General features: G+C 60.7%; 113 protein-coding genes and 1 pseudogene (1 of these 114 cut by a window edge). 71 read left to right on the top strand and 43 right to left on the bottom strand.

All coding sequences use genetic code 11. From position 1 onward, the window contains the following. The 4 genes from PH552_RS23755 to PH552_RS23740 all read left to right on the top strand — a co-directional run. Positions 1-16 carry the final stretch of an RNA polymerase sigma factor gene (locus PH552_RS23755; RefSeq protein WP_112344413.1) on the top strand. It extends 629 nt beyond the left edge of the window, so only the last 16 of its 645 coding nucleotides appear in the window; its start codon lies beyond the left edge, outside the window; it ends in the stop codon at positions 14-16. Beyond that, positions 9-812: an anti-sigma factor family protein gene (locus tag PH552_RS23750; protein WP_245430447.1), complete on the top strand. Its 804-nt coding sequence runs from the start codon at positions 9-11 to the stop codon at positions 810-812. The genes PH552_RS23755 and PH552_RS23750 overlap by 8 nt, the downstream gene beginning before the upstream one ends. A 144-nt stretch (positions 813-956) precedes the next feature. Next, positions 957-2,537, top strand: coding sequence for a Ppx/GppA phosphatase family protein (locus tag PH552_RS23745; protein WP_112344361.1), 1,581 nt, complete (start codon positions 957-959; stop codon positions 2,535-2,537). Next, positions 2,534-3,271, top strand: a complete 738-nt coding sequence (locus tag PH552_RS23740) for an RlmE family RNA methyltransferase (protein WP_112344362.1) — start codon at positions 2,534-2,536, stop codon at positions 3,269-3,271. Before PH552_RS23745 ends, PH552_RS23740 begins: the two co-directional genes overlap by 4 nt. A gap of 80 nt (positions 3,272-3,351) precedes the next feature. Here PH552_RS23740 and PH552_RS23735 read toward each other — a convergent pair whose 3' ends face one another. Continuing rightward, positions 3,352-4,782 (bottom strand): MFS transporter, encoded by a 1,431-nt coding sequence (locus PH552_RS23735; protein WP_113250974.1) that lies wholly within the window; start codon positions 4,780-4,782, stop codon positions 3,352-3,354. 444 nt (positions 4,783-5,226) lie between these two features. On the opposite strand from PH552_RS23735, the gene PH552_RS23730 reads away from it, so the two are divergent. Next, positions 5,227-6,099, top strand: a complete 873-nt coding sequence (locus tag PH552_RS23730; RefSeq protein ID WP_112344364.1) for an MBL fold metallo-hydrolase — start codon at positions 5,227-5,229, stop codon at positions 6,097-6,099. A gap of 175 nt (positions 6,100-6,274) precedes the next feature. Here PH552_RS23730 and PH552_RS23725 read toward each other — a convergent pair whose 3' ends face one another. Continuing rightward, on the bottom strand, positions 6,275-7,204 hold the full coding sequence (locus PH552_RS23725) for a LysR family transcriptional regulator (RefSeq protein WP_112344415.1): 930 nt from the start codon (positions 7,202-7,204) through the stop codon (positions 6,275-6,277). A gap of 31 nt (positions 7,205-7,235) precedes the next feature. Here PH552_RS23725 and PH552_RS23720 point away from each other — a divergent pair, with 31 nt between their 5' ends. Both PH552_RS23720 and PH552_RS23715 read left to right on the top strand, forming a co-directional pair. Then, the gene (locus PH552_RS23720) at positions 7,236-8,777 is read left to right on the top strand and encodes an MFS transporter (RefSeq protein ID WP_245430448.1); all 1,542 of its coding nucleotides are present in this window, start codon (positions 7,236-7,238) and stop codon (positions 8,775-8,777) included. 42 nt (positions 8,778-8,819) lie between these two features. Further along, positions 8,820-9,092 (top strand): annotated as a pseudogene (locus PH552_RS23715) (MBL fold metallo-hydrolase); the annotation flags it as partial. 53 nt (positions 9,093-9,145) lie between these two features. Here PH552_RS23715 and plsY read toward each other — a convergent pair. Next, a complete protein-coding gene (gene plsY, locus PH552_RS23710) occupies positions 9,146-9,811 on the bottom strand; it encodes a glycerol-3-phosphate 1-O-acyltransferase PlsY (RefSeq protein ID WP_112344365.1) in 666 nt (221 codons plus the stop codon). A 15-nt stretch (positions 9,812-9,826) separates the two neighbouring features. Then, a complete protein-coding gene (locus PH552_RS23705; protein ID WP_112344366.1) occupies positions 9,827-10,198 on the bottom strand; it encodes an NIPSNAP family protein in 372 nt (123 codons plus the stop codon). Between the two features lie 367 nt (positions 10,199-10,565). Here PH552_RS23705 and guaB point away from each other — a divergent pair, with 367 nt between their 5' ends. From guaB to PH552_RS23680, 5 genes are all read left to right on the top strand, one after another. Further along, entirely contained in the window at positions 10,566-12,050 is a 1,485-nt protein-coding gene (guaB, locus tag PH552_RS23700) for an IMP dehydrogenase (RefSeq protein ID WP_112344367.1), read from the top strand. 125 nt (positions 12,051-12,175) lie between these two features. Further along, positions 12,176-12,748 (top strand): hypothetical protein, encoded by a 573-nt coding sequence (locus PH552_RS23695; RefSeq protein WP_112344368.1) that lies wholly within the window; start codon positions 12,176-12,178, stop codon positions 12,746-12,748. Positions 12,749-12,790: 42 nt separating this feature from the next. Next, on the top strand, positions 12,791-13,213 hold the full coding sequence (locus PH552_RS23690) for an MAPEG family protein (protein WP_112344369.1): 423 nt from the start codon (positions 12,791-12,793) through the stop codon (positions 13,211-13,213). 144 nt (positions 13,214-13,357) lie between these two features. Beyond that, positions 13,358-14,239, top strand: coding sequence for a dienelactone hydrolase family protein (locus tag PH552_RS23685; RefSeq protein WP_112344370.1), 882 nt, complete (start codon positions 13,358-13,360; stop codon positions 14,237-14,239). Positions 14,240-14,445: 206 nt separating this feature from the next. Continuing rightward, positions 14,446-15,078, top strand: coding sequence for a TetR/AcrR family transcriptional regulator (locus tag PH552_RS23680; protein WP_112344371.1), 633 nt, complete (start codon positions 14,446-14,448; stop codon positions 15,076-15,078). A gap of 36 nt (positions 15,079-15,114) precedes the next feature. On the opposite strand, the gene PH552_RS23675 is transcribed toward PH552_RS23680, so the two are convergent. Next, positions 15,115-16,068 (bottom strand): LysR substrate-binding domain-containing protein, encoded by a 954-nt coding sequence (locus PH552_RS23675; protein ID WP_112344372.1) that lies wholly within the window; start codon positions 16,066-16,068, stop codon positions 15,115-15,117. A gap of 194 nt (positions 16,069-16,262) precedes the next feature. Between PH552_RS23675 and PH552_RS23670 the strand changes: the two genes are divergently transcribed. The 3 genes from PH552_RS23670 (at position 16,263) to PH552_RS23660 (ending at position 19,082) form a co-directional block, all read left to right on the top strand. Further along, the gene (locus PH552_RS23670) at positions 16,263-16,565 is read left to right on the top strand and encodes a DUF1127 domain-containing protein (protein WP_483315504.1); all 303 of its coding nucleotides are present in this window, start codon (positions 16,263-16,265) and stop codon (positions 16,563-16,565) included. A gap of 186 nt (positions 16,566-16,751) precedes the next feature. Beyond that, the gene (locus PH552_RS23665) at positions 16,752-17,333 is read left to right on the top strand and encodes a dienelactone hydrolase family protein (RefSeq protein WP_113250973.1); all 582 of its coding nucleotides are present in this window, start codon (positions 16,752-16,754) and stop codon (positions 17,331-17,333) included. Between the two features lie 150 nt (positions 17,334-17,483). Next, positions 17,484-19,082, top strand: a complete 1,599-nt coding sequence (locus tag PH552_RS23660) for an ABC-F family ATP-binding cassette domain-containing protein (RefSeq protein ID WP_112344418.1) — start codon at positions 17,484-17,486, stop codon at positions 19,080-19,082. Positions 19,083-19,091: 9 nt separating this feature from the next. Here the strand turns inward: PH552_RS23660 and PH552_RS23655 are convergent, their stop codons facing one another. From PH552_RS23655 to PH552_RS23645, 3 genes are all read right to left on the bottom strand, one after another. Continuing rightward, the gene (locus PH552_RS23655; protein ID WP_112344374.1) at positions 19,092-19,970 is read right to left on the bottom strand and encodes an aldo/keto reductase family oxidoreductase; all 879 of its coding nucleotides are present in this window, start codon (positions 19,968-19,970) and stop codon (positions 19,092-19,094) included. A 124-nt stretch (positions 19,971-20,094) separates the two neighbouring features. Then, positions 20,095-20,964, bottom strand: coding sequence for a DUF937 domain-containing protein (locus tag PH552_RS23650; protein WP_183763230.1), 870 nt, complete (start codon positions 20,962-20,964; stop codon positions 20,095-20,097). Between the two features lie 135 nt (positions 20,965-21,099). Beyond that, entirely contained in the window at positions 21,100-22,473 is a 1,374-nt protein-coding gene (locus tag PH552_RS23645) for a glutamate--cysteine ligase (RefSeq protein WP_113250972.1), read from the bottom strand. A 243-nt stretch (positions 22,474-22,716) separates the two neighbouring features. Between PH552_RS23645 and PH552_RS23640 the strand changes: the two genes are divergently transcribed. Next, complete coding sequence (locus PH552_RS23640; RefSeq protein ID WP_112344377.1) at positions 22,717-23,331, top strand: LysE family translocator; 615 nt, start codon at positions 22,717-22,719, stop codon at positions 23,329-23,331. Positions 23,332-23,335: 4 nt separating this feature from the next. Here PH552_RS23640 and PH552_RS23635 read toward each other — a convergent pair whose 3' ends face one another. The 3 genes from PH552_RS23635 to PH552_RS23625 all read right to left on the bottom strand — a co-directional run bounded on the left by PH552_RS23635 (position 23,336) and on the right by PH552_RS23625 (position 26,232). Then, entirely contained in the window at positions 23,336-24,073 is a 738-nt protein-coding gene (locus PH552_RS23635; RefSeq protein WP_112344378.1) for a 16S rRNA (uracil(1498)-N(3))-methyltransferase, read from the bottom strand. 68 nt (positions 24,074-24,141) lie between these two features. Next, positions 24,142-25,677 (bottom strand): inorganic phosphate transporter, encoded by a 1,536-nt coding sequence (locus PH552_RS23630; RefSeq protein ID WP_112344379.1) that lies wholly within the window; start codon positions 25,675-25,677, stop codon positions 24,142-24,144. A gap of 96 nt (positions 25,678-25,773) precedes the next feature. Then, positions 25,774-26,232, bottom strand: a complete 459-nt coding sequence (locus PH552_RS23625) for an NUDIX hydrolase (protein WP_432422028.1) — start codon at positions 26,230-26,232, stop codon at positions 25,774-25,776. 302 nt (positions 26,233-26,534) lie between these two features. Between PH552_RS23625 and PH552_RS23620 the strand changes: the two genes are divergently transcribed. Then, positions 26,535-27,440 (top strand): LysR substrate-binding domain-containing protein, encoded by a 906-nt coding sequence (locus tag PH552_RS23620; protein ID WP_112344381.1) that lies wholly within the window; start codon positions 26,535-26,537, stop codon positions 27,438-27,440. Positions 27,441-27,565: 125 nt separating this feature from the next. After that, complete coding sequence (locus tag PH552_RS23615) at positions 27,566-28,729, top strand: adenosylhomocysteinase (protein WP_285166317.1); 1,164 nt, start codon at positions 27,566-27,568, stop codon at positions 28,727-28,729. 74 nt (positions 28,730-28,803) lie between these two features. Here PH552_RS23615 and PH552_RS23610 read toward each other — a convergent pair whose 3' ends face one another. Both PH552_RS23610 and PH552_RS23605 read right to left on the bottom strand, forming a co-directional pair. Beyond that, positions 28,804-29,394, bottom strand: coding sequence for an O-acetyl-ADP-ribose deacetylase (locus PH552_RS23610; RefSeq protein ID WP_113250971.1), 591 nt, complete (start codon positions 29,392-29,394; stop codon positions 28,804-28,806). Positions 29,395-29,416: 22 nt separating this feature from the next. After that, positions 29,417-30,313, bottom strand: a complete 897-nt coding sequence (locus tag PH552_RS23605; protein WP_112344384.1) for a LysR family transcriptional regulator — start codon at positions 30,311-30,313, stop codon at positions 29,417-29,419. A gap of 120 nt (positions 30,314-30,433) precedes the next feature. Between PH552_RS23605 and PH552_RS23600 the strand changes: the two genes are divergently transcribed. The 3 genes from PH552_RS23600 to glcF all read left to right on the top strand — a co-directional run bounded on the left by PH552_RS23600 (position 30,434) and on the right by glcF (position 34,617). Continuing rightward, positions 30,434-31,873 carry an FAD-binding oxidoreductase gene (locus PH552_RS23600; protein WP_112344385.1) on the top strand — a complete coding sequence of 480 codons (1,440 nt, stop codon included), beginning with the start codon at positions 30,434-30,436 and terminating at the stop codon, positions 31,871-31,873. Then, positions 31,870-33,069: an FAD-binding protein gene (locus tag PH552_RS23595; protein ID WP_112344386.1), complete on the top strand. Its 1,200-nt coding sequence runs from the start codon at positions 31,870-31,872 to the stop codon at positions 33,067-33,069. Before PH552_RS23600 ends, PH552_RS23595 begins: the two co-directional genes overlap by 4 nt. A gap of 228 nt (positions 33,070-33,297) precedes the next feature. After that, the gene (glcF, locus tag PH552_RS23590; protein ID WP_112344387.1) at positions 33,298-34,617 is read left to right on the top strand and encodes a glycolate oxidase subunit GlcF; all 1,320 of its coding nucleotides are present in this window, start codon (positions 33,298-33,300) and stop codon (positions 34,615-34,617) included. Positions 34,618-34,665: 48 nt separating this feature from the next. Here the strand turns inward: glcF and PH552_RS23585 are convergent, their stop codons facing one another. The 4 genes from PH552_RS23585 to PH552_RS23570 form a co-directional block, all read right to left on the bottom strand. Beyond that, a complete protein-coding gene (locus PH552_RS23585; RefSeq protein ID WP_112344388.1) occupies positions 34,666-35,013 on the bottom strand; it encodes a DUF6881 domain-containing protein in 348 nt (115 codons plus the stop codon). 77 nt (positions 35,014-35,090) lie between these two features. Next, positions 35,091-35,762, bottom strand: a complete 672-nt coding sequence (locus tag PH552_RS23580) for an outer membrane protein (RefSeq protein WP_183763233.1) — start codon at positions 35,760-35,762, stop codon at positions 35,091-35,093. Between the two features lie 315 nt (positions 35,763-36,077). Beyond that, entirely contained in the window at positions 36,078-36,779 is a 702-nt protein-coding gene (locus PH552_RS23575; RefSeq protein WP_112344390.1) for a L,D-transpeptidase, read from the bottom strand. Between the two features lie 216 nt (positions 36,780-36,995). Beyond that, entirely contained in the window at positions 36,996-37,778 is a 783-nt protein-coding gene (locus tag PH552_RS23570; protein ID WP_112344391.1) for a L,D-transpeptidase, read from the bottom strand. Between the two features lie 299 nt (positions 37,779-38,077). Here PH552_RS23570 and PH552_RS23565 point away from each other — a divergent pair, with 299 nt between their 5' ends. Beyond that, the gene (locus PH552_RS23565; RefSeq protein ID WP_112344392.1) at positions 38,078-38,707 is read left to right on the top strand and encodes a DNA-3-methyladenine glycosylase I; all 630 of its coding nucleotides are present in this window, start codon (positions 38,078-38,080) and stop codon (positions 38,705-38,707) included. Then, positions 38,686-39,225 (top strand): hypothetical protein, encoded by a 540-nt coding sequence (locus PH552_RS23560; protein WP_483315503.1) that lies wholly within the window; start codon positions 38,686-38,688, stop codon positions 39,223-39,225. Before PH552_RS23565 ends, PH552_RS23560 begins: the two co-directional genes overlap by 22 nt. A 3-nt stretch (positions 39,226-39,228) precedes the next feature. Here the strand turns inward: PH552_RS23560 and PH552_RS23555 are convergent, their stop codons facing one another. Beyond that, positions 39,229-39,933, bottom strand: a complete 705-nt coding sequence (locus PH552_RS23555) for an HAD family hydrolase (protein WP_113250998.1) — start codon at positions 39,931-39,933, stop codon at positions 39,229-39,231. A gap of 301 nt (positions 39,934-40,234) precedes the next feature. Between PH552_RS23555 and PH552_RS23550 the strand changes: the two genes are divergently transcribed. After that, the gene (locus PH552_RS23550; protein WP_112344393.1) at positions 40,235-41,284 is read left to right on the top strand and encodes an aldo/keto reductase; all 1,050 of its coding nucleotides are present in this window, start codon (positions 40,235-40,237) and stop codon (positions 41,282-41,284) included. Between the two features lie 50 nt (positions 41,285-41,334). Here the strand turns inward: PH552_RS23550 and PH552_RS23545 are convergent, their stop codons facing one another. Beyond that, positions 41,335-42,360 carry a zinc-dependent alcohol dehydrogenase family protein gene (locus tag PH552_RS23545; RefSeq protein ID WP_285166315.1) on the bottom strand — a complete coding sequence of 342 codons (1,026 nt, stop codon included), beginning with the start codon at positions 42,358-42,360 and terminating at the stop codon, positions 41,335-41,337. A 111-nt stretch (positions 42,361-42,471) separates the two neighbouring features. Here PH552_RS23545 and PH552_RS23540 point away from each other — a divergent pair, with 111 nt between their 5' ends. Next, the gene (locus PH552_RS23540) at positions 42,472-43,371 is read left to right on the top strand and encodes a LysR family transcriptional regulator (protein WP_112344394.1); all 900 of its coding nucleotides are present in this window, start codon (positions 42,472-42,474) and stop codon (positions 43,369-43,371) included. Positions 43,372-43,390: 19 nt separating this feature from the next. On the opposite strand, the gene PH552_RS23535 is transcribed toward PH552_RS23540, so the two are convergent. Further along, positions 43,391-43,693: a YciI family protein gene (locus PH552_RS23535; protein WP_245430449.1), complete on the bottom strand. Its 303-nt coding sequence runs from the start codon at positions 43,691-43,693 to the stop codon at positions 43,391-43,393. A 78-nt stretch (positions 43,694-43,771) separates the two neighbouring features. Here PH552_RS23535 and PH552_RS23530 point away from each other — a divergent pair, with 78 nt between their 5' ends. Beyond that, positions 43,772-44,653, top strand: a complete 882-nt coding sequence (locus PH552_RS23530; protein ID WP_245430450.1) for a LysR family transcriptional regulator — start codon at positions 43,772-43,774, stop codon at positions 44,651-44,653. Positions 44,654-44,693: 40 nt separating this feature from the next. On the opposite strand, the gene copM is transcribed toward PH552_RS23530, so the two are convergent. From copM to PH552_RS23515, 3 genes are all read right to left on the bottom strand, one after another. Next, the gene (copM, locus tag PH552_RS23525; RefSeq protein WP_112344397.1) at positions 44,694-45,062 is read right to left on the bottom strand and encodes a CopM family metallochaperone; all 369 of its coding nucleotides are present in this window, start codon (positions 45,060-45,062) and stop codon (positions 44,694-44,696) included. 74 nt (positions 45,063-45,136) lie between these two features. After that, entirely contained in the window at positions 45,137-45,514 is a 378-nt protein-coding gene (locus PH552_RS23520; protein ID WP_112344422.1) for a hypothetical protein, read from the bottom strand. A 69-nt stretch (positions 45,515-45,583) separates the two neighbouring features. Next, complete coding sequence (locus PH552_RS23515; protein ID WP_113250970.1) at positions 45,584-46,111, bottom strand: 2'-5' RNA ligase family protein; 528 nt, start codon at positions 46,109-46,111, stop codon at positions 45,584-45,586. A 126-nt stretch (positions 46,112-46,237) separates the two neighbouring features. Between PH552_RS23515 and hisS the strand changes: the two genes are divergently transcribed. The 3 genes from hisS to hisG are packed head-to-tail and all read left to right on the top strand — an operon-like array spanning position 46,238 to position 49,604. Then, on the top strand, positions 46,238-47,791 hold the full coding sequence (gene hisS, locus PH552_RS23510; RefSeq protein WP_113250969.1) for a histidine--tRNA ligase: 1,554 nt from the start codon (positions 46,238-46,240) through the stop codon (positions 47,789-47,791). Further along, entirely contained in the window at positions 47,791-48,909 is a 1,119-nt protein-coding gene (locus PH552_RS23505) for an ATP phosphoribosyltransferase regulatory subunit (RefSeq protein ID WP_112344400.1), read from the top strand. The genes hisS and PH552_RS23505 overlap by 1 nt, the downstream gene beginning before the upstream one ends. Beyond that, positions 48,909-49,604, top strand: coding sequence for an ATP phosphoribosyltransferase (hisG, locus tag PH552_RS23500; protein ID WP_112344401.1), 696 nt, complete (start codon positions 48,909-48,911; stop codon positions 49,602-49,604). The genes PH552_RS23505 and hisG overlap by 1 nt, the downstream gene beginning before the upstream one ends. A gap of 76 nt (positions 49,605-49,680) precedes the next feature. On the opposite strand, the gene PH552_RS23495 is transcribed toward hisG, so the two are convergent. Then, positions 49,681-50,124, bottom strand: a complete 444-nt coding sequence (locus PH552_RS23495; protein WP_112344402.1) for a DoxX family protein — start codon at positions 50,122-50,124, stop codon at positions 49,681-49,683. A gap of 213 nt (positions 50,125-50,337) precedes the next feature. Here PH552_RS23495 and PH552_RS23490 point away from each other — a divergent pair, with 213 nt between their 5' ends. After that, positions 50,338-51,045: a glutathione binding-like protein gene (locus PH552_RS23490; protein ID WP_112344403.1), complete on the top strand. Its 708-nt coding sequence runs from the start codon at positions 50,338-50,340 to the stop codon at positions 51,043-51,045. Between the two features lie 308 nt (positions 51,046-51,353). Here the strand turns inward: PH552_RS23490 and PH552_RS23485 are convergent, their stop codons facing one another. The 3 genes from PH552_RS23485 to groES form a co-directional block, all read right to left on the bottom strand. Beyond that, entirely contained in the window at positions 51,354-51,800 is a 447-nt protein-coding gene (locus tag PH552_RS23485; protein WP_210260522.1) for a hypothetical protein, read from the bottom strand. Between the two features lie 581 nt (positions 51,801-52,381). Continuing rightward, positions 52,382-54,022, bottom strand: coding sequence for a chaperonin GroEL (groL, locus tag PH552_RS23480; RefSeq protein ID WP_145644325.1), 1,641 nt, complete (start codon positions 54,020-54,022; stop codon positions 52,382-52,384). 74 nt (positions 54,023-54,096) lie between these two features. Then, the gene (gene groES, locus PH552_RS23475) at positions 54,097-54,393 is read right to left on the bottom strand and encodes a co-chaperone GroES (protein ID WP_004109735.1); all 297 of its coding nucleotides are present in this window, start codon (positions 54,391-54,393) and stop codon (positions 54,097-54,099) included. A gap of 424 nt (positions 54,394-54,817) precedes the next feature. Between groES and PH552_RS23470 the strand changes: the two genes are divergently transcribed. From PH552_RS23470 to PH552_RS23445, 6 genes are all read left to right on the top strand, one after another. Further along, the gene (locus PH552_RS23470; RefSeq protein ID WP_112341088.1) at positions 54,818-55,666 is read left to right on the top strand and encodes a TIGR01459 family HAD-type hydrolase; all 849 of its coding nucleotides are present in this window, start codon (positions 54,818-54,820) and stop codon (positions 55,664-55,666) included. 15 nt (positions 55,667-55,681) lie between these two features. Further along, positions 55,682-56,665 (top strand): bifunctional riboflavin kinase/FAD synthetase, encoded by a 984-nt coding sequence (locus tag PH552_RS23465; protein ID WP_145644324.1) that lies wholly within the window; start codon positions 55,682-55,684, stop codon positions 56,663-56,665. A gap of 133 nt (positions 56,666-56,798) precedes the next feature. Then, positions 56,799-56,996, top strand: a complete 198-nt coding sequence (locus PH552_RS23460) for a DUF3311 domain-containing protein (protein ID WP_034488324.1) — start codon at positions 56,799-56,801, stop codon at positions 56,994-56,996. Continuing rightward, positions 56,986-58,461, top strand: a complete 1,476-nt coding sequence (gene mctP / locus PH552_RS23455) for a monocarboxylate uptake permease MctP (RefSeq protein WP_113251693.1) — start codon at positions 56,986-56,988, stop codon at positions 58,459-58,461. The genes PH552_RS23460 and mctP overlap by 11 nt, the downstream gene beginning before the upstream one ends. Before the next feature lie 299 nt (positions 58,462-58,760). Further along, positions 58,761-61,643, top strand: coding sequence for an isoleucine--tRNA ligase (gene ileS, locus PH552_RS23450; RefSeq protein ID WP_113251694.1), 2,883 nt, complete (start codon positions 58,761-58,763; stop codon positions 61,641-61,643). A gap of 134 nt (positions 61,644-61,777) precedes the next feature. Further along, positions 61,778-62,407, top strand: coding sequence for a GPALPP1 family protein (locus tag PH552_RS23445; protein WP_113251695.1), 630 nt, complete (start codon positions 61,778-61,780; stop codon positions 62,405-62,407). Between the two features lie 37 nt (positions 62,408-62,444). Here PH552_RS23445 and PH552_RS23440 read toward each other — a convergent pair whose 3' ends face one another. Further along, positions 62,445-62,903 carry a nucleoside deaminase gene (locus PH552_RS23440; protein WP_112341093.1) on the bottom strand — a complete coding sequence of 153 codons (459 nt, stop codon included), beginning with the start codon at positions 62,901-62,903 and terminating at the stop codon, positions 62,445-62,447. 72 nt (positions 62,904-62,975) lie between these two features. On the opposite strand from PH552_RS23440, the gene PH552_RS23435 reads away from it, so the two are divergent. From PH552_RS23435 to PH552_RS23425, 3 genes are read left to right on the top strand one after another with little or no spacing between them, the layout of a single operon-like run. After that, entirely contained in the window at positions 62,976-64,910 is a 1,935-nt protein-coding gene (locus PH552_RS23435; protein ID WP_169644597.1) for a pseudouridine synthase, read from the top strand. Positions 64,911-64,916: 6 nt separating this feature from the next. Beyond that, a complete protein-coding gene (gene rsmD / locus PH552_RS23430; protein ID WP_113251701.1) occupies positions 64,917-65,483 on the top strand; it encodes a 16S rRNA (guanine(966)-N(2))-methyltransferase RsmD in 567 nt (188 codons plus the stop codon). Positions 65,484-65,501: 18 nt separating this feature from the next. After that, positions 65,502-66,368, top strand: a complete 867-nt coding sequence (locus PH552_RS23425) for a patatin-like phospholipase family protein (RefSeq protein ID WP_112341096.1) — start codon at positions 65,502-65,504, stop codon at positions 66,366-66,368. Positions 66,369-66,424: 56 nt separating this feature from the next. On the opposite strand, the gene PH552_RS23420 is transcribed toward PH552_RS23425, so the two are convergent. Then, positions 66,425-68,245 carry a monovalent cation:proton antiporter-2 (CPA2) family protein gene (locus PH552_RS23420; RefSeq protein WP_113251697.1) on the bottom strand — a complete coding sequence of 607 codons (1,821 nt, stop codon included), beginning with the start codon at positions 68,243-68,245 and terminating at the stop codon, positions 66,425-66,427. A gap of 150 nt (positions 68,246-68,395) precedes the next feature. Here PH552_RS23420 and PH552_RS23415 point away from each other — a divergent pair, with 150 nt between their 5' ends. From PH552_RS23415 to lpxK, 6 genes are all read left to right on the top strand, one after another. After that, positions 68,396-69,748 carry a TldD/PmbA family protein gene (locus tag PH552_RS23415; protein ID WP_112341097.1) on the top strand — a complete coding sequence of 451 codons (1,353 nt, stop codon included), beginning with the start codon at positions 68,396-68,398 and terminating at the stop codon, positions 69,746-69,748. Between the two features lie 26 nt (positions 69,749-69,774). Then, positions 69,775-70,584 (top strand): 3'(2'),5'-bisphosphate nucleotidase CysQ, encoded by an 810-nt coding sequence (locus tag PH552_RS23410; RefSeq protein ID WP_112341098.1) that lies wholly within the window; start codon positions 69,775-69,777, stop codon positions 70,582-70,584. Between the two features lie 61 nt (positions 70,585-70,645). Continuing rightward, on the top strand, positions 70,646-70,891 hold the full coding sequence (locus PH552_RS23405; RefSeq protein ID WP_112341099.1) for a DUF4170 domain-containing protein: 246 nt from the start codon (positions 70,646-70,648) through the stop codon (positions 70,889-70,891). Positions 70,892-71,068: 177 nt separating this feature from the next. Continuing rightward, complete coding sequence (gene waaA / locus PH552_RS23400; protein WP_112341100.1) at positions 71,069-72,388, top strand: lipid IV(A) 3-deoxy-D-manno-octulosonic acid transferase; 1,320 nt, start codon at positions 71,069-71,071, stop codon at positions 72,386-72,388. A 12-nt stretch (positions 72,389-72,400) separates the two neighbouring features. Then, a complete protein-coding gene (locus PH552_RS23395; protein WP_112341101.1) occupies positions 72,401-73,132 on the top strand; it encodes an HAD family hydrolase in 732 nt (243 codons plus the stop codon). Between the two features lie 83 nt (positions 73,133-73,215). Then, on the top strand, positions 73,216-74,262 hold the full coding sequence (lpxK, locus tag PH552_RS23390) for a tetraacyldisaccharide 4'-kinase (RefSeq protein ID WP_183763237.1): 1,047 nt from the start codon (positions 73,216-73,218) through the stop codon (positions 74,260-74,262). A gap of 26 nt (positions 74,263-74,288) precedes the next feature. Here lpxK and PH552_RS23385 read toward each other — a convergent pair whose 3' ends face one another. Together PH552_RS23385 and mutL are read right to left on the bottom strand one after the other, a co-directional pair. Continuing rightward, positions 74,289-74,519, bottom strand: coding sequence for a DUF2093 domain-containing protein (locus tag PH552_RS23385; protein WP_069612411.1), 231 nt, complete (start codon positions 74,517-74,519; stop codon positions 74,289-74,291). 207 nt (positions 74,520-74,726) lie between these two features. Then, positions 74,727-76,559 carry a DNA mismatch repair endonuclease MutL gene (mutL, locus tag PH552_RS23380; RefSeq protein WP_183763324.1) on the bottom strand — a complete coding sequence of 611 codons (1,833 nt, stop codon included), beginning with the start codon at positions 76,557-76,559 and terminating at the stop codon, positions 74,727-74,729. A gap of 342 nt (positions 76,560-76,901) precedes the next feature. Between mutL and PH552_RS23375 the strand changes: the two genes are divergently transcribed. After that, complete coding sequence (locus tag PH552_RS23375; RefSeq protein ID WP_183763240.1) at positions 76,902-78,635, top strand: response regulator; 1,734 nt, start codon at positions 76,902-76,904, stop codon at positions 78,633-78,635. 126 nt (positions 78,636-78,761) lie between these two features. After that, complete coding sequence (locus PH552_RS23370; RefSeq protein WP_112341104.1) at positions 78,762-80,117, top strand: putative bifunctional diguanylate cyclase/phosphodiesterase; 1,356 nt, start codon at positions 78,762-78,764, stop codon at positions 80,115-80,117. 217 nt (positions 80,118-80,334) lie between these two features. On the opposite strand, the gene PH552_RS23365 is transcribed toward PH552_RS23370, so the two are convergent. The 5 genes from PH552_RS23365 to PH552_RS23345 form a co-directional block, all read right to left on the bottom strand. Then, a complete protein-coding gene (locus PH552_RS23365) occupies positions 80,335-80,955 on the bottom strand; it encodes a PRC-barrel domain-containing protein (protein WP_112341105.1) in 621 nt (206 codons plus the stop codon). A gap of 354 nt (positions 80,956-81,309) precedes the next feature. Further along, the gene (locus PH552_RS23360) at positions 81,310-82,197 is read right to left on the bottom strand and encodes an SMP-30/gluconolactonase/LRE family protein (RefSeq protein ID WP_112341106.1); all 888 of its coding nucleotides are present in this window, start codon (positions 82,195-82,197) and stop codon (positions 81,310-81,312) included. A gap of 2 nt (positions 82,198-82,199) precedes the next feature. Next, positions 82,200-82,835: a 2-dehydro-3-deoxy-6-phosphogalactonate aldolase gene (locus PH552_RS23355; protein ID WP_112341107.1), complete on the bottom strand. Its 636-nt coding sequence runs from the start codon at positions 82,833-82,835 to the stop codon at positions 82,200-82,202. Next, entirely contained in the window at positions 82,835-83,767 is a 933-nt protein-coding gene (locus PH552_RS23350; protein ID WP_112341108.1) for a 2-dehydro-3-deoxygalactonokinase, read from the bottom strand. Before PH552_RS23350 ends, PH552_RS23355 begins: the two co-directional genes overlap by 1 nt. Before the next feature lie 23 nt (positions 83,768-83,790). After that, on the bottom strand, positions 83,791-84,588 hold the full coding sequence (locus PH552_RS23345) for an SDR family NAD(P)-dependent oxidoreductase (RefSeq protein ID WP_181592297.1): 798 nt from the start codon (positions 84,586-84,588) through the stop codon (positions 83,791-83,793). Between the two features lie 100 nt (positions 84,589-84,688). Here PH552_RS23345 and PH552_RS23340 point away from each other — a divergent pair, with 100 nt between their 5' ends. Next, a complete protein-coding gene (locus PH552_RS23340) occupies positions 84,689-85,498 on the top strand; it encodes an IclR family transcriptional regulator (protein ID WP_112341110.1) in 810 nt (269 codons plus the stop codon). Positions 85,499-85,819: 321 nt separating this feature from the next. After that, positions 85,820-86,560, top strand: coding sequence for a helix-turn-helix transcriptional regulator (locus PH552_RS23335; protein ID WP_483315502.1), 741 nt, complete (start codon positions 85,820-85,822; stop codon positions 86,558-86,560). Here PH552_RS23335 and PH552_RS23330 read toward each other — a convergent pair. Then, entirely contained in the window at positions 86,537-86,701 is a 165-nt protein-coding gene (locus PH552_RS23330) for a hypothetical protein (protein ID WP_162737087.1), read from the bottom strand. The genes PH552_RS23335 and PH552_RS23330 overlap by 24 nt on opposite strands. A 512-nt stretch (positions 86,702-87,213) precedes the next feature. Between PH552_RS23330 and apbC the strand changes: the two genes are divergently transcribed. The 10 genes from apbC to PH552_RS23280 all read left to right on the top strand — a co-directional run bounded on the left by apbC (position 87,214) and on the right by PH552_RS23280 (position 97,058). Continuing rightward, positions 87,214-88,362 carry an iron-sulfur cluster carrier protein ApbC gene (gene apbC, locus PH552_RS23325; RefSeq protein ID WP_112341111.1) on the top strand — a complete coding sequence of 383 codons (1,149 nt, stop codon included), beginning with the start codon at positions 87,214-87,216 and terminating at the stop codon, positions 88,360-88,362. Between the two features lie 414 nt (positions 88,363-88,776). Beyond that, on the top strand, positions 88,777-89,754 hold the full coding sequence (locus tag PH552_RS23320; RefSeq protein WP_112341112.1) for a magnesium transporter CorA family protein: 978 nt from the start codon (positions 88,777-88,779) through the stop codon (positions 89,752-89,754). A 53-nt stretch (positions 89,755-89,807) separates the two neighbouring features. Then, complete coding sequence (locus tag PH552_RS23315; protein ID WP_432421990.1) at positions 89,808-91,673, top strand: potassium transporter Kup; 1,866 nt, start codon at positions 89,808-89,810, stop codon at positions 91,671-91,673. 192 nt (positions 91,674-91,865) lie between these two features. Then, positions 91,866-93,044, top strand: coding sequence for a cell wall hydrolase (locus tag PH552_RS23310; protein WP_112341114.1), 1,179 nt, complete (start codon positions 91,866-91,868; stop codon positions 93,042-93,044). A gap of 309 nt (positions 93,045-93,353) precedes the next feature. Then, the gene (locus PH552_RS23305) at positions 93,354-93,698 is read left to right on the top strand and encodes an AtpZ/AtpI family protein (protein WP_112341243.1); all 345 of its coding nucleotides are present in this window, start codon (positions 93,354-93,356) and stop codon (positions 93,696-93,698) included. A gap of 78 nt (positions 93,699-93,776) precedes the next feature. After that, a complete protein-coding gene (locus PH552_RS23300; RefSeq protein ID WP_112341244.1) occupies positions 93,777-94,529 on the top strand; it encodes a F0F1 ATP synthase subunit A in 753 nt (250 codons plus the stop codon). A 66-nt stretch (positions 94,530-94,595) separates the two neighbouring features. Next, positions 94,596-94,823, top strand: coding sequence for a F0F1 ATP synthase subunit C (locus PH552_RS23295; protein ID WP_015338972.1), 228 nt, complete (start codon positions 94,596-94,598; stop codon positions 94,821-94,823). A gap of 78 nt (positions 94,824-94,901) precedes the next feature. After that, positions 94,902-95,495, top strand: a complete 594-nt coding sequence (locus PH552_RS23290; RefSeq protein ID WP_112341115.1) for a F0F1 ATP synthase subunit B — start codon at positions 94,902-94,904, stop codon at positions 95,493-95,495. A 3-nt stretch (positions 95,496-95,498) separates the two neighbouring features. Continuing rightward, positions 95,499-95,990: a F0F1 ATP synthase subunit B gene (locus PH552_RS23285; RefSeq protein WP_112341116.1), complete on the top strand. Its 492-nt coding sequence runs from the start codon at positions 95,499-95,501 to the stop codon at positions 95,988-95,990. 303 nt (positions 95,991-96,293) lie between these two features. After that, positions 96,294-97,058: a phosphotransferase gene (locus tag PH552_RS23280; RefSeq protein WP_112341117.1), complete on the top strand. Its 765-nt coding sequence runs from the start codon at positions 96,294-96,296 to the stop codon at positions 97,056-97,058. A gap of 4 nt (positions 97,059-97,062) precedes the next feature. On the opposite strand, the gene PH552_RS23275 is transcribed toward PH552_RS23280, so the two are convergent. Together PH552_RS23275 and PH552_RS23270 are read right to left on the bottom strand one after the other, a co-directional pair. After that, complete coding sequence (locus tag PH552_RS23275; protein WP_112341118.1) at positions 97,063-97,722, bottom strand: ribonuclease HII; 660 nt, start codon at positions 97,720-97,722, stop codon at positions 97,063-97,065. A 104-nt stretch (positions 97,723-97,826) separates the two neighbouring features. Further along, positions 97,827-98,984, bottom strand: coding sequence for a PA0069 family radical SAM protein (locus tag PH552_RS23270; RefSeq protein WP_112341119.1), 1,158 nt, complete (start codon positions 98,982-98,984; stop codon positions 97,827-97,829). A gap of 240 nt (positions 98,985-99,224) precedes the next feature. Here PH552_RS23270 and PH552_RS23265 point away from each other — a divergent pair, with 240 nt between their 5' ends. Then, positions 99,225-99,743 (top strand): glycosyltransferase family 2 protein, encoded by a 519-nt coding sequence (locus PH552_RS23265; RefSeq protein ID WP_112341120.1) that lies wholly within the window; start codon positions 99,225-99,227, stop codon positions 99,741-99,743. 178 nt (positions 99,744-99,921) lie between these two features. Beyond that, positions 99,922-100,236 carry a hypothetical protein gene (locus PH552_RS23260; protein WP_112341121.1) on the top strand — a complete coding sequence of 105 codons (315 nt, stop codon included), beginning with the start codon at positions 99,922-99,924 and terminating at the stop codon, positions 100,234-100,236. A gap of 21 nt (positions 100,237-100,257) precedes the next feature. On the opposite strand, the gene moaB is transcribed toward PH552_RS23260, so the two are convergent. The 4 genes from moaB to PH552_RS23240 all read right to left on the bottom strand — a co-directional run bounded on the left by moaB (position 100,258) and on the right by PH552_RS23240 (position 104,735). Continuing rightward, positions 100,258-100,812 (bottom strand): molybdenum cofactor biosynthesis protein B, encoded by a 555-nt coding sequence (gene moaB, locus PH552_RS23255; protein WP_112341122.1) that lies wholly within the window; start codon positions 100,810-100,812, stop codon positions 100,258-100,260. Continuing rightward, positions 100,812-101,726, bottom strand: a complete 915-nt coding sequence (locus PH552_RS23250; RefSeq protein WP_112341123.1) for a 4-(cytidine 5'-diphospho)-2-C-methyl-D-erythritol kinase — start codon at positions 101,724-101,726, stop codon at positions 100,812-100,814. Before PH552_RS23250 ends, moaB begins: the two co-directional genes overlap by 1 nt. A gap of 8 nt (positions 101,727-101,734) precedes the next feature. Next, positions 101,735-103,594, bottom strand: a complete 1,860-nt coding sequence (locus PH552_RS23245) for a tetratricopeptide repeat protein (protein WP_285166313.1) — start codon at positions 103,592-103,594, stop codon at positions 101,735-101,737. Between the two features lie 124 nt (positions 103,595-103,718). Next, entirely contained in the window at positions 103,719-104,735 is a 1,017-nt protein-coding gene (locus tag PH552_RS23240) for a polyprenyl synthetase family protein (protein ID WP_112341125.1), read from the bottom strand. Between the two features lie 108 nt (positions 104,736-104,843). Between PH552_RS23240 and PH552_RS23235 the strand changes: the two genes are divergently transcribed. The 10 genes from PH552_RS23235 to PH552_RS23190 all read left to right on the top strand — a co-directional run. After that, positions 104,844-105,074, top strand: a complete 231-nt coding sequence (locus PH552_RS23235; RefSeq protein ID WP_112341126.1) for a putative signal transducing protein — start codon at positions 104,844-104,846, stop codon at positions 105,072-105,074. Between the two features lie 8 nt (positions 105,075-105,082). After that, positions 105,083-105,859: a tRNA1(Val) (adenine(37)-N6)-methyltransferase gene (locus tag PH552_RS23230; protein WP_183763246.1), complete on the top strand. Its 777-nt coding sequence runs from the start codon at positions 105,083-105,085 to the stop codon at positions 105,857-105,859. Between the two features lie 108 nt (positions 105,860-105,967). Continuing rightward, positions 105,968-106,828 (top strand): S49 family peptidase, encoded by an 861-nt coding sequence (locus tag PH552_RS23225; RefSeq protein WP_112341128.1) that lies wholly within the window; start codon positions 105,968-105,970, stop codon positions 106,826-106,828. A gap of 16 nt (positions 106,829-106,844) precedes the next feature. Then, entirely contained in the window at positions 106,845-107,036 is a 192-nt protein-coding gene (locus PH552_RS23220; RefSeq protein ID WP_095434098.1) for an NfeD family protein, read from the top strand. A gap of 63 nt (positions 107,037-107,099) precedes the next feature. After that, a complete protein-coding gene (locus PH552_RS23215; RefSeq protein WP_112341129.1) occupies positions 107,100-107,330 on the top strand; it encodes an AbrB/MazE/SpoVT family DNA-binding domain-containing protein in 231 nt (76 codons plus the stop codon). An 11-nt stretch (positions 107,331-107,341) separates the two neighbouring features. Further along, positions 107,342-107,731: a PIN domain-containing protein gene (locus tag PH552_RS23210; protein WP_183763249.1), complete on the top strand. Its 390-nt coding sequence runs from the start codon at positions 107,342-107,344 to the stop codon at positions 107,729-107,731. Positions 107,732-107,851: 120 nt separating this feature from the next. After that, positions 107,852-108,811 carry a glycine--tRNA ligase subunit alpha gene (locus PH552_RS23205; protein WP_112335445.1) on the top strand — a complete coding sequence of 320 codons (960 nt, stop codon included), beginning with the start codon at positions 107,852-107,854 and terminating at the stop codon, positions 108,809-108,811. A gap of 128 nt (positions 108,812-108,939) precedes the next feature. Continuing rightward, positions 108,940-109,491 (top strand): LemA family protein, encoded by a 552-nt coding sequence (locus PH552_RS23200; protein WP_183763251.1) that lies wholly within the window; start codon positions 108,940-108,942, stop codon positions 109,489-109,491. A gap of 87 nt (positions 109,492-109,578) precedes the next feature. Beyond that, complete coding sequence (locus tag PH552_RS23195; protein ID WP_183763254.1) at positions 109,579-110,835, top strand: 3-phosphoshikimate 1-carboxyvinyltransferase; 1,257 nt, start codon at positions 109,579-109,581, stop codon at positions 110,833-110,835. A gap of 93 nt (positions 110,836-110,928) precedes the next feature. Further along, a partial coding sequence (locus PH552_RS23190; RefSeq protein ID WP_285166312.1) for a DUF2207 domain-containing protein occupies positions 110,929-112,840 on the top strand: 1,912 nt, incomplete at its 3' end.

Here is a 112,840-nt window from a genome sequence, read left to right as displayed (position 1 = left end):
GAATGGAAATGAGTGAATTGGATAAAGGACAGATGCCCTCGGACGAGCAGCTCACCGCCTTCATCGATGGCGAGCTGGATGCCGCCGAGCGCGAGCGGATCGAACGATTGATCGCCGACGACGAGCGTGTTGCCGAGCGTTTCGACTTCCTGTCCCGCAGCACGCTGCCCTTCAGGGCAGCGTTCGAGCCAATGCTTGCCGAGGCACCGGCTGCGAAGCTGGAGGCCATGCTTGCGGCTATTCCTCCAGCAAAGGAGAGCAAGGCGCGGGCTTCCGGCATCGGTCGCCGTGGTTTCCTGGCCGCTGTTGCCGCGAGCTTCGTCGCCGCCATTGCCGTCGACCGCGCCGTGATCGGCCTTGGCCATCGGCTTTCGAAGCCGGATGAAGAGACCGAGTGGCGTGCCGTGGTCGCGGAATATCTTTCGCTCTATACGGCGGATACGCTCAGCGCCCCGGCCGGCGACCGTATGCAACAGGTCGCGCAATTGAATGAGGTCGGTGCCAAGCTGGGCTTGTCTTTGGCGCCGGAAGCCGTGGCGATGCCGGGCGTCGAATTCAAGCGCGCCCAAATCCTGAATTACGACAGCAAGCCGCTGGCCCAAATCGCCTATCTCGATCCGGAAAGCGGCCCCATGGCGCTTTGCATCGTCCAATCCGCCAGGGGTGCGGCCGCGCCGGACATGGAAAATCGCAAGGGCATGAATGTCGTCTACTGGTCGAGCCCCAGCCATGCCTTCATGCTGATCGGCCATGCGCCGATCGATCGCATGCAGCAACTTGCGGCTGATGTCCGGGCACACCTGGTCGCCTGAGAGCTGTTCCGCGCGCGGCTAAATTGGCGCGATTCAAAAAGAATTTGGCGAAAACCCATCCTGCTGGTATTCTCTGCCCAACGAAAATCGAACGAGCGCCTGCAGCATGCCCTAGGGCCTTGCGCGGCGCGGTGGAAAAGATACGTGAGTGACCCCGACAGCGGCCTAGCGCCGCAGGCAGACGGGGCGTCGGTAGCAGAGCGCAGGAAGGGTAAATCCTCCCGGCGTGCGAAGCGTAAGCGCAGCCATGGCCGCCCGAACGCTCATTCTGCGAAAGCCAGCCAGGCAGGCAAGTCCAGCCAGGCGGCGCAACGCCCAGCAGAGGATGACGCCGGCTCGCCGGCCAGAAAACGCAAGCGTCGGCGCCGTGCGCGCGGCGCAGCCCATGGTGGCGCGCAATCCGCTTCCCAAACACAACAGCAGTTTTCATCCGCGCCGGAACACCGTGCGGCAGCGGATCACGGCCATCCCTCATCGCACAAGAGCGGCAAGAATCGCCGCAAGCACCGCAGCAAGCGCGGCCTGCAGGGCCGGCCATTGGCGCATGAGAAGACGGCGCAGATCGTCGCTCCCGCGAACATGCCGGCAAACGCCCACGCTCCGGCCCATGACGATCATCGCCAGAGCCGGCAATCGCCGCCGCGGCGCGAAGGCCAGGGGCAGCATCATTTTACCGAGGCTGATTCCCGGCCGCTCGATCTCTATGCCGCCCTCGATCTCGGCACCAACAATTGCCGCCTGCTGATCGCGCAGCCGACCCGTCCGGGGCAGTTCCGGGTGGTCGACGCGTTCTCCCGAATCGTGCGCCTCGGGGAAGGGCTCGGCGCCAGCGGACGCCTTTCGAGCGATGCCATGGATCGGGCTGTGGAGGCGCTGCGCATCTGCGCGGCCAAGCTGAAGGCCCGCGAAATCCGCCGCATGAGGTTGATCGCGACCGAAGCCTGCCGCGCTGCTGACAATGGCGAGGCATTCCTTGCGCGCGTGACCGAAGAGACCGGATTGCAGCTCGAAATCATCGACCGCGAGACCGAGGCGCGGCTTGCCGTCTCGGGCTGCTCGTCGCTTGTGGGACCCGAGGCGCGCTCCGTCGTGCTGTTCGATATCGGCGGCGGCTCTTCCGAGATTGCCGTCATCCGCATCGGCGAGAATCGCTCCAGCCGGCTTGCCAATCACATCACTCATTGGACTTCGCTGCCCGTCGGCGTCGTGACGCTCTCCGAGCGACATGGTGGACGCGACGTGACGCCGGAGCTGTTCGAGACGATGGTGTGCGAAGTCCAGCGTATGCTCGAGCGTTTCGATTGTCCGCCGGTGCAGGGTGCCGCACGCGACAGCGGCGACTTCCATCTGATCGGGACTTCCGGCACGGTGACGACGCTTGCCGGCGTTCATCTCGATCTGCCGCGCTACGATCGTCGCCGGGTCGACGGCGTCTGGCTTTCGGATGACGAAGTGAGCGCGATGCAGGCGAAGCTCTTGTCCTGGGATTTTGCCGGCCGCGCCGCCAATCCCTGCATCGGGCCGGATCGCGCCGATCTGGTCCTCGCCGGCTGTGCCATTCTGGAGGCGATCCGCCGCCGCTGGCCGAGCCCGCGCATGCGCGTTGCCGACCGCGGCCTGCGCGAGGGACTGCTGACCGACATGATGGCAGACGACGGCGTGTGGCGGCGAGGCCGCTCGCGCCGAGGTCATCGACCGAGGGATATGAAGGGGCCGCAGACGTGACCAAGCCAACTATCGCCGGCAACCGGACGGGCCGCAAGCTCGGCCAGCGCGTCAAGAAGAAGAAACTGAAGGCCTCCTCGCGGCAATGGCTGCAGCGCCATATCAACGATCCCTATGTGCAGCGCGCCCAGCTTGAAGGCTATCGCGCCCGCGCCGCTTTCAAGCTGCTGGAGATCGACGAGAAGCATCAGATCCTGAAAGGTGCGCGCCGCATCATCGACCTGGGTGCGGCACCCGGCAGCTGGTCGCAGATCGCGGCCAAGGTGACCGCATCGACCGAAGAGGATATCCGCGTCGCCGCCATTGATTTTCTTGAGATGGCGCCGATCCCCGGCGTCAGCATCCTGCAGCTCGATTTCCTTGATTCGACGGCGCCGCAAAGGCTGATCGATGCCGTCGGCGGCACGCCGGATCTCGTGATATCCGATATGGCGGCGCCGACGACGGGCCATCACCGCACCGACCATCTGCGGACCATGCATCTCTGCGAAGTGGCGGCGCATTTCGCCGTCGAGGTGCTGGCCGAAGGCGGACATTTCCTTGCCAAGACCTTCCAGGGCGGCACGGAGCGCGATCTGCTGACTTTCCTCAAGCAGAATTTCCGTCAGGTCATCCATGTGAAGCCCGGCGCATCCAGAGCCGAGTCGGTGGAAATGTTCCTGCTAGCGAAAGGCTTCAAGGGACGCAAGCCGGAAGGTGAGAGGGAAGAAGAGGAATCCGTCGCCGATCGCTAGATCCGACTATCCTCAATCGCTAAACTGACGAAACCCTCGCTGCGCTGCCGCTTGGCTGAAGCACGATAAGGGCCGCATCATCACTTTGCGGCCGTCTGTTCCACCTGCGGCTGCAGCGTTGCGACGCGCTTCAGGCCGGCCTTGTGGCCGGAAACCATGGCGCCGGCGCTGCGATCCATCCGGATGAAGGGGATGGTTGCAAGCACGGTCAGCACCGAGATGCAGAAGAAGGCGATATGGAAATCGCGCACCTGCAGTTGCGTGCCGCTGAAGAAGGTGGAGGCCTCCAGGATCATGGCGGCGACGGCGACGCCAAGCGCCAGGCTGATCTGCTGCATGACGGAGCTCATCGATGTTGCCTGGCTCGCCTGCCTGTCGCTGATATCGGCAAAGGCAAGCGCATTGACGCCGGTGAAGAAGAACGAGCGCGAGAAGCCGCCGATCAGCAAGATGCCGATGATGATGAGGTGCGACGTCCAGGGCTGGAAAAAGCCGGTGCAGATCGTGGTGATAGTCGTGATCGCAGCGGCCGAAAGCAGCGCCGTCTTGAAGCCGACAGCGGTAAAGACCCGGCGTGCGATGAACTTCGTCGAAATCGCGCCGATCGCGCCGGCAAAAGTGATTAGGCCGGATTGGAATGGATTGAGGCCGAAGCCGAGCTGCAGCATCAAGGGTGTCAGGAAGGGCATGGCGCCGATGCAGATGCGAAACAGCGTGCCGCCGGTGACCGAGGCGCGGAAGGTGATATTCTTCAGCAGCGACAGGTCGAGGATCGGTGCCGGGTGGCGGCGGGCATGGCCGACATAAAGAACGCCGCAGACAAAGCCGATGACGATGGCGGAGATGCCGATATAAGGCGGCAGCGCCGGCAGGCTGATGACGGACATGCCGAAGACGACGCCGGATGCGGCGAAGGATGTCAAAAGGAAGCCGATGACATCGAGCTTCGGCGGCTTGGTCGCTTTCACCTCAGGCAGGAAGATTGAAGCCAAGATCACGCCGAGGACGCCGACGGGCACGTTGATCAGGAAGATCCAGTGCCAGGAGGCATAGGTGGTGATGAAGCCGCCAAGCGGCGGGCCGGCAAGCGGGCCGACGAGCGCGGGAATCGAAAGCAGTGCCATGGCGGAAACCAGGTCGCTTTTCTGCGTGGTGCGCACCAGCACGAGGCGCCCGACCGGCGTCATCATCGACCCGCCGACGCCCTGCAGGAAGCGGGCGAAGACGAATTCGAGCAGGCCGCCCGAAAAGGCGCACATGATGGAACCGATGACAAAGACGCAGATTGCGATGCGGAAGATGTTTTTCGCGCCGAAGCGATCCGCCATCCAGCCGCTGATCGGGATGAACACGGCGAGCGACACCATGTAGGAGGTCAGCGCCAGCTTCAGCGTGATCGGCCCGACATGGAGATCGTTGGCGATGGCCGGCAGCGCTGTCGCGATGACGGTGGAATCCATCTGTTCCATGAAGAGTGCGACGGCGAGGATCAATGGAACGATGCGATTCATAGGCATCTGCCTTGATGGGTCTGTCTTCGGGAAGGCTGTCGCCCACTGCATAATTCCTTAAAATCGGAATCGATTTAAGGAATTATGCAGCAGATTGAAGGTGCTACAGCGCCTGGCGCCTCACATGCGACGCGCGGTGCTGTAGTGCGATCAGCCGCTCTGTAGTCCTATGCGAGGCTGCTGCCAATCCCGGATATTGCTCCATGAATGCTTGGGGTCACGTCTTCGTGATAGCCGCCGTCGCATGCCGCGGAACGCAGGATTTGACATATGCTGAGAGCATGTAAATGCTAAACGCATAAAACGTCGTCGGTGTATTAGCGGAATTGGATTGTCTTGTCATGACGAAAATTTTGGCCGGACAGAATGATCTCCCGAACCGTTGCTGCCGGCGGCGGCGATAGGCGTGGCTTACGCCGCGCATCAGCAGAAGGAGTGAAAATCATGACTGCCGTCCCGCCCCCAGACACGCATCAGTTCAAATTGGGATCCTGTACCATCACTGTCGTCAAGGACGGCGCCAGCATCATGGACAATCCCTGGGAGACTTTCGGCACAAACCAGACGCCCGATACGGTTCGCAAGCTGCTGGAGCAGAATTTCCTGCCGACGGAAAAGCTTGTGAACAGCTATGCGCCCGCCATCATCGATACCGGCTCCGACGTGATCGTCGTCGATACCGGCTTTGGTGCGGCTGGACGCGCGCGTGGCCTCGGTCGCTTTCGCGAGGGGCTGAAGGCCGTCGGCTACAGGCCGGAACAGGTTACCGTCGTTGCGCTGACGCATCTGCACGGCGATCATATCAACGGATTGATGGAGGAGGATGGCCCGGCCTTTCCAAACGCTCGCTACGTTGCCGGCGAGATCGAGTATGGGTTCTGGACCGACAAGGCGCGCGAGGGAACGCCGGCGGAAGGCGGGCATAAGGCTGTGCTTGCCAATGTCGTGCCCTTCGCCGAGAAGATGACCTTCCTTAGGGATGGCGACCAGATCGTCAGCGGCATGACCGCCATGCTGGCGCCCGGCCACACGCCCGGCCATCTCGTTTTCCATCTGGAATCCGACGGCAGGCAGCTCGTCATGACCGGCGACACCGCCAACCACTATGTCCTGTCGCTCGGCCGCCCGGACTGGGACGTGCGTTTTGATCTGGACAAGCCGCAGGCGGCAAAGACACGCCGCCGCATCTTCGACATGATCGCCGCCGACCGCATCCCCTTCCTCGGCTTCCACATGCCTTTCCCCGCCGTCGGCTTCGTGGAGAAGCAGCCGGAAGGTTTTCGCTATATTCCGAAAAGCTATCAGTTCGACGTTTGAGGGCGAACTCAAGGAAGATTGAGGTCTGTTTTCAAAGTGAGATCGCAAGGCTGATCAGCGACAAAAATGCGGATGGCTTCTGCCGCGAAAGTCGGTGGCTCAAATCGAGTTTTCGAGAGCAAGTTCGCGACAGAATCGTTCCCGACGTCTAATTATGGATAGCTTATCGCTGACCTTAGGAGTTTCGCTTCAGCTCCGCCGCTGCTTCGAAAGCATTCGGTCGTGCTGCGAGATGCTCGGCCACGAAGTCCACAAATGCCCGGACCTTTGGGGACAGTTGGCGATTGGACGGCCAGACGAGCGACAAAGAGCCAAACGGGACCATATGTGAGGTGAGCACGGGAACAAGCAATCTTGCGCGGATGTGAGCCGCCGCGACATAGATGGGCAGGTGAGCGATCCCCAAGCCGTCCAACGCCGCCCGTAAGCTCGCGTCTGTATTGTTAAAGATCAGGCTCCTGGGCAAGATCAGCTTTTCGCTTGAAGGAGCAAAGGCCCAGGGCGCCAGCCGGCCGCTTGTGGGATATTTAAAATGGATGCACGCATGTAAAGCAAGGTCGGCCGGCGTCGTCGGAAGAATGTGGCGATCGAAATAGGCAGGGCTTCCGCAAACAACAAAATGCTGCTCCCCGAGATGTCGGGCAATCAAGCGGGTATCGGCAAGTTCGCCGCTACGAACAGCGACATCCACCCCTTCACTCACCAGGTCGGTGACGTGGTCTTCAAAGTCGATATCCAGCTCGATCTCGGGATACCGTGCGACGAAGGCCGGCAGCAGGGGCATCAAGAGGTGATGACCGACGATGTGCGGGACACTGATGCGCAGGCGCCCTTTTGGGCGCTTCCGGCTTTCTATAAGGCTAGTCTCCGCATCTTCGAGGTCATCGATGATACGCTTGCAGCGCTCGTAGAACGCTGAACCTTCCTCTGTCAGGCTGATGTTGCGCGTTGTCCTGTTGAACAGCCTGACGCCAAGCCTGGCTTCGAGGCGTGCAATGGCCTTGCCGATGGCCGATGGCGAAAGGCCGGCGACGCGAGCCGCCGCCACATAGCTGCGTTGCTCGGCAGCGTGAACGAAGGCAGCAAGACTGCTGAAGCTATCCATAGCGACACCCATTAAAGACATATTGTCGTTAATGAAAGTCTTTTTCCCGTTATTGATCAATATTCAAGACCAGATATCGTTTCTCCTACGGGAAGGCGCAACCCTGCTTCCCTTTCAGCCGGAGATACAAATGAAGTTGGTAAGAAAAGAGCCTCGCTGGGCGGGAGCCAATTCATCGCTTGCAGTGTTGCTGACAGGAAACTTTGTCACCATCCTCGATCTCTTCATCGTCAACGTGGCGCTCCCGAATATTCAACGGGACTTGCACGCCTCGAACGCCGAGTTGCAGATGATCATGGTGGCCTACAGCGTCTCCTATGGCGCGATGCTGCTCAATGGCGCCCGGTTGGGCGATCTCTACGGCCGACGGCGGCTGTTCCTTTATGGCATGGCCATCTTTGCGGGGGCCTCCTTACTGTGTGGCCTCGCTTCATCACCCTGGAACCTGATCGCCGCGCGGGCATTGCAGGGCATTGGCGCGGCGCTGCTGATGCCGCAGGTCTATGCGTCGCTGCGATTGCTGTTCGACGGAGAGAAGCGCCGCTGGGCGTTCGGCGTAATGGGGAGTGTACAGGGTGCTGCCGGCGTAGCCTCGCAAGTGCTCGGCGGTGGCTTGATGGCGCTCGATATTGGCGGCCTTGGCTGGCGCCTGATCTTTTTTGTCAATCTGCCGGTCGCCGCCTACGCCATCATTGCCGGGAAGTGGTTCATCGTTGAAACCAGAGAAGCTGTATCGGCGAGGCTTGATGTGTTCGGGGCATTCCTGGGTGCCTCTGCCCTCACGGCAATCCTCCTGCCAGCGATGATAGGGCGAGAGCAGCATTGGCCTTGGTGGACGATCATCGGTCTGTTGTCATCTGTGCCTTTGTTCGCAACCTTTATCGTGTATGAAAACCGCTTGACGCAGCGGGGAGGTGTCCCGATTATTGATCCGTTGCTGTTCAAGAACGACGGCTTTGCCTTCGGTATGCTGGCATCGTTTCTGTTTTTCTCTGCGATCAGCTCTTTCTCGCTGTCGCTGACGATCTTTTTACAGGTCGGCCTCGGCAGGACTCCTTTACAGGCGGCGATGCTGTTTCTGCCCTCCACCATCGCTTTCTTCGCAGGCTCCCTGATGTCGGCCTTCTTGGCCAAGAGGATGGGGCATCAGACGCCAATCTTTGGCATGGCTATCTTCAGTTTGGGCTTGCTAATCGCAGTTGCTGACGGCTTTCTTGGTCGGGAGGCATCGACCCTGACTATCTCGGTGATACTGCAGGGGCTTGGGCAGGGAATTGTCATTCCGCTTTTGCTCAACATGGTTCTGAGCACCATTGCCGATTCGGAGGTCGGAATGGCGTCTGGCATCTTCAGCACCATACAGACAACGGGTTCGGCGTTCGGACTGACGATTGTCGGCATCATCTTGTTCGGTATTATTGACGAGAGCGGCGTGGAGGCAAATTCAGCGGTACCGGCCGCCGGTGGCTACGGGGCGGCATTCGCAGTCGCGACGCTTTACAATTTGGCCGCCGTCACCCTGAGCCTTGTTCTGTTCGACGCGCTACATGGACGAAGGAGATCGTCTGGATAGATCAAGAGTTTAGTTGTTTCGAAAATCCTGGTCGAAGCGTCCGTTTTCCATCTGGAATCCGGCGGCGGGCAGCTCGTCATGACCGGCGACACCGCCAACCATTATGTCCTGTCGCTCGGCCGCCCGGACTGGGACGTGCGTTTTGATCTGGACAAGTCGCAGGCGGCAAAGACACGCCGCCGCATCTTCGACATGATCGCCGCCGACCGCATCCCCTTCCTCGGCTTCCACATGCCTTTCCCCGCCGTCGGCTTCGTGGAGAAGCAGCCGGAAGGTTTTCGCTATATTCCGAAAAGCTATCAGTTCGACGTTTGAGATGAGTCAATCATGGCGAACCGGATCGCACATGCTGGATCTGCGATCCCGTTTCAGTTTTGGACCACAGCACTTCGCCCGAGACGAGGTTCCGTTCCTACAAGCAGTCGCTGAATGTTCGTGCGATGGCGCACTATCACGTAAAGGCTGCCGGCGATCACCAGCAACCGATAGGGCAATGGCTGCTCCAGGCAGCAGACCAGGGCAATCGCAGTCAAGGCTGCCAGGATTGATCCCAGAGAAACAATCCGAAAAATAGCCAACGCAACGCCAAAAACCGTCACTGCACCCAATCCCACCGGCCAGGCTATCGCCAGCAACAGGCCAAGTCCCGTTGCGACGGATTTGCCGCCTCTAAAATTCAGCCATATCGGGCGGCTATGCCCCAGCAATGCGGCAAGTCCTGCCAAACAAACAGCCCATGGAACCAAGCTTTGCTGGCTCTGCGGACCAAGCATGGTCGGCAGCGTATAGAGCCAGGGATAGAACCAACGGGCAAAGACGATTGCCGCGGCACCTTTCAGCACATCGACCAGGAGCACCACCAAGGCCGGCCATTTCCCAAGGGTCCGCAATACGTTCGTTGCGCCGGTGGACTTGGAGCCGAGTTCCCGAATATCAACGCCCTTGAGCAGTCTCCCTGCCAGATAGCCCGTGGGTATGGAGCCCAAGAGATAGGCGATCGCTAATCCTGCAACGCTTGCTATCCAGAAATCCATGAGTGTCACCTCTGTCTAAGTCTTTGCCGGTAGCACCGGCCGCAGGAAAGTTCGCTCGTAGCTGATGAATGGCGGATTCTTTCCGAAGCGTTCGTTTGCGGCAATTCCGTCCGGATCGGCTGCAACACGCTCGCGGTATTGCAGGTAGGTTGTCTCATCCGGAAATGTGAATAGTGCGACCGCTATGTCGCCGGGGCCTTCTTCACTTATGCCCGGGAAGCTCACTCCGGCCTCTGCCGGCTTGTCCCGGGGTAGGAAATAGCCGTGATGTGTTCCGCCATGGCGTTCGATGAGCTCAATCCAAATCCGGCTGTAAGCTTCGAATTCCGAAATTCTGCGATGATCGATGCGGTAGCGAACTTCGCACGTAACCGGGCTTTTGAGCATTGAAAGATCATTTCTTTAGGTCACAAGCAGGCACCAGGAATCCTGCGTCCAATCGACCGTGATACCTTATGTCATGGCGCACTCTTCCGGAATAGACTGCTCGCAATTGCTGCTCCCGCCGAAAGCGACCGACGATGACGAGGACTTTCGCCTGTGTTTGACAACGCCCGCATGGAAATCTCTGAACACCGCAGCCGAATCCCGCATTGAAGCCACGGCTTGGCATATCTGCCCCGCGCTTTTTGCTATTCCCTTCCTGTCATAGACGTGTTACCAGCCCTCGCCAACTTCCAAGCAACACTTGCAAGATCGCCCGGTAGACGATTCGTTCCGGGCTTTCCTGTTTTCACAGACGAAGGAATTGGCCATGGCACGCATTATTGAAACGTCAACCGGGTTGGATGCCCTCACATTCGACGACGTGCTCCTGCAGCCGGGACACTCCGAGGTCATGCCCGGCCAGACGAATATCGCCACCCGCATCGCCCAGGACATCGAGCTTAACCTGCCGATCCTCTCTGCCGCCATGGACACGGTGACGGAAAGCCGTCTGGCGATCGCCATGGCTCAGGCCGGCGGCATGGGTGTTATCCACCGCAACCTGACGCCGGTGCAGCAGGCCGAAGAGGTCCGCCAGGTCAAGAAGTTCGAAAGCGGCATGGTGATCAATCCGGTCACCATCGGCCCGGACGCAACGCTTGCCGAAGCGCTGAGCCTGATGAAGGCGCATGGTATTTCCGGCATCCCGGTCGTCGAAAAGTCGCATCGCCTGGTGGGCATCCTCACCAACCGCGACGTCCGCTTCGCTTCCGACCCCTCGCAGAAGATCTACGAGCTGATGACCCGCGAAAATCTGGTCACGGTCACGGAAAGCGTTCAGCAGCAGGAAGCCAAGCGCCTGCTGCACAAGCACCGCATCGAAAAGCTGCTTGTCGTTGACGCTGACAGCCGTCTGGTCGGTTTGATCACCGTCAAGGACATCGAAAAGTCGCAGCTCAACCCGAACGCTTCGAAGGATGCGCAGGGCCGCCTGCGCGCCGCTGCCGCGATCAGCGTCGGCGACGATGGTTATGAGCGCGCCGAACGCCTGATCGATGCCGGCGTCGACCTTCTGGTCGTCGATACCGCACATGGTCATTCGCAGCGCGTTCTCGATGCCGTTACCCGCGTCAAGAAGCTTTCCAACTCCGTCCGCATCATGGCCGGCAATGTCGCCACCTATGACGGCACGCGCGCGCTGATCGATGCCGGCGCGGATGCCGTCAAGGTCGGTATCGGTCCCGGCTCCATCTGCACGACCCGTATCGTCGCCGGCGTCGGCGTGCCGCAGCTTGCCGCCATCATGTCGGCCGTTCAGGCCGCGCAGGATCAGAACATCCCCGTGATCGCCGATGGCGGCATCAAGTTCTCCGGCGACCTCGCAAAGGCGATCGCCGCCGGCGCTTCCGCCGCGATGATCGGCTCGCTGCTCGCTGGCACGGATGAAAGCCCGGGCGAGGTCTATCTCTACCAGGGCCGTTCCTTCAAGGCCTATCGCGGCATGGGCTCCGTCGGCGCCATGGCGCGCGGCTCGGCAGACCGCTATTTCCAGGCCGAGGTTCGCGACACGCTGAAGCTCGTGCCGGAAGGCATCGAAGGCCAGGTTCCCTATAAGGGGCCGGTCTCTGGTGTGCTGCATCAGCTTGCAGGCGGCCTCAAGGCAGCCATGGGCTATGTTGGCGGCGCCGATCTCAAGGATTTCCAGGAACGCGCCACCTTCGTGCGCATCTCCGGCGCGGGCTTGCGCGAAAGCCACGCCCACGATGTCACGATCACCCGCGAAAGCCCGAACTATCCGGGCGCAGGCGGCTGATTGATGGCAGATCGCGCTCGGGATGATGCCAGGTCTTTACTGCATAATTCCTTAAATCGTGATCGATTTAAGGATAAAATTATGCAGCAGATTAAAAGTGCTGCAGCGACCTTTGCGTGTCACATATGACACGCGGCGCTGTAGAGGGCCTGGCGGCGGTCCTCGCGGCTCTTTCGCTGGCACTCTTCGCCTGGATCTATGCCGGCTTCGTCAGGGCATTCAGCGATGCCGCAGCCGGCCAGCAGATGCTCGACGCACGCGTCGGCGGTTATGAGCGCGACGATGTCATCGCCATGCTGCGCTATCTCAGGGATCATCCCGATCCGGCCGCCATCCTGCATTCCATGTATCTCGGGCCGGAGCTGATCTTTCCACTGGTACTGGGCGGCCTTTTGTTCTGCCTGCTGCGGCTGATCGGCCCCAGCGGTTTCTTTTTCGGCCGACCGATTCCACCAGGCGCGGCCACTGTCATTTTCTATCTGCCGATCTTTTATGCGGCCGTCGACTATGCCGAGAATATCGCCGGCCTCCTGCTTTATCCCCCTGCGATGCCATCGGACGAGACTGTGGCGCTTCTTGCAAGCGTACTGCCTGTTCTCGTCAGGCTGAAATTCCTGACGCTGGTGGTGACGGTTATTCTACTGGCCCGCTTCGCGATTTTTCGTTACCTGTCGCCGGACGGCACGCGGCCGTCCTGATTGTCCCTATCGGCTTTCGGAAATTCCAAAGGAGTTGGCGGCGTGACCGGCTATGAAATGTTTTGGCCCATGGTGGCGCATGCGGTATTGGTCTTCATCCTCTATGCTCTCCTCGGATGGCGTCGTCGCGTTCTCGTCAAGGCCGGCCGGATACAGCCTGTGAACTTTCGTGAGAACCATTCCGCCAATGAGCCGGCCGAAAGTCTGGTGGTGCGAAACAGTCTCGCCAATCAGTTCGAGCTTCCCTTGCTCTTCCACGTCTGCTGCATCCTCCTTTACACCACTCAGGCCGATAATTTGCCGGCCGTGATCCTCGCCTGGATCTTCGTCGCCACGCGCTACGCTCATGCCTTCGTGCATGTGACCAGCAACGACCTGCGTTATCGCAGCCCGCTCTTTGCTCTTGGCTTTGCGGCGCTCGTCGGCATGTGGGTCTGGCTCGCTATCTGGCTTGCCTTCTCCTGACACCGCGCGTGTCGTCGCGGTAACAACCTGCGATAACGCATTTGTGTTTTACCTTACCCTCACGTCGCCATCCGCTGACCTATCTTGTCAACGAGTGGCTGGCCGCTTCGCGTCGGCTGCCGGGGAAACAGGGAGAAGAGGACTATGAGCACGGAAAAGCCGGTCGTGACGCAGGCGATGATCAACGCCTATGACGAGTACACGCATCTGACGCTCGATCGTCGGGGTTTCATGGAAAAGCTGACCAAGCTTGCGGGTTCTGCCGGGACCGCCGCCGCGATTGCGCCGCTGCTTGCCGCCAACAAGGCGAGCGCCGAGGTCATTGCCGCCAATGACGGCAGGCTGGAGGCGAAGGATGTGACTTTTGCCGGCAGCAAGGGCGAAATGAAAGGCTATCTCGTTCGTCCGAAAGATGCGGCCGGCAAGCTCGGTGGCGTCATCGTCATCCATGAGAATCGCGGTCTCAATCCGCATATCCGCGATGTGGCCCGCCGTGTGGCGCTGGAAGGTTTCGTGGCGCTGGCGCCGGATTTCCTCTCTCCGCTCGGCGGCACGCCGGAGGATGAAGACAAGGCACGCGACATGTTCACCAATCTCGATCCAACGCTGACGGCCGCCAATGCCGAAGCGAGTCTCGCCTATCTCGCCAAGGCCGATGGCGCCAATGGCAAGGTCGGCGCTGTCGGCTTCTGCTGGGGCGGTGGTCTCGTCAATCGTTTCGCGACAATCTCGCCTGAGCTGAAGGCAGGCGTCGCCTATTACGGCGCACAGCCGCCGGCAAGCGATGTGCCCAAGATCAGGGCCGCTCTGCTCTTGCATTATGCCGGCCTCGACGATCGCATCAATGCCGGTATCGATGCCTATCGCAAGGAGCTGCAGGCGGGCGGCAAGACCTTCGAGATCTTCGTCTATGACGGCGTCAACCATGCCTTCAACAATGACACTTCGGCCGCGCGCTACGACAGGAAGGCGGCCGATCTCGCTTGGGGCAGGACGGTCGATTTTCTGAAGAAATATGTATCGTAACGACGCAAGTCATTGATAGCGGCTTGCCAGCCATCCGCGGATTACCGAGGTCGAAACCATGTTCCGGCCTCGATTTTCATAATAGCGATGGCACCTAAGTGATGATTAAAATTGGACTTTTCCCGTTTACGCGCATTGAACGCGTCTGGTGTCATAGCCTCTGCCGTGTCCAGCGTCGTTGAGTATGAAAATGAAACGGGGAAAGAATGAATCCGGACAGGCCTGACCGCGTCACGTTCCGCAAAAGGCCGCAGCAGGAGCGAAGCATTCAACGCGTCGACGCCATCCTGTCGGTCGCAGCCAGGCTGATCGCCGAAAAGGGCGTCAGTGCGATGAAGATGACCGAACTTGCCGCGGTCGCGGGAATTCCGATCGGTTCAGTCTACCAATATTTTCCGGATAAGGCCGCGATCGTCGGAGCGCTGCTTGATCGGCACTCCCGGCTGATCCAGCAAAAGGTCGGGGAAGCCTTTGCGACCGTAACATCGCTGGATCATGCCATCGACCTCGTCTGCGGCATGATCGATTGGTACTACCACGAATTCCGCAGCGATCCCGCATATCTCGGCGTCTGGCTCGGCACGGATATCGACAGGGATATCCTGAAGCTCAACATCGCGCACAGCAATCGTGTCGCCGAAATTTTCCTTGAGAGTATTCTGCCTTTCCTGCCGGCCGAAAGCCGCATCGACTTGACGGCGCGCACTCAGCTCTTCAGCCATCTGATCGGCGCATCCGTCCGCTTTGCCATCATGAGCGACAATGAGATGGCCGTGCGCATGCTCCATGAATGGAAACAGGTGATCCGCACTACTTTGCTGGCGGAGCCGGCACTGTAATCGTGACCGAAAGTGATTGGTTGGTGAGCGCTGAGATCACCAACCCGGCAGAATATGCCCGGCGCGCAGCCGCGGATAGAAGCGCGTATAGGTCTTCACCTCGCCATCGAGGTCATCGTCGACCGCAGCTGGCGTGATGTTGTCCAGGCAGGCCGAGATATGGGCGGTGATCGCGTTCATCAATGAAACGGAAAGCCCAGGACGTTTCATGATGCCGATCTGCACTGGCGGCAGCGGCGGGAAGCCATCAGCCTGAGTCAGCACCTTCATGCCAGTCCTGAGCGCCGATTCCGGCATGACCGAAACCGCCATCCCGGCGAGCACGGCTGCGGCAACGACGGTGCAGGACCAGCTGGTGAACAGGATCTGATAGTCGCGGCCGCCGGCATCGAGAGCCGAGCAGGCAAGCTGGCGCCACTGGCAGTCGCGCCGCCCGACGGCGAGCGGAATGGGCGCATCGTCGCGCAGCGGGTGATTGGCCGAGCCGACCCAGCAGAGCGGCTCCGTTCGAACCACATCGGACATGCGTTCGCGCGGATTATGGGTAACCAGTGCGATGTCGAGTTCACCGCGATGCATGCGCTCGGCGAGATCGACCGAAGGTTCGCAGACGATATAGAGCTCGACATTCGGATGCGTCTTGGCGAAGCGGCCGATGATCTCCGGCATATAGCGGTCGGCGTAATCGTCCGGCGTGCCGATGCGCAGCGTGCCTTCGAGACGATTGTCGTCGAAAGCGGCCATCGCCTCATTGTTCAGGCGAATGATGCGGCGGGCGTAGTTCAGCAGCTTTTCGCCCTCGGCCGTCAGGCGGTTGCCGCGCCCGTCCTTGATGAAAAGCTGCTTGCCGACGCGCTCTTCCAGCCGTCGCATCTGCATGGAAACGGCCGATTGCGTCTTGAACACCCGGTCGGCCGCCTTGGTGAAACTGCCGGAATCCACGATGGCGATGAAGGTCTGCAACTGATCGATATCAAGCGGCGCGGACATGAGTTCACCTATAAAGGAGTTTGATAGTTATCATTAGAAACATTCGTTGGACTGATCAATAGGGCTTTGGCATCTTCTGAATGCAATTCAGCATACCAATCGAACAGAACTCTTGTCGAACTCCTCCCGGCCTGCGCCCCTTTTCCGGATCATCGGAAAGGGGCTCTGCCGGCGTGTGCCCCAAGGAAAGGACCATGGAAATGCGCACGATAGATCGGACCCTTGACCTCGGCCCTGCAACGCCATCGCTGTCACTGACGGCACGCATGATGCTTGCTTTTGTCAATGTGGCATCCATCTGGCGCGCAATCCGAAATCGTCGGGAAATCCACTATCTCAATGAGCTGAACGATGCTCAGCTGTGGGACATCGGCCTGACAAGGCAGGATCTCGACGCTGCGCTGACCACCTCGACCTTCTTCGAGGATCCGTCCAGCCATCTGACCAATTCCGCGCGTCGCTGCACGCGCCCCTCCGCCTTCAGCTTTCGCGGCTGATATCGGACAAAAGTTTCCCCGCAGGGTGATAGCCAATAAGCCCTGCCTCTTTCCCGGTGTTCGGCCCAAGGCCAACACCGGGTTTTTTCGTTTATGACCGTGCTTTCGCAATGGATCATACCCGGGCAAGTTGCCTCCGGTGGCAACTGTCTTATGTTCATGTGATCCGACAGCAGGGATTCGGCGATGGCAACGGTGATCTTCTTCCACTCTGTCTACGGCTTGCGCTCGCTTGAGCATGAGGCGGTGGAGCGCGTGCAGGCCGCGGGGCACAAGGCTTTCGCGCCGGATCTCTATGATGGGCTGATCGCCCGATCGATCGATGAGGGCTTTGAGTTCAAGGAGGAGATCGGCTGGCCGACGATCTGCGAGCGCGCAGAATGGGCGCTGGCCGGTTTACCCGCCTCGACCGTGCTTGCAGGTTTCTCGATGGGCGCCGCCGTCGCTGCAAGCCTCTGGCCGAAGCGGGAGAAGACCGCCGGCATCCTTTTCCTGCATGGCATTGCCTCCATCGCCGACAATGCCCGCAAGGGCCTACCGTTACAGCTTCATCTGGCCGATCCCGATCCGTTCGAACCAGAGGAAGAGGTTGCAAGCTGGCGGCAGGCCGTCACCAAGTCCGGCGTCGCGGCGGAGATCTTCCCGTATCCGGGTGGGGGCGGCCACCTCTACACCGATGCCAGCCTGCCAGATTATAACGCCCAGGCCGCCGATCTCACCTGGAAGCGTGTCATCGATTTCCTTGATGCCATCGACGCCAAGGGTTGAACTTGCTCCTGACTTTGCGCGCCGGCCTTGAACTGAAGCTGCCGGTCGCCTAGTTTATGGGCATCCGCAATACCAACAGGATGTGTGCAGCAATGGATTCCATCTCGACCGCAATGCCGTTCAGCCTTGCCATCGAGGACATTCTTGCTCATGCCCATATCCATCGTTCTATCCAATCTTTCGTGGTCCACGCCTGACGGCCGGCCGCTCCTTTCCCATCTCGATCTCAGCTTCGGTGCCGAACGCACCGGCCTTGTCGGACGCAACGGCGTCGGCAAGACGACGCTGATCAAGCTCGTCTCCGGCGAGCTGCAGCCGCAATCCGGCAGCATCTTCTTCAGCGGTCGATTGGGGATTTTGCGCCAGAACGTGCAGGTGGAGGCGGACGAAACCGTTGCCGATCTCTTCAGTGCGAGCGAAGCCCTTGCCGTCCTGAAGCGGGCGGAAGCCGGTGAGGCGACGAATGAAGAGCTCGCCTCGGCTGACTGGACGCTCGAGGCGCGCATCGCCGCAGCTCTTGATCGTGTCGGCCTCGACGTCACCCCGGAAACACCTCTCGTGACACTGTCGGGAGGACAGCGCACGCGCTGCGGACTTGCTGCCCTCATCGTCGACGATCCCGATTTCCTGATCCTCGACGAACCCACCAACAATCTCGATAGGGACGGTCGCGCAGCTGTCATCGATCTGCTTGCCGGCTGGAGGGCAGGCGCCATCGTCATCAGCCACGATCGCGAATTGCTCGACACTATGGATGCGATCGTCGAACTGACATCGCTCGGTGCATCGCGCTATGGCGGCAATTGGAGCCAGTATCGCGAACGCAAGGCGCTGGAGCTCTCCGCCGCCGAACATGATTTCGCCGAAGCGGAGAAGCGTGTCGCCGAAGTGGAGAGAAGCGCCCAGACCGCCGTCGAACGGCAGGCAAGGCGGGACAAGGTCGGCCGGAAGATGGCGGCCAAGGGCGGTATTCCGCGCATCATGCTCGGCGGCTTGAAGGAGCGGGCCGAGATGACAAGCGCGGAGAATAAGCGCCTCGCCGAACGCCGCCGCGCCCAGGCTCTGCAGGATGCCGCTGCCGCGCGCGGGAAGATCGAGATCCTGCAGCCCCTGACCGTGAAACTGCCGACATCTGAGCTGCCGTCAAACAGGATCGTCCTCAAGATGGAGGGCATCACCGCCGGTTATGAGCCGGAACGGCCGATTCTGCGCGATTTCGATTTCGCTATTACCGGGCCGGAACGCGTTGCCGTCACCGGGCCGAACGGCTCGGGTAAGACGACGTTGCTGGCCTTGATATCAGGTGCGCTGGAACCGTGGAGCGGCACGGTGCGGGTCGTCCACTCCGCTCTGCTGGACCAAAGGGTCAGCCTTCTCGATCCATCGCCGTCGATTCGCGATAATTTCCGAAGGATCAACCCGGAGGCTGACGAGAATGCCTGCCGGGCGGCTTTGGCGCGCTTCATGTTTCGGGCCGATGCCGCGCTGCAGATCGTCTCCAGCCTCAGCGGCGGCCAGCTTTTGCGCGCCGGGCTTGCCTGCGTGCTCGGCGGCTCGGTGCCGCCATCTCTGCTGATCCTCGATGAGCCGACCAACCATCTGGATATCGATTCCATCGCGGCGGTCGAGGCCGGGTTGCGAGCCTATGACGGCGCGCTTCTGGTCGTCAGCCACGATGAGGTGTTTCTCGAGAATATCGGAATAGAGAGACGGCTCGAGCTGCCTGCTCGAACCGTCTCGGATCGGTGAGGGGGCGCGTCAGGCGTGGTTGGCGCCGGCGATGCGATCGAGTTCGGCGATCGCATCTTCCGGCAGCTTCAGCTCGGCCGCCGCGATGTTCTGCCTGAGGTGAGCAAGCGACGATGTGCCCGGAATGAGCAGAATATTCGGTGCGCGCTGCAAGAGCCAGGCGAGCGCCACCTGCATCGGCGTCGCCTCCAGACGCGCGGCGACATCGGAGAGCGCCGAGGACTGAAGCGGCGAAAATCCGCCGAGCGGGAAGAAGGGCACATAGGCGGTGCCTTCGCGGGCAAGCGTGTCGATCAGGGCATCGTCCGCGCGATGGGCGAGATTATATTGGTTCTGGACGCAGACGATCTCGGTGATCCGGCGACCCTCGGCGATCTGGTTGGCTGTGACGTTGCTGAGCCCGATGTGACGCACCAGGCCCTGCCGCTTGAGATCGGCCAGGATTGTCAGGGGTGCTTCGATCGACCCTTCGGCCGGACCATGTACATCGAACATGATGCGGATATTGACGACATCGAGCACGTCCAGTCCCAGGTTGCGCAAATTGTCATGCACCGCCTGTGTCAGTTCTTCCCGGGAAAAAGCCGGCAGCCAGGAGGCATCCGCGCCGCGCCGCGCGCCGATCTTGGTGACGATGACGAGATCGCCGCGATAGGGATGGAGCGCTTCCCGGATCAGCTGATTGGTCACATGCGGACCGTAGAAATCGCTGGTATCGATATGGTTGATGCCGGCGGCGATGGCTTCGCGCAGAACCGCGAGCGCAGTGTCATGATCCTTTGGCGGGCCGAAGACGCCGGGGCCTGCAAGCTGCATGGCGCCGTAGCCAAGCCGTTTGACCTTGCGGTCCCCAAGGGTAAAGCTGCCGGATTGATCGATACTGGACATGGCTATCTCCTTTCAAGATGAAAGCAGAAATAGGCTCAGCTTCGGTGTGTGATAAGCGGGCGCAATGCGCACGGGCTGTGCGGAATTGCGAACAATCGATGGGGTCGGAAGTGGCGACCCGCCGTCACTCCTGTTTGGATGCCGGCTTGTCCTGCGTGTTCAAATAGCTGTCGAAGATCGCTTCCATGTTCTTCTGATAGCTCTTCTGCACTTCCAGGCCGCTGTCGAACATGGCGTTGAACATTTCGGTATAAGCGGCCATGTCAACGCCGGCGGCAGGCTTGGCCTTTGGCTCTTCCTTCGGCGGCTCCGCCGGCATCGGGAAGTTCTTCATCATGTCCTGGAAAGCCTTGGCAAAGGGATTGTCGAGAAACGGATTGGTCGGCGCCGGCTTCTCGCGCTTGACCGAATCGGCGCCGAACATCAGCTCCATCGCCTGGGTGAAGGGGTTATCGAAGATGCTTGCCTGCGGCGTCGGCTGCTGCTTGGGCGCAAAGCCGATGCTCTGCAGCCAGCCCTGCATCATTTCGCCCATATCGGTGTTGAGGAAGGGATTGGCCATCTGCGGGATCTGGCCGCTGGTTTCCTTGAAGAGACCGCCCATCAGCGTATCCGCCATGGCCGGCAGCATGCGCTTGTAGATCTCCTGGCCTATGCCGGTCATCTGCGCAGCCTGGGCAGCGACCGCGCGGGAAACCTCCTTCGAGCCGAACAGCCTTCCGAGCACCGCATTGCCGTCGGCAATGCCCTCGGGCGTAAAGGCCTTGGTCATGTCCTCGAAATATTTGGCATAATTGCCGGACGAGATATCCCGCATGACGCCGACGAAATTGTAGGGATCGGTGGCGCTGCGCTTGAAGCCGGAGGAAAAGGCCGGCATCACCGCGGCCATCGCTTTCGTCGCCTGCTCCTGCGCCAGATTGAACTGCTTGGCCATGGCCTCCGTGGCGGCGCCGTTCTGTGCCTGCATCATCATGTCGAAGAGTGGCAGCATCGAAGTCCCTTTCCCCGCTATGAGGCCGCTTCGGAATCAGGCGGCGCTTGATTCCGATAGTATAGCGGAAAAAAGAGAGCGCATACCGGTTTCTGCCGTCCTCTCACCGAGACGATGACAGCAGCCGACCGGCTATCAGTACTGATATTCCTCGAAGATCGGTTCGACCGACTGGTTCCAGCGGCCGTTGTAGAGCATCAGCAGATCGTCGGCGAGCGTGCCCTTCTTGGCGAGCACCTCATCGAGCGGCGAAAGGAAGACGGTTTCATCCTGCCCGTCGCCGTTCAGGCGATTGCGATTCTTCAGGCCGAGGCGGGAAATGCCGACCACTTCGCGTGCCACGTCGAGCAGGCCATGGCCTTTGATCGCCGCCTTCAGGCCCTGTGTCGGCACCACGTTCCGCAGCGCGTTGACCTCTTGGAAGTTCCAGTCCCTGGTCAGCTCGTCGGCGGCCGCCAGTGCCTCGTCGTCATAGAGCAGGCCGACCCAGAAGGCCGGCAGCGCACAGATGCGGCGCCAGGGGCCGCCATCCGCGCCGCGCATTTCGAGGAAGCGCTTGAGGCGGACATCGGGGAACAGCGTCGAGAGATGGTTTGTCCAGTCGCCCATCGTCGGTTGCCAATCGGCGATCTCGCCCTTCAGCGCACCGTCCATGAACTGGCGGAAAGTGACATGCGTACAGTCGTGGTAGCGGCCGTCGCGAACGACGAAATACATGGGAACGTCGAGCGCCCACTTCACATAGTCTTCAAAGCCGAAATCGTCGCGGAAGGTGAAATCGAGCAGGCCGCCGCGGCGGTTGTCTGTATCTTTCCAGATTTCGCCGCGCCAGGAGGAAAGCCCGTTCGGCTTGCCATCGGTGAAGGGCGAGGAGGCGAAAAGCGCCGTTGCCAGCGACTGCAGCTTCATCGAGACGCGCATCTTGCGGCGCATATCCGCTTCCGAGGAGAAGTCGAGGTTCACCTGGATGGTGCAGGTGCGGTACATCATGTCGAGACCCATGGTGCCGACCTTCGGCATGTAGCGTGTCATGATCTCGTAGCGCGATTTCGGCATGCGCGGCGTTTCGGCGAGCGTCCATTTCGGGCTGCCGCCGATGCCGAGGAAGCGGATGCCCATCGGCTCGGCGATTTCGCGCACCGTCGCTAGATGGGCATTCGATTCTTTGCAGGTCTGGTGAATGGTTTCGAGCGGCGCGCCGGAGAGTTCGAACTGCCCGCCCGGTTCGATCGAGATCGCGCCCATGCCCGAGGGTTCACCGAGCCCGATGATGTTGTCACCGTCCATGATCGGATCCCAGCCGCACTTTGCCTGCAGCCCCTTCAAGAGCGCGGAGATACTGGCCTCGCCGAAATAGGGCACAGGGCTGTTGTCGGCGCGGAAGAACACGAATTTCTCGTGTTCCGTGCCGATGCGGAATTTCTCCTTCGGCTTGCTGCCGGCAGCCAGATAGGCCGTCATTTCCGAGACCGAGGAGAGCGGAGTCTGGTCGGTGGTATCGCGCGCCATGGTATTACCTTAGATCTCGGAGAAGAACCCGCGCAAGCCGCAGGTCAATAGGAGGGTGATTGACGCGGATTGACGTACGGTGCAAGTGAATTTCTTTCAAGGGTCGTTCAAAAAAATAGGATTTTGTGTCTCGCCAGTGCATCACAGCCGTGCCAGCCGCCGTCCTATTTGCACAAGCGTTCAAGACGTTTCGCCGTGAGCACGGATAGTTTTGCTTCGATTGACATCAAGCGGAGCATATCGATGAACGGCCCGAACGCGCTTTACTATCCCATATTGACTTTGCTTCTGGCCTCGCTGGTCATCATGGGAAGCCCAGGCCCTTCGACGATCAGCGCCACTGCGATGGGAGCGGCCTATGGCTTCCGGCGCTCGCTCGGTTATGTCTCCGGCCTGATCGCGGGCACTGTGGCGGTCTTGCTGGCCGTGGCCGCCGGCGTCGTTGCGATCCTGCTGTCGGTGCCGCATGGTGCCTTCCTGCTGACGGCGGTCTCGGCCGTCTATATCCTGTATCTCGCCTTCAAGATCGCCACCGCGCCGCCGCTGTCGCGCCGCGACGATCGGGCTGCGGCTCCGGCCTTCTCCGGCGGCTTCCTGCTGGCGGTTGCCAATCCCAAGGCCTATCTGGCGATTGCTGCCGTCTTTGCCGGGGTCAGCCTGTTTCATGATCAGAGATTGCTCGACGCCGCCGTCAAGATCGTGCTGCTCACGGGAATGATCGTCGCAATCCACATGGTGTGGCTTCTTGTCGGCGCTTCGCTGTCCCGCTTTCTCCAAAATCCGAGGACCTCGCGGATCGTCAACATCTCGCTGGCGGTCCTGCTGGTCGTTGCGACCATCGTCGCTGTTTTGGAGTGAAGGCTCAGTCCCAGTCGCCTATGACAGCCTGGATGACCGCCATGGCGGCAACGGCGGCCGTATCGGCGCGCAAAATGCGCGGCCCCAGGGGAATGGCCGTGACGAAATCGAGGCTGCGCAGAAGAGCACGCTCCTCTTCCGAAAAGCCGCCTTCGGGGCCAACCAGCAGCGCCAGATGCTTCTCCTTCACCTGTGTCAGCAGCGGCAGCGGATTTTGGCCGGCATCGCCTTCGTCGCAATAGATGATGCGACGCTCGTGCGGCCAGCGGGCAAGCAGGTCGGCAAGCTTTACCGGCTCGGCCACGTCCGGGATGCCGAGAATGCCGCATTGCTCCGCGGCTTCGATGACATTGGCCTTGACCTTGTCCAGATTGGTGATCTTGCCCTGCACGTGCTGCGTCATGACCGGCTGCAGCAGGCCTGCACCCATTTCCACCGCCTTCTGCACGAGATAATCGAGCCGTCCGACCTTCAGCGGCGCGAAGAGATAGTGCAGGTCGGAGGGAGCGGGCTGCGGTCTCGTTTGCTCGGCGGGCGTCAGCAGGATGCGTTTGCGGGTTGGGAAGGAGATGCTTGCTTTCCACTCACCGTCGCGGCCGTTGAATAGAAGCAGTTCGGCGCCATCCTCCATGCGCAGCACGTTGGCGAGATAATTGAACTGATCCTGATCGGTCTCGATGGCGATGCCTGCCTTGATGTCTGCGGTCATGAACAGCCGCTGCATGCGGAAATTGGCGCGCATGAATTACCCCCGGAATTGCTTGGAACAATGAGATCGAGCGGTTCGCAGATCCGGTGAGCAGAACCGTCCTAAATGAAGAGCGCGACCATAACCCAATATACGGTGGCGGCAAGCAGGGCTGCGACCGGCACGGTGATCGCCCAGGCCGCGACGATGGTCATGAAATGCGAACGGCGCACCAGACGCCGCCGATGGATCTCGTCCGGATTGCGCTCATCCGTGATTTCCGGTTCAAGCCAGGGAATGCCCGCGGCTTCGGCCTTCTTGCGCATATAGTCAAATCGCCTCCTGGAGCGGACGGTGTACCACTCGCGAAAGAAGCCGACGCCGAAAACGGCGCCGACGGTAATGTGGGTCGAACTCACCGGGAAACCGAACCAGGCCGCGACGATGACGGTGAGCGCTGCGGATACGGCAACGCAATAGGCCCGCATCGGATTGAGTTTGGTGATCTGCTCGCCGAGCAGGCGGATGAGTCGCGGGCCGTAAAGCAGCACGCCGACGGAAATGCCGCAGCCGCCGATCATCACGACCCAGAAGGGCGCCTTCTGCGTGGTCGTCTCGGCAACCACGCCGAGCGAGCCGCCGAGGCCGATATCGCGCACGATCGCCGACAGCGGTCCGATGGCATTGGCGACGTCGTTGGCGCCGTGCGCAAAGGACATCAGCGCCGCCGAGCAGATCAGCGGCAGGCGGAAAAGCTTGCGCAGCGAGCTGTTCTTGTTTTCAAGCCCGAGGGATTGTGCCGCCACGAGCGGCCGCGCCGCCAGCCAGGCGCCCATGCCGACAATGATGCCGATCGCAAGGTTGAGGATATTGGGTATCGTGCCCTTGGGCTCGAGCTGAACCACGAGATAGCCCGAGAAAGCGCCGGCCATCAGACCGATCAGGATGGGGATCCAGTATCTGGCAGCGGCGATCTTGTCGTCGCGATAGACGATGAAGCTCTCGATGAAGAACAGGATGCTGGCAGCGATGGCGCCGCCAAGGAAAGGTGTCACGACCCAGCCGGCGGAGATCGCCGCGAGAAGGTTCCAGTTCACCAGTTCCGGGCCGACCGCTGCGGCTCCCGCGCCGACCACGGCCCCGACAATCGTATGCGTGGTCGAAACGGGCGCCTTCAGCCAGGTTGCGAAATTGATCCAGAGTGCCGCGGCGAGAAGTGCGGCCATCATCAGCCAGGCAAGCTTGCCGATACTGATGATACGATTGGTGTCGACGATATGCGCGGAGATGGTGTTGATGACGGGGCCGCCGGCAATCGTCGCGCCGAGGATTTCGAAAATGGCCGCCATGACCAGCGCCTGCGTCATGGTGATCGCGCGCGCGCCGACCGCCGCTCCGACATTGTTGGCAACGTCCTTCGCGCCGATGTTCATGGCCATGTAGCCGGCAAGGCCGACGGCGGCAAGGATCAGCGTCGCGCTCGGCTGGTCGAGCACGTAGATGCCGGCGAAGACCATGGCGAGGCCGAGGAAGATCAGGCCGATGCCCGGCGCCACGAGGCGCCTCGCGACGTGATGGGTCGCGTCCTCGACATAGGTGAACTTGTCGAGGTCCTTGTCGAGCGTCCTTTTTATGGGTGTGGCCGGTCGGTCGGGCATGCAATTCTCTGGGTCAAAACTCTCGTATTGCGCGGCGTGACGGGGCACGCAATATCCGCCATACACACTGGCACAGTTTTTTGTGACTAATGTGGCTTATTTCGCCTGGGTTGCGGCGGAAGCCGCCGTCATCCGCCGTGCGAAGGCGACGATGAGATCGCGCAGTTCCGGTTCGCGAACGCGTTCGGCGGCCACGTCGCAGGAGACCCACTCCAGGGAGCGCTCGCCTTTTTCCTTGAATTGCTTGGCGAGCTCGTTGACTTCGAGCGCATAGACCTGCACGCGGCATGGCACCTGAATGCCGTCCCTCAGCATCTTGTCGTAACCGAACGAGCCGAGCGGTTCCGTTTCCACAGTGCCGCGTACGCCGGCCTCTTCATAGGCTTCGCGGGCGGCGACCTCATGGGAAAGCTTGCCCGGCATGGGCCAGCCCTTGGGAATGACCCAGCGGCCGGTATCGCGGCTGGTCAGCAGCAACACTTCGAGATCACCCGTTTTCTTCTTCAATCGATAGCAAAGCGCAGCATATTGTTGTCGCGGCGGGCGCCGAAACATAAGCTGCACGTCATTCGCTATACGGTTGAGAAAGGCCAATTGTCGGATCACCTTTTGGGCTGGAGTGAAGCTCAGGTTGCATAATAACATCGGGAGGAAAAAAATTGCGATGCATATAATGCTATATGGTATTTCCCCACATATTTATTCAGTACTGCGTAGATAAAAAACAAAAGGTCTGTTTTCTGATATTCGCCAGCTGTTGTGCTGAAAACGACATTGAACAGCATTTTTATGCCGCAGATGGCGCAGTTGCTTGAACACCGTCGCTATCATACTGGGAAAAAAGATAAATTCTTGTCATGTCAGAACGCCTACCCCGACGCTTGCCACCTTTGAATGCATTGCGCGCTTTCGACGCGGTGGCGCGGCGAGGCAGCATTCTGAAGGCAGCCGACGAGCTTGGGGTCGTGCGCGGCGCCGTCAGACAGCAGTTGAATCTGCTGGAAGCCCATTTCGGCATGGCCTTGTTCCACCGGGAAAATGGGAGGCTGGTGCTGACGGCGAAGGGCAGGACTTTCGCTGATTCGGTCGGTGTCGCCCTTGGCATCCTGGCGCGGGCTGCGGCAGACCTATCGATCGAAGGCAGGCGGTCCATCCGACTTGGGGTCCCCTCGGCCTTCGCGGTCTGGTGGCTGATGCCGCGCGTCGCCGGCCTGCAGGCAGCGCTTCAGGATATCGATGTAGACATCGTGCCGATGGCAGCGGTGGAGCCTTTGGCCAAGCGGCCGGATCTCGAAGCCGTCATCATGGGCGGTGAATACCGGCCGACGCGTGATATCACCGCGATCCGCTTCATGGAGGATGAATTCGGGCCGGTCGCGACGCCGGCGCTCGCCGATGGCCTTGGTCTTTCAGCCGATGTCTCAGCGCTCGCCGGGGCTGTCGCGCTCGCAAGCCGTTCCGCCCCGAGCTTATGGCAGGATTGGTTTGCCGAAAGCGGTCACGCTCCCCTCCGCTTTGCCGGCAATCGCGAATTCGAGGATCTGCTGCTCGCGATCGGAGCCGCACGTTCCGGGCTTGGTATTGCCATCGCGCCGCGCACGGCGGTCGGTGAGGATATCGATCGGGGCACATTGATGGCGCCCTACGGCTTCATTCGAAGGCCGGCCGGCTACAGCCTCAGCATCCGCAGCAGCGATGTGAAGGATCCGGCTCTCATCCGGCTCGCCGATTGGTTGAGCAGGGCAGGGGCCGAAGGGGTTTAGCGAGGCACCTGCCCGATCGGATCCATATGGCAGATTTTCTGCCATGCGATGCATTGCAATGTCCATCGACAGCCAACCTCCAGCCATGCCAGATCGCATATGGAACCAGCCGGCAGGAGCGCAACATGGATCAATCCTCTTCTCTTTCCCGTATCGACTGGGTGGCGCGCAGTTGCCGGCTGCTGGCGGCCACGGCGGCGGAATTTCGCGACACCCGGCCCTTTGCCGGCCTGACCATCGGCACCGGCATCCATCTCGAGCCGAAGACGGTCGCGTTGCTGATGACGCTGCGCGCCGGAGGTGCTGATCTCGTCTGCACCGGCAATCTCAACAGCACGCAGCCGGAAACGGTCGACTATCTTCGTGCTCAGGGCATCAAGGTCTTCGCGACGCAGACCCGCGATCCCGAGGAGCACGGCGCAAGCCTTGATGCGATCCTGGCGGAAAAGCCCGATCTGCTGCTCGACAATGGCGGCGATCTCTTCGCTCGAGCAGCCGACACGCCCTATGCCAATCTGCTCGGCGGCACGGAGGAAACCACATCCGGCCGTACCCGGCTCATCCCGATGCGCGACAGGCTCGACATGCCGATCCTGGTCATCAATGACAGCCCGATCAAGCAATTCGCCGAAAACAAGCATGCCGTCGGCCAGAGCCTGTTCGAGAGCTATCTGCGTTTCACCAATCGCTCCACCAATGGCAAGCGCGTCACCGTCTTCGGCTATGGCGCCTGCGGCAAGGGCACGGCGGCGTGTTTTCGCAACGCCTTTTCCACGGTCAGCGTTGTCGATATCGATCCGTTTACGACGCTTGAGGCACATCTCGATGGCTTCTCGACGCCATTGCGCGAGGTAGCGATCCGCTCCGCCGATATCCTGATCACCGTTACCGGCTATCCAGATATCATCGCCGCAACTGATCTGCCTTTGATCAGGGACGGCGCGATCCTGATGAATGGCGGTCACTTCCCGCATGAGATCGATGCCGAAGGCTTCCGCAACAGCCCGGACGTCGCCGGTACCGACCGCTACGAAGCCGAGCAGATCGAGACGGTGCGTATGCGTGACGGCCGCACCTTCCATATTCTCGGCGGTGGCCACATGGCCAATCTGGCCGGGCCGCGTCCGTTGGGCAATACCATCGAATCCATGGATCTCGGATTTACGCTGCAGGCCCGTTGCCTGGAGCGGGTCGCCAAGGGCGGCCTCGGCGGCGAAGCCTGCGTCATTCCCGTTCCGGCCGATATCGACGCCTTGGTCGCCTCCGCCTATCTCGATCTGGCGCGCTAGAACGGTTCAGCTTTTCACGGAATCTCTGAACCGCTCTATCTCTTTGTTGTCTCGCAATTCCGGACGGAAAACCGCTACGCACTTGTCCTGGAATTGCGCTGAGCATCAGCTCCATCAAGCGCTTGCGGCAGCAATCGGTCGTAGAGCGCCGCCATGTCGTCACCGAAGCAGCAGAAGACGATCTCCTCGAAGGCGCCATCCTGGCTTTCGGCAAGGGTGGTGCGGATTGCGATTTCCGCTGCAGGCTCGGCGGGAAAGCGATAGACGCCCGTGGAGATCGCCGGGAAGGCAATGGTTTTGAGCCCGCGTTCCCGGGCAAGGCCGAGACTGCTGCGATAACAGCCGGCGAGCAGCGCCTCCTCGTCATGATCGCCACCATTCCAGACAGGGCCGACGGTGTGGATCACATGCCTTGCCGGCAAGCGATATCCCATGGTGATCTTCGCTTGTCCGATTCTGCAGCCATTCAGCGTCCGGCATTCGGCGAGCAGGTCCGGTCCGGCGGCGCGATGGATCGCGCCATCGACACCGCCGCCGCCGAGCAGGCTGCTGTTGGCCGCATTGACGATGGCATCGACCGGAAGCTTGGTGATATCGCCGAGAGCCACGGTGAAGCGTGTTGCGGCAGAGGCAACATCGGAACGAATGATCTCGGGCGCGGACACGACGATCTCCTCGATAGGGTTCTCATCGCTCCCAATAGGGAAGGGGGCCATAAAGTTCCGCGAGAAAATCGATAAAAACGCGTACTTTTGCCGGCAGGAACTGTCGGCTGGGGTAAACGGCCGAAAGCGTGACATTGTGCGAGCCTTCATAGGCCGGCAGGACCTGAACGAGTCGGCCGTTGCGCAGCTCCGGGCCGATATCCCAGGTCGAGCGCAGGGCGATGCCGAGGCCGGCGATGACCGCTTCGCGGATAACCTCGCTGGAATTGGTGATCAGCCTGCCCTCCGGCCGGAACGTCAGGCTGCCCTGCGGACCGTCGAGCCGCCAGGGATCGTGATTGTGCGCGGGGAGGCAGGTGTGACGGCGCAAATCCTCGATATCCTCGGGCATGCCATGCGCATCAATATAGGCAGGTGACGCGCAGAGCACTCGGCGCACCGGCGCGAGCCTGCGGGCGACGAGGCTGGAATCGGTGAGCTCGGCGATACGGATGGCAAGATCGAAGCCTCCGCCGACGATATCGACGAACTCGTCGCTCAGCACCAGATTGATTGCGAGGTCCGGATGGGCCTGCATGAAGGATTTCAGATGCGGCGCGATATGCAATCGTCCGAAGGATGTCGGGGCGGAGATCTTCAGCGTGCCGTGCATCTGCGAGGAGCGGCCGGCAATATAGGCTTCCGCCTCTTCCAGGCCGGCAAGAATGGCGAGCACGCGGTCGTAGAAACCCTGGCCGGCCTCCGTCAGCGAAATCTGCCGCGTCGTGCGCTGCAGAAGTCGGGTGCCGAGCCTGTCTTCGAGCCGCTTGATGCGCTTGGAAATGACGGCGGGCGAAAAACCGAGCGCGCGGCCGGTCAGCGACATGCTGCCCGTTGCGACGACGCTGGCGAAGATTTCGAGATCTCCTAAATTGGTCATGCACGATTATTTCCCGTTTTGGAATAAATGCTTATCATTTGCTCCAAACCTGGGAAAGCGCTAAGGCTGTAATGCGCTAAAAGGGGCTGCGTCCGACATCGGATGCAGAAGGAGGACGGTATGGCTGAGGCCATTTCATTTCTGGAGCCGCGTGCGGATGTTCTGGCTCGCCGCAGCGCTATCGTCGCCGATCTCACCGACCTTCTCGCGCCGGAATGCCTGATCCACGAGCCGCGCGAACTCGTACCCTTCGAAACCGATGCGTTCGTGTCCTATCGCCGCCTGCCGCTCGCCGTCGCCTTGCCGCGTTCGACCGCTGAAGTGTCGGCCGTGATGAAATATTGCCATCGCTATGGCATTCCCGTCGTTCCGCGCGGCGCTGGCACCTCACTTTCCGGCGGCGCCATCCCGCAGGAGGATGCCGTCGTTCTCGGGCTCTCCAAGATGAACCGCATCCTCGATATCGATTATGCCAATCGCGCGGCGACCGTGCAGGCAGGCGTGACGAACCTGCACGTCTCCGAAAGCGTCTCGGCCGATGGCTTCTTCTACGCGCCCGACCCGAGCTCGCAGCTTGCCTGCACCATCGGCGGCAATATCGGTATGAATTCCGGCGGCGCCCACTGCCTGAAATATGGCGTCACGACCAACAATCTGCTTGGCGTCAAGCTGGTGTTGACCGACGGCACCGTCATCGATCTCGGCGGCAAGGCGCTGGATGCGGCGGGCTACGATCTGCTCGGCCTCGTCTGCGGCTCCGAAGGCCAGCTCGGCATCGTCACCGAGGCGACGGTCAGGCTCATCGCCAAGCCGGAAGGTGCCCGGCCGGTGCTCTTCGGTTTCGACAGTTCCGAAGAAGCAGGCGCCTGTGTCGCCGATGTCATCGCCGCCGGCATCGTGCCAGTCGCGATCGAGTTCATGGACAAGCCGGCGATCGAGATCTGCGAAGCCTTCGCCAAAGCCGGCTATCCCCTCGATGTAGGGGCCTTGCTGATCGTTGAGGTGGAGGGGTCGGAGGCGGAAATGGATGACATGCTTGCGAGCATCGTCGCTATCGCCCGGACCCATCAGGTCAAGACGGTCCGCGAATGCCAGTCGGCGACGGAGGCGGCCCTGATCTGGAAAGGCCGCAAATCCGCTTTCGGCGCCACAGGACGCATCGCCGATTATATCTGCATGGACGGAACCGTGCCGCTCAGTCAGCTCTCTTATGTGCTGAAAAAGACGGGTGAGATCGTCGACGGCTACGGTCTGCGCGTCGCCAATGTCTTCCATGCCGGCGATGGCAACATGCATCCGCTGATCCTCTTCAATGCCAATGACCCCGAAGAGGCGGCCAAGGCGGAAGCGGCCGGCAACGACATCCTGCGGCTCTGCGTCGATGCCGGCGGCTGCCTCACCGGTGAACATGGCGTCGGCATCGAGAAGCGCGACCTGATGCGGCACCAATATGCCGATGTCGATCTCGCTCAGATGATGTCGGTCCGTGCGGCTTTTGATCCCGACTGGATCCTCAATCCTTCCAAGGTCTTCCCGCTCGACGGACGCAACGCCGCATGACCGAGTTTCATCCGAGAACGGAGGAGGAAGCCGCCTCCATCATCAGCGATCATGCGGAGCGTGGCGCGGCTCTCGCGATCGTCGGCGGCAACACGCGGTCCGGCTTCGGCAACGCGGTCGCCTCCGAAGCGGTTCTGTCGTCGCGCGATCTTGCCGGCACCGTCGCCTATAATCCGGGTGAGATGGTCATGACCGCGCGTGCGGGCACGCCGGTCGCGGAGGTCGAGGCCGCTCTTGCAGAGGCCGGCCAGATGATGGCCTTCGAGCCTATGGATCATAGGCCACTGATGGCGACCGAAGGCGAGCCGACGATCGGCGGCATTTTCGCGGCCAATGTCTCCGGCCCGCGCCGTTTCGTCAGCGGTGCCGCGCGCGACAGCCTGCTCGGCGTCCGCTTCGTCAACGGCAGGGGTGAGATCGTCAAGGCCGGCGGGCGGGTGATGAAGAATGTCACCGGTCTTGATCTTGCCAAGCTGATGGCCGGCTCGCACGGTACGCTCGGCCTATTGACCGAGGTGACCTTCCGGGTGCCGCCGAAGCCGAAGACGGAGGAAACGATCGTTGTCTCCGGCCTCAACGATGCGGAGGCCGCCAATGCCATGGCGGCGGCCATGGCCCTGCCGCTCGAAGTATCGGGTGCCGCCCATCTGCCGCTGACCGTCGCCTGGTCCTTCATCGACGGCACGATGCCGCAAGGGGAGGCGACAGTGCTGCGCATTGAGGGCCTTCCCGGTTCCGTCACGGTGAGGGCCGAAAAGCTGGCCGCAGCGATGGGCCGGCTCGGCCCCGTCAAACGTCTCGAAGAGGACGTCAGCCGCAGGCTCTGGCGAGAGATCCGCGATGTGAAACCCTATGCCGATGGCACGATGCGCCCGATCTGGCGGGCATCCGTCGCCCCCAGCATCGGCCACCAGCTTGTCGCGGCCCTTCGCCTGGAGGAGGGCGTCGATGCCTATTACGATTGGCAGGGCGGTCTTGTCTGGATGCGCATGGAAGCGGAGCCGGAGGGCGATATGCTCAGGCGCTATATTCACGCGCTCGGCGGTGGGCACGCAACCTTGATGCGCGCCACCCCGGCCCACCGCGCGACGACAGCGGCGTTCCAGCCGCAATCCGAAGCCGTGGCGCTGCTGTCTGCGCGCGTGAAGGAAAAGTTCGATCCGGCGGGAATTTTCAATCCGGGGAAGATGGGTTGATGCGGATGGAGTCTTTGGCTGGTTACCCCCTCACCCTAGCCCTCTCCCCGTGGGGGCGAGGGGACAACCCAATTCTGCGTGGCTTTTCACCGTCGACGATAAAGGAGTTGCGGTGTCGCCAACTCCTTCTCCCCTCGGGGAGAAGGTGCCCGACAGGGCGGATGAGGGGGCTTTGTACGAAGGAGCTAGCAATCGCCCATCCTTTGGCGCGAAAGTAGGGGAAGCCTGATGCAAACCAATTTCACGCCCGAACAGCTTGCCGATCCGCATGTGGCCGAATCAGAGGCGATCCTTCGCAAATGCGTGCATTGCGGCTTCTGCACCGCCACCTGTCCCACCTATGTGACGCTCGGCAATGAGCTCGATAGCCCGCGCGGCCGCATTTATCTCATTAAGGACATGCTGGAAAACGGCCGGGCCGCCGATGCCGAGGTGGTAACGCACATCGATCGCTGCCTGTCCTGCCTTGCCTGCACGACCACCTGTCCTTCCGGCGTCGACTACATGCATCTGGTCGATCACGCCCGGGCCCATATCGAAAATACTTACCGGCGACCGCTGATGGATCGGCTGACCCGCAATGTGCTGGCAGCCGTGCTGCCCTATCCCAGCCGTTTCCGGCTGGCCCTGCGGCTCGCAAACCTCGGCCGGCCATTCAAGGGTCTGTTGAGGCGCGTTCCGGCGCTTAAGCCTTTCGCCGCCATGCTCGATCTTGCGCCCCGCAGCATCCCGGCACCATCTACCTTTGCCAAACCCGCACTCTACGAGCCACAGGCGGAGCGGCGCGGTCGTGTGGCGATCCTGACGGGCTGCGCTCAGCCGGTGCTCGATCCCGAAATCAATGCTGCGGCGATCCGCCTGCTGACGCGCCTCGGTGTCGAGGTCGTCGTGCCGGAGGGGGAGGTCTGCTGCGGCTCGCTGGTTCATCATATGGGGCGCGAGGAACAGGCGCTTGGCGCCGCCCGCGCCAATGTCGATGTGTGGCTGCGCGAGATCGAGGCCGGAGGGCTCGACGCCATCATCATCACCGCGTCGGGCTGCGGCACGACGATCAAGGACTATGGGCATATGCTGCGCCTCGATCCCGCCTATGCCGACAAGGCGGCAAGGGTCTCGGCGCTTGCCAAGGACATCACCGAATATCTGGCAAGTCTCGATCTTCCCTCGCATATGCCGCGCGGCATCGCGGTCGCCTATCATTCCGCCTGCTCCATGCAGCATGGGCAGAAGATCACGATGGCGCCGAAACTGCTATTGAAGGCGGCCGGATTCACAGTGCGCGATCCGGCAGAGGGACATCTCTGTTGCGGCTCGGCCGGCACCTACAACATCATGCAGCCGGAAATTTCGGCAGAGTTGAAGGCGCGCAAGGTCAGGAACATCGAGGCGACGAAGGCCGATATCATAGCCACAGGCAATATCGGCTGCATCACGCAGATCGCGACGGGAACGGGCATTCCCATCCTGCATACGGTGGAGCTGCTGGACTGGGCCTATGGTGGCGAGATGCCCGCGAAGCTGAAGGGCCTGCAGCCGGCCGCTGCTTAGAGCAATTGCAGGAAAAGTGCAGAGCGGTTTTCCGTCCGGAATTGCGTATTAATGCAGCTTGTCCGGCGTGGGCAGGCGATGAGCCTGCCATTCGACTTCGAACCGATCGGCGGCAATTCGCGTCATGCTGATGCGGTCCTGCCCTTCCTCGAAGAAAATGCCATCCACCAGGCCGACAATACCATCGTAAAACGAGCCTTCGACGAGGCTGGTGATCCGCCGCATTTCATGTCCCACTGCAGTAAAATCGACAACCGACATGCATTGCCGGCGACCATCGGCAAACACGTCGATAAGCCGGGGAACATCGCCGGTGATGTCGACCTCGTAATAAACGATGACCGGCTCCTCGCTTTCCGGATGGATCCAGTCGCATCTGTAATAGGAAAAGCTCATGTGCTGGAATATAGCACATAATCCCCCGCGCCTGAACCGGTTTGGGGGATCGATCGCGAAGTTTGGCCGATCCGGCTTCAGAAGTTGAACGAGACGCCGAAGTTGAGCGCGTGGGTGAAGACCTTGGTCTTCAGCGTGTTGCCGCTGTCGATCGAAACATCGTTCACGAAGTTATAGTTACCCTTGTATTCGACGAAGGTCGACCAGTGCTTGGAGATCTGGTAGCTGACGCCGGCCTGTGCCTGCAGAGAAGCGCCGCCGAATTCGTAGTCGAAGGTGCGGCCGGAGGCGCGGGTGACTTCCACATGCGGCACGTTGATACCAGCGCCGAGGCCGACATAGGGCGTCCAGTTGCGGGCAGGGTCCTGGAAGCGGTAGAGCGCGTTCAGTGTCAGCATGTTCAAGCCGTCGGTGAACTCGAAGTGCGACCAGCCGGGCGTGTTGCCGAGATCGCCATAGACCTTGGCATGCGAGTAATCCAGCGACACGCCCCAGTTCGGTTTGTCGAGCTCATCAAGCCACCAGATGCCGCGGAAGCCGAAATAGGGAGGCATCTTGAAGGATTTGCCCGACCAGTTCGGGTCGAAATCGGCCCCGTCCGATGTGGTCACGTTGCTGCCGGTTGCACCCTGCACGCCGCCATAGGCGGAAAATTGCATCTCTGCAGAGGCAGAATTGGCGGCGAATATGAATGCTGAAATAGCAAGTGCGGCAAGCGCCGGCTGCGTAATGCGAACTGCACGATGCATATGAAATCCCCGAATGCCAAAGTGCTGCCATCTAAGCGCGCTTCCGTGACACTTCTATTGCAGTCATAGGGGCGCAGGCCCGGCTTAGGCGGGAAAACTGACGGTAAACTGAAGGGAATAAGCCGTTTTGCGGCGGGTCGGGACGATAAATTTGAGGCTGTAACACTGATGCAACACCGGCATTCGTGTCACTTGGCGCGGAATGGCGCATCCTCCGAGAAACGGGCGTCCTCGATCCGCATGATCGATGTCATGCCACGGTCTAGAACGCCCGTAAACTGATGTTCGAATTGGGGCGAGGAGATATCGCTCCCCTTAGCCGCCGAACAGGGTCCGCAGCACATCGACGCCGCGATCCTGATAGCTGACTTCGCCCTGCTTGTTGCCGGGGCCGACCACGATGACCTTGGTGCCGACGGGGACGCGTTCGTAAAGATCGATCACGTCCTTGTTCATCATGCGGATGCAGCCTGAGGACATGTTGAGGCCGATGCTCCAAGGCTGGTTGGTGCCGTGGATGCGGAAGGCGGTGTCATTGCCGTTGCGATAGAGATACATGGCGCGCGCGCCGAGCGGATTGTCCTCGCCGCCTTCCTGATAGGCCGGCAGCTTGCGGCCCTTCTTGGCTTCACGAACGATCATCTCCGGCGGCGGCGTCCAGCCCGGCCATTCCGCCTTGCGGCCGACCTTGACGACGCCCGACCAGCCGAAGCCATCGCGGCCGACGCCGATGCCATAGCGCCTTGCGCGATTATTGCCTTCGACGAGGTAGAGATACTTGTTGTTGGTGTCGACGATGACGGTGCCTGGCGCTTCGTTCGTCGCAAGCCGCACCATGCGCCGCTGGAATTGCGGTTTGACCTGGCCTTGCGGTTCCACGGCGACCCGGACCACATCGCCGCGCGTGGTCGGTGCTGCCGCATAGGGCGTGGAAGCGGTAAAGGCTGCTGCGTTCGATGCTGCAAGAAGACACGCCGCAACGACGCCTGTCGCCACGACCGATAGTGCTGCTCTCATATGGAATTCCCTCGTTGAAGTCGGTAGGAAACTACCGGAACCGACGAAGGGATCAAGATCAAAATACCCGATAGGCAGAAAGGCCTGGAAGAACCTCCCTCTCTTCTATCGCGGATCAGACTATAGTCTGAACTATAGTGGAGGCCTTTCAGGCGCGGCGAATACTGAGCTTTCGATAAGCAGTATCGCCGCGCAGGTCCAAAAGGCTGTTCTCGATCACATCACGATGACGCGAGTGCCGACCTTAACGCGGTTGTAGAGGTCGATGACGTCTTCGTTGCGCAGGCGGATGCAGCCGGAGGAAACGGCGCTGCCAATGGTCCAGGGCGCGTTGGTGCCGTGGATGCGATAAAGCGTGGAGCCGAGATACATGGCGCGGGCGCCGAGCGGATTGGCTTCGCCACCCTCCATATGCGCCGGCAGATAGTGGCCCTTGGCCGCTTCGCGGGAGATCATTTCGGCTGGCGGCGTCCAATCCGGCCATTCCTGCTTGCGAGTGACGGTATGAGCGCCGGCCCACTCGAAGCCGGGCTTGCCGACGCCGACGCCATAGCGGCGTGCCTTGCCGCCATCCATCACCAGGTAGAGGAAGCGGTTGTTGGTATCGATGACGATGCTGCCGGGTCTTTCCTTGGTCTGATAGTCGACGATCTGCGGCAGGAATTGCGGGTCGATCTGGCCACGGATTGCCGGGTACCGCGGGCGGGCCATGGCAACCTGCTGAACGACCGGGCGCGCGAACAGCCCGCGCGGCTGCACGACCTGGCGCACCTGCGGATTGGCCGGCTGCTCCATTCTGGGATCGGCGGCGCGGCGCGCCATCGGGCGGGGATAGACGACCGGCTGCACATTGCCGCCGCCAAGCTGCATCACCCAGGGGGCGGTCAGATCGGGACTGACGATGACGGGCGGGCGCGATTGATAGCGATCGTCGGCAAAGGCGGTTGAGGCAAGCAGGCTTAAGGCGCCCGCGGCAAACAGGACGGCATGTTTCATCATCGGACAAACTCTCTACATGGGCCGAAGATGGGCGCGAAGGCACCCGGTCGAAACCATGGTGCCACTTGCACGCGAGCGAATGGTAAACATCTATTCATCAAAATGCCGCGAAGCCGATAAAGCTTTATCAGGGTTACCGCCTGGTTTGGAAAGATGGTTTGCAAGTGGTAAATCTGGAATCGGAATGCGCGATCGTCGAAATGTGCTTACGATTTTAAGCGTTTGATTGATCTGGTTTTATCCGATATTTGCATACCGGTTTCCGGTAGCGCGCGCTGAAATAGGGACGAATCGCGAAAATGGCCGACACGGGCATCATCACCGGCGAAGATGGCAAGGACCGCTGCTTCTGGCACGGTAATCTGCCGGAATATCAGCGCTATCACGACGAGGAATGGGGCCGTCCGGTCGTCAATGACATCAGGCTCTTCGAGAAGATCTGCCTCGAAGGCTTCCAGTCGGGTCTGTCCTGGCTGACGATCCTGCGCAAGCGCGAGAATTTCCGCGCCGCTTTTGCCGGCTTCGATTTCGAGAAGGTCGCCAAGTTCGGCGAAGCGGATATCGAGCGCTGCCTTGCCGATGCCGGCATCATCCGCCATCGCGGCAAGATCGTCTCCACCATCAACAATGCCAATCGCGCCATCGAGCTGCGCGATGAATTCGGATCGCTCGCCCGCTATTTCTGGAGCCACGAGCCGACCGCTGCCGAGCGGCCCGAAGTCTTCGATCTTGCGCATCTTCGCGCCAATCCGACGACGGCTGCTTCCGTGCGGATTTCGAAGGATCTGAAGAAGCGCGGCTGGACCTTCGTCGGCCCGACCACGGTTTATGCCTTCATGCAGGCCATGGGCCTGGTCAACGACCACATCGAGGGCTGCTACTGCCGGAAAGAGGTGGAGGCGATGCGATGCGCATTGGTGCGGCCATGAGGGCGGCGCTTCTTGGCCTTTCCATGGCGGCGCTTGCGCTGTTTGGTTCCGCAGCGGCTCATGCCGAGGATGCCGCCCAGCAGCTGCCGCAGCTCGACCGCGGCGAAAAAGTGGAGAAGATCAGCCTTCCCGCGGTCCTCGAAAAGCTGACGGGCTGGACGAAGTTCGGCAAGGGCAAGGTCTATATACTGCCGCTGAAGAAGGGCCAGCATGTGCGGATCACCTTCAGCTCGAAAAGCAAATATGCCTATATGGCGATCTTCGATCTGTCGTCGAGCGAGGATGAATCTTTCTTCGGTACGGACGAGGATGGCAATACGGCCGATGTCACCGTCAACGAGGATACGACCTGGCTGATCAAGCCCTATTATTCGCGCGTCACTCGTCGGCGTGGCCTCGGTGCGCCTTACGAGATCCTCATCGATCCCAATCCGCCCGCCGCGCAGCAGGCGCCCGCCGATCAGCAGAAGGATCAGGGACCGATGCTGTTTCCGCCGCGCTCGAAACAGGGACAGTAGGGATTACTGCAACGCTTCGATCACGCCGTGTAGCTCGCCGAGATGGGCTATCTTGCGGAAACGCGGCGCTTCGGTCGGTTCCTCCACATGCTCGAAGGACCATGTAAGCTCGTGCGGTACGAAGACGCCGTAGCTTCCGGCTGCAAGCGCCGGCACGATATCCGATTTCAGGGAATTGCCGATCATCATCGCCCGTTCGGGCCCGTCGCCCACCTTGGAAAAAATCCGGCGGTAGGTGGAGGCGTTCTTGTCCGAGACGATCTCGACCGCATCGAAGAGGTCGCCGAGACCGGATTGGGCGAGCTTGCGCTCCTGATCGAAGAGATCGCCCTTGGTGATCAGCACCAGCAGGTATTTGCCCGACAGGTCCTCCAGCGTCTGACGCACATATGGCAGGGTCTCGACGGGATGGGCGAGAAGATCGCGGCCGATGTCGAGGATCTGGGCGATGATGGTCGAGGGCACTTTGCCTTCGGTGATCTCGATCGCCGTCTCGATCATCGAGAGGGTGAAGCCTTTGATGCCGAAGCCGTAATGTCTGAGGTTGCGCTTTTCAGCCTCCAATAGCCGCGCGGAAATGACGTCGCTTGCGGCGTGATCGGCGAGAAGATCGGTAAATTGCAGCTCCGTCAGCCGGTAGAACTGTTCGTTCTGCCACAGCGTGTCGTCGGCATCGAAGCCGATCGTGGTTAGGGGACGTTGCGTCATCGGTATGTCCGTTCTGCGCATTGTATGATGGATGAGTCTATCCCGCAGCGGACCGGAAGCAAGAGCGCGTGCCGGTAACCGCATCGTGATCGGCGGGAGGTCTCGCGTTGAAAATGGTTTCCAGTGCATTATGTGGTTGTTGTCTCGATTGCCGCGGAGCCAGAGCCGGGCGTCGATGACTGTCTCGTGACCTCTCCAGGGCAGCGCCGATAGCGGCTGCCATGCCGAGGCCAATCATAGCCAAAAGATATGCATTCACCGGCCGGAAGCATCTTCCGGCTGACCACAAGGGAATTTCTCCATGCGTTACAATCAACTCGGCAATACCGGGCTGTTCGTTTCCGAACTTTGCCTGGGTACGATGACCTTCGGTGAAGCCAATCCCAACACTCCCTGGGGCTCGATCGCAGATGTCGACCAGGCGCTGGCCGACAAGATCGTCGAAGGCTCGCTCGCCGCCGGCGTCAATTTCATCGACACCGCCGACGTCTATTCCTTCGGCAATTCCGAAAAGCTGCTTGGACAAGCCCTGAAGAACCTCGGCGTTCCTCGCAAGGATGTCGTCATCGCCACCAAGGTCTATGGCGTCATGGGCGATAAGCCGAACGATCGCGGCGCCTCGCGCGGCCATATCATGGACTCGGTGCAGGCCAGCCTGGATCGTCTTCAGACCGATCATATCGATCTCTATCAGATCCATGGTACGGATATCGTAACACCGATCGACGAGACGCTGCGGACGATGGATGATCTCGTTTCGCGCGGTCTTGTGCGTTATGTCGGCGTTTCCAACTGGCAGGCCTGGCGCATCGCCAAGGCGCTCGGCATTTCCGAACGCCGTGGCTTCGCCCGCTTCGAAACGGTGCAGGCCTATTATTCCATCGCCGGCCGCGATCTTGAGCGTGAAATCGTGCCTGTCATGGCCGAGGAAAAGCTTGGGCTGATGGTCTGGTCGCCGCTTGCCGGCGGTCTGCTCTCGGGCAAGTATGGTCCAGGCGCTCCCGGCAATGGCGAGGGGCGGCGTGCCAGTTTCGACTTCCCGCCCGTCGACAAGGACCGCGCCTGGGCCTGCGTTGCCGCCATGCGCGAAGTGGCGGAAAAGCATGGCACCAGCGTCGCTACCGTGGCGCTTGCCTGGATCCTGGCGAAGCCTTTCGTTACCAGCATCATCATCGGTGCCAAGCGTCTCGACCAGCTCGATCAGAACTTGGCGGCCGTCAGGCTGAAGCTCGATGCCGAGGATATCGCGAGGCTCGATGACGTCAGCGCACTTCCGGCCGAATATCCCGGCTGGATGCTGGCCCGCCAGAGCGCGCAGCGCGTGCCGCAGCCCTTCGAGCCGAAGGCCTGATATCTTTTGCAGAGGCCGGGCCGCCGCTTTTGGCAGCGGCCCGGCTGCTATCATAGCTCTATGACGATCTTGCCGAAGGGGCCGCGATCGAGATGATCGAAGGCGGCTGGCGCCTCGCCGAGCCCATAGCGGTGGTCGATGACGGGCTTCAGGCCGATGCTGTCGACCGCACGCACGAAATCCTCGAGCGAGCGGCGGTGGCCGACGCTGATGCCCTGCACGGTGGGAGACTTCAGCAGCAGCGGTGCCACAGGACCGGAAATGTCGAAGCCTTCGAGGACGCCGATGACGGAAATCCGGCCCTGCGGCGCAACCGCCTTCAGCGACTGACCGAGGTTCGGTCCGCCGGCGATTTCGATGATATGGTCGATGCCGCGATCGTTGGTGAGGCGATAGACCTCTTCCACCCAATCGCTCTTGTTCCGATCGATGCCGTAATGGGCTCCAAGCGCCTTGGCCCGCCCGAGTTTTTCCTGCCCCGACGAGGTTACGAAGACCTCGGCGCCCTGGGCAGTGGCAATCTGCAGGCCGAACAGCGCCACGCCGCCCGTTCCCTGCACCAGCACCGTGTCGCCGGGCTTGATCTTGCCGCGCTCCACCAGCGCGAACCAAGCCGTCAGGCCGGCGCAGGGCAGCGTGCTTGCCTCGGCATAATCGAGGCTTTGCGGCGATGATACGAGCCAGTCCTCCGACATGGCAACATATTCGGAGAGCACGCCGGGATAGAAGCCACCCAGCGTCTTGTAGGGCGGTGTACGGGCGTCACCGAGCGGCTTGCCATCGATCCAGCCGGGATGGAAGGTCGAAATGACCCGGTCGCCAACGGCAAATCTGGTCACGCCGTCTCCCACCGCTTCGACGACGCCTGCCATATCGGAAGCCGGCACGAAAGGAAATTGGAGCGGCAGGCCCATGCCGATCTCGCGAACGAGCTTGTCGCGATAGTTCAGAGAAACGGCCTTCACCCGCACCAGCACTTCGCCGCGCGCAGGTGTGGGAACCGCCGTTTCCGTGAGGTTCAAGGGAGCGCCGACGGCGACAGTATCGAGGGTCCAGCGCTTCATGGTCTTGGTCATCATGATCTCCTGAGAGAAATTGGAAGCAATGAACGGAAGCATATCGTTGCTTTCTGATCGCCAGTGGCGATATTATTTCCGCGTACTGGTTCCCCAAAGGAAGCAATCATCATGAATGACATGCTCAACGGCATTCCCGAATTCGTGGAGGCGGTCGAAGCTGGCGGTTTTTCGGCCGCGGCGACCCGCATGAACCTGTCTCGCTCGGCGATCGGCAAGACCATCGCCAAACTGGAACGGCGCCTGAATGTGCGCCTGTTTCACCGCACCACCCGCATGCAGAGCCTCACCGACGAAGGGCAAGCCTTTTACGAGCGCTGCCGCCGGGCGCTGGACGAGATACAGTCCGGCGAAGCCATGCTGGAATCGGGTAAGCGTGAGGTTACCGGACGTCTTCGTATCTCGATGCCTGTCCTTTTCGGTCGCCGCTGCGCTGCACCGCTGCTGCTGGAGTTGGCACGCATTCACCCCAAGCTTGAACTGGATCTTTCCTTCAGTGATCGCGTGGTCGATCTCTTCGACGAGGGCTTCGATCTCGCCATTCGCAACGGCGTGTTGCGGGACGAAGCCGGCCTCGCCGCGCGCAAGATCGCCCTCCATCGCATGACGCTATGCGCCTCGCCGGATTATCTTGCTGCAAGAGGTACGCCGCAGATCATTGCCGACCTCGATAGCCACGATCTTGTCGTCTATGCGAGATCGGGGGAGGCCAAGAGATGGACCTTCCTGCAGGGCGATGGAACGGCCGTCGACTATTTTCCGCAGACGCGATTGCGCCTTGATGACCTGGAGGTCATTGCGGATGCGGCTGCCGCCGGAATGGGTATTGCTTGGCTCCCCTGCTGGCTGGTGCGGGATTATGTGCACGCAGGCAAGCTTATGCCGGTACTCAATGTTTCCAGCCGACCCGTCAACGTCTATGCCGTCTGGCCGCAGGTGCCGCAGCTTTCGCTGAAGATGCGCGTGGTCATCGACCTGCTCGCCGCGCGTCTGCCTGCGATCATGGGCTGAGGATGTGACGATGCTCCGGTTAGAGGAGCGCGCCCTCCGCAAATACCTGGTTCCAACTGAAGACCTGCACGGATTTGCGCAGGCCTGCCAACCAGAATGGATCTTCCTTTACCAGACGGTCGACAGCATCGGTGGTCTCCGCTTCCACAAGCCACAGGCCGCCGGCAAAAGCGTCACTCTCCCGACTGAGCGGTCCGGCCGTTCTGATGGAGGCGGCATTCGCCTTCAGAAAAGCGAAGTGCCGTGGCAGATACTCCTTGCGGATCGCGGCGGCGTTTTGTTGATCGTCCTCAAACAGAACTGCGAACAGGGTCATCGTCATCTCCTTGCTGGATATTTCCAGTCTATGGCTGCAATAATGCTGTTACACGCGGTAAGTTTGCTGTTAGGAGCTGCAAAATTGCACGATATCGATTGGGATGACCTGCGTCACGTTCTGGCGCTCGCGCGAGGTGGATCCTTTGCCGCTGCCGGAAGAGCGCTTGGCACGGATGCGACGACGGTCGGTCGCCGACTGCGCATTCTGGAGAAACGCCTAGGCACGACCCTGTTTGCGCGCAATACCGGCGGCACCTTGTCGCCGACATCGACAGGCGAGATCGCGGTGGCGAAGGCCGAGGCGATGGAGGCCGAAGTCATGGCGCTGTCGAGCGCGTTGGATGCGGCAGATCCCATGGCGCTCGGCAAGGTCCGGCTTACCGCAGCGCCGTCATTCATCAGTCGGCTGCTGGTCCCCTCGCTGCCCAGCCTGCTGGCGCAGCATTCCGGCCTGCAATTGGAACTCATCGGCGATCCCAGAAATCTCAATCTGACCCGACGTGAGGCGGACATGGCACTGCGCCTCGCAAGACCTGCCGATATGACAAACGGCAAAGTCGTCGCCAGGCGAATCGCGACGCTGGATTATGCCATCTATGTCGCTACCGGGAAGGAGAGGCATGCGGAAGATTTGCCTTGGATCATCTATGAAGAGGCGATGGCGCATTTGCCGCATGCCCGCTGGATCACTACGCAGGCGGAAAAGTCAGGCTGTTCAAGCCCGCTTGCGGTCAATGATGCCGAAGCTCTGCTCCAGGCTGCGGTTGCAGGATTAGGGCGTGCGCTCCTGCCGAAAATCATGGCCGAGAATGCGGGAGGTCTTTGCCGCGTCGAAAGCGGCGACAGAAATCCGCCGGCGCGCGAGATGTGGCTGCTTATTCATGCCGAGCTTCGTCAGCTCGTTCGCATCCGCGCCGTTTCCGATTGGCTGGATAGCGTCTTCAAATTGCATAGGGAGCAGTGAGAGAGACGGCACGAATGCCGCCTCCCATTTACCGTATGGTTCACTTGCCGTGCTTCTTCAGCCAGGCTTTCATTTCCTTGATCTCGGCTTCCTGTGCAGTGATGACGCCCTCAGCCAGTTTGCGCAGCTCGGGATCCTTGCCGTATTTCAGCTCGATCTTTGCCATGTCGATCGCACCCTGGTGATGCGGGATCATGCCGCGGACGAAATCCGTGTCGGCATCGCCGCTGTAGTTGAGCATCATGTCCTTGTGCATCTTGCCCATGGCATCGTTGAACGCCTTGCTGGAGGCGCCCTGGTCGCCCATGGGCTTGCTCATGTCCATGCCCGACATGTCGTCGGCAAAGGCAGGAAGGCTAAAGGCGAAGGCGAACGCGCCGGCGAGGATCAGCGATTTTGAGGTAGACATAAGTGTCCTTTCCGTTTCTGGACGGTATCTGGATTTGAGCGGACAGCCGCTCGTGAAAGGAATGCAGATGATCGTCAGGCGAAACGGGGTGGCGGCGGCGTCGGCTGCGGACGTGAATCGGCAAGGCGCTGGCCGGAAGACGGCGCCGGATACGAGAATGCGTTCTTGGTATTTTCGATCGCAAGTGTCGGAGTCAGAGCCAGACAGGCGGCACAGGACGCCACATGCGCCATGCCGCCGGCGCAAGGGTTCTCCGGCTTCTTTTCTCGATGCTGCGGCATGTCGCCATGGGCGGCCATGCCAGGCATATCGGCCATGCCACCGTGCATGCTCATGGTCGATGCGGCGGGCATCGCGGTGACGGAATCGCAGCTAGGACAGTTCGCCAGCGCCGGCATGGCACAGTAGAACAGCCAGGCAATCATCATCGTCAGGATCGCAAGTAAGCGCATGAACACGAACCTAGCTGCAGCCGCCGCGAAGGCAAGCGCAAATTGCATCGTCTGGACATTGAAAGCCGATCAAGGCAGCAGTTTGACTTGCCTTATGATTTCGACGGGTGGAAAGCTGATGCAATCCGCCGCATCGAAGCTCAGTGTGAACCGAGCCTCCTTTGCCGCCGCCCATGTCAGCGCCTCTTCAGCCGCGCTTGCGGGGATTTTCATCGCGATGGTGCAATGCGGCTGCCAGCGATCCGGGCGGGAATGCTCATGACAAAAGGCTGGGTCTATCTCGTCGTGAATGGCGCGATGTATCTCTCTTAGAACTCGATCGTCCGCCGGACGCGCCCAGAGCACCAGCATCTCGTTTGGAAAATGGCCGATCCCGGAAAATTCGACCGATAACGGTGGCACGTTTGCGAAGGCCTTCTGAGCCGCCGTGACAAGCAAGGACACGGCAAGGTCCTCATAGACCGCAAATGTCAGATGCGGCGGGTAGTTCAGTGCCTGCATCGATGGAATGCTTTCGAACCGGCTCGCCTCCCGCCAGAGATTGAGAACCGGAGCGGCGCTGTTATCCGTGCATTTGAAAACGATTGCGTGTGGCATGGTTCCCTATGCTGCCTTCCCCGGCTTTTCTCGGTTTTGTCGGCCGCTAACATATAACAATCCTTGCCGCACTCAGCCCAATCCGCTAGTTAACCGCGACTGTTCCCGTACCGGATTACCCTAGAGATGAGCGACAAACAAAAGAAACCGCAGAAGCTCAAGGCCCGCCTGCCGCGTGGCTTTGTCGATCGTTCGGCCAGCGACATTCGCGCCGTCAACGAGATGACCGCAAAGATCCGGGCCGTTTATGAGCATTATGGTTTCGATCCTGTCGAAACGCCGCTGTTCGAATATACCGATGCGCTTGGCAAGTTCCTGCCCGACAGCGATCGGCCGAACGAGGGCGTGTTCTCGCTTCAGGATGACGACGAGCAATGGATGTCGCTGCGTTACGACCTGACGGCGCCGCTTGCCCGTCATGTCGCCGAGAATTTCAACGAGATCCAGCTTCCGTATCGCACCTATCGCGCCGGCTACGTCTTCCGCAACGAAAAGCCGGGTCCGGGCCGTTTCCGCCAGTTCATGCAGTTCGACGCCGATACCGTCGGCGCGCCGGGCGTGCAGGCAGACGCCGAGATGTGCATGATGATGGCTGATACGCTGGAGGCGTTGGGTATCAAGCGCGGCGACTATGTGATCCGCGTCAACAACCGCAAGGTTCTCGACGGCGTACTTGAGGCGATCGGCCTCGGCGGCGATGACAAGGCCGCCCAGCGGCTCAACGTGCTGCGCGCCATCGACAAACTCGACAAGTTCGGTCCGGAAGGCGTGGCGCTGCTGCTCGGCCTCGGCCGCAAGGACGAGTCCGGCGACTTCACCAAAGGTGCCGGCCTTGCGGATTGGCAGATCCAAGCCGTCCTTGCTGTGGTGACGTCTTCAACTGTTCCAAGCCTTCAACAGGTACTTGATCAGGTTACGCTCAAGACTGGTGGCGTTCCAGATGAGTTCGGCGGAATGTCTCATTTGCCATATGATGATGCCGTCCACCTGCTTACCGAACAGCTGGAGCCGATGATACGTGCGGCCGGTTATGATGCAGACCGTATCAAGATCGATCCCTCCTGCGTGCGAGGGCTCGAGTACTATACGGGCCCTGTTTTCGAGGCCGAGCTGACATTTCCGGTAATCAACGAGAAGGGCGAGAAGGTCGTCTTCGGCTCGGTCGGCGGCGGTGGCCGTTATGATGGGCTCGTCTCGCGCTTCATGGGCCAGCCGGTTCCCGCGACGGGCTTCTCCATCGGCGTCTCCCGCTTGATGACGGCGCTGAAGAACCTCGGCAAACTCGGCACGGAAGAGGTGATCGAGCCCGTGCTCGTCACCGTCATGGATGGCGATGTCGATGCAATGGGACGCTACCAGCGCTTCACGCAGCTGCTGCGTGCTGCCGGCATCCGCGCCGAGATGTTCCAGGGCAACTGGAAGAAGTTCGGCAATCAGCTGAAATATGCCGATCGCCGCGGCTGCCCGATCGCCATCATCCAGGGTGGCGACGAACGCGCCCAAGGCGTCGTCCAGATCAAGGATCTGATCGAGGGCAAGCGCCTTTCCGGCGAGATCGAGGACAATGCCAGCTGGCGGGAGGCCCGTGTCGCGCAGGAAACCGTGCCGGAAGCCGAGTTGATCGAGAAGGTCAAGGCTATCTTGGCGGCGCAGGCGGAAGACCGGAAGAGGGCGGGCTGATGCCCCTGATCAACCTCCCGGATTTTGCCGGCGATCTGCTGGACGAATTCTCCGTTCGCGGAACGGAGAGGGTGGATACGCCCATCATCCAGCCAGCCGAACCTTTTCTCGATATGGCCGGCGAAGATCTTCGCCGGCGCATCTTCATGACCGAAAGCGAAACCGGTGCCAGCCTTTGCCTGCGCCCGGAGTTCACGATCCCCGTCTGTCTGCGGCATATCGAAACCGCTACCGGCACGCCGAAGCGTTATTCCTATCTCGGCGAGATTTTTCGTCAGCGCCGCGAAGGCGGCCATGAGTTTTATCAGGCCGGCATCGAGGATTTGGGCGATAACGATACGGCAAGGGCCGACGCCCGTGCCGTTGGCGACGCTATCGGTATCCTAAGCCGCCTGGTCCCCGGCAAGCCGCTTTCGGTGACCTTGGGCGATCAGGCCGTGTTCGAGGCCGTGGTCCAGGCGCTCGGCCTGCCTACAGGCTGGCAAAAGCGGCTGATCCATGCCTTCGGCAACATGATGCAGCTCGAAACCCTGCTGGCGCATCTCGCAAGCCCGCAGCCGGTCACCGGGCTCGATGCGCATGTGCTCGATTTCCTCAACCGCGGCGACGAGCAGGGGCTGGTCAGGCATATCGACGCCACCATGCAGGCGACCGGCTATTCCACCAATGCCAGCCGCTCGCCGCGGGAAATCGCTCGCCGCCTTCGTGAGAAGCTGGTCCTGTCGGAAACGCGGCTCGATGATGCCGCCTTCCGTGTACTGGAGGAGTTCTTGTCGCTAAGCGTGCCGCTGGCAGATGCTTCCGCCGCGCTGGCCGGCTTCGCCGATGCGGCAGAGCTGGAGCTAGGCCCGGCTTTGAAGAATTTCGATGCCCGCGTCAAAGCATTGGCCGATGCCGGCGTCGATACCGCGAAGATCGACTATCGCGCCGCCTTCGGTCGCCCACTTGATTACTATACCGGTCTCGTTTTCGAAGTGACGGTGGAAGGTTCGAGCGCCGTGCTCGCCGGTGGCGGCCGCTTCGACCGGCTGATGACCCTGCTCGGTGCCAAGGGTCACATTCCGGCTGTCGGCTTCGCGCTCTGGCTCGACCGCATCGAAACTGCGAGGGCGGCCTGATGACCATCACGATAGCACTTCCTTCCAAGGGCCGGATGAAGGACGATTGCTCGGCTGTTTTCGAGCGTGCCGGCATGCGCATCGTCGCCGTCGGCAATGATCGCTCCTACCGTGGCCGCGTCGAAGGCTTGGAAGGCGTTGAGATCGCCTTCCTGTCGGCTTCTGAAATCTCGCGCGAGATCGGCAATGGCAGTGTCGATTTTGGCATTACCGGCGAAGATCTCGTACGTGAAGGCATGGCGGAGGCCGATCGCCGCGTCGAGTTCTGCGCAAGACTTGGATTTGGCCATGCCGATGTCGTCGTTGCGGTGCCGGATATCTGGCTCGATGTCGACACCATGGCCGATCTCGGCGATGTTGCAGCCGATTTTCGCGCCCGTCACGGCCGCAGGCTGACAGTTGCGACGAAATACTGGCGGCTGACGCAGCAATTCTTCTCCAGCCAGCACGGCATCCAGCTCTACCGTATCGTCGAAAGCCTCGGTGCGACAGAGGGGGCACCTGCTGCCGGCTCGGCCGATATCATTGTCGACATCACCTCCACCGGCTCAACGCTTCGGGCGAACCATCTGAAGGTCCTGTCGGATGGCATCATCCTACGTTCCGAGGCTTGCCTCGTGCGCGCCCGCAAAGAGAGCCACGAGGGCAATGCGATGGTCGAGCGCATCATTTCGGCCGTGCGTAGCGCGCTCTGATCTTTGAGTTTCCCATTCACGAAAAAAGGCCCGCCGGAATTCCGGCGGGCCTTTTGTCTCGGGAAGTCTGTGGCAATCAGGCGGTTGCGTAGGCACCGCGGCGTGCGTCGACCGAGTAAACACCTGCGCCGTTGGTGGCGAGCATGATGTAGGCGCCGGCCAGGGTGACGTTCTTCAGGAAGTTGACGAAGTTCAGGCCGTTGATCCAACCATTGGCCGCGGCCGGGAAATCCGGAACGTTGACGGTCGGCAGGTGAAAGACGACGCCGGTGAAGACACAGAAAGCAGCAAGCAGCCAGCCGACGATGCGGACCTGGAAGCCGATGAGGACGCAGACGCCGGTGATGAATTCGAAGGCGCCGGCGACATAGGTCAGCAGCGTCGAAGCGGGCAGGCCGGCGCCGGCGATCATGCCGGCGGTACCGGACGGATCGGACAGCTTGCCGAAGCCGGCAAAGATGAACATGAAGGCGAGCAGAATGCGCGCCACGAGAATGATGATGTTGTTGGTATTGGACATGACGATCTCCAGTAAATTCGTTCGGATCGGGTGGCGACAATTTCTGAAGCAGATATTCGTGATTTTCGGGCGCTTGAAAAGATAAACAACTGCACACAATTAGTTCACAATCATTGAACAATGGTGCTTGCTGCACGCTCTTCCCATCGGCTCCATATCGGATATGGTGGCGCAAATTTGTTCGCGAAATCATGATCTTTGGAAGGAAATCCCATGGCCGATCTCTCCTCGTTTCCGATTACGAAGCGCTGGCCCGCCAGCAATCCCGATATCATCCAGCTCTATTCGCTGCCGACGCCGAACGGCGTGAAAGTTTCGATCGCGCTCGAGGAACTTGGTCTGCCCTATGAGCCGCATCTGGTTTCTTTCGGCACCAATGATCAGAAGTCGCCGGAATTCGTTTCGCTGAATCCGAACGGCCGCATTCCCGCGATCATCGATCCCGATGGCCCCGATGGCAAGCCGATCGGTCTGTTCGAATCGGGCGCGATCCTGGTCTATCTTGCAGAAAAGACCGGTAAACTTATCCCGAGCGATGCAGCCGGGCGTTACGAGACCATGGAATGGGTCTTCTTCCAGATGGCCGGCGTCGGTCCGATGTTCGGCCAGTTCGGTCATTTCTTCAAATTCGCGGCCGAAAAGGTCGCCAACAACCCCTATCCGGTCGAGCGTTACCGCGACGAGGCCAAGCGCCTGTTGAGCGTGCTGGAGGGCCGTCTGCAGGGGCGCCAGTGGATCATGGGCGATGAATATACCATTGCCGACATCACCACCTTCCCATGGGTCCGCGGTGTCGATGTCTTTTATGGCGGCCGTGAAGTCCTCGAGTTCGAAAGCTTCCCTGCGGTCATGAGCTGGCTCGACCGTGCCCTTGCGCGGCCGGCAAGTCAGCGAGGGCTCAATATCCCGAAGCGGGATTGAATCCCGATCCGTCAGCAGATCAGGCATGTGCTTCTACATCGGCGCCCATGTGACTGGCCCTCACTTCAGCGCAAGCGGGGCGAGGGGGCCGATCCTGTCAAACCCCTTCGCCCCGTCCTGAGTTTATCGAAGGGGCGGGGAGAAGGTGGACTCGAACAGTTGAGCGAAGCGAAACTGTGAAAGGACGGATGGGGGGCTAACCTGTCCATATGCGATTGCTCTGCCGCAAGCGGGAAGAGGGCTGGAGTGAGGGACCGGGCACATGCAGCGGCAAAGGTGAATTCACCCGACCGTCGTCTCAGTCGTTTCTACTGCCGCGCCGCCAATTGGCTGCCCGGCTCCGGCTTGAAGCGTGGAAACAGAAAGACGCCGACCATGCTGCCGGTGTGTTGCTCGTCCGCAGCCACGGATTCGCCGACGCAAAAGATCGGCTGGCGATAGCCGCCGGCGCCAAGCGTCGTGGTGGAATAGCAGAAAGAGGAATTGGTGGTTGCCGCCTGTTCGAACAGATCGAGGATACGCACGCGATCATGCGCGTTGTAGCAGTGCATCAGGCTGAGGAGACCGCATTCCGAAGAGCTCAGGCCATGCAGCATCGTGCTCCATTGCCCGAGCTTGATGATGCCGCTCGACAGATCGCCCGTCCAGCCCTCGGAAACGCAGAATTGCGCGAGCAGGTCAGGATTATGACCGTCAAACTCCAGCGAACCCGGGGCAAACGGTGCGGCAAAATTGGCCTTGGCAATCTTGAACAAGATGATCCCCACTTAAGCGCATGATCCTCCTGCGCTTCATCCAAATTCCAATGCATCTTCCGGTTGGAAACCTTCCCGCACGCCGCGCTCCACGAAAAAGCTGACATTCGGCTCCATCGATTCCATTTTCGCCATGCTTCTTCCGGGTTGCTGGTCCCGTCTATGAAGTCATTTCAAGTAAAAAAACCGGACGCCTATCAATTCTCAAGATCATGATCATGCGCGGTCGCTGATTAAGCGTGCCGAAAATAAGTAAAATTTGCGTGCATTGCAGCTAACCCTCTAAAATCGCTGCGCTGGGATTTATAGGAGCTTTTTCAAAAACGGCAATGGGGCAATTTGCATAAATTTGCGCTGCGCGAAACTTGCCGGTCTCGTGCCGAAACCATAGGCATACAAATGAAAAGGGCGGCTCGAAAGCCGCCCTTCGTCAATTCCGGATGTCGGATTGAACAGTCGCAAAAGGCCGCTGGCCTATCACATCATGTCCATGCCGCCACTTCAGGCCGTTTGGCGGCCTGAAGCACTAAAGTGCATGGGCGAAGCCTTATGGACATTCCTGCGATTAGGCCGCTGACCTATCACATCATGTCCATGCCGCCCATGCCGCCCATGCCGCCCGGCATGCCGGCAGGGGCATCCTTCTTCGGCAGTTCAGCAATCATGGCTTCGGTGGTGATCAGCAGCGAAGCAACCGAAGCTGCGTTCTGCAGAGCCGTGCGAACAACCTTGACCGGGTCGACGATGCCCATGGCGATCATGTCGCCGAACTCAGACGTCTGGGCGTTGTAGCCGTAGTTGTCTTCGTTCTTGTCGAGAACCTTGCCGACAACGATCGAAGCTTCGTCACCAGCGTTTTCAGCGATCTGGCGAACCAGCGACTGCAGGGCACGGCGAACGATGTTGACGCCGGCTTCCTGATCCTGGTTTTCACCCTTGGCGGTGATCTTCGTGGAAGAACGCAGGAGAGCGATACCGCCGCCCGGGACGATGCCTTCCTGAACAGCAGCGCGCGTCGCGTTGAGAGCGTCGTCGATGCGGTCCTTCTTTTCCTTCACTTCGACTTCGGTCGAGCCGCCGACGCGGATGACGGCAACGCCGCCAGCGAGCTTGGCAAGACGTTCCTGCAGCTTCTCGCGGTCGTAGTCGGAGGTGGTTTCTTCGATCTGAGCCTTGATCTGGGCAACGCGGCCTTCGATGTCGGACTTGGCGCCAGCGCCGTCGACGATCGTCGTGTTTTCCTTGGAGATCGAAACCTTCTTGGAACGGCCGAGCATGTCGAGGGTGACCGACTCGAGCTTGATGCCGAGGTCTTCGGAGATGACAGTGCCGCCCGTCAGGATGGCGATGTCTTCCAGCATGGCCTTGCGGCGATCGCCGAAGCCCGGAGCCTTGACGGCAGCGATCTTGAGGCCACCGCGCAGCTTGTTGACAACGAGGGTCGCAAGCGCTTCGCCTTCGACGTCTTCAGCGATGATGAGGAGCGGCTTGCCGGTCTGAACGACGGCTTCGAGAACCGGAAGCATGGCCTGCAGGTTCGAGAGCTTCTTCTCGTGCAGGAGGATGAACGCGTCTTCGAGGTCGGCGATCATCTTTTCCGGGTTGGTCACGAAGTAAGGGCTGAGGTAGCCGCGGTCGAACTGCATGCCTTCGACGACTTCGAGTTCGGTTTCGGCGGTCTTGGCTTCTTCAACCGTGATGACACCTTCGTTGCCGACCTTCTGCATGGCTTCAGCAATATCGAGACCGATCTGCTTTTCGCCGTTTGCGGAGATCGTGCCGACCTGGGCAACTTCTTCCGAGGTGTTGATCTTCTTGGCCTTGGCCTGGAGATCCTTGACGACTTCTGCAACGGCGAGGTCGATACCGCGCTTCAGGTCCATCGGGTTCATGCCGGCTGCAACAGCCTTGGCACCTTCGCGAACGATAGCCTGGGCGAGAACGGTTGCAGTGGTGGTACCGTCACCGGCGACGTCATTGGTCTTCGAAGCGACTTCGCGGACCATCTGGGCGCCCATGTTCTCGAACTTGTCTTCCAGTTCGATTTCCTTGGCGACGGAAACGCCGTCCTTGGTGATGCGCGGTGCGCCGAAGGACTTGTCGATAACGACGTTACGACCCTTCGGGCCGAGCGTGACCTTCACTGCGTCAGCGAGGATGTCGACGCCACGAAGCATCTTTTCGCGGGCGCCGCGGCCGAATTTTACTTCTTTAGCTGCCATTGTTTGAACTCCTGAATTCGCGTTGTCCGGGTTTTAAGGCCCGTCAGCTTTATCGGAAAAGGGAACCGGCCAGATTAGCCGATGATGCCCATGATGTCGGCTTCCTTCATGATCAGAAGGTCTTCGCCGTTGAGCTTGACTTCGGTGCCGGACCACTTGCCGAACAGAACGCGATCGCCAACCTTGACGTCGAGTGCTACGACTTTGCCGGATTCATCGCGAGCACCGGAACCGACGGCGACGATTTCGCCTTCCTGCGGCTTTTCCTTGGCGGTGTCGGGAATGATGATGCCACCCTTGGTCTTTTCTTCCGACTCGACGCGACGAACGACGACGCGGTCATGAAGGGGGCGGAAATTGGTGCTTGCCATTGTCTAATCCCTCGATCAAATGACATTCACGGATCAGCGGAGATCCGTATGGATTTTGTTAGCACTCATCCTCGGAGAGTGCTAGCGACGGTGATTTAGGGGTGGCTTCCGGACGAGTCAAGGACAGCACTGTGAATTTTTTGCGGCGCGTATCGCCTTGTTTCGAGGATGATTAACGCCCAAGGCGGTGCCGCGTAGCACGTCGTTGCAAATGTTCTCTCATTTTGCCCCCGTGAAGAAGGCTCAGGTCGTGCCTTTTCCAGAGCGTCATATCATTGCTTCCGCTGCGCAATCTTGCCGCTCGCCGACCTTGCGCATGTCTTCTTCTCAGGCCTTGTGCGCCGCAAAAACCTTGCATGCCGCTCTTGTAATTTGCCGGCCGGTTTGCGATGTCAGCCCGTGATTTATTTGATGCGAGGACGGCATGGGCAAACGGATCGAGAGCTTTCGCGACATCGGCGGACTTTATGATGTTGCGCTCTGCGATGTCTGGGGCGTACTCCATAACGGCGTCACGGCTTACAAGGAGGCCTCCATCGCGCTCGAAGCGGCCCGCGGCAAAGGCCTTGCTGTCGTCCTCATCACCAACTCTCCGCGCGTCGCTCCGAAGGTCGTCGAGCAGCTGCGGGCGATCGGTGTTCCTGACAGCGTTTACGATCGCATCATCACATCGGGCGATGTCACCCGCAAGCTGATCGCCGAGGGACCGAAGAAGGTGTTCCTGCTCGGTCCGGAGCGCGATATCGGCATCCTGGAAGGCTTGGACGTTCAGCGCGTCGAGGCCGGCGAGGCGGAAAGCATCGTCTGCACCGGCTTTTTCGATGACGAAACCGAAACACCTGACGATTACACCGAGATGCTGACGGCCTGGTCGGCCCGCAACGTGCCGCTGATCTGCGCCAATCCGGATCTCGTGGTCGAACGCGGCCACCGGATGATCCCTTGCGCCGGCGCCATGGCCGCCTATTACGAGCGGCTCGGCGGCCAGACGCGCATCGCCGGCAAGCCGCATCGGCCGATCTACGATGCAGCGATCGCCGCGGCACGCGAGGTGAAGAGCGAATTTCCGCTGTCGCGCGTGGTGGCGATCGGCGACGGCATGCCGACCGACGTGCGCGGCGCGCTCGATTACGGCCTCGATCTTCTTTATATCAGCCATGGCATCCACGCCCGCGAATATGTCGTCGAGGGCCACACGGATGAGGCCGCTCTTGGCGCCTTCCTGGCGCGCGAGCAGGCTTCGCCGAGGTGGTGGATGCCGCGCCTTGTCTGAGGAGAGTGGTAGACGATGACCGTTTTCCATCGCAACGAGACCCGGGAGCCGCTTCCCGATACCTTGAAGGGCGGTGTCGTCGCCATCGGCAATTTCGATGGCGTACATCGTGGCCATCAGTCCGTGCTTACACGCGCATTGGAGATCGCCAGGGAACGCGGCATTCCAGCCCTCGTGCTGACCTTCGAGCCGCATCCGCGCACCATATTCAAGCCCGAACAGCCGGTCTTTCGGCTGACACCAGCACCGTTGAGAGCGCGTCTCCTGGAAGCCCTCGGTTTCAACGCCGTCATCGAATATCCCTTCGATAGAACCTTCTCGCAGCGTTCGGCGGATGAATTCGTCCATTCGATCCTGATCGACTGGCTGCATGCTTCCGAAGTCGTCACCGGTTTCGATTTCCATTTCGGCCATGATCGCCAGGGCGGTCCGGCTTTTCTCATGAATGCTGGCAGTCACAATGGCTTCGGCGTGACACTTATCGACGCTTTCCGCGATGAGAATACCGAGGTCATTTCGTCCAGCCGCATCCGTTCGCTCCTGGCCGAAGGCGATGTTGCCCAGGCTGCCGGTCTGCTTGGATACCGCTTCACTGTCGAGGCGCCTGTCATCGGCGGCGAGAAGCTGGGCCGCACGCTCGGCTTCCCCACGGCAAACATGCGGCTTCCATCGGAAATATCGCTGAAATCTGGCATCTATGCCGTACGCTTCCGCACAGCCGATGGCGTCATTCGTGACGCCGTTGCCAGCTACGGACGCCGCCCGACGGTAACGGACAATGGCGCGCCGCTGCTTGAGACCTTCGTCTTCGATTTTAGCGGCGACCTCTACGGCCAGGTCTGCTCCGTCTCCTTTTTCGGCTATCTCCGTCCCGAACTGAAGTTCGACGGCCTCGATCCGCTGGTCGCACAGATCCGCAAGGATGAGGAAGAGGCGCGGGCGCTGCTCGCCGGCGTTCAGCCGCTGAGCGATCTCGATCGCGTCATCGCCTTCGACTGATTTTATTGGGCATGCTGCGCGCGGAGATCGTGGCAGTGCAGTATGTTTTTGCCTTGAGCGGGTAGGAAGATGCTGCAATGCTCATATAGCTGGGTGCGAGTCGCGGCACCCATTTTTCCGAAAGGCGCACGAGATGGACAAACGTTTCGGGACGGCGGCCTGCTGGCTGCTCGTCATTCCCTACATAGGCTTGCTTTGGGTTCCCTTCTACAACAGCCACGATCCGGTGCTGTTCGGTTTCCCCTTCTTCTACTGGTACCAGCTGGCCTGGGTGCCGATCACAGCAATCCTGACGTGGATCGCCTACCGGAGCATGCGCCATGACGACTGATATCGATCCGACAGCACTCGCCGTCTTCATCTTCTTTCTGGCGCTCGTGACCGTCATGGGCTTTGTTGCGGCGCGTTGGCGCCGGCCGAAGACCCTTGCCCATATCGACGAATGGGGCCTTGGCGGCCGCACCTTCGGCACCTGGATCACCTGGTTCCTCGTCGGTGGCGACTTTTACACTGCTTATACGGTCATCGCAGTTCCGGCGCTGGTCTACACAGTTGGCGCCTATGGCTTCTTCGCACTGCCCTATACGATCGTCGTCTATCCGTTCGTCTTCATGGTCATGCCGCTTCTGTGGCGGCGCGCCAAGGACTACGGCTATGTCACCGCCGGCGATGTGGTGCACGGGCAATATGGTTCGCGGGCGCTCGAATTGGCGGTCGCTCTGACGGGCGTCATCGCGACCATGCCCTATATCGCCCTGCAGCTCGTCGGCATGACAGCGGTCTTCAAGGCGTTGGGGCTCCATGGCGAGCTGCCGCTTGCCGTCGCCTTCATCATCCTGGCGCTCTATACCTATTCGGCCGGCCTTCGCGCCCCGGCGCTGATCGCCTTCGTCAAGGACATCATGATCTACATCGTGGTGATCGCGGCGATCGCGCTCATTCCGGCGAAACTCGGTGGCTATGCGAATGTCTTTGCGGCGGCCGATGCGGATTTCAAAGCCAAGGGGGCGGGCAGCCTGCTGCTCGGCGGTAACCAGTACGTCGCTTATGCGACTTTGGCGCTCGGCTCGGCGCTAGCCGCCTTCATGTACCCGCATACGCTGACCGGCATCTTCGCCTCCAACAGCGGCAACACCATCCGCAAGAATGCCGTGTTGTTGCCGGCCTATACGCTGCTGCTCGGTCTCTTGGCCCTGCTCGGCTATATGGGGCATGCCGCGCAACTGAAACTCGACAGCGCCAATGACGTGGTGCCCGCGCTGTTCCAGACGCTATTCTCGAGCTGGTTTGCGGGCTTTGCCTTCGCGGCCATCGCTATCGGGGCGTTGGTGCCTGCGGCCGTGATGAGCATCGGCGCTGCCAACCTCTTCACCCGCAACTTCTGGAAGGCTTACATTGATCCGCAGGTTTCCGATGCCGGTGAGGCGAAGGTTGCCAAGATGACCTCGCTGGTCGTCAAGGTCGGCGCGCTTCTCGTCATCATTTTCCTGCCGACGCAATTCGCGCTCGATCTGCAGCTGCTCGGCGGCATCTGGATATTACAGACGCTGCCGGCCCTGGTCTTCGGTCTCTATACCAAGTGGTTCCGTGCACCCAGCCTGCTCGCCGGCTGGTTCGTCGGCTTCTTCGGCGGCACCTACCTCGTCTGGGATGCCGGCTGGAAACCGCTGCATATGGTCCCGCTCGGCGAAACCGGCTTCACCGTCTATACGGGGCTGCTGGCGCTTCTCGCCAATATCGTCGTGGCCGTCATCGTCAACGCGGTCGTACCGGCACGGGCAGCAGCACGGGCCTGATCGCAACAATGCCCTAATGGCCGCGGGCGGGAACGTCCGCGGCCTTTCTATGTGTCGCCGGCATTGTTTCCTCTTCCTTTCCTTGGAAAAAACGCCTATGAACCGGCGATCATGACCCAATTTCGGCTGAGCTACTCGATACGAATTATTGGCCCGGCCTTCCGCGCGCTGTAAGCTGCCGGAGGGTCCGGGTTTTTGGCGTCTCGTTCCCGAGACGCTTTCCGCCGCCGAAAAATCCCCATATGGCTGCGCCAGTTCAGGCGCAAGACGCCCGAGACACCGAGGCAATTGTCACGACTATGACCGATACCGCTGAAAAGATGGATTATTCCAAGACCCTTTACCTGCCGGAAACCGATTTTCCGATGCGCGCAGGGCTGCCGCAGAAAGAGCCGGAGCTGGTGAAGCGCTGGGAGGAGATGAACCTTTATAAGAAGCTGCGCGCCTCCGCCGCCGGCCGCGAGAAGTTCGTCCTGCATGACGGCCCTCCCTATGCCAATGGTCACATCCATATCGGCCATGCGCTGAACAAGATCCTGAAGGACGTCATCACCCGCTCGTTCCAGATGCGCGGCTATGACAGCAACTACGTTCCGGGCTGGGATTGCCACGGTCTGCCGATCGAGTGGAAGATCGAGGAAAAGTACCGCGAGAAGGGTAAGAACAAGGACGAGGTTCCGGTGAACGAGTTTCGCCAGGAATGCCGCGACTTTGCCGCCGGCTGGATCAAGATCCAGTCCGAGGAGTTCAAGCGCCTCGGCATCACGGGCGATTTCGACAATCCCTATCTGACCATGAATTTCCACGCGGAATCCCGCATCGCCGGCGAACTTCTGAAGATCGCCCGCACGGGTCAGCTTTACCGTGGCTCCAAGCCGGTCATGTGGTCGGTGGTCGAGCGCACGGCGCTCGCCGAAGCCGAAGTCGAATATGCCGATGTCGAGAGCGACATGATCTGGGTCAAGTTCCCGGTGGCCGAAGGTCCGGCGCATCTTGCCGACGCCTTCGTCGTCATCTGGACGACCACCCCTTGGACGATCCCCGGCAATCGCGCGATCGCCTATTCCTCGCGCGTGTCCTACGGCCTCTATGAGGTCACGGAAGCCGCCAATGATTTCGGTCCGCGTCCGGGCGAGAAGCTGATCTTCGCCGACAAGCTTGCCGAGGAATCCTTCGTCAAGGCAAAGCTGCAGTACAAGCGCCTTGGCGATGTCACCGCTGCCGATCTCGCCGCGCTCACCTGTGCGCATCCGCTAGCAACCCTCGGTTACGGCTTCAAGGTGCCGCTTCTCGATGGCGATCACGTCACCGACGATGCCGGTACGGGCTTCGTGCATACGGCGCCCAGCCACGGCCGCGAGGACTTTGACGCCTGGATGTCGCATGCCCGCGATCTCGAAAAGCGCGGCATTTCCTCCGCCATCCCGTTCCCGGTCGATGACGGCGGTTTCTACACCGCCGATGCCCCCGGCTTCGAGGGCGGCCGTGTCATGGACGACAACGGCAAGAAGGGCAATGCCAACGATCTCGTCATCAAGGCGCTGATCGAGACGAACACGCTGTTTGCACGCGGGAGGCTGAAGCATTCCTATCCGCATTCCTGGCGCTCGAAGAAGCCGGTCATCTTCCGCAACACGCCGCAATGGTTCGTCTACATGGACAAGGACTTCGCGGATGGTTCGACGCTACGCTCGCGCGCCCTGAAGGCGATCGACGATACCCGCTTCGTGCCGGCTGCCGGCCAGAACCGCCTGCGCGCCATGATCGAGCAGCGTCCGGATTGGGTCCTCTCGCGCCAGCGCGCCTGGGGCGTGCCGATCGCGATCTTCGTCGACGAACAGGGCAACATCCTGCAAGACGATCGTGTGAACGCCCGCATCCTCGAGGCTTTCGAGCAGGAGGGTGCCGATGCCTGGTTCGCGGAAGGCGCCCGTGAGCGCTTCCTTGGCGAAAAGGCCAACGAGCCCTGGACGCAGGTCATGGACATCCTTGATGTCTGGTTCGATTCCGGTTCGACCCACACCTTCACGCTGGAGGACCGTCCAGATCTGAAGTGGCCGGCCGACCTCTATCTCGAAGGCTCCGACCAGCATCGCGGCTGGTTCCATTCGTCGCTGCTCGAAAGTGCTGCGACGCGTGGCCGCGCGCCATATGACGCCGTCCTCACCCATGGCTTCACCATGGACGAGAAGGGCGAAAAGATGTCGAAGTCCAAGGGTAACGTCACGTCGCCGCAAGAGGTGATGAAGGATGCGGGCGCCGACATCCTCCGCCTCTGGGTCATGACGTCGGACTATTCGGAAGATCTGCGCGTCGGCAAGGCCATCATCCAGACCAATGTCGATGCCTATCGCAAGCTGCGCAACACCATCCGCTGGATGCTGGGCACGCTGGCACACGACAAGGGCGAGGTGATCGCCTATGCCGACATGCCGGAGCTGGAACAGCTGATGCTGCACCGTCTCGCCGAGCTCGACGAGCTGGTGCGCGAAAGCTACGATGCCTTCGATTTCAAGCGCATTGCCCGCGCCTTGATCGATTTCGCCAATGTCGAGCTGTCGGCCTTCTACTTCGACGTTCGCAAGGATGCGCTTTACTGCGATGCTCCGTCGAGCTTGCGCCGCCGTGCCGCTCTCGCCGTTATCCGAGCGATCTTCGACTGCATGGTGACGTGGCTGGCGCCGATGCTGCCCTTCACCACGGAAGAGGCATGGCTGTCACGCAATCCGTCGGCGGTCTCGGTTCATCTCGAGCAGTTCGTGACCGTTCCTGCCGAATGGAAGAACGAGGCGCTGGCCGAGAAGTGGAAGAAGATCCGCGCCGTGCGCAGCGTCGTCACCGGCGCGCTGGAAATCGAGCGCAAGGACAAGCGTATCGGCTCCTCGCTGGAAGCCGCCCCGGTGGTCTACATCGCCGATCCGGAGCTGCTGAAGGTGCTCGAAGGGCAGGATTTCTCCGAGATCTGCATCACCTCGGGCATCACCGTCCTTGGTGGCGAAGGTCCGGCCGATGCGTTCCGCCTCGAGGACACGCCCAGGGTCAGCGTCGTTCCGAAGCTTGCCGAAGGCCGTAAATGTGCCCGTTCCTGGCGCATCACCACCGATGTCGGCTCCGATCCGGAATATCCCGATGTCTCGGCTCGCGATGCCGCGGCACTGCGCGAACTGATGGCTGTCAACTGAAGAAAGTTGCCGGATGAATTGCCTTTGCGGCGTTCATCCGGTAAAAGCTGCCTGAAAATGGCCCGATTTTTACGGCAGTTGCCGTTCAATGGGGTCCTGTTACGTTTATTCCGGCATGGCTGGGAAGGGTTTTCATGAGAGCGATGCATAAGGTTCGTGTCGGCGTCAGCTTGGCGGCACTTGTGGTTGGCTGTGGCGCGATGTCCGGTTGCCTGAGCAGCCCGACTTATGGCACCGACAAGACCGCCGGCGCGCAGCTCCTGGACGACCTTGGCGATATCGCCTCCGTTTCGGCGGCGACGCCGAAGGACAAGGGCGTGAAATATCCGAACCGTCCTGGTCTGGTTGTTGGTGGCGACAAGGGCACCCTGACCCCGCCGCAGCAGTCTTTGGCGAGCAAGGATAATCCGGCCTGGCTCGAATCGCCGGAAGAGGCGCGCAAACGCCTCGCCGAAGAAGCCGACGAAAAGAAGAACGACGTCAACTATCGTTCGCCGCTCGCCCAGGCCGACAGCAGCAGAAATCGCATGACGGAAGCGCAGCAGACGGCTGCCTATCGCGCCACACGACAGGATCAGGCCGGCACGTATATCGACCAGCGCCGCTATCTGATCGACCCGCCGCAGCAATATCGCCAGGTCGCCGACCAGGCTGCCCTCAACGATCTCGGCACGCCGGAATCCAAGAAGGAAAAGAAGCGCAAGAAGGATGCTGAGGCTGCGCAGCAGACCAACAACAGCAGCTGGTGGAAGCCCTTCCAATAAGAAGTTTTCAAAGCGGCAGCGTCAAAACTGCCGTTTTTCAGTCTTCGGAGCGTTTCGCTTGAAAGAAGCCTCTGAGGATATCTGCGGATGCGGTTTCGCCGAGGCCGGAATAGACCTCCGGCGCATGATGGCAGGTCGGCTGGCGATAGAAGCGCACGCCATTGTCGACGCCCCCGCCTTTCGGATCCTCGGCGCCATAGTAAAGACGACGGATGCGCGCGAACGAGATGGCCGCGGCGCACATGGTGCAGGGTTCCAGCGTGACGTAGAGATCTGCGCCCGCAAGACGTTCCTGGCCCAGCTCCTCGCAGGCCAGGCGGATGGCAGCGATTTCGGCGTGGGCGGTGACGTCGTTGAGCTCGCGGGTGCGGTTGCCGGCTGTGGCGATGACCTTGCCGTCAAGCACGACAACGGCGCCGATCGGCACTTCGCCACGCTCTCCGGCGCGGTGCGCTTCGGCCAAAGCAAGCTCCATGAATTGATTTGTAGCCGCCATTCAAGTTTTTCCACTTAACCGCAAGGGCGTGACCTGATAGGAACACGCGTTAAAAATTCAGGCAAACAACAAATGACGATGAATGACAAGCCCAAGCGGCCTGGGTCTAAACCCTTTGCTGGCGACAAGAAGACGATGAAACGCGATGGCGCGAAGCCTGCGAAGGCAGCAGCCGTCAAGGCCGCAGATGAAACCGTGGCAGGCGATGGAAAGGCCGAGCGCATTTCCAAGGTGATGGCACGCGCCGGCGTGGCTTCGCGCCGCGATATCGAGCGCATGATCCTGGACGGCCGCGTTCGGCTGAACGGCGTGCCGCTGGATACGCCCGTTGTCAACGTGACCCTTGCCGACAAGATCGAGGTCGACGGCGTGCCGATCCGCGGCATCGAGCGCACGCGCCTGTGGCTCTATCACAAGCCCGCCGGCCTGGTGACCACCAATGCCGATCCGGAAGGGCGCCCGACCGTTTTCGACAACCTGCCGGAAGAGCTGCCGCGCGTCCTGTCGATCGGCCGCCTCGATATCAACACCGAAGGTTTGCTGCTTTTGACCAATGACGGTGGTCTGGCCCGCGTTCTGGAGCTGCCGACCACCGGCTGGCTGCGCCGCTATCGCGTCCGCGCGCATGGCGAGATCGATCAGGAAGCGCTCGACAAGCTGAAGGAAGGCATCGCCGTCGATGGCGTGCTCTACGGTTCGATCGACGCGACGCTCGACCGCACGCAAGGCTCCAACGTCTGGATCACCATGGGACTGCGTGAGGGCAAGAACCGCGAAATCAAGAACGTGCTCGGTGCGCTCGGCCTTGAGGTCAACCGCCTGATCCGCATCTCCTACGGCCCGTTCCAGCTCGGCGAATTGCCGGAAGGCCATGTGCTCGAGGTGCGCGGCCGCACGCTGCGCGATCAGCTGGGTCCGCGCCTGGTCGAGGAGGCCAAGGCGAATTTCGATGCCCCGCTGTACAACGCACCGGCCGTTGCCGATGCCGAAGAGACGGATGCCCAATCGGCTCGGACGACCCCGGCCCGCACGGCCAAGGAAGAGCGCCCGCGCCGCGAGCGTCCCGAGGACAAGCGCGAGCGTGCGCTCAGCCGCCTCGATACCAAGCGCGATGCCAAGCGTGACGATCGCCGCGAAGGCGGTCACAAGGATGATGATAGGGCGAAGCGCCAGCCGCTCGGCCCGCGTCGCAGCGCCAATGTCTGGATGGCGCCAGGTGCCCGCCCGCTCGGCGAAAAGGCGGCAGCGAAGGCGGCCAAGAATGCAAGGACTGCTGCAAAGCGCGGCGAGACTGAACGCCCGCAGCGCAGCGGCTTCGACCGTGCGGACGAAGGCCCGCGCGTCCGCATCAATCGCGTCGACGAGGGCGATGGCGAATGGATCCGTTCGAGCGAGGAAGCTCCGCGCAAGTCGCGCGGCGATGATGAGGGCTTTGATCGCAAGCGCTCGCGTGGCGACCGCCCGCAGGGTGATCGCCCGGCCCGTGGGGACCGTCCGTTTGGTGATCGTCCCCGCGGCGATCGGGCATTTAGCGATCGTCCGCGCGGCGAACGCGGTTCTCGGTCGGAGGGTGGCGACCGTCCTCGTGCGAAATCCTTCCAGGGTGAAGCCCGCTCCGAACGGTCCTTCGGAGATCGGCCTGCGCGCGGCGACCGGCCTTTCGGCGACAAGCCCCGTGGCGACCGGCGTCCGCGTGCCGAGGGAGACGAACGTCCGCGCGGCAGGTCTTTCGGCGGCGAGCAGCGGTCGGATCGTCCGCCGCGTGGTGAACGGCCCTTCGGCGAGCGCCCCCAGGGCGAGCGTTCCTTCGGCGATCGGCCGGCCGGCAAGCCCTTCGGCAAGAAGCCCGGCGGCAAATCCTTTGGCGGCAAGCCGGGTGGTAAGCCCGGTGGTTCGCGCGGCTTTGGCGGCAAGCCGGGTGGCGCAGGCCGTCCCTCGGGCGGTCCGCGCGGTGGCTCCGGTCGAGGTGGCCCCGGCAGGGGCGGCCCCAAGGGCGGCAGGGGCTGACGCGTGGTGAGGATCGTCGGCGGTGAGTTTCGCGGGCGCTCGCTTGCAACGCCGAAGTCGAACGATATTCGTCCGACGGCGGATCGCACGCGCGAAAGCCTGTTCAACATCCTGAGCCACGCCTATCCGGAAGCCATCGACGGCACCCGGATGATGGACGTCTTTGCCGGCACCGGTGCCGTCGGGCTGGAGGCAGCCTCGCGCGGCTGCCGCCATGTGCTCTTCGTGGAAAGCAGCGTCGAAGGCAGGGGCCTTCTCTGGGAAAATATCGATGCTCTAGGCCTGCACGGCCGCACGCGCATGCTGCGCCGCGACGCGACCGATCTCGGCAGCGTCGGCAATCTCGAACCCTTCGATTTTCTCTTCGCCGACCCGCCATACGGCAAGGGGCTGGGCGAGAAGGCTTTCGCGGCGGCCGCCGCCGGTGGCTGGCTGGTGCCGGGCGCTCTGGCGATCCTCGAGGAGCGCGCCGATGTCACAGTTGCCGCGCCGTCGGATTTCCTGTTTCTGGAGGAACGGACCTTCGGCGACAGCAAGATGCATTTCTTCCGTTATCAGCCGAGGATGGCGTAACGGGGGAAGGAGAAAGACATGGGCGATTATGCTGATTTCGTCGGCAGCGATTACCCGGTTGCCGCTTCCGGTACGCCGAGCGTCGCAGTCGCCTTCGGCTGCGGCGGTGCGCGGGGTCTCGCCCATATTCATATCATCGAGGCGCTGGACGAGCTTGGTATCCGCCCCGTCGCCATAGCAGGCTCCTCCATCGGCTCGATCATGGGCGCGGCCATGGCCGTCGGCATGAGCGGTGCTGAGATCCGCGATTATACCCTGGCAACCGTCGGCAATCGCCCGGCCGTTCTCAACAAGATCTGGAGCCTGCGGCCGGTCAGCATGCGCAGCATCCGCTTCGGTCAGTTCAATCTCGAACGCATTCTGCGCACCTTTCTGCCGCCGGCCATTCCGGAAAGCTTTTCCGAGCTGCATGTCCCGCTGAAGGTGATCACGACCGATTATTACGACCAGGCGGAGGTCGTCATCGAGAAGGGCGAACTCTTCCCCGTGCTTGCCGCCTCTGCCGCCATTCCCGCCGTGTTCATGCCGGTCAAGCTCGGGGACCGCGTGATGATCGACGGCGGCATCATGAACCCGGTTCCTTACGAGCATCTCGCCGGACTTGCCGATATCATCATCGGCATCGACGTCGTCGGCGGCCCGGAGGGCGGCGGCCGGCATATTCCGAACCGCATCGAAAGCCTGTTCGGCGCAGGCCAGCTCACCATGCAGTCCAACATTGCCTTGAAGCTGCGTCTGCAGGCACCGCAGATCTTCCTGCGCCCCACCGTCGGCCGCACCGGCGTCCTCGACTTCCTGAAGGCACGCGATATCCTCGCCATGTCGGCCGGCGTCAAGGACGAGCTGAAATTCGCGCTCGACCGGGTGATGACGGCGAAGAGCTAGCATTCAGGCAGAAGCGCGGGATGCGGCTTGAGCCAGAAATCGAGAGGCGAAGGTGTCTAAACCCGCTCCGGCTCCTCCTGCGGCAAGGCGACGAGATCGTCGGCATCGCTGTAGGTGTCGGCCGAGCGCTTCGGTTTCACCAGCGGCTCCGGCTTGACCGGGCGGGAATAGAGCATATCGGTGCCTGCCTGCAGTCCTTCGCTGACCTGCAGCACCAGCCGTTGTTCGTCGCGCTTACGAATATCCTCGCCGATCTCATAGGCTTCCGTTTCGCTGACGCCGAGCGCTTCCAGGGTACGGCGGCCGAAGAGCAGGCCGGATTCCAGTGTCTCGCGCAGCTCGTAATCCACGCCCTTGTGCCGCAGCTCGATCGAGTGAATACGGTCATAGGAGCGGACGAATAGGCGCGCATGCGGGTAATCCGTCTGTACGAGCTCGACGATCTTGTTGGTAATCTCGCGCTGATGCGTGCTGACGACGACGATCTTGGCGCGGTCGATGCCTGCGGAGCGCAGCACGTCCTTGCGGGTTCCGTCGCCGAAATAGATGCGGAAGCCGAAGCTCGATGCTTGGCGGATGCGATCGGCGGAAAAATCGATCACCGTCACGTCGCGGCCGCCGGCAAGCAGTATCTGCGCGGCAATCTGGCCGAAACGCGAAAAGCCGATCATCAGCACGTCGGAACCGGCGCCTTCGAAATCCTCGTCCAGTTCCTCCTGCGTGTCGCCTTTCATCAGCCAATTCGAAAGCGCCGCCGTGAGCGGGGTCAGCGCCATCGACAGCGTGACGATGGCGATCAGCATCGAGGCCGTATTGGCCGAGAAGAGACCGCCGCTGGCGCTGGCGGCGCTGAAGAGCACGAAGCCGAATTCACCGCCTTGCGGCAGCAGGCCGGCGATGCGGACGGCATCATTGTGCGGCGAGCCCGTCACGCGGCAGAGCGCATAGATCACGATCGCCTTGATGATCATCATGACCGGCACGGCGAGCAGGATCAGCATCCAGTTATCGAGGATGACCTCAAGTTTCAGCGACAGGCCGACGGCGATGAAGAAGATAGCGAGCAGCACGCCGCGGAAGGGCTCGATATCCGCTTCCAGCTCGTGACGATAAGAGGATTCCGCGAGCATCACGCCGGAGAGAAAGGCGCCCATTGCCATCGAGAGGCCGGCAAGCTGCATCAGCGTCGCCGATCCCATGACGACGAGGAGAGCGGCGGCAATCATCGCTTCGCGTGCGCCGGTGCGCGCGATCACCTGGAAGAGCGGCGTCAGCAGATAGCGGCCGGCGATGACCATGGCCGCTACCGCCCCGATGGCGATCGCAAGATCCGGGAGCGGATTGGTTGTTTCCTTCGGCCCGTCGAGGACGGTGATGAGCGCCAGCAGCGGCACGATGGCAAGATCCTGCAGCAGCAGCATGGAGAAGGAACGCTGCCCGTATTTCGTATTGACGTCACCCTGCTGTTCCAGGATCTGCATGGCAAAGGCGGTCGAGGAGAGCGCCAAGCCGAAGCCGATAATGATGCTGCCCTTCCATCCGGCAATGCCGCCGAAAAAGGCGGCGAGCATCAGGGCGAGACCGCTCAAAATCACCTGCGCCGAGCCGAGACCGAAAATATCCCGCCGCATCTGCCAAAGGCGCGAGGGTTTCAATTCCAGGCCGATGATGAACAACAGAAAGACGACGCCCAGCTCTGCCACGGCAAGCACGGCTTCACTGTCGCCGATGCCGTGCAGGACAGGGCCGATCACCACACCGGCAGCCAGATAGCCAAGCACTGTCCCCAATCCGAGTTTTTTGAAGATCGGCGCAGTAACGACGGCGCCTCCGAGCAGCATCAGGGTTTCGGTGAAGAGGCTATTGGCGGCGGACATCGTCTGTTTCTTTCTATGGGGCAGGCGGTGTTGCGACACATGGTCGTGATAAACGACCATGCGTGAAGGGATTAGAACAAGAATCGGCTTTGCCGCCCTTGATGCTTCATGTAGTGCACAATAAATGGAACGCGAAGGAAAGGCCAAGTCATGACCTCTGAAATCGATTCCGCCACTCTGCTTTCCCGCGCCAGCCAGTTGATCGATCTTGCCCGGAAAGCCGGTGCGGATGCCGCTGATGCCGTCGTGGTGCGATCGAGAGCCCATTCCGTCAGCGTCCGCCTCGGCAAGGTCGAGGGCACGGAGTCTTCCGAGAGCGACGATTTCTCGCTGAGGGTCTTCGTCGGCAATCGCGTGGCCAGCGTTTCCGCCAATCCCGGCTTCGATCTCGACGCTCTCGCCGAACGCGCGGTCGCCATGGCCAAGGTTTCGCCGGAAGATCCCTTTGCCTGCCTCGCCGATGAGGCGGATCTCGCCAAGAGCTACCTTGATCTCGAACTGTTCGACTCGACCGAGGTTTCCACCGGGCAGCTGCGTGAAGCGGCCCTTGCGACCGAAGCGGCCGCACTTGCCGTTCCCGGCGTCACCAACTCCTCCGGCGCCGGCGCTTCGGCCGGCATGGGCGGGCTCGTGCTCGTCACCTCGCATGGCTTTTCTGGCCACTATATGGGCTCGCGCTTCGGGCGCTCCGTCAGCGTCATTGCCGGCGAAGGCACCGGCATGGAGCGCGACTATGATTTCGACAGCCGCCTCTATTTTGCGGAGCTGGATGCGGCCGAGGAAATCGGCCGCCGCGCTGGCGAACGCGTCGTCAAGCGGCTCAATCCGCGCCAGGTTCCGACGGGCAAGAACGTCACCGTCGTTTTCGATCCGCGCGTCGCCCGCGGCTTCGTCGGCCACATTGCCGGCGCGATCAACGGTGCTTCCGTCGCCCGCAAGACCAGCTTCCTGCGCGACAAGATGGGCCAGCAGGTGCTGAAATCAGGCCTCTCGATCACGGACGATCCGCTGATCGTGCGTGGCCCATCCTCGCGTCCCTTCGACGGCGAGGGTGTGTCCGGCAAGCGGCTCGTCATGATCGAGGACGGCGTGCTGCAGTCCTGGTTCCTGTCCACGGCGACGGCGCGGGAAATCGGCGGCGGCCTTAAGACCAACGGTCGCGGCGTGCGCGGCGGCACATCCGTATCGCCCGCGTCCACCAACCTGGCGCTGGAACCGGGCGATATTTCGCCGGAAGAACTGATCCGCAGTGTCGGAACGGGCTTCTATGTGACCGAGCTGATCGGCCAGGGCGTCAACATGATAACAGGCGAATACAGCCGAGGCGCGACAGGCTTCTGGATCGAGAACGGCGAATTGACCTTCCCCGTTTCGGAGGTGACGATCGCCTCCAATTTGAAGGACATGTTCATGCGTGTGACGCCGGCGAGCGATATCGATCGCGATTTCGGTGTCGCCGCTCCGACGCTTGCGATCGAAGGCATGACGCTGGCTGGCCGCTGAAAAAGAGCGGAGATTGGAATTTGTGAATGATCGATAGCCAGAAGGCCGGCCGTTTGAGCGATGTGGACCTGCTCGTGGGTGCAGCGCTCGAGGCGGGCAAGATCGCTCTCGGTTTCTTCCGGCAATCGCCGGAGGTCTGGTGGAAGAACAACGGCCAGTCCCCGGTCAGCGCTGCCGATTTTGCCGCCAATGAGAGCCTCGCCGCCACCCTGCGCTCGGCGCGGCCGGATTATGGCTGGCTTTCCGAGGAAACCGATGACGATGCCGCGCGGCTGAAGCACGCGACCGTTTTCGTCGTCGATCCGATCGACGGAACCCGCGGCTTTCTCTCAGGCTTGGATCTTTGGTGTGTCAGCGTTGCCGTCGTCACCGATGGCCGGCCCGTCGCCGGCGTTCTTTATGCGCCGGCGCTGGACGAGCTGTTCGTGGCAACCGCCGATGGGCCGGCTTTGAAGAACGGCGAGCCGATCCACGTTTCCGAGAGGATCGGTGACGAAGTCCATCGTCTGGCGACCGGCGAGGATATGCTGAAGGGCGTCGATCCGGATTTCCGCAAGACGGTCGAGCGGGTGAAGCACGTTCCCTCGCTTGCCTATCGCCTCGCCATGGTGGCGGACGGCCGCCTCGAAGGAACCATCGTCAAGCGCAACTCGCATGACTGGGATCTGGCGGCCGCCGATCTCATTCTGCAGCGGGCCGGTGGCGCTCTCGTGGATCTCTCGGGCAACGTCCTGCGCTACAATCGCGCCGAGGTATCGCATGACGAACTTTGCGGGGCATCGGCATCGCAATTGCCGGAGTTTCTCCGTCAGCTCTCGCACCGACGAGACGGTTGACCTTTCGGGCAAAATCCCTCAGATGAAGAGCGGAGGGGGACGATAGTAGAAAGAGACGAAAATGACTGATACCAGCGGCAAGAAGCAGCTCCTGCACCTAGTCTTCGGCGGTGAACTGGAAAACCTCGAAGACGTTCAATTCCGCAATCTCAACGAGCTCGATATCGTCGGCATGTATCCCGACTATGCGAGTGCGCTGACGGCATGGAAATCCAAGGCGCAGCAGACTGTCGACAACGCTCATATGCGTTATTTCATCGTCCATCTGCATCGCTTGCTCGATCCTCAGGAAAAAGCGGCATCCTGAGGCCGCATCAGCGAAATTGCATTTGATATCTCCAGTCGGTGAGGCGTTCTCGCTTTAAATCCGGCCATGAAGCAGTATCCTTGACACAATAAGAACGAAAATTCGGCTGCTTATTCGGCCGTCTGACAATCGGGATTTGGCATAGATGATGATCAGCTGGGATAGGAGGCGATCGAAATGAGTAGCCTCAGGGCGCGTCTTGCCTTGAGCGCCTATCGTTTTGGCGGGATCGCGGTTTATCCGTTCATCGGGCCTTATCTTGCCGTTCGCGCGGCGAAGGGCAAGGAGGAGGGTTCCCGCAAACTGGAGCGTTCCGGTTATGCGAGCGCCAATCGTCCACAAGGGCCGTTGATCTGGTTCCACGCGGCAAGTGTCGGCGAGACATCTGCCGTCATTCCGCTGATCCGTGAAATCCGTCGCCGCGACATTCACGTCATCCTGACGACGGGCACGATCACTTCGGCCAAGGTCGCACATCAGCGCCTAGGTGAAGAGGTCATTCATCAATACGTGCCGCTCGATCTCAAGCCTGCCATCAAGCGCTTCCTCGAATACTGGCAGCCCGATTGCGCTATTTTCGCCGAATCCGAGATCTGGCCGACGACCATCACGGAGCTCGGCCGCAGACGCATTCCGCAGATCCTCGTCAATGCCCGCATGTCGGATCGCTCCTTTGCCCGCTGGAGCCGCCATCCTACGCTTGCCGAGGCGCTGTTCGAAAACTTGGCCCTGGTCGTGGCCCAGTCGGATCTCGACGCAGAACGCTTCCGTGATCTCGGTGCCGTGCAGGTGATCAGGTCGGGCAATCTCAAGGTGGACACGGACGCGCCGTCCTACGATGCGCCGACGCTTGCCGGCTACATGAAGCAGGTCGGCGACCGCAAGACATGGGCTGCGGTCTCTACTTTCGACGGTGAGGAAAGTGCCGCGGCATCCGTCCATAAGATGCTGAAGGAGCACAACGGCCAGCTCACCATCATCGTGCCGCGTCATCCGGAGCGCTGCGACGCGATCGAGGCTATGCTCGTTGAACAGGGCCTGAAGGTGGCGCGTCGCACCCGCAACGATATTCTCTCGCCGGATGTCGACGTCTTCCTTGGCGATACGATCGGCGAGATGGGGCTTTACCTGCGGATGACGGAAGTGGCCTTCATGGGCAAATCGCTGTTCAACGAGGGTGGCCAGAATCCGCTCGAGCCGGCCATGCTCGGCTGCGCGATCCTGACGGGCGGCCATGTCCAGAATTTCCGCGACTCCTATCAGTTGCTCGCCCGCCGCGGCAGCGCCCGTATGGTACGCGATACCGAGATGCTGGCGCGCGGCGTGCATTATTTGCTCACCAACGACACGGCGCGACGCAGCATGATCGATGCCGGCTTCGCAGCCGTGCATGAAATGCGTGGTGCACTGGCAGCAACGGTGAAAGGGCTGGAGCCCTATATCAATCCGCTTTCAGTGAAGGCGCGACTGATGCCGAAGACGATGGCGAACGGTTAAGAAGGCAAGGGCATGACGGCGGTCAAGCTAGGAGCGATTGCGGGCATTCTTTTCGACAAGGACGGCACGCTGCTCGATTATGATCAGAGCTGGCTGCCGGTCAATCGCGAGCTCGCCAGGATTGCCGCTCAGGACGATCCCATTCTCGCCGATCATCTTCTCTCCGCCTGCGGCATGGATCCGATCACCGGCCACATCGTTCCGGACAGCCTGCTTGCGGCAGGTAATACCCGACAGATTTCGGAGGGGCTGGTGGCCGCCGGCTCGAAAGTGGATGTCGCGGAATTGGTGGAGAAACTCGATGCGCTTTTTGCGCATGCGGCCGATTTCTCCTCGCCCGTCACCGATCTTTCGGCCTTTTTCCGGCGGCTGCATGAGCGCGGTTACAAGCTCGGCGTTGCCTCCAGCGACAATGAGCGCTCCATCCGCCAGACGGCGCGCCGCTTCGGCTTCATCGATTATCTCGATTACATCGCCGGCTATGACAGCGGCTTCGGCACCAAACCGGAGCCGGGCATGGTGCTCGGCTTCTATGCGGCAACCGGTCTTTCGCCGGCACAGGTCGCCGTCGTCGGCGACAACAATCACGACCTTCATATGGGCCGCAACGCCGGCGTCGGCCTGACCGTCGGCGTGCTGACGGGCACCGGCTCGCGCGAGACGCTGACGGGGGCATCGGACTATTGCCTCAACGACATTACCGAGCTGGAAGGCCTGCTCATGCCCGCGGCGCAATCGGCCTGATCGTGGCAATGGCTTGCTTTTTCACGCAATCTGCCTTTTCTTGCGGTTCGTCGCAGGCACAAGAATAGGGCTGGATTAGACGCATGGTATCGGAAGCCCCACCTTTCTGGTGGCGAAAGCCGGATTGGCGTGCTTGGGGGCTCTCACCCTTTTCCTTCCTGTATGGCCGTATCGCCGGGCATCGCATGGTGAATGGCAAACGCGCCTCCGTGCCGGTGCCTGTTATCTGCGTCGGTAATTTCACGGTCGGCGGCGCCGGCAAGACGCCGACGGCGCTTGCGCTTGCCCAGGCTGCCAAAGCCAAGGGGCTGAAGCCAGGGTTCCTCAGCCGCGGCTATGGCGGTTCGCTCGACGTCACCACGATCGTCGATCCCTCGCATCATCATGCCACGGCCGTTGGCGACGAGCCGCTGCTGCTTGCCCGTGAGGCGCTGACGGTCATTGCCCGTCGCCGGGCCGATGGCGCGGAAAGGTTGGTGCGGGAGGGCGCCGACCTCATCATCATGGATGATGGTTTCCAAAGCGCGCAGCTTGCGATCGACTACGCGCTGGTCGTGATCGATGCCGGCAGAGGCATCGGCAACGGCCATCTCGTTCCAGGCGGCCCTGTGCGTGCGCCGCTGCGCACACAGCTTCTTTATGCATCCGCTCTCTTGAAGGTGGGTGAGGGCACTGCCGCCGATCGCATCGTTCGCCTGGCGGCGAGGGCAGGGAAGCCCTTCTTTTCCGCAAGCGTCAGGGTGCGTGGGCAGGAGGATTTGCGCGGCCGCAAGGTGCTTGCCTTCGCCGGCATTGCCGATCCGGCCAAGTTCTTCCGCACGGTCGAGACGCTGGGGGCCGACATCGTAATCGCGCGCAGCTTCGGCGATCATGAACATCCCGGTGAAGACGATGTCTCCGACATGCTCGACATAGCCTCGCGCGAAGGGTTGGAAATCGTCACGACATCGAAGGACTATGTGCGCCTGATCGGCCATCATGGGCGCGCCGACGAATTGCTGCAGCGCTGCAGGGTAGTCGAGATCGACATGGTCTTTGCCGATCCGCAGGCGCCGGCTCTGATTATCGACAGGGCCATTGCAGCCGCCCGCGAGCGTCGACTGCGGGAAAAGCGCGGCAAAACGGCTTAAAACTAGATCAGCTGCTCAGCGAGAAATCAGCGCTTCTGATTGGGCAGCGCGCCGGCGCGCTTTTCGGCTTCGAGCGAGGTGATGACGTCGGCATAGGGCTCCTGGCGGGCAACGCTCCAATAGCGCAGTTCATCGAGCGCGATATGTTTGCCGGTCATGGCGCAGACGACATAGGAGCCAGGCATCAGGATTTGGAAATCGCCGTCGAGATAGCGAACTTTCGCCTCGCGGTTTCCATGTCCTTCGAAAAGATTCATCTGACGCCGTCCTTGATCTCTGTCATCTGTTTGCCATACCGCACTACAGCGCCGCCCGTCAAATATGACGCGTAAAGGTCGCTGCAGCACTTTAAATCTGCTGCATAATTCTATCCCCAAATCGACTTCGACATAACGATAAAATTATGCAGCGGGGGAGACTTTTCCAGAGCATTCCCCGGAAAGTTCCTTTCGAAACGGCTGCCGTCAGCTGCGCCCGAAGAGCCGCTCGATGTCCGAAAGCTTCAGCTCGATATAGGTCGGCCGTCCGTGATTGCACTGCCCGGACCCGGGCGTGGCCTCCATTTGCCGTAAAAGCGCATTCATTTCTTCCGGTCGCAAGCGCCGGCCCGAGCGCACCGAACCGTGGCAGGCCATGGTCGCGGCCACATATTCCAGCTTGGCGGCAAGGCCAGAGGCGGTATCCCATTCGGCGATCTCATCGGCCAACTGCCGGACCAGGCCCTGTGCGTCGACCTCGCCCAGCATGGCCGGCGTTTCCCTTACGGCGACTGCTCCTGGCCCGAAGCGTTCGATGGCGAGCCCCAGCTCGCCGAGTTCCTCGGCAAACACCATCAGCCGGTCGCAATCCTCCTCGGGCAAGTCGACGATTTCGGGAATGAGCAGCACCTGCGAGGACAGCCGCTTCGAATGCAAGGCCTTGCGCATGGCCTCGAACACCAGCCGCTCATGAGCTGCATGCTGATCGACGATCACAAGCCCGTTCTCCGTCTGGGCGACGATATAGTTCTCGTGCAGCTGCGCGCGGGCGGCACCCAGCGGAAAGCGCGCCGGCTCCTCGGTTCGCATTGGTTCCACCGGGGGCGCCACTTCGGCGCGCGCGGTGGGCATGGCAAGTCCCTCGAAGGCGGCCTGCGGTCTTTCGGCAAATCCGTAGCCTGCCGTTGCCGCCGCTCTTTCGTAGGGACGGGACGGTGACGTTTCGGCCGCCCAAGGGGCCGGAGCTGGCGAGGGTCGCCAACCCGGCTGGAAGCCGGAACGACCGGCGGTGAAGGCGCGCAGCATGCCGTCCGCGCCGGTCGTAGCCGCGCGGTCGCCCTCGCGCGCCAGAGCTTCTCGAACGGCACCGACGATCAGGCCGCGCACCAGCCCCGGATCGCGGAAGCGCACGTCGGATTTCGCCGGATGCACGTTGACGTCGACCAGCGCCGGATCGAGCGTCAGCGAAAGCACGGCGATGGGATAGCGTCCGGCGGGGATGGTTTCGGCATAGGCGCCGCGGATCGCCGAAAGGATCAGCTTGTCCTGCACCGGCCGGCCGTTGACGAAGGCATATTGATGGGCGGAGTTGCCGCGGTTGAAGGTCGGCACGCCGGCAAATCCGGTCAGGCTTACATCCTCGCGCTCGGCGTCGAGCGCGATGGCATTGTCCTTGAATTCGGCGCCGAGTACCTGCGCCATGCGGGCGAGATGATCATCGCCGGTCGCCGGAAATTCCAGCGTCGAGCGGTCGCTGCCCGACAGCACGAAACGGACGCGCGGAAAGGCAATCGCCATGCGCTTGACGACCTCGGTGATCGCGGCCGCCTCCGCCTTCTCGGTTTTCAGGAATTTCAGGCGCGCCGGCGTCGCAAAGAACAGATCGCGCACCTCGACGATCGTGCCGGGATTGGCGGCCGCCGGGCGCAGATACAGAACCTTGCCGCCGGCAACCGCGATCTCCGCGCCGCCAGTTGCACCCATCCTGCGGCTCGCGATCGAAAGCTTCGCCACGGAACCGATGGAAGGCAGGGCTTCGCCGCGGAAACCGAGGGTGCGGATATCGTCGAGCGTTTCGGATATCTTCGAGGTGCAATGACGGCGGACAGCAAGTTCCAGATCCGCCTCTTCCATGCCGGAGCCGTTGTCCGTCACACGCAGCAGCGCCTTGCCGCCGCCGGCAGTCGCGATCTCGATGCGCGTGGCGCCAGCGTCCAGAGCGTTTTCGATCAGCTCCTTGGCAGCACTTGCCGGGCGTTCGATCACTTCACCGGCGGCGATCTGGTTGATCAATGTTTCGGAGAGTTGCTTGATGGCCATGGCGTCATTGTCGTGGATTCGCGGCGGCGTGGAAAGAGGAAAGGCGATCGGCCCGCCTTCTTTCACCGTTTCCGCCTCTGGGGCTTTGTTAAGAAATTTAATCAATGCTTAAGGGAATGATGACAGGTTGTAGGAGAGAAGCTTGAAATGACTACAGGTGGCGCGCTTCGTGCGTGCCGACGGCTCTTGATGGCAGGTTGGTGGCCGTCAACTTTCATGAGCCAGGCGCCATCTGCTTCAAGTACACAGGCCAGCATGCAACTTTTCAAACATCCCTTTATCGAGCAGGCCACCCGTCGGTTTGCCCTGCTGTAAAACTGGTTGAGCGTAGGAATCGGACGAATGACTGCCGAGATTGACAAGGCAGCCCTGGCAAAGGCGACTGCGGATGCGTCCTTTGGCGGCAATCTGCAGGCGATGTTCTTCGATGCTTTCTGTGACGGTCTTTCCAGCGCGTTCTTTGCCTATGACAAGAACGATCTGCTGCTGTTCGCCAGCCGCCAGGTTCTGAATTTCTTCCCGATCCAACCGGAATACCTGCGGCCGTCGACGCGATTGCGCGACTTTCTCGGTGCCGTCTTCGACACGGGCATGCGGCCTCTGGCAAATCAGGCCAAGACGGCCGCCAACCGCGATAGCTGGATATCGCAGCGCATTGCCTCGCACTGGCGGGAACGCTTCGAGACGACGGAGCATTTCACCGATGACCGTTGGGTGCGCATCAGCAAGCGGCGGCTGTCTTCCGGCATCGGCTTCTGCATCATCTCCGACGTCTCCGACGTCAAGAAGCGCGAAGAGCAATGGCGCGTCGACATGGAGCGCGTGCAGCTGACCGAGGATATTCTCGATAACCTGCCATTCCCGGTATTCGTCAAGGACGAAAACCTCGTCTATGTCGCGGTCAACAGGGCGTTCTGCGAAAAATACCAGACGGCGGCCGATGAGGTGCGGGGTCGCAAGAGCATCGATCTCTTTTCCACGGATCTTGCCAATCGCTTCCACGAGAGCGACCGGCATGTGATCGAGACCGGCGAGATGTCGATCTCGCGGCAGCGCCAGATTGCCCGCGACGGCATCGAGCGCGATATCGTGACGCGCAAGCAGCGTATCGGCAAATCCGGCCGCTATTTCCTTGTCTGCACCATGCAGGATCTGCCCAAGGATGGTGGCGATTTCGACGAATTCGCGCTTGCCTCGCATATCCGGGAAAACAGCGACCGCTCCTATCGGCGTGCCTATGTCCCCATGGCCGCGTTGCAGACCATTTCGCGCCGTCCTGCCGCCATGGAGACCTTCGTTCCGGAAAGTTTCAGCGGCCGCAAGGTTCTCGTCGTTACGCCTGACTTTGCTGCAGAAACGGCGGCGTTGAAGACACTCGAGAAATACGGTTTCGAGGCTTGCGTCGTTCATAATGAGAACGAAGAGGCGGCGTTTCTGGACGTGGCGAGTGCGCACGGCGTCAAGATCGATCTGGTCATCGTCGACAACCAGCTGGGCAAGCGCGGCATCGAGCTGGCCGAACGGCAGAACCTTGCCGCTCTGTCGTTGGATGGTTCGCAGCTTGCCACGGAACTTGCCTTTCTGATCGCTCGCCATGTCAACCGCAATATCCGCGGCGAGCCCGGGGATGTTACGGAAGCGGGGCTCTTGCCGGAATGGCGTCGCACGGCCGGTGACGATCGTCGCGCACAGATCCTCGTCGCCGAAGATAACGACATCAATCAGATCGTCTTCTCTCAGATCCTGGAAGGTTTGGGATATAGCTATGTGATCGCTGCAAGCGGCGACGAGGCGGTGCGGTTGTGGCAGGAGCATCGCCCGGAGCTGATCCTGATGGATATTTCGCTGCCCGGCCTGAATGGCTTCGAGGCCGCAAGGCTGATCCGCAATGCGGAGAATGGGGCCGGCTCCCATACGCCGATCGTCGGTGTGCTGACGCAGGCCTTCGAGCGCGACCGCAAGGAGTGTGGGAATGCCGGCATGGACGATGTCATCCTGAAACCGGTCAGTCCCGACATCATCGAGATGGTGTTCCAGAAGTATATGCGCAGTCTCCACAAGGCGCAAAATAGATAGATGTTACAAGGAGATCGTCGGTGACGACAACTTATCGCCGGCATTGAATCACCGTCCTCCCGCTATTCTTTGTTAAGACTTCGCCGTCATGCTTTTTAGAGGGTGGAGAAAACGTCGGGACCGCATATGAAATCGGCTGAAACGCTGCCAGGGCCAGTCAGTCAGGAGCCACAGGCAATCGCTTATACCGATCCGCTCACCGGATTGGGCAATCGACATCGTATGCGCGAACGCACGCGCTCGATTTCGCTCGAGCGGGCCAGCGATCCGGCACCCTTCACCATCGGCATCGTCAATCTGGATGCCTTCAAGCCGATCAACGACCTGTTTGGGGTCGAAGCCGGCGACGAAATTCTCTGCCAGGTCGCGCATCGCCTCAAGGCCTGCATTCCCGATGGAGCGACGGTGACGCGCCATGACGGCGACGAATTCGCCTTTGTTCTTCCCTTGGTTTTCGAGCGCGTCGGAGCCGAGAAGTTCGGGCAGATGATCCGCGAGGTGCTTTCGGCACCCTATGATCTCGGCGATCGCAATGTCAGGCTTTCCGCCTCTTTCGGCTTCGCCATCCATCCTTTCGCCGGAGAGGAATTCGACGACCTCCTGAAGAATGCGGAAACTGCGCTTTACCGTTCCAAGCGTCGCGGCCGCGGGCAGATCACCGTCTATTCCAGAGAAATCGCTCAGGAAATGAAGCGCGCGACCCAGCTTGAGCAGGCGCTGCGCAATGCCATCATTTCGGATGCCATCGATGTGCATTTCCAGCCAATCGTTTCACTCGCCAACAACATGGTTGTCGGCTTCGAGGCACTCGCTCGCTGGAACGATCGGGACCTCGGCTTCGTCTCCCCGGCTGTCTTCGTGCCGCTCGCCGAGGAGCGCGGCTTCATCGATGCCTTGTCCGAAACGCTTCTGCGGAAGGCGGCAGAGGCGGCGCTTTCCTGGCCGCGCGAGCTTTTCCTGTCCTTCAATTTGTCTTCGGCGCAATTGATGGATCCCGGGACCAGCAGCAGCATCCTTGCCATCCTTGCGCGCGCCGGCCTCGATCCACATCGCCTCGAGCTTGAAATCACCGAAACGGCGGTCATGAGTTCGGCCGACACGGCGCAACGCATCATAGCCGATCTCCGCGCCGCGGGTGCGCGCATCTCGCTCGATGACTTCGGCACCGGTCAATCCAGCCTCGGGCGCTTGCGCGAATTCATCTTCGACAAGGTTAAGATAGACCGCGCCTTCGTCTCTCGCATGAATTCGGATCGGGTGTCCGAACATATCATCAAGGCGGTGCTGGCCATGTGTGAGGGGCTCGAACTGCGCGTGGTGGCGGAAGGCATCGAGGAATATGCAGAAGCGGCGAAACTGAAGGCGCTGGGCTGTGCCATGGGGCAGGGCTATTATTTCGGCAAGCCGGCCGACAGCGCCGCGACCCTGCGTTATCTGCAAAGCCACTATTTGGAACTCAGCAACGAACGCGAGATCGCCTGAAGCGCAACGCGATCTTTCAGATTCACTTCCCGCGCTTCAGGCCTTTGATCTTGGGCATGTCATTGTCGCAAAACCGCTGCACACTTTTGCGCGGTATGCTTGAAGCCAAGTTCACGAAAGGTGCGCAGCGGCTTTTCGTTCCGGAAAACAAAGAAAGCGGCGGCCGGGGAAGGGCCGCCGCTTCTGCATTTCGCCTGACCGTTATTTTATTTGAGCATTATTTGTTGGTGGTCGACGAAGTCGTAGTGTTGTCCGTCGCCGGCATTGTCGACGTACCCGCCGAGCTTGCCGCCTTGTCGGAAGCCTGCATTGCCAGCGTCTTGAATTCCGGCGCGGCCTTCAGCGAGTCGGCCGTTTCGGTCGTCGTGAGCTTGACCGTGCCGTCCTGCGGATTCTGCGTCGCATTGATCTTGTCGAACGGTACGGCGACGTTCTTCTGGCCGATGCCAAGGAAGCCGCCGACGCCGACGATCGCGGCGACAACACCGCCCTGCTTCTGCAGGATCAGGTCGTTGATGCTACCGATGCTTTCGTTCTGACCATTATAGACCGACTGGCCCATATAGGTCTTGGCACTGATCTGATCAGCCGACTGTGTGGTCAGGTAGCCGCTGGCCTGTTGAGTGCCAGTCGGAGCGGGCGCCTGAGCCTTGGTCTCCGGCGTCGAACTATCCGGCTTTGCGGCGTCCGGCGTTGCAGGGGCCGATTGCGTCACCGGCGCGTTGCCGGTACCGCCGTTCGACGGTTGCTGCGCCTGAGCGTACGCCATCGGCGAAAGCACCGAGGCGGTGGCAAAGATTGCGCCTGCAGCGACAGAAGTGAAGAGTTTCCCAGTCATCGTGAACCTACCTTTCATTCTGATGGGCATGCTTTATCGGATGCGCATGCTTACCAGCGCGAGTGGAACCTCCGTTTACCGACATTCATCGTGTCGGTTATAAAGGCAAATGGTTCACTGAGGTTTTGGTTCCGTCAAAAGTTGCAGAAGTCGGTGGCCTGCAAGTTGAAAATGAAGGGAACCGAACATGAAAACAATAGGTTGCCGTTTCAAAAAACAACCTGAGGGACTGGCTGAACTAGAAAAGAGATCGATACGGATTCAGATTTTTTGCAAACCAGTGGAAGCTGATAGGGTGTCGATCGTCAAAGCAAATCCCTCTTCAAGTACGGAGCGCCTGAAGAGGGATTTCAATCACAGTTTGTATTTCGGGTCGAAGACGCCCTTCACGGTCGGGCCGAGTTCCAGGAGCGCGCCGGCCTGGGGTTGCATGGAACGGGCTTCGTCGTCCAATCCTTCCCAGGCGGTCGTCACTGCCAGCCGGTCGGCATTCTTGCCGATAAAGGCCGGGCAGGAAGGTTGCATGGCGGGAACGCGATAACGTTCGATGCGCAGGCCGTCCGGGCTGTATTTATCGACGAAACCGGAGCCCCAGCGCGCGTTCCAGATATAGCCATCGGCGTCACAGACCGAGCCGTCGAGCCCGCCCGGATCTTCCATGCTGTCGACCATGACGATCGGCTCGCCCGTCGGAAGCCCCGTCTCCGGGTCGACGAGAACACGCATGAGCTGGCTGACACGCGTGTCGGTGAAATAGCCGATCGTGCCGTCGGGCGAAAAGCAGATGGAGTTCGGAATGCTGATCTGATCGAAGATCTTGGTGACCTTGCCGCCGGCGACATGATAGATGGCGCCCGCCTGCATCTCCGCGCGCTTGCCCATGGTGCCGATCCAGAGCGACCCGGAAATATGCGTGCGCCCGTCATTGGAGCGGTTCTCCGGCTTGTCGGCCTCGATGGCCGCATAAAAACTCAGCTCGCCGGTCGCGATGTTGCGAAGGAAGAGGCCCTGTTCCGTGGCGATCATCTGCCGTTCCGCATCGACGCGGGCCAGCACGCTTGCCATCATCGGCAGCTGGTGAACCTGTTTCTTGCCCGTCGGCAGGTGCAATTCGTGCAGTTCCTTGCCGAGAATATTGAACCACCAGACGGTGTCCGTGTCGGGGTCGTAAGTCGGGCCTTCCCCCAGGACGGAGGACGTGTTGCAGAGAATATTGCCCTGAAAATCATGGATATCGGTCATAGTCAGGCTCCTATGGCTGCATCATAGGCATAGATGGTGGCCTTGGCGCGTTCGGCAACCTCTGCCGCGGTCATTCCAGGCTTGTAAAGGCTGGTGCCGAGACCGAAAGCCAGAATGCCTGCCTTGGTGTAATCGGCAAAATTCTTGTCCGAAACGCCGCCGACCGCGGCGATGACGAGTTCCGGCGGCAGGACCGCGCGGATGGCGGTGATACCGGAGGCACCCAGCACGCCGGCAGGGAAGAATTTAAGGCCGGTGGCACCGGCGCGGGCGGCGGAAAGTGCCTCCGTTGCGGTGAATACGCCGGGCATCGTTACCATGCCCTTGTCGCGGGCACGGCTGATGACCGCAGGCTCGACATTCGGCGTGACGAGCAGCTTGCCGCCGGCGCTGTCCAATCGGTCGACATCCTCGACCGTCAGCACCGTGCCCGCGCCGATAAGGCAACCGGCGGGCGCCATCTTGGCCGCGGTTTCGATGGACCGGAAAGGCTCCGGCGAATTCAGCGGAATTTCGATTGCCCCGAAACCGGTCTCGATCAACGCACCGACGATATCGGCCGTTTCTTCCGGCTTGATGCCGCGAAGAATGGCAATGAGCGGACGTTTCATGGGCGGGAAGGGGATGCGGGTGGTCATCAGCTTTTGCTTTCTTTTTTGAACCATATCGCTTCGGCTGCGGCGGAAAGGCCGCGACGGACGGCGGCGTCGGCGTCGATGGTCTTGTAGGTGAGAGATAGGGCGCGGAACGCATCCTCATAGAGAGCCTGCAGGCGGCCGGAAGCGACAAGCGTAATCGCCGCGTTCTGCGCGGCTGACGCAAGCGCACCGGCAATTTCCGCTCCGATCAGGGTTCCTGATATCAGCGCCTGCGCACCGGTTGCGGTCAGTCCGTGCAAAAGCTGGCCCGAACGCGCGGTGAACAACAGGTTGGTCGCAAGGGCAGGTTTGTCGAACGCCGTCCTGAGGGCCGTCTCGAATGCCTTTGTATCGGCAGGCTGATCCGCCGCGCCGGCAACGGCATGCGACAGTATGCTATGCTTGGTAATGACGTCGAAGAGCTCGCCGGTCATGAAGGTGGAGAAGCCCGTCACCTGGCCATCAAGCACGCGCACCCATTTCGAATGCGTTCCCGGCATGCAGACGAGCTGTTCGCCCCTCACATCGGCGGCGATCGTGCCGAGCAGCTGCGTTTCCTCGCCGCGCATGACGTCGGGTGCCTGCCGGCTGCGCTGCGCAAGGCCCGGCAGGATGCGGATGTCGCGGGATTGCCCGGGCACGGAAACGGCGCCGGTGAGGATCGCGGCAAGCGATGCCGGCGTGTCGATATATCCGGCCTCCACCCAGCCTTGGCGCGCTCCGGCCATGCCGCAGACGAGGACGGGTATGGTGTCCGGTGCGGACACTGCGTCCAAGTGGACCTGCAGGACCTTGGCAAAGCCCGCCTGGGCCGCCGTGGTCATGCCTTCGCCGCTCCGGCGCTCTGCCAGAATGCTTCCGTCGTCGCCGATCAGCCACAGACGGAAACTGCTGGTACCCCAGTCCACCGCGACATATGCGGGCTTGGTCATGAGAAATGCTCCAAAGTCTTTCGTTAGTAGATGCCGCCATCGACGGTGATGGCTTGTCCGGTCATGCCGCCCGAGCAGTCGGACGCCAGGAAAAGCACCGGTCCCACCAGATCGTCGGCGCTCAGCACGCGCTTGAGGCATTGCCGATCGATCGTCTCCGCCATTCCCTCTTCCGTCAGCCAGAGGTCGAGCTGCCGCTTGGTCACGACCATTCCGGGCAGGACGGCATTGACCCGAACGTTCTCAGGGCCGAAGCGCCCGGCAAAGCTCTTGGTCAGCCCGAGGATGCCGGACTTCGCTGCGGCGTAGGAAGACAGCTGCGGCGGACTGGTCTTGAAGACGATCGAGGAAAAATTGATGATTGCGCCGCCGCCGGCGGCCCGCATGCCGGGGACCGCCGCCTGCGAGACGAAGAAGACCTGTTTAAGGTTGATCGCCTGGTTGTTGTCCCAATATTCCTCGGTCGTTGTGTCGATATCGTGCCGATCGTCCCAGGCTGCGTTGTTGACGAGGACGCGGATTGGGCCGAGATCGGATTCGACCGCCGCGACCGTGCTTTTGATAGCGCCGACATCGCGCAGGTCGGCATGATAGAAGATGACAGGATGGGCGGATTCCGTCGAAAGCTTGGCAGCCAGCGCCCTGCTCGGTTCCTCCGCAACGTCGATGAAGGCAACCTTCGCACTTTGCTTGGCGAAACCCTCTACAAGTGCCGCACCGATGCCGGAGCCGCCGCCGGTGACGAGTACGGTTCGATCCTTCAGATCGGGAAATTGCGCGTGCGTTTCAACCAAGATCTCTCCTCCGAGATGGATTATCATGTTCCATATAGTGGAACAAAATTTGACTATATGGAATTATCGGATTACCCTTCCATCGTGTCAAGGATAACGCTGCAGTGCCAGCGATAAATGGAAGGGCATGGATCTGAATACAGAAGGCGTGAAAGCGAATGGCCGCCGCGACCGGGAAACCGGAACGCTTGGGAAACTCGTCGCGCTGCTCGATCTCGTTGCGCTTGCCGATGGCCCCATGCGCTTTACCGATATTCTTTCGCTGTCAGATCAGCCGCGCGGCACGCTGCATCGCCAATTGTCGCATCTCGTCGAGGAGGGGCTTCTGGAGGTCGATCGCGGCGGTCGATATCTCATCGGTCTCAGACTTTTGACGCTTGCCTCGCGCAGCTGGGCGCGCAACGAATTTCGCTCTGTTGCCGAGCCGCATTTGCAACGCCTGCACGACGTCACCTGCGAAACTGTGCATCTCGGCGTTCTGCATGGGGCGGAGGTCATCTATCTCGACAAGGTGGAGGGACGGCAGTCCATTCGCATGTATTCGCAGATCGGCAATGCCTCGCCGGCCTATTGTACCGGCGTCGGCAAGGCGGCGCTTTCCGCGCTCGACGATGCCGATCTTGCAATCCGGATCGCCGGTATCGGATTTCATCCCTATACGGAGCAGACGCTTCGCAATGCCGGAGAGCTGCTCTCGGATATTTCCGAGGTCAGGCGGCGCGGCTATGCGTTCGATCTCGAGGAACACGAAAGGGGCATATGCTGCGTTGCCGCGCCGATCCGCTCGGATGATGGTCATATGCTGGCCGGTATCTCGGTCACCGGACCGGCCTATCGCGTCACGCCGCAGAGCTTGCAGGCATGGGCGCCCCTCGTTGTGGCGGCAGCTGATTCGATCATGATGGATATGCGCAATCGCATGGGCCCGAAACGCTAGTTCCGCAAATTCTCGGCCCGGCCGTTACGGTCTTATCAATTTTAATGCTGGCAATGCCGGACTTTAGCCAAATTGCCCGTTAATCTTGAATTTTACTGTTGAGATATGCGTAAGAGCTGCCATTATCCGTGAATGATTGCTGGAGTCATCGAGGATTTGGCCAGATTATGACCGGACGACATAGTAACGATCGTTGAAGCTGCCACGAATTTCGAAAACTTATATTTCGGCGGGTGCCAGATATCGGCGCCGGTGCGTTAATCGCTGGGGGGCAAGATACGGAAATTCCGTATTTTTTTCCTCTTTTACTAAAGAAGACTGATGATGGCGGCATTGGTACAGGCGGGAACACCCCCTCGTGGCGAGGATTATATCGAGGAAATCGGCAGGCTGAAGACTCAGTTTGATGTGTTCCGTTTCATGAAGGGGCTGACCGAGGCCTATCGCTGCCGTGCTTTCATGGTACTCAATTTACCGCCGATTACCTCTTTCGAACTTCAGAGCAATTCGGTGATCAACAATTGGCCGGCTGAACTACTGTCGATTTACGATCAGGAAGGGCTGCTGCCGACCAGCCCCGCATTGATGCGCTTGCGCAACTCCACACTTCCCTTTGTCTATGAGGTGGTGGCGGGCCCCGATCGCGATGCCGGCAAATCGCAGCTCGTCGTCACCTTGTTCGAGCGTTTTCGCATGACGCGTTTCCTTTACCTGCCGACCCACGATGCCTCCGGTCTTCGGGGTGCAGTCTCCCTGGCGGGTGATCGCGATCTCTTTTCATCCGAGGAGATCAAGGATCTTTCCTACATTGCCATCCATGTCTTCGATCGGCTCGCTGAGATCCGCAATCTCGACGTTCGCGTCGTTGACGCCCTTACCGATCGTGAGATCGACTGCCTGATTTGGACGGCGGCGGGAAAGACGAGTGCGGAAATAGCCGAAATCCTGTCTCTATCCGAACATACGGTCAATCATTACCTCAACCGGGCTACCAAGAAGCTCGACACTGTCAACCGCACGCAGGCCGTTGCCAAGGCCCTACGTGTCGGTCTGATCAAGTAATCCTTGTGCGTTCGCGGAGATGCCGCCGTCAGTTTTAAGTGCGGGCAGGACGCGGCCTATTGACCGCAATTCGGGCAGTTCCTGAATGAATTTTGTGCGTTGCGAATAAAATATGACGAGGAACATCGGCGCATCGGTCATGTCAAGTCCATCAGTTCCTCGCCAAGCCACTGAAATAGTGCGATTTTTTTAACTCCGCGAAAACTGGCATGCTTCCTGCTTGTTAAATGGCAGAGGTCCAGAGGGGACTTTGATAACAGCGCCGATGAAACGGGCGCGGATCAAACGACCGTCGCCGATGCTGTTGCCATAGCTTCCCAGGCAAAGGGTGTCGGCGGCGGTTGTTGCCTATTTGGCACGCTCACAAAGATCGAAGCCGCCGATGAGGCGATTTTTCCCACCTTGCCCTATTCCTTCCAAGCGATTGCTCTATGCCGACCGGCGAACGTCTGTCCGTGTTGGGAGACCGTTGCGGCTGGTGGGGTCATAGATGGACCCGGCGGACCTGCCGGCCGCAACGAAGGCGCTTTTTATCGGCAGCGCCTTGAATTTCGTTTGGCGAAGTCCCGCCGCTCTACTATCTAAACCAGAAAGATTTCAGGAAGTGCGGGCAGATGCTGCGCTCCGGATGAAGATCGTGCAGTGAGGATGGAATGGCAGATATCACCAAGGAACAGGTGCTGGAAACGTTGAAGACGGTTCGCGGCCCGGACCTGGAGCACAATATCGTCGAACTCGGTATGGTGTCGGATGTCTTCATTTCCGACGGCAAGGTCTATTTCTCCATTACTGTTCCTGCCGAGCGCGCCAAGGATCTCGAGCCGATGCGGCTCGCGGCCGAGCGCGTCATCAAGGAAATGCCCGGAGTGAAGGGCGCCCTGGTCGCTTTGACCGCCGACAAGAAGGCCGGTGCACCCGTCGCCCGGCCGGCACCGGCGCAAGCTGCCCCGCATGGCCACTCCCATCCGCATGGTCAGCAACAACCGCCTCGCGCCGCCAAGATCGGCGTGCCCGGAGTGAAGGCCATCATCGCGGTTGCTTCGGGCAAGGGCGGCGTCGGCAAATCGACGACGGCGGTCAATCTCGCCTTGGGCCTGCTGGCCAACGGCCTGCGCGTCGGCATTCTGGATGCCGATATCTATGGCCCTTCGATGCCGCGCCTCCTGAAGATTTCTGGGCGCCCCACCCAGATCGACGGCCGCATCATCAATCCCATGGAGAATTATGGCCTCAAGGTCATGTCGATGGGGTTCCTCGTGGAGGAAGAAACCGCCATGATCTGGCGCGGGCCGATGGTGCAATCCGCGCTCCTGCAGATGCTGCGCGAAGTCGCCTGGGGCGAACTCGACGTCCTGGTGGTGGACATGCCGCCCGGCACGGGTGACGTGCAGCTGACCATGGCGCAGCAAGTGCCGCTTGCCGGCGCCGTCATCGTTTCGACGCCACAGGATCTCGCCTTGATCGATGCACGCAAGGGCCTGAACATGTTCCGCAAGGTCGAGGTTCCGGTCCTCGGCATCGTCGAGAACATGAGCTATTTCATCGCGCCGGACACCGGCGCCCGCTATGATATTTTCGGCCATGGCGGCGCGCGCAAGGAGGCCGAGCGCATCGGCGTGCCTTTCCTCGGCGAAGTACCGCTGACCATGGGCATTCGTGAAACCTCCGATGCCGGCACGCCGCTCGTCGCCGCCGAACCGAATGGGATCGTCGCGAATATTTATCGCGAGATTGCCGCCAAGGTTTGGAGGCAAGTGGAAGGCACACCACAGCGCGCTGCGCCATCGATCGTATTCGAATAATTTACAGAGACCTGTCTGCTTTCTGTATAGCGACGCATTGTCTTGTCGGCATCCTGTGCTATGACTTCGCAAGATCATCGAAACTGCGGTGAAATCGCGCAATGAAGAGGTTGTGACTTGATTCTTTGCGAGCTTTGCTGCATATGCGCCGCCGGCGTGGAACTGGTCGAGCATTTCCGATGACCGCCCTCCGCCGCATGGTGGTTTCATTTCGTCCGAGCAGGCGCCTCCGCCAGGACGGACGAAGGATTGGTACAGCAGCGCAATGGAACATGGACACGGATTCCCGGCCGGACCGGCGGGATACGACCGGGGTTTTATGAGCTTTTTTCATTGGCCATTGGTGGGATCGCGGCGAGTGCGCGCAAAGTGCCTCGACTTGAGTGCCGTTCCCGCTGCCGCGGGAGCAAGCAGTTGATAACTGCCTATTGCTCAGATTCCAAACCGCTTCAGCTCCCCGATCTCTCGGCCGCCGACCGATTGCCTGACAATGCCACCTGGATCGACATGGTCGATCCCACGCGCGAGGAAGAGGCCAATATCGAGCGCCTGCTTGGGTTCGAAGTGCCGACGCGCGAGGACATGAAGGATATAGAGCCTTCCAGCCGGCTTTACGTCGAGAACGGCTCGGTCTTTCTGACCGCTTCCCTGTTGTGGAAGGCCGATACCAATCTGCCGATGCTGACCGATGTCGCCTTCATTCTGACGGGACATCGGCTTGTCACCATCCGCTATGCGCAGCCCAAATCCTTCGCGTTGTTCATCGCGGCGCTGCAGCGCATTCCGCAGGAGCGGCGCACCGGTGTCGCGCTCCTAGCCAAACTTCTCGAAACCATCGTCGACCGTACAGCCGAGGTGCTTGAACAGACCGTCTCCGGTATCGATATATTGTCGGTGCACGTGTTCGGCGATCGCGTAAAGAAGATCCGCCGCCCGGCGAACTATCTGGAAGAAAAGCTCAAGGACATCGCAGGCTATCACCGTACGCTCAGTAAGGTACGCGACAGTCTGAGTTCGCTGTCCCGGCTGCTGACCTTCCTTCATACCATCCCCACCATGCAGCAGGACCGCGAGGCCAGGGAACTGTGTCGCAACGTCTCGCGGGATGTCCAGTCACTGTCGGAGCATGCATCCTTCGTCGCGGGAAACATCACCTTCCTGCTGGATGCGTCGCTCGGGCTGATCAATATCGAGCAGAATGCCATCATCAAGATCTTTTCGATCGCTTCCGTGGTGTTCCTGCCGCCGACGCTTGTGGCGTCCGTTTACGGCATGAATTTCGAGCATATGCCCGAGCTGCATTTCGCCTACGGCTACCCGGCATCGTTGTTGTTGATGGTGGTTTCCGCCATCGTTCCGTTTTTCTTTTTTCGCTGGAAAGGCTGGCTCTGAGAGTCTAGTGATCCTGAATGTCTAACGAAAACCATCATTCTCCCGACGGGAAAATGAACGCTCGTAAGCTCGCATACCTCGCCCTCGGTTCGGTCGGCGTGGTTTATGGCGATATCGGCACGAGCCCCCTCTATGCCTTTCGCGAAGCACTGAAGCCGGTAGCCGCTGACGGTTTGACGCGCGGCGAAGTCATCAGCGTCGTCTCGCTGATGTTCTGGACGCTGACGATCATCGTCACGATCAAATATGTTCTTTTTCTGCTTCGCGCAGACAATGACGGTGAAGGCGGCACGCTGTCGCTGCTGGCGCTGTTGATGAAGACGGCTAACGGCCATACCGCCATTCTGATGCTCCTCGGCCTGCTGGGTGCCGCGCTCTTCCTCGGTGATGCGATGATCACCCCGGCGCTTTCGGTTCTTTCGGCCGTCGAAGGCCTGAAGCTGGTCACCCCGCAGCTGTCAGACTATATCGTCCCCATATCGGTTGCCATCCTGGCGCTGCTTTTTGCGATCCAGTCGCACGGCACCGGTGCCGTCGCCCGTTTCTTCGGCCCGATCACGGCTCTCTGGTTCATCGTCATGGGCCTTGTCGGCATCATGCATATTTCCGATGATTACAGCATCCTGGCAGCGCTCAATCCCTGGTATGCGGTGAACTTCCTCATGCGGGAAGGTTTCCTTGGCGTCGTGGTGCTCGGCGCGGTGTTCCTCACGGTCACCGGTGCGGAGGCCCTCTATGCCGACCTCGGCCATTTCGGCCGCCGTCCGATCCAGTGGGCCTGGTTCGTACTGGTGTTCCCGTCGCTGACGTTGAATTACTTCGGCCAGGGCGCTCTCGTGCTGCGTGAGCCCATGGCCATGTCCGATCCGTTCTTCCTGATGTATCCGCATTGGGCGATCCTGCCGGTGGTCATTCTCGCCACCATGGCGACAATCATCGCCAGCCAGGCCGTCATCACGGGCGCCTTCTCGCTCACGCGCCAGGCCATCCATCTCGGCTTCCTGCCGCGCATGGAAATCCTGTTCACCTCCGAGACCAATACCGGCCAGATCTTCCTGCCGTCGGTCAACACCGTCCTGTTCTTCGGCGTCATCTTCCTGGTCCTGGCCTTCAAGACTTCGGACGCCCTTGCCACGGCCTATGGTATCTCGGTTACCGGTGCGATGGTCGTCACCTCGATCATGGCCTTCGAATTCGTTCGTGTTCGCTGGAACTGGACGCTGCCCATGGCCGTTGCCGTGCTGACGCCGCTGCTGTTGCTGGAATTCGTCTTCCTCGGCGCCAATCTGATCAAGATTCATGATGGCGGCTACGTTCCGGTGCTGATCGCAACCGCGTTCACCGTCATCATGTGGACCTGGCGCCGTGGCACGGCGATCCTGATGGAAAAGACGCGGCACACCGATATCCCGCTGTCATCCTTCGTGAGCTCGATCGAGCGCAAGAGCGACCATTCGCCCGCCCACGTGCCTGGTACCGCGATCTTCCTGACCAGCGATCCGGAATCCGCACCGGCCGCGCTGCTGCATAATCTGAAGCACAATCACGTCCTGCACGACAAGAACGTGATCCTGACGATCCGCACCACCAACAAGCCGCGTGTCCTCCAGGAGGACCGCTATTCGGTCGAAAAGGTTTCCGATCGCTTCTCGCGCGTCGAGCTGCGCTTCGGCTTCATGGAATCGCAGAACGTCTCCCAGGCGCTCGCGACCTTGCGCAAGACCGGTTTGAAATTCGACATCATGTCGACCTCCTTCTACCTCGGTCGCCGCAAGCTCGTGCCGGATGCCAAATCGGGCATGCCGCACTGGCAGGACCGGCTTTACATCGCGCTTGCCAACGCCGCGACCGATCCTTCAGACTACTTCCGCCTGCCCGCCAACCGCGTGGTGGAACTGGGCTCGCACGTCATCATCTGACGCGAATGCCATAGCTTTCCCTTCAAAGGCCCGGTGGATGTCCGCAGGGCCTTTTCTCTTGTGCTCGGAAGTTTCTCTTGTGCTGGGAAGTCTGCCGGATTCACGATCACAGATTTGCCTGAATTAACCATCCATCAAGGTTAATGGGAGATTATTCGGCTCCTGGTTTCGAGTGCCGTTTGGAGTCCGGTGTTGTCTCGCTCGCGTTATGTCAGCCGAAAATTGAGTTTTTTGCCGAAAAACTGGACTTCGCCGGCCGTCTTCGGGCTCTGTGCCTGGCTGATCTTCCCATCTCCAGCCGCCTATGGCGATCTCGCGGGTCTGCTTGCGGGTATCGACAGGGAGGGGGCGAATTGGCGCATGGTGATGACCGCATCGCCGGCCGGCTCCACCCATCAGGCGGAACTTGCCTTCGGCGATGCCAAGACGGCGGCCGCGGTGGGCGATGGCGGCCTGGTGCTGCCGGACGGGCGGCGGGTCGCATTCCAGTCGGAACAAAAAGGCAGCGATCCCAGACCGGATGAGGAGCGGATCAACCGCCAGGACAAGAAAGGCCGCGTCGTTGCCATAGCGCCGATGCAGCCGCCGAAGGATTTTTCCGCGGGCTCGGTATTGGATCGGCAAAGCATGCTGTTTCGGCCGGAATCCGATACCGGTGAGCGCACCGCCTTCCTGAAGCCGAAGCTCGACGGCAAGGAAATCCAGATCGCCACTGCCTTCTACAAGAAGCAGCCGCCGAAGCCGGACGATAGCGTGCCGGCCTATCTGGCAAACCTCATCACCAATCGGAATGCCGATGTCCTGGCGGCTGCCTATGCATCGCCGGCGCCGGACTATGCCCGTGTCTCGCCTTTCGATTCCATTCTTGCCAAGGATCAGGACGGCGAGGGCCGTTTCGTGCCGCAGATCGGACCGAAGGATCATCTATGGGCAGCCAATGTCCTGCCGCCCTCGGTCTTCTCGTCGGATGAGCAGCAGTGCCTTGCGACCGGCATCTATTTCGAGGCGCGCGGCGAGTCCGTGAAGGGGCAGGCGGCCGTCGCCCAGGTCATCCTCAATCGCGTCCGCAATCCCGCCTATCCCAAAACCATCTGCGGCGTCGTCTATCAGAATGAGGATTGGACCAATGCCTGCCAGTTCTCCTTCGCCTGCGACAACGTCAAGGATCGGGTCAATTCGCCGGAACACTGGCGCATCGCCCGTCAGGTCGCGATGGCCGTGACGGCTGGCAAGATCTGGCTGCCGGAAGTCGGCTCGGCCACTCACTACCATGCCGTCTACGTTCGGCCGAGATGGGCGGCCGAGATGGTGAAGGTCGGCCGCATCGGCATGCATATCTTTTACCGCACATATGGCGGCGGCTGGAGCTGAGGCGTTCGAAGTTTGCGGATTGGCCCTGAGGAGTGCCGTGGTGGCTGGCAAAAAGGCCACAGAAAAGCATGGGCTGAAGAGGATTCTTCCGCTCAGTTTTCGGTCAATATGGCTCTTTCACTCTAAACTCATGATTTAATTGGGCTAATTTATGGCTGGACAGATGTCGTCTACGCCTTGACTATGCTTTTTCCTAAAACTATGTTGCGCGCGACTTCAAAACGGGCCGAAAGGTGGCGAAACCTGCCGTTCGTTTACGCGTTGACCGGGGATAGGGATTACGCGCAGCGAAATGGGGAGGACGTTATCATGACGGATGACCGCGACGAGGGTCTGGAACAGCGGCGAGCGCAGTTGGGAGCCGAATTGGCGAACAAGCGCGCTGCGGTGAGAGAGGGTGAACGCGAGGAGGTTCGCGCTGAGGAGAGCCGTAAGGGTTATGCTCAGGCGATGAAGCTTTCCAGTGAGTTCATAGCTGCGATCATCGTTGGTGTCGTTCTGGGCTATGTCTTCGACCGTTTTATCGGTACGACGCCGTGGGGCATGATTATTTTTCTGCTTCTCGGATTCTGTGCCGGCGTGCTGAATGTGCTGCGCTCTGCGGGCAAGGTGGCGACACCGGTGCCGGGCGAGGGTGGGCACGATAAGAAATGAGCGGAAGCAACGCTGCGGCGCTGTTTCCAGATGAGAAGCATCCGCTCGGTGGAGCGGAAAAATGAAAGAGAACAAGCGGTGGCAAACGATCCTACCCATCAGTTCCTGATCTTCAAGATTATCCCGATCGATATCGGCGGAATTGATTTTTCGTTCACCAACGCCTCCCTGTTCATGGTTGCTTCCGCAGTGCTCTCCGCGGGTTTCCTTTATTTCGCCAGTGCGCCGCGCGGCGTCATCCCGACGCGCTCGCAGTCGGTGGCGGAAATGGCCTATGAGTTCATCGCCTCGATGTTGAAAGAAGGGGCGGGGACAAAGGGAATGAAGTTCTTCCCGCTGGTCTTCTCTCTCTTCATGTTCGTCCTGACGGCGAACCTGCTCGGCCTCGTTCCTTACTTCTACACCGTCACCAGCCAGATCATCGTGACGCTGGCGCTCGCACTGCTCGTCATCTTCACCGTTATTTTCTATGGCTTGATCAAGCACGGCTTCGGCTTCTTCAAGATCTTCGTTCCTGAGGGTGTTCCGGGAGTTCTCTTGCCGCTGGTGGTGGCGATCGAGATCATCTCCTTCCTGTCCCGTCCGGTTTCGCTCTCCGTTCGTCTTTTCGCCAACATGCTGGCAGGTCATATCACGCTCAAGGTGTTCGCAGGCTTCGTCGCCTCGCTCGGAGCACTCGGCGCGCTTGGTATCGGCGGAGCTGTTCTTCCTCTTATCATGACCGTCGCCCTCACCGGTCTCGAGTTCCTTGTCGCCTTCCTTCAGGCTTACGTCTTTGCGGTGCTGACTTGCATGTACCTCAACGACGCAATCCATCCGGGCGGCCACTAAGGATAAAGACATTGGCGTCTAACGGCGTCAGTCATTCACCGCACAACCATTTCAAAGGAGTTCAACATGGACGCGGAAGCAGCAAAGTTCATCGGCGCAGGTTTGGCTTGCTTTGGTATGGCCGGCACGGCTCTCGGCCTCGGCAATATCTTCGGCAGCTACCTGTCCGGCGCACTGCGCAACCCGTCGGCTGCTGACAGCCAATTCGGCCGTCTGGTATTCGGCTTCGCCGTTACGGAAGCTCTGGGCATCTTCTCGCTGCTCGTCGCTCTCCTCCTGCTCTTCGCCGTCTGATATCAGCGGCGTCATAGATCACGGTTCGCGGGCAGCGAGCCGTGATTCTTTGTATTTGCAGACCACCTGGAGGTGAGCATGTTTGTGACCCCGGCATATGCTGAAGAAGCACCGCCGGCCGCCGGAGCGGTGCACACGGAAACGGGTGCGCCGAATGAAGGCCATCACGGCGGCGTATTCCCGCCGTTTGACCATACGACGTATCCGTCACAGCTGTTTTGGCTGGTGATCACCTTCGTCATCTTCTACGTGGCCATGCAGAAGATCGTTATTCCGCGCGTCGGCAGCATTCTGGAAAGCCGGCACGACCGGATCGCCCAGGATATCGAAGAGGCCTCGCGTCTGAAGGCTGAAGCCGATGCCGCCGTTGCGACCTATGAAAGCGAATTGGCCGCTGCGCGCGCCAAGGCGAATTCCATCGGCGCCACTGCCCGCGATGCCGCCAAGGCCAAGGCCGAAGAGGATCGCAAGGCGATCGAGGCGAGCCTGGCTGAGAAGCTCAAGGCCGCAGAAGGCCGCATTGCTGAAATCAAGGCGAAAGCCTTCGGCGATGTCGGTGCGATTGCCGAGGAGACGGCTGGTGCCGTCGTCGAGCAGCTGGTTGGCAATGTCGCCGGCAAGGCCGATGTCGCCTCCGCGGTTGCAGCAGCTGCCGCCAAGCAGGAGGGCTGATCCATGGAATTCGCTTTCGACAACACTTTCTTCGCGTTTGTCAGCCTTCTCATCTTCCTCGGCCTGATCGTTTACCTGAAGGTTCCGGGCATGATGGCGAAGTCTCTGGACGACCGCGCCGACCAGATCCGCAACGAACTCGCTGAAGCCAAGCGCCTGCGTGAAGAGGCCCAGCATCTGCTGGCCGAATATCAGCGCAAGCGCAAGGAAGCAGAAGCTGAAGCCGCGAATATCGTCGCCGCAGCCGAGCGCGAAGCCGATATGCTGACGACGGAAGCCCGCAAGAAGACGGAGGAATTCGTCGCCAACCGCACGGCACTCTCCGAGCAGAAGATCAAGCAGGCTGAAGCCGATGCGATGAAGGCGGTTCGTTCCGCCGCCGTCGACCTGGCGATCGCCGCTGCTGAATCGGTGCTTGCGAAGAAGGCCGATGGAAGCATCCAGTCCGGTCTCTTCAACGATGCCGTCAAGGAAGTGAAGACGCGGCTGAACTGACGCGTTCGGAATATCGAATTTGGAAAACCCCGCTTCGGCGGGGTTTTTTGTTGGTGGGAGGACATGCTATCACAGAGCGGCTTCCCGTCGCATGAGCCCGGTTCAACGTGCAGTTTTGCGCAGGAGAGCAGCCCCTTATGATGGGATGCCGCAGGCTCTTGAGCCGCCGAAGGGACCGGAGCCTCGAACCACGGGGTGCTGAAGCAATGCGGTCAAATCCCCGTTAATCGTGGCCATCCGATTTCTCGCAGATTGATCGTTGCCGCAACGAACGGCAAGATCAGGAAATGAGGGGGAGGACAGATGCAGCCCACAATGGACGAAGAGCCGTTTCGCCAGGACGATCTTATCGTGCGGCCCGTTCGCCCTTGGACACCCGGCGTCCATGCGCTATTGGCTTCCCTGCCGCTGCATGGCTTTGATGCCGCCCCGAAGCCGGACGGATTTGACGACGTCTGGGAGAGAGTGACCTATCTGCCTGGTGCCACGGGCGATCTCGGCGACTGTGCCGAGATGCGCTCGAAGCAGATCCTGCAATCGGCCGCGCGATTGCTGCGCCGCTATCATCATAGTTCGGCGCTGGTCTTGCGCGATCTTACTGTGGCTTGGCCGTGGCAGCTGCCACCCCGTCTGCCGTCCGAGGTCATCTGCCACGGCGATTTCGCACCCTATAATGTCGTTTTGAACGACGGCGAGGTGATCGGGATTATCGATTTCGAAGCCGCCCATCCCGGTCCGCGGATTTGGGACCTGGCCTATGCCGTTTATCGCTGGGCGCCATTGTCCTCAAGCGTGGCGGTGGAGGGATTGGATAGCCTTGCCACCCAGATCCAGCGTGCGCGCCTCTTCGTCGACGCCTACGGGCTACCGGTTTCCGAGCGTAGTTCGCTTCCGGCGGGCATTATCGAACGGCTCGAAGCGCTACTCGCCTTCATGGAACGGGAAGCTGCACGCGGCATTGAGAGATATCGCCGGAACCTGCAGGATGGTCATGATCGCATCTATAGGGAAGACATTGCCTATATCACGAAATGGTCGCCGGAGATCGTCGCAGGACTGAGGAATTGAGACCTCAGACGGCTTCCTTCTTGAGTGGGCGGAAGCTCATGCGATGCAGCGAGCAGGGGCCGTGTTGCTCGATGCCGGCGCGATGCTGCGGCGTGCCATAGCCGGCATGGGCGGCAAAGCCATAGGCAGGAAAGACGACGCCTGCGCGGGCCATCATCCGGTCGCGGGTCACTTTGGCGACAATCGATGCGGCGGCGATGGAGAAGGAGCGCGCGTCTCCCTTGACCACGGCTTTCCCGGGGCAGGCGAGCCCAGCCGGCACATCGAGCCCATCGGTCAGCACGTAGCTTGCCGGCACCGCCAGCCCGCAAATGGCGCGTCGCATCGCATCCAGGCTTGCCTTGCGGATATCGGTCGTGTCGATACGGGTCGCGCTGGATGAGGCGATGGAGATCGTCGCCGTCGCGAGGATCTCGACGAACAGTTCCTCGCGCCTGGCGGCTGTCAACTGCTTGGAATCGTTCAGCCCATTCGGAATGCGCTCGGGATCGAGGATGACGGCGGCAGCTACGACCGGCCCTGCAAGCGGGCCTCTGCCCACTTCGTCTGCTCCGGCAACGGGCCAATGTCCGGCACGCCGAGCGATCAATTCCAGCTCGAAGGTCGGGACGAGCGGGATGTCCTCGAATAACATTGGAGAATCGGGTGGTGTGCTGCGTAACATGCGGCGAAGCTCGCACACCACCCGATCTCCTGCAAGCCCCCGGTGGATCAGGGCGGCGAACCGGGGGCTTTTCCAGCGGGTACAGGGAAAACCCGCAAGGAATATCAGAGCAACGATAGCTGAACACCGCTGCCGTCAGGCGGCACGAACAGGTCATCGCGCAACGCGATATTGCGACGCGTGAGTTCGAGCCGGCGCGTTGCCATTTCGAAGCGGCGGCTGATTTGCCAGGCATAGGGGCCAGCGCCCTTCATGCGCTTGCCGAATTCGGCATCATAATCCTTGCCGCCGCGCATCGAGCGGATCAGCGACATCACATGGCGATAGCGATCCGGATAATGCTGCAGCAGCCAGTCGCGAAAGAGCGGGCTCACTTCCAGCGGCAGCCGCAAAATGACATAGCTTGCCTCCTGCGCGCCGGCCGCTTTGCCCGCGTCGAGGATGCGTTCGATTTCGTGATCGTTGAGCGCTGGAATGATCGGCGCCACCATGATCGCGGTGCGGATGCCGGCCTCGTTCAGAGCCTGGATCGCTTCCAGCCGCCGCGGCGGTGTCGCTGCCCGCGGCTCCATGGTGCGCGCGAGCTTCCGGTCGAGCGTCGTCACCGATACTCCCACCCGCACCAGGTTCTTGGCGGCCATGTCCTTCAGAATATCGATATCGCGCATGACCAGCGCCGACTTGGTGACGATGGCAACCGGGTGGTTTGCCCGATTCAGCACTTCGAGGATCTGCCGCATGATCCGCCATTCCTTCTCGATCGGTTGATAAGGGTCAGTATTGGTGCCGATGGCAATGACGCGGGGCTTGTAGCCGGGCTTTGCCAATTCACGCTCCAGAAGCTTGGCTGCATCCGGCTTGGCAAACAGCTTCGATTCGAAATCCAGCCCCGCCGACAGCCCCATATAGGCATGCGTCGGCCGCGCGAAGCAGTAGATGCAGCCATGCTCGCAACCGCGATAGGGATTGATGGAACGATCGAAGGAAATATCGGGGGATTCGTTGCGCGTGATCGCGGTGCGCGGCTTTTCCACCTGTACTTCGGTCTTGAAGGGTGGAAGCTCTTCCCATGTCTGCCAGCCGTCGTCGACGGTCTCACGCTGCTGCGGCTCGAACCGGCCGCTCGGGTTCAATCCGGCGCCGCGTCCGCGCCGGCGCTCCGCGTCGACCCTGAGACCGGCCTCGGTGATCAAAGCGTTGGCAACGTCTGCCGTATTGGCAGGCGCGAATGCGGCCTGCCCTGCAAGGGACTGCTCGTTCATCGGTAGCTCCAGGGCGGCTCATGCCATCGCATGCCGCGTCTAAGATGATTAAATTCCTATCCGACAAATGAGAACATTGCAAGAACAAAAATCCGGAATCACCATCTTCCGCTTCACGCGTTCGAGGCGCTGGTGAAGGAGGTGTCATGGTTTCGAGGTGGTGCATCAGGGTTTTCTTAAACGTTCCGGCCCGGGGGTTAGGTGCTGGCAATAAATTATGCGCCGCTTTATAAATGGGCAATGTTGACGGTCATCATGGAATGCCAGGATCACGAACCCGAGCTGGCGCAGACATTGGCGACATTGGTGGCAGGCGCGGTCGAAGGGCTGGTCTGCGATGTCGTCGTGCTCGATCACGGCTCCAGGGACGGCACTTCGCGAGTGGCGGATGCCGCCGGATGCCGTTTTTATTCGCAGTGGGATATCAAGGACATATTGCGTTCGGCGCGCGGTGACTGGCTGCTGCTGGTCGAGCCGGGTGCCCGGCCGCAGGCGGGCTGGATCGACGAGATCGCGGAATATGTCTCCCTGAACAAAGCCCCGGCACGCTTCACTGCGTCGCGCGGTTATCGCCGGCCCCTCCTTCAGCGCATTCGCAAGGGCACGCAGCCTTTGGAACTGGGATTGCTTTTGTCGAAGGCTCAGGCCATCGCGGCTGCCAGAACCGGCATGCGGCTGGCCGAATTCGCTAAAGGCCGCAAAGGCCGCAGCCTTTCAAGCGAGCTCATACCCTCGTGGGTGGCGCGGGCGGCACGATAGCACGTGGGTTTCGAGCCAGATTTCATTTGAAAAGCTGCAAATACCTGCGATAATTTTCCTGTGGCGGCACCTTACGCGTGTCGCGTCGGGCGGCCGACCATGAAGATGCCGATATGCGGCGGAGCAGGTCAGCGGCACACTCCTTGTCCGCCGGGATACCGGCGAAGGGAGGTGCGTCATGAAACGCACGATGCTTTACCGCCTCTTGTCCATGGCTCTCATGTCAAGTGCGATCCTTTTTCCCGGCGTTGCAGGTTCCCAGGCGATGCTGGTTTGCGCCCAGCGCTTCGATATCGTCGCCTTTCTTGGCGACAACCTTTCCGAAAAACTTTCGGCGGTCGGCAAGCTCGATCCCAATACGATCGTGGAGATCTACGCCGCTGAGAGCGGTAGCTGGACGCTGTTGATCACCGACGCCTCGGGGCGCAGCTGCATCATTCTCAGCGGCGATAATTGGGAATCAATTCCTGCCCTGCCAGGGCCGAAGGCATAGGAATGTCCGCGATGAGCAGATCTACTTGGAGACGGCGCCGCGCTTCAGATGCTCATCGAGGCGCGGCATGATCTCCACGAAATTGCAGGGCATATGGCGATAATCGAGCTGCGCCTTCAAAATGCCGTCCCAGGCATCCTTGCAGGCGCCGGGCGATCCCGGCAGCACGAAGATGAAGGTGGCATTGGCGACGCCGCCGGTCGCCCGCGACTGGATCGTCGCCGTGCCGATCTTGTCGTAGGAGATACGATGGAAGACCTCGGAGAAGCCGTCCATACGTTTCTCGAACAGCGGCTCCAGCGCTTCGGGCGTGACATCGCGGCCGGTGAAGCCGGTGCCGCCGGTAGTGATCACCACGTCGACCGCATCGTCTTTCGTCCAGGCTTCTACCTGCATGCGGATGCGCTCCTTGTCGTCAGGAACGATGGCGCGGGCCGCCAGCCTGTGGCCTGCTTCGGCAATGCGCGCGACAAGCGTATCGCCGGACTTGTCGTCTGCGAGCGTTCGCGTATCGGAAACGGTCAGCACGGCGATGCCGACGGGAATGAAGGATCTTTCGCTGACTGAACCTGCCATCATGCCTCTCCCGCAATCGTTTCCGTCACCTGGAAATACCAGTCCGGCTTCTGCCTGTGAAGCGAGGATGCAGCAGCCTTCGCCTGTTCGGCACTTTCGAAAATCCCGAAGCAGGTGGCCCCGGAGCCGGACATCCGGGTCACCATCGGCTGCTGGCTTTCGATCAGACCGGAAAGCACCGAAATCTCACCGCAGATCGAGCGCGCCGGCGGTTCGAGATCGTTGCGCAGGTTCCTGATCACCTTGATCCACTCGCTGGAGCCGCGCGGCATCTGTGTTGGAAACAGCAGCGGCGGATTGTCCTTGCGGGTGAGATGGCGAAATACATCCGGCGTGGAGACGCCGACGAGTGGATTGCCGAGAACTATCGGAAAGGAGGGGAATGCCGGCAGCAAGCCTATCGCCTCGCCGATCCCGCGCGCCACCAGCGGTTGGCTGGCAAGGCACATCGGCACATCGGCGCCAAGCTTCAAGGCGATGGCCGTGACCTTCTCGTCAGGTAGCGTGAGCTGCCATAACCGCATCAGTCCACGCAATGTCGCCGCCGCATCCGCCGAGCCGCCGCCGATGCCCGATGCGATCGGCAGGTTCTTTTCAAGATGGATATGAACGGCGGGTGCATCGAAGCCCGCCGCCTGTGCGGCCTGCCGCAGCAGATCGCGCGCCTTGAACACGAGATTGTCGCCAGCCTCGGCATCTGCCGACAGTAGTGGGCCGAAGCGCCCGGAAAGGCTGAACTCATCCTGCGCGCTTGCGCGGAATGCGACGCGATCACCATGGCGGGCAAAACTGACGAGCATGTCGAGCAGGTGATAGCCGTCGGCGCGGCGGCCGGTCACATGCAGCGCAAGATTGATCTTCGCGGGCGCTTCCTCCATGAGGTCGAAATCGCCCGCTGCCAAGACCGTATTCATGGGAAGTCTTAGGACTTCTTGTCGACCGGCGCCGGAGCGTTCGTGTCGGGCGAAGGCGCAGGCGCGGGATCGGGTAGCTTGCTCTTGTCGACGGTCTTCGGATCGTTATCGAGCACGGGCAGGCCCTTCTCGACCTTTTCCTTGATCTTCGGAATATCGGCTTCTTCCGGCTTCGAGGCGAGTGCGCGGTTCCACTGGTAGACGGCTTCGAGCTTGCGGTTCACACGCCAATAGGCGTCGCCCAGGTGGTCGTTGATCGTCGGATCGCCGGCCTTCAGCTGTGCCGCCCGTTCCAGCTCGTTCACCGCTTCGTCGAAGCGGTTCAGGCGGAAATAGGCCCAGCCGAGCGAGTCGACGATGTAGCCGTCATCCGGCTTCAGGTCGACGGCCTTCTTGATCATGTCCAGGCCCTGGTCGAGGTTCATGTTCATGTCGACCCAGGAATAGCCGAGATAGTTCAGCACCTGTGGCTGATCCGGGTTCAGTTCGAGCGCCTTCTTGAAGTTCGGCTCGGCTTCCGGCCACTTCTTCAGCCGCTCATAAGCGATGCCGCGCTGGAAGAACACGGCCCAATCGCTACGCTTCGGCACCGGGCCGATGATCTGTACGGCCTTGTCGTAGTTCTCGGCCATGGCCTGAAAATCCTTGGCGTCGGAAAGGACGCTGCCATAGGCAAGATAGCTGCGAACATCGTTGGGATCGGAATCGATCAACGCTTTCAGGTGTTTGCGAGCATCGTCGACCTTGCCGGACTGGGCAAGCGCAAGACCGAGCTGCAGCTCGGAAATGCGGGCCATCGGCGAATCATCAGGCACCTTCTTGTAGAAGGTGATGGCGCGATCGGTCTGCTCCCGCTTTTCGGCAAGTCCGCCGAGAAGAACCAGCGTATCGGCGGCCTTGGGATCGAGCGAATTGGCAATCTGCAGGTAGAGCGAGACCACGTCTTCGGCGCCGTCGCGGTTCAGTGCGGCGCCGATGGTGAAGAGCACGGCGGCCGCGCCCTGGCTCGCATTGGTGACCTGTTGGTCCGGCGTGTCGCCCTTGGCGATGCTGTCGCGCAGCGCATTCAGCGGTGCGTAGTTGCTGACGAGGTTGTCGCCGACCGAGATCGCATCCAGCGCCTTCTGCTTGTCGCCGGCCTTGGCTTCGAGCCGTGCAAGCGCCATGACCGCGCGCATGAAGGTATCGGGAGCCGTTGCACCGCCCGTCTTGTCGAGGATCGCATCGTTGAGATGCGAGCGTGCCGATTTGAGGTCACCCAATGTCAGCGCGATGGCTCCGGCATGATAGTTCTTGAAGATGTTGAACCAGTCCGGGCCCTTCATCTTGTCGATCATCGAGATCGCTTCCTTGCCGCGGCCAGATCCGGCCCGGGCCCAGGCGGAAAGCAGGTTGGTCATCATCCGGTCGAGATCGTTCGGACCGTTATATTTGAGGATTTCCTGCGCGGTGCGGTATTCGTGGCGACGGATGGCATCCATGCCGCGCACGATCGTGGTCACGCGCTCGACAGAGGGATCGCTTTTCAGCTCGTTGGCGTATTTGACGCCTTCTTCCAGATTGCCGTTGAGCAGCAGCGAGATCATCAGACGCTGGCGGATTTCGGAATTGCTGGGGTCGATCATCAGCGCCTTTTTATAAAGCGTGATGGCTGTGTCGTAGTCGTGATCGACATCGGCCGTGCGGGCAGCGAGAAACGCGCCTGCGAAGGTATCGACGCTATCGGGATCGAAAGCAACCGGAGCGCTGGCCTCCGGCGCTGTTGCTGCCGGCTTATCCTCCGCGCGCGCGCCAGTCAGGGCGGACACCGAAAGGATTGCCGCCAAGGCTACGCCCGAAAGGAAACGGATGGCAAGTCTCTGCCGCATTAGAAAGCCTTTCATCAAGGGAATGGCCGGCGAAGTCGCCGGCGGCACAACGCATTCGTGTCAACTGATTCACAACAGGATGGCTTTTTTGAAGCGGCCCTGCAAGAAATTCGGGTCGCCGCTATCAATTAACGCGTTCGATGCAGAAATCGATCACTTCGAGAAGTGCCGATTTCCAAGGCGTTTCCGGCAGAGGCGCCAGAGCGTCGCGCGCGATGGTGCCGTAGTGCACGGCACGGGCAATCGTGTCGGCCAGCGCGCCGTATTTCGTGATCAGGCCGAGGGCCTTTTCGAGATTCTCGTCGCTGTTATCGCCGGTTTCGATGGCATCACGCCAGAAGGCGCGTTCTTTCTCGGTACCGCGGCGATAGGCCAGAATCACCGGCAGCGTGATCTTGCCCTCGCGGAAATCGTCGCCGACATTCTTGCCGAGATCGGCAGCCTTGCCGCCGTAATCAAGCGCGTCGTCGACGAGTTGGAAAGCGAGGCCGAGATTGGTGCCGTAGGATTTCAGCGCATTGCGCTCCGCCTTGCCGGCATTGGCAACGATCGGGCCAACTTCGGCTGCGGCGGCAAAGAGCGCTGCAGTCTTGGCGCGGATGACCGAGAGATAATCGTCTTCCGTCGTTTCCATGTTCTTGGAAACGGAAAGCTGCAGCACCTCGCCTTCGGCGATGACGCAGGCAGCGGAGGACAAGACGTCGAGAGCATCGAGCGAGCCGACTTCCACCATCATGCGGAAAGCCTGGCCGAGCAGGAAGTCGCCGACCAGAACGCTCGCCTGGTTGCCCCAGATCATGCGGGCGGTGGATTTGCCGCGGCGCAGATCGCTTTCATCGACCACGTCGTCATGCAGCAGCGTCGCCGTATGCAGGAATTCGACCGATGTTGCGAGCTTGATGTGATTATCGCCCTGATAGCCGTAAAGTGCGGCAGACGCGATCGTCAACATCGGGCGCAGGCGCTTGCCGCCGGAGGAGATGAGATGCTCGGCAACTTCGGGGATCATCTGCACATCGGAGCCGGCCTTGGACAGGATGAGCTGATTGACGCGTTCCATGTCCGCCTTGGTCAGATCCACCAATGGCTTGATGGATGCCAGTTTATTCTTGCTTTCTTCCAGCGGTATCACGACGCCCAACGATCCGGACTCCTGTTCATTTTCTGCAAAGCACAATAAGAAGGGGCGAAAGAGGCGGCAAGAGGCGAATTGTCTCGTCGCGTAAATTTGACAGGAATTCTAGGGCTTATGCACGAGCTGATCCGCACCAACGACCCGGTCGTTCTCTCCTTTGCGGAGAGCCTGATGAAGGATGCCGGAATTCATTGTCTGGTGGCGGATCAGGCGATGAGCATCCTGGAGGGATCTCTCGGCATGCTGCCGCGCCGATTTCTGGTGGAGGAAGAGCGCGCGGATCAGGCACGGCGCATCCTGATCGATGCCGGTCTCGGCGACGAGCTGCGCCCGGCGCGGGCTTGAGGTCCGCCATGACCGGCAGCTCCGTGGAAACCATCGACGCCTTTCATCGCGGCGCTTTTCATATCGTCCAGCCGAAGGGCAGGGGGCACCGCTCCGGCATGGATGCCATGCTGCTGGCCGCGCTCGTGGCCGATGACCGCACGATCAGGGTAGCCGATCTCGGCGCGGGGGCGGGGGCCGCCGGAATGGCCGTCGCGTCTCGGCTCGATCATGCGGAGGTCGTATTGTTCGAGCGCTCTCCCGACATGGCCGAGTTCGCCCGCAAGAGCCTTGCGCTGCAGGAAAATGCCCGTTTTGCCAGCCGCGTCTCCGTCATCGAAGCCGATGTGACCTTGACCGGCAAGGATCGCAATGCGGCGGGCCTGATCGACGACAGCTTCCATCATGTCATCATGAACCCACCCTTCAACGACGCCAGCGACAGGCTCACGCCCGATGCTTTGAAGGCTGAGGCACATGCCATGACGGATGGCCTGTTCGAGAAATGGATCCGCACGGCAGGCGCGATCATGATCCCCGGCGGCCAGCTCTCGCTCATCGCGCGGCCGGAATCCATCGGCGAGATCATCGCCGCCTGCGGGCGCCGCTTCGGCGGCATCGAGATCACGCCGATCCATCCGCGCCAAGGCGAGAATGCCGTGCGTATCCTGGTGACGGCGATCAAGGGTTCGAGGGCAAGGCTTGCACTGCGAGCGCCGCTGATTATGCACGGCGAGGGAACGCATAAATTTTCCGATTTCGTCGACGATCTGAACAATGGCCGCGCCGCCTATCCACGGCGATAGTCTATCCTTCGCTTGAGCATCGAGCCACGAAATACGATCCGCAATGTTGCGTTTGCCGTTTCCATGCATACATCACGGGCAGCAAACATCATGATTCAGGGATGACGAATGGTTGGGTTCTTGAGACGCATGCTTCCGAAGCGCTTCCGCAAGGAGGGGGTGATCGTCCCCGTTGTCCGCCTGAGCGGCGTCATCTCTTCAGGTGGCGGACCGCTGCGGCAATCGCTGAATCTCGCGGGTGTGTCGCAGGCACTTGAAAAAGCCTTCGATATGAAGACGGCGCCGGCAGTCGCCATCATCGTCAACTCGCCAGGTGGCTCTCCGGTGCAATCGCGGATGATCTACAACCGCATTCGCGATCTTGCCGCCGAGAAAAACAAGAGGGTCCTGGTCTTCGTCGAGGATGTGGCTGCGTCCGGCGGCTATATGATTGCGCTCGCAGGCGACGAGATCATCGCCGACGCCACCTCGATCGTCGGTTCGATCGGCGTCGTTTCCGGCGGTTTTGGTTTTCCGGATCTGTTGAAGAAAATCGGCGTCGAGCGTCGCGTCTACACCGCCGGCGCGAACAAGGTGATCCTCGATCCTTTCCAGCCGGAGAAGGAAAAGGACATCGAATATCTGAAGAGCCTGCAGCTCGAAATCCATAAAGTCTTCATCGACATGGTGCTTGAACGCCGCACAGGAAAGCTCTCGGCGGACGAAACGGTGTTCTCCGGCCTGTTCTGGACCGGCAGTCGCGGGCTGGAGCTTGGCTTGATCGACGGCCTCGGCGACATGCGCCAGGAATTGAGGAAGCGCTTCGGCGACAAGGTCAAGCCGATGCTGATTACCGCGCCGCGCAGCCTTTTCGGCCGCAAGGCTCCGGGCATTTCGCTTGGGAGCATGGACGGTCTTGGCGCGGGGCTTGCATCCGGACTTGCAGAAGCGGCAGAGGAAAAGGCATTGTGGGGCCGGTACGGATTGTAATCGGGAGCGCTGGGTAATGCCCCAGATCATCTTCTTTGTCGTCGCCGTCGGCGGCCTCTGGCTGCTTTATCGGCGTTTCGTGCGCGATGCCCAGCGGCTCGCCGAAAAATCCCGCCGCGCTGAAACGGAACGCCGTACCGGCGCGATGGGAACCTTGGTCAAGGACCCGAAAACCGGCGAGTATCATGTGAAGCGCGAGGATGAGTAAGCCGAATTGCTTCGTTCGTGAGATTTTGATATACTTTTCTGATGTATATCATTGGGGTGTTTCATGCAGGTCGCAAAATGGGGGAATAGTTTAGCCATCCGCATTCCTTCAGCGGTTGTCGATGCGCTCGATTTGAAGGAAGGCGACGATATCGTTGTACGTGTCGCCACGGGAAACGCCTTCGAGATCGAACGTGACGACAGGCGGCAGAAAGCCTTGGAAAAAATCAGATCGTTCAAGCTCAAACTTCCGGAGGATTGGAAGTTTGATCGCGAAGACGCCAATTCTCGCTGATGCGTCTCGTTTTGGATTTTCTCGACACGAATGTTCTTCTCTACGCTTTCACCGAAGAGGGCAGGGCGGAAAAGGCACAAGCGCTTCTGGCCAAGCCATTCGCTATCAGCGCACAGGCATTGAATGAGTTTGCCAATGTCGGACGTAAGAAGCTCAATATGTCGTGGGCTGATATTCGCGAGGCAATTGATGCCCTCATCGCTTTGTCGGCAACCATCGTTCCTGTAAGTGAGAAAATCACGTTGGCAGGGCTGCACCTTGCTCAGCGCTATCAGCTTTCTTTCTATGATGCGACTATGATGGCGGCAGCGATCGAGGCTGGCTGCGAGCGGTTTTATTCGGAAGATCTGCACGCCGGTCTGATAGTCGAGAAGCAGTTGACCATCGTCAATCCATTTTGACGGCTCCTCGGGTTAAGTGCGAGTAATGTCGCTGCATTCTGTAGAGTAAAAACTTGACCCGTTCGCCACGTCGTGGCACCTGTCCGCCAAACCATTCGCTAGCGGAAGAAATCAGTTCCCATGACTGCCAACGTGCCCGATCATATGAATCCGAAGCGCTCCTTTCAGGCGCTGATCCTGACGCTGCACAATTACTGGGCCGACAAGGGTTGCGCGGTTCTGCAGCCTTACGACATGGAGGTCGGCGCCGGCACGTTCCATCCGGCGACCACGCTGCGTTCGCTCGGCCCGAAGCCGTGGCGGGCTGCCTATGTCCAGCCGTCCCGCCGCCCGTCCGATGGCCGCTACGGCGAGAACCCGAACCGCCTGCAGCACTATTATCAGTATCAGGTCATCCTGAAGCCCAATCCGCCGAACCTGCAGGAGCTCTATCTCGGCTCGCTGAAGGCGATCGGCCTCGATCCGCTGCTGCACGATATCCGCTTCGTTGAGGACGATTGGGAAAGTCCGACGCTCGGCGCATGGGGCCTCGGCTGGGAATGCTGGTGCGACGGCATGGAAGTCTCGCAGTTCACCTATTTCCAGCAGGTCTGCGGCATCGAATGCGCACCGGTCGCCGGTGAGCTGACCTACGGACTGGAGCGCCTTGCCACCTATGTCCAGGGCGTCGACAGCGTCTATGACCTGAACTTCAACGGCCTCGAAGGCGAAGACAAGATCACCTATGGCGATGTCTTTCTGCAGGCCGAACAGGAATATTCGCGGCATAATTTCGAATATGCCAATACCGAGATGCTGCACCGCCATTTCATCGATGCCGAGAAGGAATGCCAGGCATTGCTGGCAGCCGGCGCGCCGGGCGACAGCGAAAACCATCGCCTGCACAAGTGCGTCTTCCCGGCATATGACCAGTGCATCAAGGCGAGTCACGTCTTCAACCTGCTCGACGCCCGCGGCGTTATCTCGGTTACGGAACGCCAGAGCTACATCCTGCGCGTGCGCACGCTGGCAAAGGCTTGCGGCGAAGCTTTCCTGCTGACCGATGCCGGCGGCATCAATTGGAACCAGCAGGCCGCCTGAGGCGAGCTTCCCAAGGATTGGGCATCGCCACAGCCTATCTTGGCTCTGCGCCGCCGTTAAAGCCGGGTGACATCGGCATGAAATCTGCCTAGTGTCCCTTGGGTTGCAGTCGCCACGGGGGATTTCAGATGCTTGTTCTTCTTGCGATCATAGTGCTGGTCGCGCTCTACGTCATCTTCGCCTATAACGGGCTAGTCCGTGCACGTCAGGTGGCTGAGGAGGCTTGGTCGGGCATCGACGTGCAGTTGAAGCGGCGCGCGGACCTCATTCCTAATCTGGTCGAGACGGTCAAAGGCTATGCCGGCCATGAACGCCAGACCTTGGAAGAGGTTGTCGAACTGCGCAACAAGGCGCAGGCCGTGCCGTCTGGAGATGTCGCCGCCCGAGGCCAGGTGGAGGGCTTGTTGTCGCAGGCACTCGGCCGCGTGATTGCGCTTGCCGAAGCCTATCCCGACCTCAAGGCCAACACGAACTTTCTCGAATTGCAGCGCTCGCTGGAAGGCGTCGAGGGCGAAATCCAGATGTCGCGCCGTTATTACAACGGTGCGGCGCGCGATCTGAACGTCAAGGTCGAGACCTTCCCGAACAATCTCATCGCCGGCCCCTTCGGATTTACCAAGAAGGCCTATTTCGAGATCACCAACGAGGCGGACCGCGCCGTTCCCACGGTAAAGTTCTGAGATTTCCGCTATCGGTTTTTCATATCAGGCGGTAAAGGATGCCGACCGCTGGCCATCGGCTGGCTTCCTGACTGACCAAAGAGAATGATGATGGGTAGAGCCAAACTCACGATTATCCCGCCGGGCAAGCCCTTGACCGGGCGCGCCATGCCGCCGGGATCGAAGTCGATCACCAACCGCGCACTGCTGCTGGCAGGCCTTGCCAAGGGCACGAGCCGACTGACCGGCGCGCTGAAGAGCGACGATACCCGCTATATGGCCGAAGCACTTCGCGCCATGGACGTTGTCATCGATGAGCCCGACGACACGACCTTCATCGTGACCGGCAGCGGCAAGCTCAAAGCGCCGGCTGCCCCGCTTTTCCTCGGCAATGCCGGCACGGCGACGCGCTTCCTGACGGCCGCGGCCGCGCTCGTCGACGGCAAGGTCATCGTCGACGGCGACGCGCATATGCGCAAGCGGCCGATCGGCCCGCTCGTCGATGCACTGCGCTCGCTGGGCGTCGATGCCTCGGCTGAAACCGGCTGCCCGCCCGTGACCGTCAACGGCACCGGCCGTTTCGAGGCAAGCCGCGTGCAGATCGATGGCGGCCTGTCCAGCCAGTATGTTTCGGCGCTCCTGATGATGGCCGCCGGCGGCGACCGCGCCGTCGATGTCGAGTTGCTCGGCGAACATATCGGCGCGCTCGGCTATATCGATCTCACGGTCGCGGCCATGCGCGCTTTCGGCGCCAAGGTGGAGCGTGTGAGCCCGGTTGCCTGGCGCGTCGAGCCCACCGGCTATCATGCCGCCGACTTCGTGATCGAGCCCGATGCCTCTGCCGCAACCTATCTCTGGGCGGCCGAAGTGCTGAGCGGCGGCAAGATCGATCTCGGTACGCCGGCGGAACAGTTCTCGCAGCCGGATGCGAAGGCCTATGACCTGATCTCGAAGTTTCCGCATCTTCCGGCCGTCATTGATGGCTCGCAGATGCAGGATGCCATTCCGACGCTCGCCGTTCTCGCTGCCTTCAACGAAACGCCGGTGCGCTTCGTCGGCATCGAAAATCTCCGCGTCAAGGAATGCGACCGCATCCGCGCGCTGTCGAGCGGCCTGTCGCGCATCGTGCCGAACCTCGGCACGGAAGAGGGGGACGATCTCATCGTCGCATCCGATCCGAGCCTTGCCGGCAAAGTGCTGCCGGCCGAGATCGACAGCTTCGCCGATCACCGCATCGCCATGAGCTTTGCGCTCGCCGGCCTGAAGATCGGCGGCATCACCATTCTCGACCCCGATTGCGTCGCCAAGACCTTCCCGTCCTACTGGAACGTGCTGGCGTCTCTCGGAGTCGCTTACGAAGACTGACGCTCCGCCATCCCAAGGGAGGCTGAGCGCAGGCATGTTCCTGACGTGAAGCGGCGCCGGTAACGGCGTCGCGGCCATCCTTTTGGGGGAGTGATGACACGGCTTTGCGGGTTCTTCCTGGCTCTGTGCCTGCTGCTTTGTGCAACGGCGGTAACGGCGGCCGAGCTCATCACCAGTTTCGATCAGGCAATCGCCTTGCATCATGACGGCTCCATGCGGGTGGTCGAGACGATCTCCGTAAATGCAGAGGGGCGTGATATCCGCCGCGGCATCTTCCGGGATTTCCCGCTTGTTATGACCGATGCCAACGGCCGCGAAATCGAGGTGGATTTCAAGGTCGTCTCCATCGAGCGCGATGGACAGCCGGAGGATTGGCACAGCGAGCGCATCAAGGGCGGCGAGCGCATCTATATCGGTAACGCCGACAGAAGCCTCAACCCAGGCCCCCACACATTCCGCCTCACCTACGACACCAATCGTCAGATGCGCTATTTCAGCGATCATGATGAGCTTTATTGGAACGTGACAGGCAATGGCTGGCTGTTCCCGATCGTCAATGCCAAGGCGACCGTGACATTGCCCGATGGCGTAGAGCCGCAGCAGCTAGCCTTCTTCACCGGACCGCTCGGCGCCAACGGCAAGAACGCGAGCGCCAGCACGCAGGGCAATATAGTCACCTTCGTCACGACCAGACCGCTCGCCATGGCCGAAGGCCTGACGATCGCCATCAAGCTGGGAAAGGGAGTAATCGCGCCGCCGAGCGCCAGCCAGCAATGGGGCTGGTTCCTTCGCGATCATCTCGATACGACCATTGCCATCGGCGGGCTGATCCTGCTGTTTGTCTACTATATGCGCAGCTGGATCGCCGTCGGCCGCGATCCTCCGCCCGGCGTCATGGTCCCGCGCTGGGACCCGCCCGAAGGCATCTCGCCGGCGCTGGTCAATTACATCGACAACAAGGGCTTCGCCAGCTCCGGCTGGACGGCATTCTCGGCAACGGCGATCGATCTTGCCGTGCGCGGCTATGTGATCCTCGACGACCTGCAGAAAAAAGTGGTCATCCGTCCAACCGGCAAGGCAGGCAGAGATCTCGGCGGCGGCGACAAGGTGATCATGCAGGCTGTCGGACCATTCTCGCCGCTTGTCATCGACAGGGAAAACGGCGAAGCGGTGCAGCGGCTCGGCTCGAAATTCCGCGGCGCCATCGAGCGCGACCATCGCGGCGAATATTACAAGGCAAACGTGCTCTACGTCATTGCCGGCATAGTGCTCTCGATCCTCATCCTGGCGTCCATCGTCCTCTTCGGCCGCCTGCACGAGAATGCGCTGCCGCTCATCATCGTGCCTGGCTTCCTGTCGATCTTCGTGACGCTGTTCGCCAGCTCGATCGGCCGCAGGTTCCGCAGGCATAATGCCAGCCTTGCCCAGCGCATCATTTCCGTCCTGGTCTTTGCCTTCTTCGGCTTCGTCTTGGTATCGACTGCCGTCAGCGGCTTTGCCGCCGCCGTCGTGCCGTTATGGGAAGCGGGCCTGCTGCCGCTGGTCGCCGGCATCGTCGGCATTTTCGCACTCAATGTCGTCTTCTATTTTCTGATGGGCGCGCCGACGCCGCTCGGACGCAAGATGATGGATGGCATCGCCGGTCTCAGGCAATATCTGACGCTGGCCGAACGTGACCGAATGAACATGCAGGGCGCGCCGCAGATGTCGCCGCAGCACTTCGAAAAGCTGCTGCCCTATGCCGTCGCACTCGGCGTCGAAAAGCCCTGGTCCAGTGCTTTCGAGGCCTGGCTCGCGACGGCTGCGGGTGCCGCGGCGGCGGCCTATGCGCCGATCTGGTATTCCGGCAACTTCAACCCCGGCAATATCGGCGGAACGATCGGCGACTTCTCTTCTTCCATGGCATCGACCATAGCCTCGACGATCCCGGCACCGGTATCGAGCTCGTCCTCCGCCTTCGGCGATAGTGGTGGGGGCGGAGGCGGAGGGTTCTCCGGTGGCGGCG

It is taken from the genome of Rhizobium aureum, from assembly GCF_030182495.1.
Classification (GTDB): Bacteria; Pseudomonadota; Alphaproteobacteria; order Rhizobiales; family Rhizobiaceae; genus Rhizobium; species Rhizobium tropici_C.
Note: the sequence above shows the minus strand (reverse complement) of the source record. Positions and strands in the feature narration are given on the sequence as shown.

Excerpts from the sequence above, each read along its gene's own strand:
- PH552_RS23750 (WP_245430447.1), top strand. The coding sequence starts at position 9 with ATGAGTGAATTGGATAAAGGACAGATGCCCTCGGACGAGCAGCTCACC.
- PH552_RS23735 (WP_113250974.1), bottom strand. The coding sequence starts at position 4,782 with ATGAATCGCATCGTTCCATTGATCCTCGCCGTCGCACTCTTCATGGAA.
- PH552_RS23730 (WP_112344364.1), top strand. The coding sequence starts at position 5,227 with ATGACTGCCGTCCCGCCCCCAGACACGCATCAGTTCAAATTGGGATCC.
- PH552_RS23725 (WP_112344415.1), bottom strand. The coding sequence starts at position 7,204 with ATGGATAGCTTCAGCAGTCTTGCTGCCTTCGTTCACGCTGCCGAGCAA.
- PH552_RS23720 (WP_245430448.1), top strand. The coding sequence starts at position 7,236 with ATGAAAGTCTTTTTCCCGTTATTGATCAATATTCAAGACCAGATATCG.
- plsY (WP_112344365.1), bottom strand. The coding sequence starts at position 9,811 with ATGGATTTCTGGATAGCAAGCGTTGCAGGATTAGCGATCGCCTATCTC.
- PH552_RS23705 (WP_112344366.1), bottom strand. The coding sequence starts at position 10,198 with ATGCTCAAAAGCCCGGTTACGTGCGAAGTTCGCTACCGCATCGATCAT.
- guaB (WP_112344367.1), top strand. The coding sequence starts at position 10,566 with ATGGCACGCATTATTGAAACGTCAACCGGGTTGGATGCCCTCACATTC.
- PH552_RS23695 (WP_112344368.1), top strand. The coding sequence starts at position 12,176 with ATGACACGCGGCGCTGTAGAGGGCCTGGCGGCGGTCCTCGCGGCTCTT.
- PH552_RS23685 (WP_112344370.1), top strand. The coding sequence starts at position 13,358 with ATGAGCACGGAAAAGCCGGTCGTGACGCAGGCGATGATCAACGCCTAT.
- PH552_RS23680 (WP_112344371.1), top strand. The coding sequence starts at position 14,446 with ATGAATCCGGACAGGCCTGACCGCGTCACGTTCCGCAAAAGGCCGCAG.
- PH552_RS23675 (WP_112344372.1), bottom strand. The coding sequence starts at position 16,068 with ATGTCCGCGCCGCTTGATATCGATCAGTTGCAGACCTTCATCGCCATC.
- PH552_RS23670 (WP_483315504.1), top strand. The coding sequence starts at position 16,263 with ATGGAAATGCGCACGATAGATCGGACCCTTGACCTCGGCCCTGCAACG.
- PH552_RS23665 (WP_113250973.1), top strand. The coding sequence starts at position 16,752 with ATGGCAACGGTGATCTTCTTCCACTCTGTCTACGGCTTGCGCTCGCTT.
- PH552_RS23660 (WP_112344418.1), top strand. The coding sequence starts at position 17,484 with ATGCCCATATCCATCGTTCTATCCAATCTTTCGTGGTCCACGCCTGAC.
- PH552_RS23655 (WP_112344374.1), bottom strand. The coding sequence starts at position 19,970 with ATGTCCAGTATCGATCAATCCGGCAGCTTTACCCTTGGGGACCGCAAG.
- PH552_RS23650 (WP_183763230.1), bottom strand. The coding sequence starts at position 20,964 with ATGCTGCCACTCTTCGACATGATGATGCAGGCACAGAACGGCGCCGCC.
- PH552_RS23645 (WP_113250972.1), bottom strand. The coding sequence starts at position 22,473 with ATGGCGCGCGATACCACCGACCAGACTCCGCTCTCCTCGGTCTCGGAA.
- PH552_RS23640 (WP_112344377.1), top strand. The coding sequence starts at position 22,717 with ATGAACGGCCCGAACGCGCTTTACTATCCCATATTGACTTTGCTTCTG.
- PH552_RS23635 (WP_112344378.1), bottom strand. The coding sequence starts at position 24,073 with ATGCGCGCCAATTTCCGCATGCAGCGGCTGTTCATGACCGCAGACATC.
- PH552_RS23630 (WP_112344379.1), bottom strand. The coding sequence starts at position 25,677 with ATGCCCGACCGACCGGCCACACCCATAAAAAGGACGCTCGACAAGGAC.
- PH552_RS23625 (WP_432422028.1), bottom strand. The coding sequence starts at position 26,232 with ATGTTTCGGCGCCCGCCGCGACAACAATATGCTGCGCTTTGCTATCGA.
- PH552_RS23620 (WP_112344381.1), top strand. The coding sequence starts at position 26,535 with ATGTCAGAACGCCTACCCCGACGCTTGCCACCTTTGAATGCATTGCGC.
- PH552_RS23615 (WP_285166317.1), top strand. The coding sequence starts at position 27,566 with ATGGATCAATCCTCTTCTCTTTCCCGTATCGACTGGGTGGCGCGCAGT.
- PH552_RS23605 (WP_112344384.1), bottom strand. The coding sequence starts at position 30,313 with ATGACCAATTTAGGAGATCTCGAAATCTTCGCCAGCGTCGTCGCAACG.
- PH552_RS23600 (WP_112344385.1), top strand. The coding sequence starts at position 30,434 with ATGGCTGAGGCCATTTCATTTCTGGAGCCGCGTGCGGATGTTCTGGCT.
- PH552_RS23595 (WP_112344386.1), top strand. The coding sequence starts at position 31,870 with ATGACCGAGTTTCATCCGAGAACGGAGGAGGAAGCCGCCTCCATCATC.
- glcF (WP_112344387.1), top strand. The coding sequence starts at position 33,298 with ATGCAAACCAATTTCACGCCCGAACAGCTTGCCGATCCGCATGTGGCC.
- PH552_RS23585 (WP_112344388.1), bottom strand. The coding sequence starts at position 35,013 with ATGAGCTTTTCCTATTACAGATGCGACTGGATCCATCCGGAAAGCGAG.
- PH552_RS23580 (WP_183763233.1), bottom strand. The coding sequence starts at position 35,762 with ATGCATCGTGCAGTTCGCATTACGCAGCCGGCGCTTGCCGCACTTGCT.
- PH552_RS23575 (WP_112344390.1), bottom strand. The coding sequence starts at position 36,779 with ATGAGAGCAGCACTATCGGTCGTGGCGACAGGCGTCGTTGCGGCGTGT.
- PH552_RS23570 (WP_112344391.1), bottom strand. The coding sequence starts at position 37,778 with ATGATGAAACATGCCGTCCTGTTTGCCGCGGGCGCCTTAAGCCTGCTT.
- PH552_RS23565 (WP_112344392.1), top strand. The coding sequence starts at position 38,078 with ATGGCCGACACGGGCATCATCACCGGCGAAGATGGCAAGGACCGCTGC.
- PH552_RS23560 (WP_483315503.1), top strand. The coding sequence starts at position 38,686 with ATGCGCATTGGTGCGGCCATGAGGGCGGCGCTTCTTGGCCTTTCCATG.
- PH552_RS23555 (WP_113250998.1), bottom strand. The coding sequence starts at position 39,933 with ATGACGCAACGTCCCCTAACCACGATCGGCTTCGATGCCGACGACACG.
- PH552_RS23550 (WP_112344393.1), top strand. The coding sequence starts at position 40,235 with ATGCGTTACAATCAACTCGGCAATACCGGGCTGTTCGTTTCCGAACTT.
- PH552_RS23545 (WP_285166315.1), bottom strand. The coding sequence starts at position 42,360 with ATGACCAAGACCATGAAGCGCTGGACCCTCGATACTGTCGCCGTCGGC.
- PH552_RS23540 (WP_112344394.1), top strand. The coding sequence starts at position 42,472 with ATGAATGACATGCTCAACGGCATTCCCGAATTCGTGGAGGCGGTCGAA.
- PH552_RS23535 (WP_245430449.1), bottom strand. The coding sequence starts at position 43,693 with ATGACGATGACCCTGTTCGCAGTTCTGTTTGAGGACGATCAACAAAAC.
- copM (WP_112344397.1), bottom strand. The coding sequence starts at position 45,062 with ATGTCTACCTCAAAATCGCTGATCCTCGCCGGCGCGTTCGCCTTCGCC.
- PH552_RS23520 (WP_112344422.1), bottom strand. The coding sequence starts at position 45,514 with ATGCGCTTACTTGCGATCCTGACGATGATGATTGCCTGGCTGTTCTAC.
- PH552_RS23515 (WP_113250970.1), bottom strand. The coding sequence starts at position 46,111 with ATGCCACACGCAATCGTTTTCAAATGCACGGATAACAGCGCCGCTCCG.
- hisS (WP_113250969.1), top strand. The coding sequence starts at position 46,238 with ATGAGCGACAAACAAAAGAAACCGCAGAAGCTCAAGGCCCGCCTGCCG.
- PH552_RS23505 (WP_112344400.1), top strand. The coding sequence starts at position 47,791 with ATGCCCCTGATCAACCTCCCGGATTTTGCCGGCGATCTGCTGGACGAA.
- hisG (WP_112344401.1), top strand. The coding sequence starts at position 48,909 with ATGACCATCACGATAGCACTTCCTTCCAAGGGCCGGATGAAGGACGAT.
- PH552_RS23495 (WP_112344402.1), bottom strand. The coding sequence starts at position 50,124 with ATGTCCAATACCAACAACATCATCATTCTCGTGGCGCGCATTCTGCTC.
- PH552_RS23490 (WP_112344403.1), top strand. The coding sequence starts at position 50,338 with ATGGCCGATCTCTCCTCGTTTCCGATTACGAAGCGCTGGCCCGCCAGC.
- groL (WP_145644325.1), bottom strand. The coding sequence starts at position 54,022 with ATGGCAGCTAAAGAAGTAAAATTCGGCCGCGGCGCCCGCGAAAAGATG.
- groES (WP_004109735.1), bottom strand. The coding sequence starts at position 54,393 with ATGGCAAGCACCAATTTCCGCCCCCTTCATGACCGCGTCGTCGTTCGT.
- PH552_RS23470 (WP_112341088.1), top strand. The coding sequence starts at position 54,818 with ATGGGCAAACGGATCGAGAGCTTTCGCGACATCGGCGGACTTTATGAT.
- PH552_RS23465 (WP_145644324.1), top strand. The coding sequence starts at position 55,682 with ATGACCGTTTTCCATCGCAACGAGACCCGGGAGCCGCTTCCCGATACC.
- PH552_RS23460 (WP_034488324.1), top strand. The coding sequence starts at position 56,799 with ATGGACAAACGTTTCGGGACGGCGGCCTGCTGGCTGCTCGTCATTCCC.
- mctP (WP_113251693.1), top strand. The coding sequence starts at position 56,986 with ATGACGACTGATATCGATCCGACAGCACTCGCCGTCTTCATCTTCTTT.
- ileS (WP_113251694.1), top strand. The coding sequence starts at position 58,761 with ATGACCGATACCGCTGAAAAGATGGATTATTCCAAGACCCTTTACCTG.
- PH552_RS23445 (WP_113251695.1), top strand. The coding sequence starts at position 61,778 with ATGAGAGCGATGCATAAGGTTCGTGTCGGCGTCAGCTTGGCGGCACTT.
- PH552_RS23440 (WP_112341093.1), bottom strand. The coding sequence starts at position 62,903 with ATGGCGGCTACAAATCAATTCATGGAGCTTGCTTTGGCCGAAGCGCAC.
- PH552_RS23435 (WP_169644597.1), top strand. The coding sequence starts at position 62,976 with ATGACGATGAATGACAAGCCCAAGCGGCCTGGGTCTAAACCCTTTGCT.
- PH552_RS23425 (WP_112341096.1), top strand. The coding sequence starts at position 65,502 with ATGGGCGATTATGCTGATTTCGTCGGCAGCGATTACCCGGTTGCCGCT.
- PH552_RS23420 (WP_113251697.1), bottom strand. The coding sequence starts at position 68,245 with ATGTCCGCCGCCAATAGCCTCTTCACCGAAACCCTGATGCTGCTCGGA.
- PH552_RS23415 (WP_112341097.1), top strand. The coding sequence starts at position 68,396 with ATGACCTCTGAAATCGATTCCGCCACTCTGCTTTCCCGCGCCAGCCAG.
- PH552_RS23410 (WP_112341098.1), top strand. The coding sequence starts at position 69,775 with ATGATCGATAGCCAGAAGGCCGGCCGTTTGAGCGATGTGGACCTGCTC.
- PH552_RS23405 (WP_112341099.1), top strand. The coding sequence starts at position 70,646 with ATGACTGATACCAGCGGCAAGAAGCAGCTCCTGCACCTAGTCTTCGGC.
- waaA (WP_112341100.1), top strand. The coding sequence starts at position 71,069 with ATGAGTAGCCTCAGGGCGCGTCTTGCCTTGAGCGCCTATCGTTTTGGC.
- PH552_RS23395 (WP_112341101.1), top strand. The coding sequence starts at position 72,401 with ATGACGGCGGTCAAGCTAGGAGCGATTGCGGGCATTCTTTTCGACAAG.
- lpxK (WP_183763237.1), top strand. The coding sequence starts at position 73,216 with ATGGTATCGGAAGCCCCACCTTTCTGGTGGCGAAAGCCGGATTGGCGT.
- PH552_RS23385 (WP_069612411.1), bottom strand. The coding sequence starts at position 74,519 with ATGAATCTTTTCGAAGGACATGGAAACCGCGAGGCGAAAGTTCGCTAT.
- mutL (WP_183763324.1), bottom strand. The coding sequence starts at position 76,559 with ATGGCCATCAAGCAACTCTCCGAAACATTGATCAACCAGATCGCCGCC.
- PH552_RS23375 (WP_183763240.1), top strand. The coding sequence starts at position 76,902 with ATGACTGCCGAGATTGACAAGGCAGCCCTGGCAAAGGCGACTGCGGAT.
- PH552_RS23370 (WP_112341104.1), top strand. The coding sequence starts at position 78,762 with ATGAAATCGGCTGAAACGCTGCCAGGGCCAGTCAGTCAGGAGCCACAG.
- PH552_RS23365 (WP_112341105.1), bottom strand. The coding sequence starts at position 80,955 with ATGACTGGGAAACTCTTCACTTCTGTCGCTGCAGGCGCAATCTTTGCC.
- PH552_RS23360 (WP_112341106.1), bottom strand. The coding sequence starts at position 82,197 with ATGACCGATATCCATGATTTTCAGGGCAATATTCTCTGCAACACGTCC.
- PH552_RS23355 (WP_112341107.1), bottom strand. The coding sequence starts at position 82,835 with ATGACCACCCGCATCCCCTTCCCGCCCATGAAACGTCCGCTCATTGCC.
- PH552_RS23350 (WP_112341108.1), bottom strand. The coding sequence starts at position 83,767 with ATGACCAAGCCCGCATATGTCGCGGTGGACTGGGGTACCAGCAGTTTC.
- PH552_RS23345 (WP_181592297.1), bottom strand. The coding sequence starts at position 84,588 with ATGATAATCCATCTCGGAGGAGAGATCTTGGTTGAAACGCACGCGCAA.
- PH552_RS23340 (WP_112341110.1), top strand. The coding sequence starts at position 84,689 with ATGGATCTGAATACAGAAGGCGTGAAAGCGAATGGCCGCCGCGACCGG.
- PH552_RS23335 (WP_483315502.1), top strand. The coding sequence starts at position 85,820 with ATGATGGCGGCATTGGTACAGGCGGGAACACCCCCTCGTGGCGAGGAT.
- PH552_RS23330 (WP_162737087.1), bottom strand. The coding sequence starts at position 86,701 with ATGACCGATGCGCCGATGTTCCTCGTCATATTTTATTCGCAACGCACA.
- apbC (WP_112341111.1), top strand. The coding sequence starts at position 87,214 with ATGGCAGATATCACCAAGGAACAGGTGCTGGAAACGTTGAAGACGGTT.
- PH552_RS23315 (WP_432421990.1), top strand. The coding sequence starts at position 89,808 with ATGAACGCTCGTAAGCTCGCATACCTCGCCCTCGGTTCGGTCGGCGTG.
- PH552_RS23305 (WP_112341243.1), top strand. The coding sequence starts at position 93,354 with ATGACGGATGACCGCGACGAGGGTCTGGAACAGCGGCGAGCGCAGTTG.
- PH552_RS23295 (WP_015338972.1), top strand. The coding sequence starts at position 94,596 with ATGGACGCGGAAGCAGCAAAGTTCATCGGCGCAGGTTTGGCTTGCTTT.
- PH552_RS23290 (WP_112341115.1), top strand. The coding sequence starts at position 94,902 with ATGTTTGTGACCCCGGCATATGCTGAAGAAGCACCGCCGGCCGCCGGA.
- PH552_RS23285 (WP_112341116.1), top strand. The coding sequence starts at position 95,499 with ATGGAATTCGCTTTCGACAACACTTTCTTCGCGTTTGTCAGCCTTCTC.
- PH552_RS23280 (WP_112341117.1), top strand. The coding sequence starts at position 96,294 with ATGCAGCCCACAATGGACGAAGAGCCGTTTCGCCAGGACGATCTTATC.
- PH552_RS23275 (WP_112341118.1), bottom strand. The coding sequence starts at position 97,722 with ATGTTACGCAGCACACCACCCGATTCTCCAATGTTATTCGAGGACATC.
- PH552_RS23270 (WP_112341119.1), bottom strand. The coding sequence starts at position 98,984 with ATGAACGAGCAGTCCCTTGCAGGGCAGGCCGCATTCGCGCCTGCCAAT.
- PH552_RS23265 (WP_112341120.1), top strand. The coding sequence starts at position 99,225 with ATGTTGACGGTCATCATGGAATGCCAGGATCACGAACCCGAGCTGGCG.
- PH552_RS23260 (WP_112341121.1), top strand. The coding sequence starts at position 99,922 with ATGAAACGCACGATGCTTTACCGCCTCTTGTCCATGGCTCTCATGTCA.
- moaB (WP_112341122.1), bottom strand. The coding sequence starts at position 100,812 with ATGGCAGGTTCAGTCAGCGAAAGATCCTTCATTCCCGTCGGCATCGCC.
- PH552_RS23250 (WP_112341123.1), bottom strand. The coding sequence starts at position 101,726 with ATGAATACGGTCTTGGCAGCGGGCGATTTCGACCTCATGGAGGAAGCG.
- PH552_RS23245 (WP_285166313.1), bottom strand. The coding sequence starts at position 103,594 with ATGCGGCAGAGACTTGCCATCCGTTTCCTTTCGGGCGTAGCCTTGGCG.
- PH552_RS23235 (WP_112341126.1), top strand. The coding sequence starts at position 104,844 with ATGCACGAGCTGATCCGCACCAACGACCCGGTCGTTCTCTCCTTTGCG.
- PH552_RS23230 (WP_183763246.1), top strand. The coding sequence starts at position 105,083 with ATGACCGGCAGCTCCGTGGAAACCATCGACGCCTTTCATCGCGGCGCT.
- PH552_RS23225 (WP_112341128.1), top strand. The coding sequence starts at position 105,968 with ATGGTTGGGTTCTTGAGACGCATGCTTCCGAAGCGCTTCCGCAAGGAG.
- PH552_RS23220 (WP_095434098.1), top strand. The coding sequence starts at position 106,845 with ATGCCCCAGATCATCTTCTTTGTCGTCGCCGTCGGCGGCCTCTGGCTG.
- PH552_RS23215 (WP_112341129.1), top strand. The coding sequence starts at position 107,100 with ATGCAGGTCGCAAAATGGGGGAATAGTTTAGCCATCCGCATTCCTTCA.
- PH552_RS23205 (WP_112335445.1), top strand. The coding sequence starts at position 107,852 with ATGACTGCCAACGTGCCCGATCATATGAATCCGAAGCGCTCCTTTCAG.
- PH552_RS23200 (WP_183763251.1), top strand. The coding sequence starts at position 108,940 with ATGCTTGTTCTTCTTGCGATCATAGTGCTGGTCGCGCTCTACGTCATC.
- PH552_RS23195 (WP_183763254.1), top strand. The coding sequence starts at position 109,579 with ATGATGGGTAGAGCCAAACTCACGATTATCCCGCCGGGCAAGCCCTTG.